Source organism: Niastella vici, assembly GCF_002077945.1.
In the GTDB taxonomy this organism is placed as follows: Bacteria; Bacteroidota; Bacteroidia; order Chitinophagales; family Chitinophagaceae; genus Niastella; species Niastella vici.
The window spans coordinates 230,687-346,029 of record NZ_LVYD01000043.1 but is presented as its reverse complement, the minus strand read 5'-3'; the positions used below and the strand labels follow the sequence as shown (position 1 = coordinate 346,029).

The following is a 115,343-nucleotide window of genomic DNA, read 5'->3' as shown; positions in this document are numbered from 1 at the left end:
ACACTTTCTACATTGGCTTTGGCAGCGGCTACCTGTTTTTTAGCAGCTTCCAGGGCAGCTTCGGCATAATCAACCTGTTGCTTAGCAATAGCATCGTGTTTTTCCAGCTCATGGTAGCGGTCGGCATCCTTTTGCGCTTTCATCAAATTGGATTCCTGAACCTGCAAACCGGCCTGCGCCTGCTGGTAATTCGCCATGTATTGCTGCCGGTCTATTTCATAGAGTTTCTGTCCCTTTTTAACCCGGCCGCCCTCTTTAAAAAAGATACCGGTCAAATAACCGTTTACCTGTGGCCGCAGTTCAACCTGGTTCAGCGGGGTTACCGTAGCCGGATATTGATCGTAATAAGAAGCCCTGCCTTTGGTTACCGTATATACATTTACCGGAACGGGGGGAGGGGCCGGTTGTGCATTGGCTTTATCGTCTTTACACGATGTAAAAAGCCAACCGGCGCCGGTTATAATAATTGCCCATGAAAGCTGCTTGTTCATATGCATTCGCTTTTATCTCAGTACGACAGAGTACCGAGCGCTTTTTCAACATCTATTTTACTTGATAATAACTGGTATAATGAATTATAATAGTTCAGTTGCGTGGTGTGCAGGTCGGTTTCGGCAATAATAACTTCCAGGTAGGTTTTAACACCTGCCTTATATTGTAATTGCAGCGTGTTGTAAACATCACTGGCCAGCTCAAGGTTTTCCTTCTGCGTATAAAAATCGCTGAGGTTGCTTTTATAGGTTGCCATTGCCTGGCTGTATTGGGTGTTGATCGTATTTTTAAGATCGGTTATTTCATACTCATTGCGCTTTAACTGCAGGTTCGCCTGCCTGATGTTCCACAGGCGTTTGCTGCCCTGAAAAAGCGGCCATGCCAGTTGTAAACCGATGTATGAATTGGGAAACGAATGACTATACAACTTTGAAAATTCATCATTCTGATAAACAAGGTTATAATAACCGAAAGCAGATAACGTGGGAATATAACTCCATTGATTGTATTTTACATTGGCCTGTAACAACTGTTGCCGGGTTTGCATTTGCTGATATTCAATGCGGCTTTCATACCGCACCTTTTGTAAAGTGTCGAATGCGATTGCCCCTTCCATATGAGCGGTATCGAAAGATAACTGCAACGGTTGTTCGGCAGGGTACCCCATTTGCTGCTTCAGGTACGCATACCGGGCAGCCAGTTGCTCCTGCGCCGCTTTGCGCCCGGCTTTGGCATTGTTGAGGGAGATGGTCGCTCTTTTATAATCGGTTTTATCGGCCACGCCGCTCTGGTATTGGTAAAAGGCATCTTTCAAACTTCTGTCGAGCCGGGTAATGGTTTCCTCCAACACCTGTATTTGCTGCCGGGTTAGCAGCACATCATAAAATGCTTTTGAAATGGCGGCAGTTACATCAATCTTACCGGCCGTTGTAGTTTGGCGGGCCTGCAGGCGAACGTCGCGGGCTGTACGGCTTGCCAGCAATACATCCCGGTTAAAAATAGTTTGTGTTAATGCCAACTGGGGCGTTGAATAATTACGTACCCCGGTTTGAATTTCCCGTTTGGGGCCGGTGGGGTTGGTGAAGTCTGGAAAAATAGACACAGGCATCTTGAGGTAATACTGATAATTGGCCGTGAGGTTTAGTTGTGGGTACCAGTCGGCCAGTTTGTTCCTGATAGTTGTTTCGGTTATTTCTTCATCAACCATCGAAGCCCTGATGGCGGGCTGATGTTCCAACCCATACCGGATACAATTTGGCAGGGTCGCTTCTGCAAGCGTAGTATCAGTTATTGCCTGAGCGTACATCAATGAAGGGTACAGTATCAAGAACAGTAGTATAATAGATACACCTTTCATAGAACATGTAATAACAGGTGATTAAATAACGGCTAAAAGTCAGGGCAGTATTAGGGCAGGAAGGCAGGGCAGGAATAAAAGCCGGTTAAAATTATGGGTTATTAACAACCCGGTTGGCCAAAAGTTGTTAAATGGTCATTAATAACGAATTTAAATTAATATCTGTTCACTACCAATAAAAAAGCCGGCAACGCATTGGATATCAGCCCAACATGTTGCCAGCCGCTTTGCCTGTCTTTAGCATTGGGAACCGCTCCCTCTTTTACACCCTACCAGTGCTTTTGTCATTTAGCATAATACTTCTTCTTAATATACTCGTAAGCCTTTCGCTCATTAATTGATTGCAGTTTTGCCAACTGCAGGTATTTTCTATAATATTTTTTGGCAGCGCTGTAGTTTTTCAAACTGCCATCCAGCACACGCCCACAGTTATACAGCATCAAAGGGTCTTTGAACAAATAGTAGGCGGTATCATATTGGGCAATTGCCTTTTTAAATTGTTTCATCTCTTCATAGTTATCGCCCAATGCATTAAAATAATATTCAGCCGTATTTGAAATGGCCAGTGCCAGACAGGTTTTAAGCAGCTCATTGCTTTTATCAAATTCCCGTAATTTGGCATGTGATTTTGCAGCATAATAGAAGATGTTCTCGCCTGCCATCCCCTTGTCGATCAGGAAATCACAAACCCTGATGCACTCATTGTAAAGTTTGAGATTGTAATAGGACAAAACCACCTGCGTAAGCGCGGTTAACGATCCTTCGCCCAGGCGTATTAATCTTTCACCTGGTATAACAACCTGTTGAAATGCCCCAACTTCGTAAAATGATCTTATCCGCAATTTTAAATAAAGCACATTTAAAGAATCCTTCACCAGGCCTTCATCGATTATACTATCTGCCCGTACATAATTTTTCTGGTCAATTAACAATTCTGCCAGTCCTGCGCCATTTCTACTATCGTTAGGCGATAACCCAAACGCATGCGCATAATAAATAAAGGCAGAATCTTTCTGGTTCATTCGCCGGAACAACTCACCCATCTTTCTGTAATAAACTGCTTTATTGGGGCTGCCACTGATCAGCCGGGACACATGTACGCGGGCAATTTGCGGGTCGGAATTGCTATAGAAGCTGGAAAAATATTGATTCGCCGGGCTATTATTGGAATCGATATCGAGCATTTTTTGATAATACCTGCCGGCATTGTTATCATCATCATTCATTTGATAGGCATAGCCTAAATACCCCAATGTTTGCAGGTTTAAACTATCGGTTCTTTCAGCAGCGAGTAAATAGCTGATGGCCTCTTCATACTGCATATTTTGAAACAGGTCCATCACTATATTTTTATCAACACGTGGCGGCTGGGCGCTTATCTTATGTAGCTGGAATAAAAGAACAATAAAAAGAAATAAGCATTTTTTCATATAAAGGAGGCTTTGGTTGGTTATGGTATTAACAGGCAATCTAAAAAGATGCATCCGTTCTAAGTTTCCATAAACAAATAAAAAAATTGCCCCGGCACCCCATTGGCCGGCCCAAAAAGCCCCCGCTTTTATTCTTGTGAGGAAAAATTCAACACAATACTACCTCCCTGCTGACTGATATGCAGCACTGCTCCATTACCTGGTTGTGAGCATGTTCCTTTTTCGGCCCGGATGCGGTAATTCATATTTTCAAACTGGCAGTTAATAGCACCGGCGTCAACTTTTTTGAAGGGTAAGGGAACATCCTTTGCAGTATTCAGTTCCAGATACCAGTCAATACCGGGTTCACCCTGCCATTTTACCACTAATTGTTGTTCATTTAAATCAATCTCAAATTTGCCCTTCACCGTTTTCATGGGCCAGCTGATATGCATGCGTGAAATTTCCTTACCGCGTGCAACCGGTACAAATTCCGGATCGCCCCCTTCTAACTGTATTGCCTCACCGTTTATAAGCGCTTTCAACCGCAGGCCGGCAAGCTGCCCGGGTTTGCTCCACAAGTATCCATCCACGAAGGGTAATGTAAAGAATGAACATTCATTTGAAGTTGCTATGGAGGTTTCATAGCGTGAGGGGAAGTGTTCATTGAACAAATGAATATCCCGTATTCTTAATGTGCCTTTTTCCCAGATAATATTTGTTCTGTAAAACCGGCTGTTGAACCATATTGTTTTACAATCGCTGCTATCAAGATCCCTGGTAACGGTAAAAGTGGTAGTGGGCGTTACTTTAAATTGTTTTTTGAACCAGTTGCCTGATGCAGCCATCGTTTCCACCGTTAATTTATGTTCATCGCGTAAACGGGCAATCATCGGCATTTGTATTTCGAACCCCTTCGCCATGTTTTTCCAGGTAAAGGAGTTCTCCTGCCCCACCTGCGTATAATTAAAACCCAATTCGGGGCCGTTGGTGAAAGCAGTCAAAAACCATTTTACCCATGTTGAATCGCCGCCACCGAATTTATAGACAGGTTCAATTGTAATAACCCCCTGCCTTGCAAGGCCCAGGCCGTTGTCGTATTGCCTGATGGGGTCGCTGCCCAACATCCTGAATACAGGAACAGGTACCTGGTTTTGTGCAGTTTGCGCCGGCATGTAGGAGTTAATTTTACTTGGATAATAGGCCTGGTTCCAATAACCGCCCCATAACGTGTACCCATCGGTGCCGTATTGGTCCTTACAATTGCTGGAAGCCACAATATGATATTTTTCATACATATAGCTGAGACTATGTGCATCAATGAACCATGAGCCGACAGACTTCGGATAATACCCGAATATTTTTTTGAAATCCTGCATGTATACATCAATCAGCTTTTCGCGTTCGCTGGGTGTATAACCTGTTACAAAGCCAACATTGGCATGCCAGTCCCAGGGATATCGCCCCCGCCACTGCATGCCTGCTTTTTCTATCAGCGGTTGCGGAAGTTCCCACCAGGCGCCAATTTCAAAGCTGTCTCCTGGAAGTGATCTTAATAATGTTTGGTACCGGGGATCGATGAGCGCATCGTATTGTAATAAAAAAGTTCCGCCCAGGTGATATTTTCTCATTATCGCTATCTGCTCCACTACCGTTTGGTAGAGCACATCTTCTGTAATGGCGGGATCTCTTGGTTCCAGCAATCGTATAAAATTCACGATGTTTACAATTTTAGGAACTGTTGGCTCACCCGAAGCAACTGGCTGCGCCCATACAGCCCCTGAAAAATTGAATACACCTAAAAAAACAAAACATCCAATAATACTTCTTCGAACTTTACCGCTTATTTCATCCTTCATTGCAATAATTTTATATTCCAAAAGATAATCATCTCTGCACCCCACCCTTCCATTCGTTAAGCTACTAAAGTTTTTGAAACAAAAGCGACGACGCCAAAAGTTGTATTCATAATAAAAAACACCCCGACTGCAGCCGGGGTGTTTTTATTGGTTCTGAAACTTATTTTAACTGGGCAAGAATTTCCTCCACTTCCTTTTTGCCCCAATGCGGCCCTATGCCGGCAACTGGTTCGCCTGCTAATTTTTGTTTTGCAGCTGTTAGTAACTGTTTTGCCAGCGCTTTATCGCCACCCCACATTTTGGTGTGGCAAATTTTTGCCAGCCCAACAGGTAAAGCACGCGCGGATTATTGGGATCTGCCTGTTTGGCCATTTGTAAATAATTAAAGGCCGCAGGCCCGTACTGGCGCCCATAGGTTTGTGGATTGATAAATACCCGCGCCTGGTTCTGCATCATATAGATGCAGTAGATCTCAGCCAGTTGCTTTTTTTGCCTGGCTGTATCAATAAGCGCTACTGCCCTTTTTATTTCCTCCGCTGCTTTGTTGGCAAACGGCTCTATATTATCAGGATCGTCATTTTGCTTCAGCCAGCCGATCTTCGCATTACAAAAAGCGGCGTAGTAGTAAGGAAGCCATTCATTTTTTTGTACACCGGCAATCCGCAAAAAATCATCTGCCAGTAACTGATAATCCTTAACGGCTTTTGCATTATCCAATTTTGCAAGGGTCGACTGCATTTGCTGTGTATAATCGCCCTGTGCATGAACGGTTGCACCTGTCATTATTGTTACTGTGATCAAAAGAAGTATCCTTTTCATTTTTATATATTTTGGTTTATAAATAGCTCATAATTTTTCATTAATAAAATCATCGCGCCTGTCGATTCCGAACGACATAAACAAACCGATGTAATAACTGCGGGGCGCCGGTTGCGTGATGGGCATTTTGTTTAGCCCACTGTAACTATAGTTGTAGCCAAAGACCTGCTTTGTACCAAACACATTGTTGATGCCAAAGCCAATACCCGAAAAATCTTTATGCTTCCATTTTTTGAACAGGTTGAACAGGTAAGCGAAACTCAAATTCATTTGGTTGTACAGGTTAGTAGTTCCTTCGTTCAACACAACCGGCTTGCCGGCCACATCGTTCTGGATATTGTAGTAAGGCCGGCCCGTTGCCAGCGTATAAGAAAGGTTTGCGCTAAGATTTATGTCCTGAAAAAATCTTTTTACCGCAAGGGAGGCGGTATGCGGCGTGGCAAAATTGGGTTGCAGGGCATAGGGATAATTGAGAAATTTCCGCTTTGTATCGAGGTAAGTATAGGTAACCCAGTAATCAAAATCTTTGAACGTTCTTTTATCCCGGAAAAACAATTCAATACCTTTTGCATAACCGCTGCCATCATTTGCAGTGACCGGCTGGGTGGTTACCAGGTCTTTATATTTTTTGTAGTAAGCCTCCACCCGCAACAGGCGGTTGTTTGCTTTTTTCTGATAGTTGATGATATAATGGCTGGCCTGGGCATAAGTGAGTGTCCTGTTTTGAACGAGATAGGGCAACTCCGGCTTTTGATAAAAAATGCCATAAGCAACATTCACCTGTCCGCCATCAGTAAACCGGTAGGCAAAGCTGATGCGCGGCGCCCAGTTCATTTTATTCAACAGCCCTGAATTTTCGGCCCGCACGCCAATTTTCGCCGCAATATTGCTGGCTATGTACACATCTGTTTCCGCAAATACTGCTGTAAGATTATCCTTCAACGTTGTTAAAGAATCATTGGAACTATATTCATCCCTGCCGTAAAAATGTTCGGCGCCCACACGCAAAGCCTGGTTATGCGGCAGCGTTTTCGTGAACACCATTCTTGCCTGTGCAAAATTTGATAATGTCCTGAGTGTGTTATTCTGATTGCTGTAGGGAAAACCAGGAATGAACAACTGGTGATGATCGCCGTCTTCCAGTTTATTGGTTATATCCTGTTTGTTATAATTGTAAGCAAGCCCGGCATCGATCTTCCAGCCGTTTGATAATAACTCCCGGTAAGAAAGATTCGCATACAGGTTCCGCCCCCTGGTTTCAAATGCCGATAAAAGATCGCTGCTGTCTACATTCGCATTGCGCAGGCCTGTGCGGTTATAACCATAATTAGTATAAAATTTCAGTATGCCCGTTTTGCTGGTCTTAATGCGAAAGTTGGCATCGGTCTCTATGTATTCAGGCGAATGAAAAAAATCAGGTTGCTGCTTCACCACTTCATTGTACAGGGCATAGCTTCCGTAATTGGCATTGATGCCATAACTGCTTTTTTTATTCCGCCCCAGTTCCTGAAAACCTGCGCCAACCGACATAGGAAAAATGTGCAGTGTTGCAGAAGATTTGTCGGGCAGGTCAATGGTCTCAAGGATCAACGCACTGCTCAGGGCCTGGCCATATAAAGCGGAGTAACCACCCGTGTTAAATAAAATACCTTTGAACAAAAACGGATTCAGCCGGGCCGGTTGCATAATACCGGGAACACTGCCATAGTTCGGGCTTTTCAGCAACGTACCATCTACAAATTGTTTTGCTTCTTCGCTTGTTCCGCCACGCACAAATAGGCCTTCTTTATCGCCAATTTGTTGTGTGCCCGGTAAAGAACGCAATGAATTAGCAATATCGCCGCCATTGCCGGCAACGGTCATGGCATCCATGGGTGTTAAGGAAGCGCCTTTTGCTTTATCACTGGCTTCAAAACTTCCGGCCGAAACAACAACAGGGTCCAGCGCTCTTTCCTCGGGCTGCAACACAAAGTTTATTTCTACCAGGGTGTCGTTGATGTCAATTCGTTTTTCTGTTTCTTTAAACCCTATATAAGAGGCAATAATTAGCTGTACGCCTTTCTCTTTCACCGTAAATACAAATTGTCCGGCCGAATCGGTTGTTGCGACGTTGGCCGTCCCCTTAACATAAACACTTGCATCGGCCAGGGGATGTTTGCGGTTATCTGTTACTATTCCTTTTATAGTGGCCTGCGCCAAACAATAATTCGCCAGGCCAATACAAACAACAAGCGCGTAGTATTTTAAAGCTGCCATAACTTTTGTTTTGCAGCACAAAGCTCAGCAGTTGATGCCCGGGAAATTGTGAAGAGTAGATGACCGGAGTAAATGTGGAGACAAAAAAGGGGTGTTTACACGGTTTTTATTTCACCCGGAAAAATGCATCTTTAGAGAATGCCAAATGTCTTTATCAGCCACCGCCTTGTCGACAGTATTCCTGCTGAAAAGTTGGCTGTCGAAATAAAAAATGCCGGTCACCAGGTTTGGTTCCAAACGCTAACCAATTATCACTTTAACAAATCAACCGAACAATTCTATCGATACCAGCAAAAGCTTCGCTTTTGGATTGTTCGTGTCTTTTATCCTTAAATTCCTGGTATTCGATGCCAAGATGATAGAGATCTTTTTGGGCATTAACCCCCAGGTAATGTGCACAGCTTTTAATATGAGGAACCAGATGAGCATACTCTTCTCGTACCCCACCCGTTTCGAAACCGAATTCGCCGCTTGAAGTAAAAAGGACCATTTTCTTATTGGATAAGATGGGTTCAATTGGAAAGTCGCCACGTGAAAGATCAAAAGAAAATGTTTTGTTTATTCTTGCCACCTGATCGAACCAGGCTTTTAAGGCTGCAGGCATACCATAATTGTACATGGGTGTTCCAATAACAATGAGATCGGCGGCTTCAATTTGTTTGATGTATTCATCAGATCTGGCTAATGCCAATTGTAGTTCTTCACTGATCGCGGTTTGGGAAAATGCACCGGCAATCCATTCGGGTGTCATTAAAGGAGGCGGGTCTTTAACAAGATCTAATTCTTTGATTACAACATGGCTGATGCACTTTTTAATACACTCAAGAAAATGCGTGGAAAGTTTCCGGGTAAGCGACCGGTCCATACCGGCGCTGGCCTGTACATTTAAGATTTTCATTATTGACGTCTCATTTGCCGGCAAATTTCCCGGAGTCAGTAATGAAATAAATTGAACTGGTTCAAGAAATAATTATCAATCTTTCTGCGCCCTGATCTTACTTAGCATTTCAGCAGAAATGCCCAGGTAAGAGGCAATAAGATATTGAGGGATCGCAGCATTCAGGGCCGGGTATTTTTGTAAAAATGTTTTGTAGCGGCTTTTTGCATCCTGCGCATTTCTTAAATAAATACGTGTTTGCAATGCAGCCGCATGATTCTGCAATATTATTCTGAAATACTTTTCCAATTTAGGGATCCTTTCAAGCAATTCATTGAAGGCAGAATGGCTGATCAGGGCTACTGTGGCAGGCGTTATAGCGGTGATATTCATACTGCTTGCCGTTTGAGAATGAAAACTTTCCAGATCACATGCCCACCAGTCGGCAATGGCAAGGAACAAGATCTCTTCCCTGCCGCTTACAGGATCTATAATATAACCTTTCAAACTTCCTTCCAACACAAAAGCATCGTACCGGCAAACAGCACCTTCCTGTAGTAAATGGTCGCCGCGATGCAGGTGTTTAATGCTACATATTGAATTGAGATAGTTTTTCTCCTCTTCTGAAAGCGAGATATACCGCTGTATGTTGTTGATCAATAGCTCCACAAATTACCAGTAAGTAATTGTTTGGGGTACAAAAATGTGTGGGGAAGCGGGCGTTCGATCACAAAGCCTGAAAAAGTTGCATTGCATATTACCCACTAAAATAATAAAATATTACCGGAGCAGGACGTCAATTTACGTACCCGTACAGTATACTGTCCGATTTCGTACACCTGGGTTCCAGATCTTTTTGTAAACCCGCGCCCGTAAAGCCTTTCAGAACTGGCACATCAGTTGAGCAGGTTTTTAGTCAAACACGGGCTGATAAATTTGAATGAGGTAGCATAAAACCTGAATATAGCATCTAAATCTTTTTTCATGTTTAAAAACTATTTTAAGACCGCCTGGCGCAATCTCCTCAAAACCAAAGGCTACAGCGCTATCAATATTGGCGGTCTTGCTGTGGGTATGGCTGTGGCAATGCTTATTGGACTGTGGGTTTATGATGAATTGTCGTTCAATAAATACCATCAGCATTATGACCGTATAGCGCAGGTAATGCAACGTGCCTCTTTCAACGGAAAGCTGGTAACACAAACAGCGAACCCGGCGTTGATGGGACCTGCCATCAAAGAAGGATACGGCAGTGATTTTAAACATGTTTTGCAGGCATCATGGGTGGGCGGTCACCTGGTTACTTACAATAATAAACCGTTCAATAAAACCGGTTTATATATTGAGCCGGGAGGCCCCGACATGCTTTCTTTACAAATGATAAAAGGCACAAAAGACGCTTTGAATGACCCTTATTCCATCATACTTTCTGCATCAACAGCCAAAGCCATTTTTGGCAATACCGACCCAATGGGAAAGGTTTTGAAGTTCGATAGAAATTATAGCGTAAAAGTTACCGGCGTTTATGAAGATCTTCCCAACAATGCAAGTTTCAATGAGTTAAAAATAATGATGCCATGGCAATTATGGCTAACGCAAAACCCATGGGTAAAACAAATGGATGATCCCTGGGGCAGCAACTTCTCGCAAACATTTGTTCAGATCGCCGACAACGCTGATATGCAAAAAGTATCAGCCAAAATAAAAAATGTAAAGCTGAAATATGTAAACGAAGGTGAAAAAAGATACAATTGGGAAGTATTCCTTCACCCAATGAGCAAATGGCATTTATATAACGACTTTAAAAATGGGGTAAACATAGGAGGCAACATAAAATATGTATGGTTGTTTGGCATCATAGGCATTTTTGTTCTGCTACTTGCCTGCATCAACTTCATGAACCTGAGTACAGCCAGGAGTGAGAAACGGGCTAAAGAAGTGGGCATTCGCAAAGCCATTGGCTCTATGCGCTGGCAGATAACGAAACAGTTTTTCATGGAATCGTATATTGTGGTAATGGCCGCATTCATTTTATCGATTGTATTACTTGCTGTATTATTACCCCTGTTTAATAATGTTGCGGGAAAACAGATCGTAATACCGTGGAGCAATTCCGGCTTCTGGTTATTGAACCTGGCGTTTATTTTTATCACAGGTTTGCTGGCGGGCAGCTATCCGGCCTTATATCTTTCTTCGTTCAACCCACTTAAAGTGCTGAAAGGCACCTTCAAAGCAGGCAAAGGGGCTGTTGTGCCAAGAAGAGTACTGGTAGTGCTGCAATTCACCGTATCTGTTATGCTGATCATCGGGACCATCATCGTATATCAACAAATTCAATATGCCAAAAACAGACCTATAGGTTATTCAAAAAACGGACTTATAAATTTTGGTTTTGAAAGTGAGGTGAAACAACATTTTGAAACAATAAGAAACGAACTGAAAAATGCCGGGGCTATAGAGGAAATGACTGCCTCAAACAGTCCGTTGACGGGGGTATGGAATACCAATGGCGGTTTTGATTGGGAAGGAAAAGACCCTGCCCTTGCAGTTGACTTTCCCAACAATGGCGTTACCTATGATTTTGGAAAAACCATTCATTGGGATATAAAAGAGGGGCGTGATTTTTCAAGGGACTATGCAACAGATTCAGCCGCCTTCATCATTAATGAATCGGCCGCTAAATTTCTTGGGCTCAAAGACCCTGTTGGCAAAATATTAAAATGGGATAATAAGCCATTTACTATTATTGCAATAATTAAAGACATCATGCAGGAATCGCCTTTTTATCCTGTGCGGCCAACCTTGTACCATATTGACAAATACGATAACCTGTTTAATACTATCGTACGATTGAACCCCAACAAAGACATTTCTTCTTCTGTCAGGATCATTGAACAGGAATTAAAAAAGTATACGCCAGATGTTCCTTTCGATTACCAATTTGTTGATGAAAGTTTTGGCGACAAGTTTAAAACGGAACAACGCATTGGTAAGCTGGCTTCCTACTTCTCCATACTTGCCATTTTTATTTCCTGCCTCGGATTATTTGGCATGGCAAGCTTTGTTGCAGAACAAAGGACCAAAGAAATAGGGATAAGAAAAGTATTGGGTGCAAGCGTTCCCAATCTCTGGCGATTGTTGTCAACAGAATTTGTGGCACTGGTGCTTCTTTCATGCGTAATAGCGGCCCCTATAGCTTATTTCTATCTAAAAGGCTGGCTTATAAATTATGATTATCGAATAGCAATAAGCTGGAACGTTTTTCTTTTTGCTTCCATCATTGCGCTGTTCATTACGCTTATTACAGTAAGCTACCAGGCAATAAAAGCTGCCCTGGCAAATCCTGTAAAGAGTTTGAGAACGGAATGATGCGGAAAAAAACACTAGCTCACCCGCTTTCCTTCCATCAATAAATGAATGGCATGATCAAATGAGCCGGCCTGAATAATTTGCCCGGCATTCACAAAGAATATTTCATCGGCTTTTTCGATGGTATTCAACCGGTGGGCAATTACTATCTGGGTGGTTTCAGCTGGCAGCTTATTCAGGATCTCTCCCAGCAATTGTTCGGTTACGGTGTCTATATTGGCAGTGGCTTCATCGAGGATCAGCAATTCCGGTTCGCGCAGCAATGCCCGTACAAAAGCGATCAATTGCCGCTGTCCCAGGCTCATGGATTCTCCCTTGCTCGATACAGGTGTTTCCAATCTTTTATCGAACCGTTCCAGGATGTGTAACAGTCCCTTTTGCTGCAAGATCTCATTCAACTGTTCGGGACTGTATTTCTGGTACATTTCATTTCCATACAGAATATTATCGTACAGCGTGCCGGTAAACAAAAACGGTTCCTGCAAAATAAAACCGATCTTTTGGCTTCTTTCTTCTGTTTTATAAGTGCGGATGTCTTTTCCATCCAGCAGCACCTCACCGCTCACCGGGTCGTACAAACGCGCCATCAACGAAGCGGTGGTAGTTTTTCCGCCACCGGTAGGTCCAACAAAAGCATAGGTTTTTCCCCGCTCCAGGGTAAAATTCACTTTTTGAAGCACTTCCTTATCACCATAACTGAACGAAACCTCCCGGAACTCCAGTAATCCCTTTCCATTGGCCGATTCCAGGGTAAGTACCGGCATATCCGATTCCATGGCCAGCACGGCAGAAATGCGATCCCAACCGGCCATGGCTACCTGAAAGATGGGCCATATACCGGCGATCTGCCGCATGGGATCATAAAAACGGGACAGATACACGAAATAACTGATCATAAATCCGATGGTAAACTGCCCATGCGCCAATAAAAAGATGCCGAAAAAAAGCACAATGATCTGGGCTATATTGCCCGCCAGTCCATACAATGGTATAAAGATGTTATTCGCAACACCTGCCGCCACCGCCCGGCGATAATTCTGCGTATTGATGGCCGCAAACCGTTTATTAAAATAATCGCGCCGGTTGAAGGCTACCACTACTTTAAAATTATCGAGGCTTTCCTGTATTTCGGCACTCATGCCGCCTACAGACTGCAAACTGGCCGCATTTCTTTTTTTGATCCAGGGCGAAATGAATTTTGTAAAAAGCAACACGACCACTGCCGGCGCCAATGCCGCCAATCCCAGTTTTATATGCACTGCGAGAATAAAAACAGCTGCCCCGATCATCATAAAAAGGTTACCCACGAATTGCAGCAAGCCCTGTGAAAAAAACTGGTTCAGTTTATCCGTATCATTATTGATGCGCGAGATAAGATCGCCCGCCTTGTTCTGACTGAAGAAAGCAACCGGCAGCGACTGCAATTTTGAGAACAACTGGTTGCGCAGCGAAAACAAAATATGCTGGCCTACAGCCCCCATCCACCTGGTTTGAAAATAGCTGGCAATAAAACCCAGCAGGTACAAAGCAAAGACCCACAGCGATGCACTTACAACACCAGGATAATCCTTTTGCAAAATGGCGGTATTAATAGTATGGGCAATGATCAACGGCGCAATCAGGGAAGTAAGGGTATTGCCGATCAATGCCAGAAAAGCAACAGAAAGCAGCTTACGCTCTCCCTGTAAAACAGGCATTAACTTTCTCAGGGCCGTAAACGGCTTCGTTGTCGGCGTATTAAGCTGGTATTTCATACTGACTGGTACTCTTTTGTGATTCGAACAGTTGATTATATTCAGGCGAGCTTTTCAATAATTGTGCATGCGTGCCGGTAGCAATAATTTCTCCTTCCATCAGCAATACGCACTGGTCGTAATCGGTAACGGAAGCGATCTTCTGCGTCACCGAGATCAGTGTAATGCCCGGATACATGGTGCTCACATTTTGCAGGATCCTTTTTTCGGTCTGGGTATCCACCCGCGCCGTAAAATCATCGAGCAATAATACTTTTGGGTTCAGCGCCAGAGCGCGGGCCAGCATAATGCGTTGTTTTTGTCCGCCCGATAAATTCAATCCGCGTTCAGCAATAACCGTTTCCAGTTTATCGGGAAGAGATCCAATAAAATCGGTGAGTTCTGCTGCCTGAATGGCTTTATGCATGTCTTCCGGACTAATATTTTCAGCAAAAGCGATATTTTCCCGAACGGTCATATTGAAGATCACACTGTCCTGAAACACAAAACCCATTTGCCGGTGAAACAATTTTTTATCGATGTCGCCCAGTGCTATATCATTATACAACACCTTACCCTCCTGCGGTTGTGCCAAACCACTTAACACATACAACAATTGGGTTTTCCCCGCAGCCGTAGGACCAATGACGGCAGTTCTGGTGCCAGGTTGTATCAGTAGCGAAATATCGTTCAGCACTTTCTTTTCGCCAAACCGCAGCGTAATATTCGACAATTGCACGGCCCCATTTAATTCAACGGCAAGGGTCCCGGCATTTTTGGGTCCCTCGGCCAACAAGAGTGCAGCAAAGCGTTCATACGAAGCCGATGACTGTGCAATGATATTGCTCATAAGCCCAATTACGATAATGGGAAATATCATCATGGACAAATAACTGTAGAACGCAGAAAAATCGCCCAGCGACATGCTGCCGGTGATCACAAAATGCCCGCCCAATAAAAGAATGAGCATGGAACTAAGACTGGCGACAAAAGTTATTACAGGTATCAGGATCGATAAATATCCTACTATCGTTAACCTAATGCTACGGGCTTTTGTATTGGCATCAATAAATTTATTGTACTCCTGTTGCTGCGTATTCAGCACGCGGATAAGCGCCGCACCCAGAATGCTTTCATTGATCACTTTGTTTAACCAATCGATAATGCCCTGTACTTCCTTAAAAAATTTCCTGATCTTTTTCAGGATCACCGTACGGGCCACCCAAATAACCGATACCAGCGACAGTACCAGCAAGGCCAGCTTCCAGTTGGTGATCAGCAACAATATACTGGCGCCAATGAGCAAACAGTAAGAAGAAATGATGGCACCAACAGCCATTCCAACAAACAACTTCACAGCATCCACATCCGAAGTAAGGTTGGTGAGCAAACGGGCCGGCGACGCTTCCATCACAAACGAATAATTCTGCTGCGCTATCTTTTCTGCAAACTGTTGCCGCAGGTCCCTGGCCACTATTTCCGAAGCATAGGATTGCACTACCGACTGCAGGTAAGTGAAAACAAATACGAGGACGGTAATGATGGCAAATTCCCACAATAGCTGGTCTTTGATCGTATGTCCCTGCCCATAAGAGTCAATCGCCCTTGCAACGATCTTTGGGATCAGCAGCCCCAACAGGCTGGCGCTGACAGTAAAAAAACATAAAAGCCCAATCAATTTTTTATACCCGAAAACCATCGCATAGATCTTTGGCTTTTTGGAGGGTGCGTTGCCTTTTGTTTTCATGCTTATTACCGGAGATTTTATTCCGTTTCTGTAAATGAATGTTCCTGGTAGTATGACGAACCAGGGTGGCCTGAAATTTTAGGGATTGCCAAAATTAATTCAATATTTCCGTTTTATTTCCACCAGTGTGCCCAAAACCCATTGCTGTTCTTTTTAATATGGCTGCATGGTATTTCAGTTGGCGCAAACGGGAATGTTTGTTATCTTGAATGATCTTCAACTGTATGCCCTCAATAATTATGAAAAAACTATTCGCTTCGGTATTACTACTGATTGGAACAGCCGGTTTATTACCTGCACAAATTGATGAAAAACTAAAAGAAGACATTCGTAATACAGGCTATGTGCATAGCCCACTGCCTCTTGATTACAGCAAGTCTTTCGAATTGTTCGGTTTAACCAAAAAAGTGTTGGCATCAGCTATGCTTTGCGATATGGAAGACCTCAACAAATGGTCGCATACCGGCATAGGTGGCATGTCACTGACGACAGACAGAAGCAAATCAGGCACACACAGCATGCGGCTGGTAGCCCCTACTACCTATCCGCAATTCCTCGGCTGGGGTTTAGGGTTCGGCACCTCCCTGGCAAGCTATGATGTGGGCGGCGCCAATTGGGAAAAATACAATCGCATTCACTTTTATATTTATCCGAACTGCGAAGGCGCACACAGTATTTATCTTAATTTATATGTAGAAAATGATGGTAAAACAAAAGTGCCCGACAAATATGGCCGTGAAGGTTATCATGAGATCAATTTGATAAACGGGCAGTGGAATGAATGTTTTGTTGAAATGAGCGAACTGGCCCGTGACAAAGTAACAAAGTTATCTTTTGCCATAGAGGTTTTTGGAAAAGAACGCACCATGGGCGATTCCCTGAAATTTGATATTGACGCGGTGTCGTTGCAAACCATTGAACATCCGGAAGTGGTCAGTGGCTGGATGCCTGCAGAGAACCGAATTATATATTCCACCACAGGCTACGGTGTTGAAAGTGAAAAAACGGCCATAGTGCGGGTGAACAATCATACCGGAAAGTTTCAACTGGTAAATAGCACCACCCTTGCTGTTGCATATGAAGGTAACATCAGTTCAAAGAAAACAGCTATCGGAACATTTGAAACTATCAATTTCAGCGATCTTAAAAAAGAAGGGCAATACTTTATTCGCGTTGGATCGGTTATCAGCAAACCTTTTTACATCAACCGGAACATTTGGGATAATTCGGCCTGGCGGGTGTTGAACTTTATTTTTTGCGAACGCTGTGGCTATGCTGTGCCCGGTAAACACGGGGTTTGCCATAGTGATCTGCACGCAATCGTTGACGGAAAAATTTTCCCTTTCAATGGTGGCTGGCACGATGCGGCAGATATGTCGCAACAGGTGCTTCAATCGGGAGAAATAGTGTATTCACTGCTGGAGATGGCAAAAAGAGCTAAAGAAAAAAACAACACGCCCCTGTTCCTGCGATTGCAGGAAGAAGCGGAATGGGGTATTGATTGTATTCTTAAAGCAAGGTTTGGAGATGGATACCGCGCCCAAACCTGGGGCACCAATTTATGGACAGATGGTTTTATTGGTACCAACGACGATAGTACCCAACGGCGCAGGATACATGTTCACAACCGGGCTTTCGAAAATTTTGTTTTTGCCGGCATTGAAGCCTACGCTTCCATGATGATAGAAAATGACAACATGCTGAAAGCGCATCTCCGTAAAGTAGCCATGGAAGATTTTGCCTTTGCAAAAAAACGTTTCGACAGCTTGCAATTTAATGACCTCAGCAGTATCGGTGGCGGGGGCGATCATGCAGCCATGGCATCTAACAGCCAGTATTCGGCCAATATTTCTTTTGCCGCCAGTTTGCTGTATAAATTAACGGGCGACAAATATTATGCAAATGAAGCAGCCAAAGCCATTCAATATACCCTGCAATGCCAGCGAACAGAACCATTACGCGATAAAAATAACACCAGCGGTTTCTTTTACCGTGATCTGAATAAGAAGTCCATCGTGCATTATACGCATCAATCGCGCGATCAGGTGTACATGCAGGCGCTGACGGCGCTTTGCGAAACACAACCCGGTCATGCTGATTACGGGAAATGGTCGGCGGCCATCAAATTGTATGGAGAATACCTCAAAAACATCATGCACTACGTAGAACCATATGGTTTAGTCCCCAGCGGCATCTATAATATTGATGAAATAAAGGATTCCGTTAATTTCTACAAGGTACAGGTAGGCATTTTCAGCGGGGCCGCCAATGATTATGCAGCGCAGCTGGCAAATGGCACCAAACTGGATGACGAACATTACCTGCGCATCTTTCCGGTATGGTTCTCCTTCAGAGGAAATGCGGCCGTTCAACTGTCAACCGGCAAAGCGGCTGCGTTGTGTGGCAAATTTTTGAAAGACGCAACGCTTCTGCATATTGCGGAGCAGCAATTGTTCTGGATCGTGGGAAAAAATCCTTTTGGCCAGTCATTAATCTGGGGCGAAGGAAGTAATTACCCGCAACTGTATACAGCACTGCCAGGTGAAACTGTGGGCGGCATTCCTGTTGGCATGCAATCGCGGTTTAATGAGGATACGCCTTACTGGCCACAGTTCAATACAGCCACCTATAAGGAAGTGTGGGGCGCCCCGGCTGCAAGATGGCTATCGCTGATCGCTGAGTTTTAACCAGCTGCGAGGCCAGTCACATTTTTGTTAAAATATTCATCCCCACTTTCTATCCTGAATTCTCCGTATTATTTTTAAACCCATGAAACATTTAATACTCCTGCTAACACCCTTACTGTTAGCCGTTCTCGCCCATGCCCAAACGATCAGGAACGGCAGCTATTCAACAACCGGCTCTATTGACAGCGATGGCACCATTCGAAACAGTAGCTATTCAACTGTTGGTTACATTAAAAAAGATGGCAGCATACAGGATAAGACTTACAAAACCATCGGGTATGTTAAAGACGACGGCACGGTACGGAACGCCAGCTATTCTACAGTGGGTTATATAAAAAAGGACGGAACCGTGCAGAACAGCAGCTATTCAACAATTGGCTATGTAAAGGACGATGGCACTGTACGAAACAGTTCCGGAAACACCATTGGCCATGCCAGTATGGTTAAAAAAGAATGGGTGGCTGTTGTATTCTTTTTCTTTGAATTCTAAATTTGATTCGGCTAATCCACACGCAAACTTTTTACCGGGTTCATTAAAGATACCCTGATGATCTCCCGGGAGATAACTGCCAATGCAATGAACACTGTTGCGGCAACCGGTATCAGAAAAATTTTCCAGTCAAGATTGATGCGGTACGGGTAAGTAGTAAGCCAGTTCCGCATCGCCACCGTCATTACCGGAAGGGAAATGGTCAAGGCAAGAATGATCAGCACCAAAAAATCCTTTGAAAGCAAATTAAATAACTGGGTTACAGAAGCCCCGAACACTTTTCTTATTCCAATCTCTTTGATGCGGTAACCAGTTACCAGCGAAACAAGTCCATACAAACCCAAACAGGAAATAAAGATAGCAAGTATGGTAAACTGGTTGAACAGCCGCATAGTGATTTGGTCCTGCCGGTAGTATTTATTTATTATATCATCAAAAAATGTATAATCAAAAAACAGTGCAGGAAAATGTTTTTTATACAATGCTTCAATCACCGGCAGATCTTTTGGCCTTATGCGGATGGTCGTAGTGTTCACCCAGGGGTCGGTATTATATACCAGTACCAACGGCTCTATAATATTATGAAGCGACTTATAAAAATAGTCATGTACTACGCCAATCACCCTGCCTTTCTTACCAAACCCTTCCAGCTCTTTGCCCAGCGCTGATTGCCAGCCCATATAGCGTACAAAGGCTTCGTTAACTATAAGGGCAGTTGATCTGTCTGTTGAAAAGCTGTCGGAGAAATTTCTACCTTCCACCAATTTCATCTGCAACACCGGAATATAATCAGGATCTACCGCAAAGAAATTGCACATAAACTCTTTTTTTCTTCCCTGCACCTCGGCGGTGGTAGTGGAAGATCCTAACCCTTCGATACCCAATTTTGCGCCGGATGTAAGCCCCATAACCTCGGGCCGTTCTCTCAGCTCGTTCTGAAACGCCCGCAGTGATCTGGCAAGCGTTGTATCCATGGGAAGTGAAATGGCCATTAACTGATCGCGGTTATAACCAAGGTTCTTATTGCGCAAATGCTGCATCTGGTAATAGATAACAGTAGTGCCCATGATCAATGCTGCGGCTATGGCAAACTGTGTTACAGTTACTACCCGCCGCAACCAGATACCTTTGAAAGACCGCTGCCACCTGCCCTTAAGCACTGTAACCGGTTTATAGGCGCTCATTACAAGGGCCGGATAAATGCCTGCCAGCAAAAAAGAGATAAGCAGAACGGATGTTGTAAAAAGAAGGATATGCCCCCATTGAACTGCCAGCCTGGTTTCGAGCAGGTCATTAACGAATGGAAGCCCCAGCGCAACAAATACATTGCCGAAGAGCCAGGCAATAGTTATCAATAAAAAAGATTCAAAAAGGAATTGTTTTATCACCTGTACCGGTTTGGCGCCTATGACTTTTCGTACACCTACTTCCCGCGCTCTTTCAAATGAGCGGGCAGTGGTGAGATTAATATAGTTAAGCAGGGCAATCAATAAGATGAAAGCGGCCAGAAAGGAAAAGATCAGGCTGTATTGTTTGTTGCCCTTGGCCGTATCGCCTACGCGGTCTTTGCTGAAATGTACATCTTTGAGCAGCTCCGGTATAAACTCCATAGTATACGCAGTTGCACCCTCAGCATTGAGCTCAGGCTTAACATAAGTAGAGCTGATAGACGCAAGCTTTTTTGAAAACTGTTTCAGATCGGGTGTGGTCCTGAATAAAACAAAACTGAAGCAACCCATTTCATCGAGCCATTTCGTATTCTTATCAAAATCTGCGCTTAATAAAGCAGGTATGTTGAGGTCTGAGTTGGCGGGCCGGTCCTCAAAAACGCCGGTAACCAGCAGTGGCTCGTTATCACAAATAAGGGTTTTACCCAACGCAGCTGAATGGCCGAAATATTTTCGGGCTAACGACCGGCTCAGTACAATTGAATGCGGCGCTTTGAGCGCATTGACCGGCGAACCTTCTATAAAAGCAAAATCAAAAATGGAGAATATGCCGGGGTCGCTTTGGCAAAAATCATTTTCCCGGTATAATTGGTTATGCCATTTAACGGTCACGGTTGAACCCTGAATACGCACGGCTTCGGCTATTTCGGGCAGGTTGCGTTTTAAAGCCGGGGCCAACAAGGCCGGTGCGGTGGCCAGCCGCAGATCATTTTCAGGCGAAAGCAAATTAGCGCTTACCCGCACTATACGACTGGCATTTTTATTATACTGATCGTAGGTGAGTTCATTTTGAACATACAGGAATATGATGGTGCAGGTGGCAATACCGATCGATAATCCCAGGATATTGATAAGAGAAAAAGCTTTATGCCTGAGCAGGTTCCGCCAGGCGATGGTGAGGTAGCTTTTCATCATAAGCTGGTAATTTAATGACCTTATTGAAGGGAATACCGAATTTGCTGAAATACTTTGACAATTTTATTCCGGAAAGAAGATTTAAGAAAGGTATAACAAAAAACAGCCCCGACTGTACTCCTATGGATTTTTCGCCTGCATGGTTATTATTCCTCTTTTATAAAAATAAATAACCGGCTCCTGCTTACCATGTACCTCCGAACAGGTGAAATAACCTTGCCGATCAGCCGTAAAGCAAATGGCTTCCCCCTGCGGCTCATTGATTCCCGGAACTATTTCCTGCGGCGGCCTGCTCAACGCTGCTGCAACCGTTTCACCGGGTGAGCGTTTCCAGTACCAGTAAAGCTGTTCATTGCGCAATAAGATCTCCTGACCATTGCTGGCAATGTTGCCGCTTGTCACCAAATGGAAGGGCAATTTAATTACCGGTTCAAGGGTTATGGTGTTGCGGGTCGACTGCGGATAACGGGCAACAAAGATGCGGCAACTGTCATCTTCCTTGGTGGCAATATACAGGTCACGCGTAAACGGATCGAGCAGAATGGTTTCTGCATTGTGTGACCTGTCGGGATATTTCAGTGTAATGACGTCTACCCCTTTTACTATTTTATGAACAGGAACCACCCGGCCTTCCAGTTCCGGTTCGGGTAACCGGTAAATTTGAATTCTACAACGCCAGGCATGATTGTCGCCTATATCGGCAATGTATATATACTGTTGCTGTGGTAACGGACCAGGCCCAACCGCTATATCTTCCCAGTCGCGGTTTAAACTTTTGCTGATAAGCAACCGGCCAACATCATCGCCCCTGCTATTGGTAACATACAAATAATTGGGGTGGCCATTATCTTCCTGCACATACAACCTGTTCTTATACTGCAGGCTGGCAGCAATGCCGGAAATTTCATGCAATCTTTTTCGCTGTAATGGGATAGCCTGTGGCCTGGGGTTAAACTCCGAAAATTCAGCAGGCGTAGCGGCACTATAATGCGCGTTTTGCCCGGTTGAATTACAGGAGGCACCGGCGTTTAAAAATGGCAAGCACGACTGCATGGCGATGACCGGCCATGCAAATAAAAAAGCGAAAAGTAGATATTGCAATCTTGCTTTCATGAGCTGGCAGAATAATTTCTTAAAAAACTATACCAGCCACAAAAGTCTACCAATCCCCGAACGATAATGTTATTATAATCTTACCTTTGGGTCATTAAAATATTAAGCCATGTTAGGTGATCTGTTCAGCAAATTGCAGGAAGCACAGCAGAAAATGCAGGAAGGCAAACAAAAGCTCGCCAATATAACTATTGATGGGGAAGCCGGCGATGGAGCCGTTAAAGTATCGGTGACCGGAAACAGGGAAGTAAAAACCATCTCGGTGAATGATTCCTTACTTTCGCCTGAACGAAAAGAAGAACTGGAAGACCTGCTGATCACTGCACTCAACCGGGCATTGCAGAATGCCGAAAAACAATATGAAGAGGAAATGAAAGGTGTTGCCGGTGGCATGCTGGGCGGGCTGGGAATGTGATTCAGACAACCCTGCCTAAAACCTTAACATGAATAAAAAACGCACCCTGCGCAGGATCCTGATTTTCCTGCTGCTTATTGTATTGGTTGTAATTGCCCGCCCGGTAAGCTTTCTGTTGTATACATATTATAAAGATCAGCAAGCTACCCGGGTGCAAAAAGCAGGTTACTCCAATGATGCCAGCCATCTAAATGAAACCGCCATTGGAACCCTGGTAAAAGTTCCCGAAAATGTTGATGAAGCTATTACCCAGATCGCTCAACTCATAAAGCAGGCCAGCCTGCAGGGAAAAAAGATCTCCATTGCCGGGGCGCAACATTCTATGGGTGGTCATACCATTTACCCCAATGGTATCGTGCTGGACATGAAGTCTTTCCATTACATGAAGTATGACAGTATTTCAAATACTTTGCTGGTTGGTTCCGGCGCCTTGTGGTCAGAAATCATTCCTTACCTCGATAAATACAACAGATCGGTTGCCGTTATGCAATCGAACAATTCTTTTTCGGTAGGCGGTTCTATCAGCGTGAATTGTCATGGCTGGCAGCCTAACTCCCCTCCTATTGCCTCCACGGTAGCATCCTTTCGATTGATCAGGGCCAATGGGGAAATTGTTACCTGCAGCAGAAATGAAAACCGGGAATTGTTTTCCCTGGTGCTGGGCGGGTATGGATTATTCGGGGTTATACTGGATGTAAAACTGCATGTGGTTGAAAACAAAATGTATAAAACCCAACAGTATGTTATAAAAAGCTGTGACTATATCAGAGAGTATAATCGGCTTGCAACAGGGAAAACCGATTTGGGCATGGTGTATGGCCGCATCAATATAAACCCCAGCCATTTTATGGAAGAAGCGATCATTGGAACCTTTCTCATCGACAGTAAAGCAGCCTTCAAGCCGTTGGGCGAAAGTGGCTTTACCGCAATACGGCGTACTGTTTTCAGAGGGTCGGCCAATAGCGCTTATGGAAAAAACCTGCGCTGGAAAGCGGAGAAACTGATCGCAGCTCAAATAAATGGAAAAACTGTTTCCCGCAATCAATTGCAAAATGAAGGCGTGGAAGTATATCAAAATACAGACACGGCCTATACAGATATTCTGCATGAATATTTTATTCCAACAAATTCCGTGGTACAATTTATCGACAGGCTGAAAGCTATCATTCCCACTCATAAGGTCGATCTGTTGAATATTACGGTGCGCAATGTACAAAAAGACGAGGACACTTATTTGCGATATGCAAATGAAGAAGTATTCGGTTTTGTGATGTTATTCAACCAGGCAAAAACACCGGAAGCAGAAAATGAAATGAAGGCATTAACACAGCAATTGGTAAATGAAGCGATCGCGCTTGGTGGAACTTATTATTTGCCCTACCGGTTACACGCCACAAAAGAACAATTATACAAGGCATATCCCCAGGCCAGGGAATTCTTCCTGTTAAAAAAGAAGTACGACTCTGCGGAGGTGTTCAGCAATAAATTTTACGAAACCTATAAATGATCATCGTTTAATACTGGTACTATCCAGCATCTTCCTGGTAATTTCTGAAAAGAAGGCAGTGCCTTTTTTGTTCACATGATACGGATCACCAAACATAGTATTAGGCAAACAAACCGGCCCTGGTACAAGATGCAGGTTGGCGTATTGGGTTTGCAGCGTTTTCATATACTTATCTACAGTAGTCTGAAAGGGACTCTTGTTATAAGACATGAACGAAGCCTGATTTATTGGCGCCACCATTAAATAAACAGCTATTTTATTTTTGGCAGCCACATCCATTAACTGGTCAAAATAATGTTTACTTATGGAGGGCAGATAAAACTCAAAATCACCATTTATTCCATCCGTGTTATTTGAGTCGGCTTCCCCAAAGTTCATATAGCCCCGGTAATCCGTCAGTTGTTTAATGACCTTTTGCTTTGCAACGTTTACGTCGGCCCATGTATTACATAAACTGTTCAGTCCATCAATAAAAGTTTCGCGGTAATGGAAGGGGAAATGCCAGTATTTTAATCTTCGGTCATATTGTGCCAGGCTAAGTGCACGCTGGCTTGTTACTGACTCATCATGAAACTTATATTTATATTTCTTCTCTACCTGTTCAAGGTCTTTCAATTCATTATAACTCACAAACTGAAAAGGAACGGTACGCCGGTTAAAATAAGGTGATATTTCGGCTAAATAATATAATCCGTACACCATAACCAGCGTATCCACTTTATTATTCAACAGGTACTTCTTTAAAGTAAGACAGCCTTCAAACAGATCGCTTCCCGGAATCGATAAATTGATCCATTTGTTACCCAGCACTTTTGGGTTCACACTTGCATTTCCCCGGGAATCGCCGATGATTATATTGCTGAAACCCGTTTTCTTATTGATCTGCTCATACTGGTAGGTGCAATAATAATAATCAACCGGTGCGCCCAGGAAAAAGGCCGGCTTTATTTCTATGAAAACATAAATGATCAAAGCCGACAACAGTAAAGTTGCCACCAGGTATTTGATCGTTTTGGTGATGAACCTGTTCATACGTTAAAACTGAAAATAGATAAAGTTTGTTTTCTTCCCGAAATAGAATATTACCAATAACGCCAGCACCATATAAACGATGCGTTTCCCCCGCTTTGGCACGCTTAAATTGCGCTCATCACGCCTTAACCACCAATCTATCAGGAGCAATGGGATGATATAATAAAACACGTTACAATATGCCAATGCTTCTTTCGGATGTTTGTAATTGGTAATAGCTCCTTTCAAATAACCTGCTGCTGTAAACATATCCTTTGCGCGGAAGAAAACCCAGGCAAATGTTACGAATGTAAAGGTTGATGCCATTTGCCACAATTCTTTCCCGGTTGGATATTTTCTGTATTGGGCCACAACATCTGAAGCATGCCGTCTGTTACGTTGCAACAATAACAGGGGTAAAAACCCACAGGCATGCAAAAATCCCCATGCAATGTAATTCCAGCTGGCCCCATGCCAGAAACCACTCACCAGGAAAATAATAAATGTATTTCGAACCGCTTTTAGCTTTCCTTCTTTAGAACCGCCCAGCGGTATGTATAAATAATCCCTGAACCAGGAAGAAAGGGAGATATGCCAGCGTCGCCAGAATTCTGCCACATCGCGCGAAAAATAAGGGAACCGGAAATTGCTTAATAATTCAAACCCAAACAACTTAGCGGTGCCCATAGCAATATCAGAATAACCGCTGAAGTCGCCATAGATCTGGAATGAAAAGGCTATTGCCCCTATTATCAATGTAAGCCCACTTTGGTGCTGATAATTATTAAATATACTATCTACAATTGTAGCCAGGCTATCTGCAATCACTATCTTCTTAAACATTCCCCACAACATCAAACGGCAACCTGCAACAGCCTGGGCATAATTAAAAAACCGCTTCTTTTGTATTTGCGGAAGCAGGTGATTGGCCCTTTCAATAGGCCCGGCCACCAACAAGGGAAAAAACGATACAAATACGGCATAGTCAACAAAATTCCTGACGGGCTTTTGTTTGCCGCGGTAAATGTCGAATACATACGACATGCCATGAAAGGTATAAAAGGAAATGCCGATGGGGATGGCCACCTTTAGCAAAACAGGGTTGGTATGAAATCCGATCAATGCAAAGGCCTCTTTAAATTCAAGCGCAAAGAAGTTGTAATATTTGAATACGCCCAGGATGCCCAGGTTATTAATGACGCTCAGCCATAAAAAGAATTGGGCTTTTTTCCTGTTGGGGGATGCTACCCAAAAGCCGTATAAATAATCCGCAAAAGTGCTGACCGCCAGCAGGATCATGAACTTCCAGCTCCACCAGCCATAAAAGAAATAACTGGCCACTAAAATAAGCACGTTCTGCCAGCGTAACGGCTTGAAAACAAACCAATACAAAACAAAAACGAGGGGTAGGAACAGTAAGAACGTGAACGAATTAAACAGCACTAAAAAACATTATTTTTTTTTACAAATCAGACCGCGGCAAGATATTGCGTTTTTGTTGATATCAGGAAGAAAAAGCCAACTATTAACTTCTATACGAACGGCACCTTTCATTAGCGTCAGATTCCCTATTTTCAATACAAAGCTGCCTGTAACATGAGAAAAATATTAATATTGCTGCTGGCCATTCCCGCAATGGCCTTCACTCAATCTTCTACTACTATGAATGCATACCAATGGCCGGCCGGCGTACAACCGCCCATGGCGGAAAAAGCACCTAAAGAATTTATAGCCCATGGCGATAAGCGTATTGATGACTATTACTGGCTGAACCAGCGCGAGGACCCGAAAGTGCTGGATTACCTGAAAGCAGAAAATACTTACCTCGACGCCATGATGGGCGGCACAAAGGAACTGCGGGAGAAATTATTCAATGAAATGAAGGGCCGCATTAAAGAAAAAGATGAATCGCTGCCTTATAAAGACAATGGCTACTGGTATTATGCCCGCTTTGAGGAAGGCAAACAGTACCCCATGTATTGCCGCAAAAAAGAAACCCTGGAAGCGCCGGAAGAAATTATGCTCGACCAGAATAAACTGGCTGAAGGCTTCCCTTATTATTCCATTGGCGGCCGTGCCGTCAGCGATAACAATGAGCTGCTTGCCTATACGGTAGATTCGGTGGGCAGAAGGATCTATGGCCTGCGCATTAAGAACCTGGTGACCGGCATCACCTACCCCGAGAATATCACCAATGTTGATGGCGGCTATATTGTGTGGGCGGCTGATAACAAAACCATTTTCTATGTAAAAAAAGATGTGACCACCTTACTGGGCTACCAGGTTTGGCGGCATGAACTGGGCACCGATCCTTCCAAAGACGTTATGGTATTCGAGGAGAAAGACAATCGTTTCTATATTGGCGCTTACCGCACCAAATCGAAGAAGTACATGGTGATCTGGTCAAGCATGAACCAGGTATCAACCGAATACCGCCTGCTGGAAGCTAACAACCCAACCGGTTCTTTCAAAGTGTTTGAACCCCGAAAAGAAAACTTCCAGTACAGTATAGAACATTTCAATGATAAATTCTATATCCGAACAGATTTAATGGCGCCGAACTTCCGTCTCATGGAAACGCCTGAAACAAAAACCGGTGTGGCCAACTGGAAAGAAGTGATCCCGCATCGAAAAGATGTTTACATCAGCAACCTGCTGGTATTTAACAACCACCTGGTGCTGGGCGAAGTGAAGGATGCGTTGAACCAGCTGCGCGTTATTAACCTCACCAGTCACCAGGATTACTATATTACCTTTCCGGAAGCGGTTTATGCAGCTTTTCCCAATATAAACCCCGATTACAACACCAATATGCTGAGGCTCTCCTATACGTCCATGACCACGCCCGTTTCCATCTATGATTTTAATATGGATACCCAGCAACGGGAACTGAAAAAACAGACGGAAGTACTGGGCGGTTTCAATAAAGAGGAATATACTGCTGAGCGTTTATGGGCAACCGTACGGGATGGGGTGAAAGTGCCGATTTCGCTGGTGTATAAAAAAGGCATAAAAAAAGACGGTTCCAACCCATTGCTATTATACGCATACGGCTCCTATGGTTCCAGCATGTCGCCCTCGTTCAACAGCAATATCATCAGCCTGCTCAACCGTGGCTTTATATATGCAATTGCACATGTACGGGGCGGACAGGAAATGGGCCGCCCCTGGTACGACCAGGGCCATCTGTTCAATAAAAAGAATACGTTTTTTGATTTTATCGATTGCGGTGAATTCCTGATCAAAGAAAAGTATACCGTTAAAGAACACCTGTATGCCAATGGCGGCAGCGCCGGTGGTTTACTGATGGGCGCCATCGTTAATTACCGGCCCGATCTGTGGCATGGCGTAGTGGCCGATGTCCCGTTTGTAGATGTGATCACCACCATGAGCGATCCCAGCATTCCGCTCACCACAGGTGAATACAAGGAATGGGGAAACCCTGCAGTTGAAAAAGAGTATTTCTATATGAAATCGTATTCGCCGTATGACAATGTAGAGAAAAAGGCATACCCCAATATGCTGGTGACTACCGGACTGCATGATTCGCAGGTACAATATTTTGAACCGGCCAAATGGGTAGCCAAATTGCGGGAATTAAAAACAGATAACAACAAACTCTTTTTCAAGACCAATATGGAAGCAGGCCATGGTGGTTCTTCGGGCCGTTTTGATTACCTGAAGGAGGTTGCCTGGCGCTATGCGTTCTTTTTGGCGTTGGAGGATAAGACTGAATAATTCGATTATAGCCCGCTCATCAGCGGGCTTTCTTTTTGTTACAGCCGGTTAAACCCAGTTACAACCAACACAGCAAACCACTACATATCAACCCCTTACAAAAACCTCGCCGTGCCCATATCGAGCGGACCATTGTAAGGCCAGGGACCATCGGCGATAACAAGTTCGGTATGTGGCCAGGCGATCCAGTTGTTGCGTGGCATAGCAGCTGCTGTAATAAGGTTCTGCAATACAACGTTGAGGTCATCCATACGCCATACATCTTCATTGGGATCATCTTCTTTACCTGCTGAGGCATCCATTGCTTCCTGCCCCGTTCGCGACAGTACAAGCGTTGAACAGGGCGGGCTCCAGCAACCCAATCCGCCAAAAACGGCCTGCAGTCTTGCCGCTACTTCTATGCCGCCAACAGAATCCATGGTCACAGCACAGGCAACCGGCTTACCGAAAAAAGCCGGGGTATTTTCAAAAGCGGTTGTTACTTCAATAAAACGCTGCAATGGCGAGCTCCAGTTATTCCAGTATACGCCACTCACTACCAGAAAGCCATCGCAGGCAACAAGTAATTCATAAACTTCCCTTATTGTTGGCTGTGGATCGGTCAGTGTTAACAGGGTCGCCTGTTGTTGCAATTCATGTACTATCACTGTTGCCCGTTTTGCCACTGCGCCGCAATTACCGGTTGTTCCGCGAAGCGAGCCATTGATGATGCCAATATTTTTTGGTGTCATATTGCAAATACTAAGAAGTCTCAAAGTAAGGCAAAAAAAAGCTGCAGCGGTAAATGACCACTGCAGCGTTCACAAGTATCGCAATTTTTTTATTTTGGTCTGAACAGGCTATCGATCAGTTGTTGATCGAAGTGTTCTGAAACATCACCTTTAATGTTGTGATATACGGCGCTTACAAAAATGGTTTTGGCAGCGTCCATAATAGCCATGATCACAAAGAAGGCTGCCACAGCTGCTGCAATGCCTACAATTGGATGTATAAGCATACCCAGGAAGAATAAAGGCAGGCAAATGACCAGCAGGCCTAAAAAATGGATCAAACCGAAACTGAAACCGGCTGAAAGGCTTTCGCCCCATTTTTCTTTCATCATTTGGGTAGAACGTTTTACCGCGTCGATGGGACCTACGTTTTCATACGCAATTACAGGAACAACAAAGAAGGTTGCCACGCTCCATACCAGACCAATAATACCGGTAACGATCTTTCCAACGATGCCTGAGTTTTCCTGGATGGCTTTTAAAATAAGTCCGACCGTTGCAGCCACCATTGCCCAGGAAAAAATAGCGCCAATGCGGCTAACACTGAATTGGAGGCCTTTCTTTAAAGTCACTTCTTCACCATTCAGGTACAAACGGGTACAATGAATAAGCGCCATATTAAAGAAAACCACTATGAAGTAGTTAACTACATAAAAAATGAATAACACCGCATAATACTCGGTGCGCGAAAACTCACCCAGGTTATCCAGGTCCCAGCCCGAACCGGCTGCCAGGAAGGTGAAAAACGAGCCGATCACCAATATCAGCGAAATGGCCGACAGTATGGGGAAAAGGATCAATTGCTGGTTTGCTTTGAGTATTTTGAAACTGCTCATGGCCAGTTTCCAGCCATTGGAGATACGATCAGAAAATGCCATAGGGGTAATTTTTTGTTATATTGACATTAAATATAAAGAATTTGGCGGAGCCGGTCAAGGGGCACACCCGGCTTAACAAAAACTATTCGCGGCGGCCGTCTTTGAACTTATTCAGTTTGCCCTGGTTAGCAGTTATTCTTTGCTTTGTATTTTCGATATCCTTTTGCAGATCATCCACTCTACCAGATGCTTTCCTTGCATTTTTGGCATCACGCTTTGCAATACTTGCTTTTTTATCAGCTCTCCGGGCCAGTTTTTTATTCCCGGGTTTATCGCTTAATTTATTGGCTGCTTTTAAATTTTCATTCGCAGATTCCTGTGCCCGCATCGTGGCATCCTCTTTCTTTTTTATTTGTTGCTCAAGCTGGCTTTGTAATTTTTCAAGTTTAGTTTGATCTGCATTGATCTTTGATACCAGGGAAAGAGAATCTGTATTGACCTCCTGGGCAGATACAGACATACAAAAAAACAGCAAAGCAATCGGGGTTAATAACAATACTTTTCGCATACTATACTTTTAAATGTTCGCTTACAACTATTGACAGTTATTATTCGGTACAACAGTGGTTTATAGGTATGTCGTTACAGGCAACCATATATTACACCTGATATCGCTCTTTAACATTTCAAAAATAAGTAAACAAATAGTTCAAGGCCATGTAATGTTAACCTGCTTCCAATATTGAAAAATAGGAATAAGCTATTTCCTGCCCTCATAAAATATGCTGCACTATTTAAAAAGTACATTGAATATGGACAAAGGATGGTATGACTTTATGGATAAATTACGCAAAGGTTGTTATATTGGGGGTAGGCCTCCTGGTGGAATGTAAATAGATGATATTTAATACAAACGACCAAAGAGCCGCCTCACCATTCCCAGGCCTAAATCTGTAACCGATTACAATTTTATAGAAAAATATACCGGTAAGGGGGTACTACTACCTGAAAACATGGTAGTTCAGCCGAACTAAAACCATGCGGTAACAGAAAAAATAAAAAATAAATATTAAAATAAAATATCCTAACTTAGGCTAAGCATGTACTTACGAACAACAATAGCTAAAATCGTTTGTGCTATTGCTTCAGCAACTCTCCCAACCAAACCATTCGCACCATTCCGATCCCTTCTGGTTAAGCCTCGAATATAGTAGCATCTCAGGTCATATAGGACTGGCCATGTAGTGAATTGCTTTCAAACCAATAAACAGGTAAGCATTTTATTTCAAGACGCGGGGGATATAGCAGCAACTTCCATTTCAACCTTCTGGCAATTATACTTACCTGTTGGTTCATAAAGACCTGACTCAATAAATAAAAGACCGGCTTATACAGGCCCGGGCAAATCCGCAAACCCGGATCTGCCGGGAGCTTATTTATTAAACGCATGTTCCTGCCATGAACCCCAAAAACAACAACTTATGAAAGGTCCTGCAGAAAACAACCCGATCAATAAAATACTGCTGATCGATGATGACCCGGCAGCCAATTATTTATCAAAGGAATTGCTTGAACGGCTGCATGTAGCTAAAGAAATTGAAATTGCTGAAAATTGCCTCCGGGCGCTTGAACTCATTAAACAAACCAATTGCGCCGATATCATTCTGCTTGATATAAGAATGCCCGGGCTCGATGGGTTCGATTTTCTGGATAAACTGAGAAAACTGGCGCTTACGAAAAAAATAAAAGTCGTGATGCTCACCAGTTCCCTGCGGCCAGAGGATAAATTAAAAGCGTTCAGCTACAAGGCCGTCGTTGATTATCTCGAAAAACCCTTAACACCCGAAAAGGTGGAATTGATTGCAACTACTTACCTCAACTAATGCCGCAATGAAAAGAATAATTGCTTTTGCATTATGCATGCTTGTCTTTATTATTTCCGTGAGTGCTCAAAAAAAAGATTCTGTATCACAACTGCTGCGCCTGTCGATCGAAAACCTGATGAATATCCCCATTTATTCGGCCTCTAAAATTGCCGAATCAAGTTTTGAAGCGCCCCTGTCCTCAACCGTTATCACCAAAGAGCAAATAAAACGGTCGGGCTGCACCTCCATTATGGAAGCCTTGCGCCTGATGCCCGGGGTAATAGTGCGCGAACAAACCAACGGCAATTATGATATCCACCTCAGGGGGCTCGATAATATACCGCCCAATTCGAGCCTGATATTTTTTACCAGTTCCACCACCCTGGTAATGATCGACAACTACCCCGTGTATAATTATTTACATGGTGGAACCTTTTGGGAAACCCTGCCGGTTGATATTAATGATGTAGAGAAAATTGAAGTGGTAAGGGGCCCTTCCGCCGCCCTGTACGGCCCCAATGCTGTTTCGGGCGTCATCAACATCCTTACCCGTAAACCTGAAAAAGCAGGACTATATACGGTTGCCAACGCCCGCTACGGCAGCTACCAGTCATTCATTGCAAATGCCTCCGCCGGCTATAATTTCAATGATAAATTCAGCTTCATTGTGTCGGGCAATTATCAAAACAGGAACCGCACGCAGGCCGACTATTACGATGAGCTCACCGCCAAATATGTACCGCTTGATTCGGTTGCTGCAGTAAAATATAATCCGGGAGGAACCGCCAATACCCATGAAAAATATCCGCACCCGCAGCTGGCCATGCAAAAATATGCCGCCAATGGCTTTATTAATTACGATCCTTCGGAAAAGATAAAGATGGCAGCCGCTTTTGGCGCCCAGCATTCCGAAGTGCAAAAGGCATTTGGGGCCGATACCTATTCAGCTTATTTAACCACTGCCCGCTCCGATACGCGATACGCCAATCTCAAGGGTAACCTCAATGATTGTATCATTCAGTTATCATATCTCAATGGAACACAATCCCCGGTTATAGGTGGCACTATCTGGAAATGGGATTTTAACACCTTCGATGCATTGGTGGAATACAATTTCTCAAAAATTAAAAATTTAACGCTTACCCCGGGCATCATCTACCGGCAGGCCGTGTACGACGACAGTAAATATGTAAATACCGCCATAAAACAGGGGTTCTGGAGTGGCCGGGCCGAATCGACCACTAAAGCGGCTTCCCTGCGGGCTGATTACAGATTATTCAACCAACGGCTTCGCCTGGTTAGCGGCGGGCGGGCCGACAAATTCAATTACCCCGGCAAAACATATTATTCTTATCAACTGGCCGCCACCTACAAGATCAATGAGCGCAATTTGATCAGGGTGGTACATTCAAAAGCGAACAGAGCGCCTTTAATTATTGATCTGTTCTCAAACCTCGATCTTACAGGCCCATTGAATGCGACTCAAACTTACCTGCTTGAAGTACGGGGAAATAAAAACATAAAGCTGCTGTCCTCTACCCTATTTGAAGCAGGTTACAGGATTCAGCCAACAGCCAAATTGAAATTTGATCTGGAGCTATTCACCACAAAGACCCGCAATTTTTCCTATACTATTTTTGAAAGCGGCACCTTCAATAACAGCGGCCCCATCGGGTTTCAGGGTTTGCTCGACCTGAACAATATAACCGTTTATGCAAAACAATGGGGCGGCACTTTGACGGCCAATATTGTTGCCGGCAACTGGCAACTCAAACCTTTCATTACCCTGCAAAAAACCATGTTATACGATTACTCCATCTATGCCAATTCGCCGCAGGCCCCATCCCTTCCTTCCAATAACAATAATCCGGCACTGTACAATATATATTCAGGCATGGGAACAAAAATAAAACACCAGGCTACACCTTCATGCTATGGCGGCGCCTATATTAACTGGAAACCCGGCAAATTGAACGTCAATTTAAATCCCTGGTTTTACAGCAGCCAAACCCAGTTACACAGCAGCAACCTTACTTATAAAGATGGTAAAAGAGGAGTTGAAAATATAAAAGGCAAATGCATGTTAAACGCTACCGTATCGTACCAGATCCTGAAAAACTTCACGGTTACCCTGAGTGGCAGGAACTGTTTTAATAATGAATCGCGGGAATTCTATAAGGCAGATGCGCCTGCCTTTATGCTATTTGGCGGCGCCAGCTTTGAACTATAACCCATTTTGATCACTACCATTGCAAGCAATAACCAATGAAAAATTACCGATCGCATACATATAAAGAAACACCAGCAAAGCGTAAGCTTTATAAAACTTTGTTATGGTTGTTTGTAACAACTTTCTCATTTACCAGCTTCAGGCAAAAAGACCAGGCAAAGGAATACAACCTCAAGGCGGCATTCATTTATAATTTCACCAGGTATATTGAATGGAAAGAGTCTTCAGACCAAAATGAATTTATTATTGGCGTCATCGGCACCTCGCCCATCAATGATCCGCTTGCCGAAATAGTAAAAACGGAAATGGTTGATAACAAGAAGATCATTGTAAAGCAATTCAGCAAGCCCGCAGATATCACGTTCTGCCATATTCTGTTCATCTCCGATAAATCAAGCGTTCCGCTTGATGATATTCTGGCCAAAACAACCGGTAAGGGAACGCTTATCATCAGCGAACAGGATGGTTATGCAGGACTGGGTACAGCCATCAATTTCGTGATCGTAAACCGCAAGCTGAAATTTGAAGCCAATGTAAAAGCGATCAATGCGGCCGGATTAACTGCAAGCTCACAATTATTAAAACTGGCGATCATTGTAAAATAACATGCCCAGGTTCAAAAATATATCCATAAAGAACAAGCTGATCTTCATTCAGACGACAACGGCCTTTATAGCAGTGCTGGTATGCTGTATTTTTTTTGTAGTGAATGATATAAGGACCTTCAAGGACGCCGGCAACCGGAAAATATATTCGCTGGCAAGGATCGTGGGAGAAAATGCCATCCCTACCCTGCAGTTCCTTGACCAGGATGCAGCCACCCAACTCCTGTACAAACTGAACAAAGAACCCGATATAACCCAGGCCGAAGTGCTTGACAAAAACGGAAAATTATTTGCCCGGTATTTACGGGAACAACCGTCAGGCGATTCCACGAATCATAAACAGGAGCTGCCCTCCAACGCCACACCCGGGCAATTAACGGCCAGGTATAAACTGTACCAGGAAAAAGAATTTCTGGGCACCGTTGTATTATATGCCCGGTTAAATGACCTGAACAAAATTATTGTTGGTTATGTAAAAGTGGCGTCACTGGTGTTGCTGACCGCTATTTTATCTGCTCTTATCATTTCCATTTTTCTGCAACGTTCTATTGTATTCCGCCTGTTACGACTGGTCACAAAAACAAAAGAAGTGGCTAAAACCGGAAATTATTCATTGCGCGTGGCCGGTACCGGCAATGACGAAATAGGAACACTGGCCGGCGGTTTTAATGCCATGCTGGAACAAATTGAAAAAATGGACCGGTATCTTAAAGAAACCAATGCCGAGCTGAAAACCTATTCTATCAACCTGGAAAGCAAGAACCGCGAGCTGGAAGAATTTGCCTATATCAGCTCGCACGATATGAAATCGCCCATCACCAGTTTATATGGTATGCTCTCCTTAATGCAGCAGAAAGAAGTGGTGAAGCCCGAACACCGGCATTTGTTTGACCTGGCCATTAATTCGGTACGGCAAATGCAAAAGACCATTAATGCACTCAATGAAATAATTGCTTTCAGAAAAACACTTAAAATAGAACGACAGCAAATAGACCTGGCCGAAGCGCTGGAAGAAGTGAAATTAAGGATAGTGGACCAGATCAGCACTTCCCGGGCGGTTATACAGGCCGATTTCTCGAAATGCCCCTATGTGAACTTCCCCGAGGTTCACCTCAAAAGTATTTTTCAAAACCTGCTTACGAATGCCATTAAATATAAACAGAAAGGAAAGCCGCCGGTCATTGAGATTTCAACAAAAAGCGAAGGCAACTTTGTGGTGCTGGAAGTAAAGGACAATGGCCTGGGCATTGACATGAACCGCTTTAAAGATAAATTATTCGGATTGTTCCAGCGTTTTCATACACATACAGAAGGAACGGGTATTGGCCTGCATATGATACACTCCATAGTGGAATCGTATGGCGGCAGAATTTATTTGGAAAGTGAAGAGAACCGGGGAACAATCTTTAAAATTTACCTCGACAATGCACCACTTTAATAAAGTACTATTGGTCGACGATGATGAAGCCACTAATTTTTTGGCAGAACTGGCATTCAAGAACCTGGCTATTGCCAATGAAATTGAAGTAGCCAGCGATGGATTGATCGCCTATGAATGGCTCAAGCAACAAAACAATTGCCCCGATATTATTTTCCTCGACATCCGCATGCCGCGCATGGATGGGTTTGATTTCCTCGACAATTTTGCTGAAATGAACGTTTGCAAACAGGTTAAGATCGTCATGCTCACTTCCTCAACGCGGCAGGAAGATAAAAAAAGAGCATTCACCTATAATGCCGTTATCGATTACCTCGAAAAACCTTTGACCGAGGACATGATCAGGAAGATTGCGGATAGTTATTTTGAGGATTGATTTGATCTAAGATGCATAACTATAGCATTAACGCTGACGAGCGGTAAACGGTTATCGGTATACCGTTAAGTATGAAAAAAGATCCCGCCATACGACGGGACCCTTTTTTAAAAAACCCACCCCCCGCCTGCTTATTGCAACTGCAAAGCTTTTAAAAATTCATTGTACGCCTCTTTCTTATTATAACCTTCTCCCCACAATAAGGGATAATCTTTTGTATGATAAGGCAGGCGGCTACGCAGCCAGGAATCGCTGTCGCTAACGCCCCACACCGTTATTCCATACCGCTGAGCTTCGGGCACATTGCGGATATACGATTCCACCACATATTTATACTTCGCCGCCTGTTGTGGGAACATAGTAGGCGTAATAACAAAGTTGGCTGTTTGCGGATCGGTTTGGCTGCCCAGGTTTACGCTGATATCCAGTTCGGTAATTCGAACCAGCAAGCCGAGCTGCGCCATTTTCAGCAGCGCATTGTCAATGCCGGTAGTGGTATTCAGGTAACTCATGTGCATTTGTAACCCTACCCCATCAATGGGCACCCCCTTTGCTTTTAACCGCGTTACCAGGGCAATCAGCGAATCCATTTTACGTGGGTTCGATTCATGGCCATAGTCGTTCAGGAACAACTTTGCAGTGGGATCAACCGCATGGGCATAGTTAAACACTTTTGTAAGCAAACTATCGCCATTGGTGATGGCGGTTGCGCCTGCCGCGGTTCTGTCGCCCATATAATCGCTCCAGTAAAAGGCATCGCTGCTGCTGGTGCCGGTGCGTAAAATACCATTGTCATCGAGCACTTCATTGGCCACATCCCAGGCATGCACTTTGTCTTTGTAGTGCGTCATCATGGCTGTTATAAAATTCTTAAGCGTGCTGTCGATGCGCATTTTTTGTTCGGCAAATGAAGCGGCCGAAGCTGGCGGATTGACCAGCGTAACGCTTACGCTGTCGATATAATACGTATTGGCCAGGTAACCCATATCAAACATGATCTTCTTGCTTACATCATTTGCCGTGAACGTCCATTCGTAGGGCGCCCAGCTTGTAGTAGGATAATAATCGGCTGAATATTGTGCCGAAGGGCTATTCGATAACCTGAATTTTCCACCGGCATTGGCAGCTTTGGCGTAAAAGCGCACTTTATACGCCGTGCCCGTTGTAGTTGTAATGGCATCGCTGGCAATTTGTACACTCCAGGGATTGCCGGCAGCAGCTGGTGCTGCTTTGAGTGAACGGGCCCCTTCATACATTTCTCCGGCAGCTGTACCGGCACTGATATACGATGAACCATTCAATACACTAAAGTTGGCAAACGGCGTGGTGCTGCCCGGCGTTTCAAATGTACCGTTGGCGATAAGACTGGGATTGCTGGGTGTGCTGCCCGGTACGGCAAGCAAATTGCGCAAATAATTCCCGTTGTTGTTCTGATGCCAGCACAACGTATGTCCGTATACGCCCAAACCGGCGCCTGTTACTTTCGCTACCATGGCATCGGCTTTTGAAAAATTATAACTGCCGTTGCTTTGCACAATGGCGCCATGTTTCATATTGTAACCAAAGGTCACATTACTGAATTGCGAAAATACCGTACTGGTATACATGCCATCGGTCATAATAGAATCGTAATTGACGGCCACGCCTAAAGGGAAAGGTGCCACCCCGTGCAACGTGGCGTCGGTGCCGGGATCCGTTTTCTTATCCGATTCAATATTCTTCTGGCAACCGGCGCCCCACATGGCCGATAACAGCAACAGGGGCATTGATATCTTTATAATTTTCATTGGATTGTACTTTTGGGTTTTAAATCTTAATAAGCAAAACGCACATTATCGATATTCGCTTCCATAGCTGCACTGGCATACCCACTAAAATGGAATTTTACCTTGGTGATATTGGCCGGGTTTGGCGTAACCGTTCCACCACCGTAATTATTGAATAGCTGCGTCAATGGTAAGCTTATGGTATTCCAACCAGTACCATTTATCGCAACTGTTTTGGCAAAATTGGTGGAGTTGTTATCGGTAGTGCTTTCCTGCACAATCACCTGCAGCATGGTTCCCGTTTTGCCATTATTGTTCACATCGAACTTCAGCGTGGTAGCTGCCGTGGTGGAGGTTAACCCAAACGTTTCGGAGCCCGACCCTATAGCATAGGTTGAAATGCCTGCATACCCATTGGTGCTGGTTGCATTGGGAACGGCTTTTAAAAAGAACCCGTTCTTTGGGTCAGGATTGGTGTTGGTCACCGTCTTCGAATTCATATCGCCATACGAATACCACGAACCGCCATTAGGCCGTATACCGGCGCCATCGAAATCAGCCACCAGCAAAGCCCGTTCGCCCACCGTAAGAATGGAGGCGCTTGTAGCGGTTCCACCGGCTGTAACAACAGTGATGAGGCCCGATGAAGCACCGGTTGGTATTTTAACCTTAAGCTGCGTTTTCGAAGAGGAATCGGTAATAATGGCCGGGGTAGATCCGATGGAGACAGATTGTATGCGGGTAAACAACTTTCCCGTAATGGTGATGGTATCGCCTTCCGGTGCATTGGCCGGGTTAAAACTGCTTATCACCGGCGCCGGCTGCATTACCGTAAAGTTTACCGTGGCTGTTTTCCCCAGCCTGTTGGTAAGCGTTATAAGCTGATCGCCATAGTGCGCATTGGTTGGCACGTTTGTTAAAACAGCGGTGGAAGTATTGAATACCGAACTGAAGCTGGCCGCAGTGCTATCAAACTTTATAGATACAATATCCTGCATATCGTGCCCTGAAATGGTAAGGAATGTTTCAGGAAATGCCGATGCCGGGCTCACACTCAGATCGGCCGGCGTACCCGATGTATCTTTCCTGCATCCGGTGAATAACAATGTAGTTATTAACCATAGCCAGGTGCAATATATAATGCGTTTTTTCATGAATGTTGGTTTTGGAATTAATAATAAGCGGCCGGAGCTTCAGCCAGCTTTGGATCGCTGTCTATTTCCGATTGTGGTATCGGGAACAACAGCATGGTGGGTGTTACGGTTATTTTGTTCGAACTCACAGATCCTGAACCGCACCAGCCATCGAACAAACCTCTTTCGGTATTGCTTAGTTTGGTGATCGCTTTAGCCTGGGGTAACCGCAGTACATCGTACCAGTACTGGCCTTCAAAAGCAAATTCAAGCCTTCTTTCGCGCAACAGGTCATCGATGCTAATGCTGCTTACGGGTATGCTGCCGAGGCCGGCCCTTGTTCTTACCCGCATAAACTGCGCAATGGCCTGTGCATCGGTGGTTGAGGTATTGTTCCCGATCACCGCTTCTACATAGGTCAGTAGTACATCGGCATAGCGGATCATATAGGTATTGATGCCTGTTGACATCATATACACGCCGCCGGTAGCGGCATTGTCTTCATAATTACCTACTACATATTTTTTTACGTTGGCGCCGGTGCGCGATTTGCAGGAAGGATAGGTATAGCCGCCTTTCGCCTGCAGCAGTTCGGCATAATAATCACCGGCCCGCATATAGGTAGGCTTTCTTCTAAGATCGCCGGCAATAGAATCGCGTTGGAAATCGATGCTGGGTTTAAAACTTCCCCAGCCGTCCTGTGCACCGGTGAGTTCCTGTCCGTACGGCGCACAATACGCCTGCGTAACATTACCGGTTCCATAGCCGCCATCGGCATTGCTGGCTTTCCATTGTAATGCAAAAATGGATTCCTTGTTATTATTGTTGCGTGTATAAAACAGATCGGCATAACTGCTCATTAACCCATAGCCATACAGGCTTTCATTACTGATCAGTTCCCAGGCTTTGTTCTTTGCATTGTCAAAATCATCCATGGTAAGATATACTTTCGCCAGCAGCGCCTTGGCAGCACCTGCCGATACACGGCCCGGCGTAGAAGCTTTAACCGGCAAACTGGTTTCGGCCTGTTGGAGATCTTTTACAATGAATTTGTACACATCGGTCACTATATGGCGGGGATACTGGTACCCTTTATTAAAGTCAGCAGTATCTTCTAATATTGGAACGGCGCCGTAATTCCTTACCAGGTAAAAATAGGCAGCGGCGCGCATAAACAAACACTCGCCCATGGCAGTGTTCACCGTTGCCGCATCGAGGGCACCGGTATTGCGGTTCAGGTTGTTCATGATGGCATTGGCCTGCCCCACTACGGTGTACAGCGAAGCCCAGCCTTTGTACAGGTATTCATTACTTTGGGTAACGTTCATGTTCTGAAACTGAAGCATGGGCACATTGGCATCGCCGGTTGAATTGCCGGCGTATACATCGCCAATGCTCATACTATAGGTGCAATTGAAATTATACCAGGGCGCGCCATATAATACAGCCGTGGCAGTTTGCACTTCGGCAGCAGTGGTAAAATAATTATCTACGGTATATTGACCGGTTGGGGTGCCATCAAAAAATGATTTCTTACACCCAAACAAAATGGTAACGGCCATCAACATTCCCGCCAGGCAACTCCTGTTTTTATAGTTATTGTTCATTTGTTCGTGTTTAATAATGGTAAAGGGTTTTAAAATTCAACGTTTATACCCCCGATAATAGTTCTGGGAACGGGATAACGTCCCATATCAATACCATTGAGGAAAACGTTGCCATTAAGCGCACCCACTTCAGGATCGTACCCTGAATAATGCGTAAACGTATGCAGGTTCTGGACGGTACAATACAGGCGCATTTTACCAATGCCCCTGATGCGGTTCTTCAGCAAATTGGAAACATTATAGCCCAGCGTAATATTTTGAATACGCAGGTAAGAACCGTTTTCGATAAAGCGGTTGCTGATGGCCGTATTTTCGTTGGGGTCGCCATTTACATAACGGGGCATGTTTGTATTGGTGTTATCAAAGGTCCACCTGTTTTTCACACTGGCCATTTGATTACCGGCGGTTGCCGTCATGGCTTCGCCCCAAACGCGGGTGTAATTAAAGATGTCGTTGCCATATGAACCGTACACGAAGATGGAGAGATCAAAATCCTTATACCCGATATTATTGGTAAAGCCATAGGTAAACTTTGGATTGGGGTTGCCAATGATAACACGGTCATCGCCATTGATCTGGTTGTTCTTATCCTGGTCGCGGTATTGCACATCGCCGAGATAGGTACCGGTTTTGGCATCAATCACGTTATTGGCGCGGATGGCCGAACCATACAGTTGCTCCGGCGTCTGGAACAAACCGATCTTTTCATACCCATAAAATAAACCTACAGGTTGCCCCACCACCGTTTTCGTGATGGGCGGGTTGCCATTCACGGCCAGTGTTTGGGTAATGTTCGAAGTCTGGCTGTTCAGTTCTTTTACGGTATTCTTATAATGCGAAACGATCAGTGTGCTTTTCCAGGAAACCGCTGTCATTTTGGGCGTTTGATAAATTAAACTGATATCATAGCCTACGTTCTGCATTTTTCCATAATTCACATAAGGAGCGGCCATACCCACTGTACCGCTGTTGGGAATACCCGTACCGGTAAATGCCGGGTAGGTGGCAGAGAAAAGGAATTTGTCTGAGATCTTGTTATACCAGTCAACCGTAATATTGAACTGGTTGCTGATACCGAGATCGAGGCCCAGGTTCGTTTGCGCCTGGTGTTCCCAGGTAACATCGGGATTGCTGTAATTGCTGATGTATTGCCCCAGCCCGCTTTCAAATGCGGTGGAATTAATAAATACCGGGCTCAACGCAGCACCATACACGTAATTGGGTACGTTCTGATTACCGATCTCGCCATACCCCGCGCGGAATTTTATCAGGTTGAATGCCGATTTATAGTTCTCGAAAAACGGCTCGTTCGAGAGGGTCCAGGAAGCAGACAATCCCGGGAAATAACCCACCTGTTTTCCAGGGGCAAATTTCGAGGTCCTGTCTCTTCTTATATTGGCCGTGAAAGAATAGCGCCTGTCGAAGGCATAAATGATACGGCTGAAATAAGACTCCTGGGTATTGCGGCCTATATTCTGCGAGGCGCTGGCTGTAGCCGGGTCGCCGAGACTTAACGAATACAGGTCGTTTGAGGCAAATTTAGAGCGGGCAGAAGTAATGATATTCCATTCATTCTTTTGCGCTTCCTGACCCACCATCACGGTTACATCATGTTTGCCCGTTCTTCGTTGGTAGGTCAATACATTGCGCCAGTTCCAATAAGTGGTCTTATTGTTCTGTACTTTATATGTATTCAAACTATTGATGCTTCGGCCCCAGGTAAACGTGGGCATAAAGGCATCGCTGCTATTCCAGTTGAGATCGCTTCCAAAATCGCTTCGGAAAGTAAAATCCCGGAAAATGGTCGCCTGACCGTATACATTGCTTTGCAGCTTGTTTTTATTAAGATGGGTCAAAAAAGTGTTCGCCTGGGCAACCGGGTTACCACCACTCATGGCGCCCAAACCGGCAATATCGCTGGGACCGCCATAGCTGCCATCGAGGTTATGCACCGGCACATCGGGCGATTGTTGAATGGCCATGGCTATTACGTTTCCATATCCGTTATTCGAATTATTGGTCAACGTTATATCCTGGGCAATGCTGCTGTAACTGGCATTTACGCCCACCCTGAACCATGATTTCACCTGGTTCTCTGCATTCAGCCTGAGTGTTTTCCTTTTCAGGCCAGAACCAATTACAATGCCGTCCTGGTTATAATAATCGCCCGACAGGTAATAGGTAGCGCCCTGCTTTCCGCCCGATAAACCCACCTGGTAATTTTGCATCATGGCGCTTCTGAAGATCTGCCGTTGCCAATCGGTACCCGATCCCAGCACATCGATGTTACTAAACTCGGGCTGGCGGTCAACACCCGTAAAATCGGCAATGCTGTTCTTATAGGCGGCATACCCTTTCAGATCGAGCAGGTCGAGGTATTTGTAAATTCCTGACCGGCCATTGTAGCCGTCGAAAGTGATCTTGCCATCACCGGCCTTTCCTTTTTTTGTAGTTATGATAATTACGCCATTGGCGCCGCGGTTACCATAGATCGCAGTTGCCGAGGCATCCTTTAAGATGTCTATAGATAAGATGTCGCCCGGACTAAGATAGCTCAATGCGCTCATGTTCGTTTCACCATCACCGGCAAATGAAACGGCATCTTTGTTACTGTTGCCTTCGAGCGGAACGCCATCAATTACATACAATGGCTCAGTACCGCCAAAGGTTGAAATGCCGCGGATCTTTACAGAAACGCCGCCACCGGGTGCGCCTGAATTCTGCGTCACCGTAATACCCGATGCTTTTCCCTGCAACATTTGGTCGATACCGGTTTGCGGAAGATTTTTAAAATCATCGGCACGCAACGAATAGATGGAACTATTCACATCTTTCCTTTTTTGCGAGCCATAACCGATTACCACCAATTGGTCCAATCCGTCCACCTCTGGTCTCAGGGTGATCGCCAGGGTGGTTTGATTGGCGACATTGACTTCCTTTTTTTCGAAACCCATAGCGGTTACAATGAGTACCTGGTCGCCGGCCGCGATACCAAATTCAAAATACCCGTCTTTATTGGTTGAATAGCCATTGAGGGTCCCTTTTATAACTATGTTGGCGCCGGCCACGGGTGTGCCATCTTCGGCCATCACCCTGCCGGTGATCTTGATGAGGTCCTTTGTTCTTTTGCCCGGGGAATTATAATGAAGATCATGATTACCATTCTTACCAGGATCATGATATCCTGAATATGCATGCAGTGAAAGTAATACCAGTATAGGTATTCCAGTTAGTTTAAGACATGGGGGTGCCAATGAAAAAGTGCGATTTTTCATAAAATTGTTCAGCGTTGGTTTTTTAATAGATGTTGAATATTACAGTACCTGGCTTTGCAGTTTCGCAGGTACATGTAATGCAGCCTTACCTGTAATGCAGCGCATTACAAGGTCCTTTTGATAAAGAGGATTTACATGTTGTGGTTTTTGGTTAACAATAAGGTTTAATTACCCCCGCAATGCGGGAATTCAATTAATAGGCGGCTGATGACTGAGAGAGAATAAAGATCATGTTGCTTACCAGGCAACATATACCAACTAAGAAGTGCTAATTAGAAGACCAGCCGGGAGTGCATGCGTTTTTATGCGGCCGGCAGGATAATTAAACGTTTACTCTTATGAATTATTATGAAGTTGTATATATCTAATGTTTAAACTACAAGTAACTCCTCATGACCACCGTTTACATTATTTTATAAACCAATATTTTATGTTTGGTATGCCGGTTATGGGGAGGGATGATTTTACCCAATCGCCCCAATAGTCCGCGGGGAACAGATTTTGCTTACTGATATGTACACCAAATTGAGTAAACCATGAAAAGGATTATTTTGTTGTTGCTATCAACGTTTCTCACGCTTAGCGTTCTGCAGGCACAGAAACCTGAGATCATTACAAATAATAAACCTGGCTGGCACAAGATCGGCGATGCAAAGGTTGATTTTAAAACAGATAAGGATAAATTCATTTTGCTTGGTAAGGACAAGTATAAAGAGTTACAGGTAAAAGCCAAAGACGCTGGTGTTCATATTGAAAGCATGACGGTAGAATATCATGGCGATATGAAAGAAGATATAGCCCTGAAGTCGATGCTGAAAGCCGGTGGCCAAAGCAGGAAAATTTCATTGAAATACCCCAACCTGGATATACAGAATATAACCTTTGTATACCACACGATCCCCGGTGCAGAAGGTAAAAAAGCAGAGATTGAATTGTGGGGGAAGAAGTAATTGGGGCTTTAGTTTCACGAAAGGGACCCCGCAATTGAATTGTAAGTAATAATTTAATAGATAACAGAAGTAGGATGTAAGAAGTAAGAAGAGTCTGGATTTCGGACTTCTTACCTCCTACTTCTTACCTCCTACTTCTTACCTCCTACTTCTTACCTCCTACTTCTTACCTCCTACTTCTTACCTCCTACTTCTTACCTCCTACTTCTTACCTCCTACTTCTTACCTCCTACTTCTTACCTCCTACTTCTTACCTCCTACTTCTTACCTCCTACTTCTTACCTCCTACTTCTTACCTCCTACTTCTTACCTCCTACTTCTTACCTCCTACTTCTTACCTCCTACTTCTTACCTCCTACTTCTTACCTCCTACTTCTTACCTCCTACTTCTTACCTCCTACTTCTTACCTCCTACTTCTTACCTCCTACTTCTTACCTCCTACTTCTTACCTCCTACTTCTTACCTCCTACTTCTTACCTCCTACTTCTTACCTCCTACTTCTTACCTCCTACTTCTTACCTCCTACTTCTTACCTCCTACTTCTTACCTCCTACTTCTTACCTCCTACTTCTTACCTCCTACTTCTTACCTCCTACTTCTTACCTCCTACTTCTTACCTCCTACTTCTTACCTCCTACTTCTTACCTCCTACTTCTTACCTCCTACTTCTTACCTCCTACTTCTTACCTCCTACTTCTTACCTCCTACTTCTTACCTCCTACTTCTTACCTCCTACTTCTTACCTCCTACTTCTTACCTCCTACTTCTTACCTCCTACTTCTTACCTCCTACTTCTTACCTCCTACTTCTTACCTCCAACTTCTTACCTCCTACTTCTTACCTCCTACTTCTTACCTCCTACTTCTGCTTTTTTACCCATTTATCCGCTTTTATTGCCCACTGTTACGTACTTAAAAAAAATGACAGAACTTTAACCGCAGAAGCTTCAATATGAAAAAGACCTGTTTAACCCTGTCACTTGTTCTTATTGTTTCCCTGGGCATATCACAACCGGTTAAAAAAAATGGCTCACTGAAAGTTTCGGGCACCCAACTGGTGAACGAAAAAAATGAACCCGTGGTGTTGCGGGGTATGAGCTTTGGCTGGCACAACTGGTGGCCGCGGTTTTATAATGAAGGAGCCGTAAGCTGGCTCGTTAAAGATTGGGGTTGTTCCGTTGTACGGGCAGCAATGGGTGTGGAACCGGATAGTGGTTATATAAAAGCGCCGGCCTGGTCGAAATCGAAAATTAAAGCCGTGATCGATGCTGCTATTAAAAATGGCATCTATGTAATTGTTGACTGGCATAGTCACAATATAAAGCTACCCGAAGCAAAACAATTTTTTACAGAGATCGCTACAGAATATGGCAAACAGCCTAATATTATTTACGAGATCTTTAATGAACCCGATCAGGAATCCTGGGCCGAAGTGAAAGCATATTCGCAGGAGATCATTAAAACGATCCGCGCCATAGATCCTGACAATATCATACTTGTTGGTTCACCCCATTGGGACCAGGATGTTCACCTCGCAGCTGACGACCCCATTAAAGGATATAACAACCTGATGTATACGCTTCATTTTTATGCAGCCACGCACAAACAACAACTGCGCGACAGAGGCGATTATGCGCTTAAAAAAGGGTTGCCGGTCTTCATTTCCGAATCGGCCGGTATGGAATCATCGGGCAATGGTGCGTTAAACGAGGAAGAATGGAATGCATGGATCAACTGGGCCGAAAAAAACAAGCTCAGCTGGATAACCTGGTCTGTGTCGGACAAAGACGAAACCTGTTCGGTTTTATTGCCTTCAGCCTCCAGTACCGGCAACTGGCCCGCAAAAGACCTGAAGCCCTCGGGCGTGAAATCAAGGGAACTCATTCGTAAATATAACCAACATAAACCCTGAAACGGGAGCGCGGCAAAAGCGCTTATTGTCCCCAGGCAGTAATGACCAGGCTTCTTGATCCGCCGTGATTGCGATGCTCACATAAATAGATACCCTGCCAGGTGCCAAGGGCCAGTTCTCCATGGCGGATGGGTATCAATACAGAACAGCCAAGCATAGAGGCTTTCAGGTGAGCAGGCATATCATCGGCCCCTTCATAATCGTGCCGGTAATCGGGGTCATTTTCCTTTACCGTTTTATTGAAAAAGGTCTCAAAATCCATTCGAACAGTGGGATCGGCATTTTCATTAATAGTAAGCGATGCGGAAGTATGCTGAATAAATACCTGGCAAAAACCTGTTCTTATGCTTGCCAGTTGCGGCAATGCCCGCTCTACATCTCTTGTTATCAAATGAAAACCTCTTGCTTTCTGTGGCAGTGATATTACCTGCTGATATATGTTCATAGCCTTTGTTGTTAGTTGATCTGCTGCAAAGTTGGGGAATATTTATTACAGGAGCGGCCTAAAAAACAAAACCCGCCGCGGCATAGCCTTGACGGGTTTGTAATATTGATCGGTTTACTATTTTACTATTATTCGGTAGTTGTTTCCATTTTCTTTTTATAGCCGGGATACATCAGGTACAGGGCCTCCAAAGTTTGGTCATCCACATCCTTTCCCTTTTTGTACGATTGAGTAAGCGCCACTGCCTTGTCTAATTGCTTTTCATCGAGGTAAGCGTTGATGAGCTGCAGGGTACCGGTGCCAAAATCGGGCATATATTGATGCAATTTTTCCAGGCAAACCAGCGCATTGGCCGGGTCATTATTTTGCTTATAGATCACTGCGCGGTAAAAATCAAGGAAAGGATCTTTATTGATCAGGGAGTCGAGGCTGTTCACACAACGCAGGGCGCCCGGAAAATCTTTTTTCAGGAAATAGGCATCGATCATCAGCAGGTACATATTGGGTGCGTCAGGGTATTCCTGCTGAAACTTGTTGAGGGCTGCCAGGTATTCATCGTTACCCAGGTCACTGGCAATCTGGATGTACATGATCTTGTACAACTTTTGGGCCCTGAGCAAGCCAGGCAATGATTTATACAGCTCGCTGGCTTTTTCACCATCCTTTCTTTGCATGTAACTTTTGATCAGTTGTATTTTCTGCAGCTCCTGGGGATCAACTTTACTTACTGCGCTCAACTGCTCATTCATTGACATCAGCGATTCGCCGATCGAGGCACTCAGGTTTTCACCGGTAGTATAAATGAAGATATCCGCTATTTTAATCTTATCGCCTTTTTTGATCAATTCAAAATCGTGGTAGTTCAACTGTTCATTGTACATCCGGAAAACAAGGTGCTGGTGATTGTTTTTTTCATATTGCTTAACCAGCTCATAGCTCCCTCTTTTACCCAGGGCTTTTATCACCTGCTCACCAAAATCGCCCGATTCTATGCTTTTCATAGCACCTTTCAACATGGTTTCATTCACCTTGTTGTGGGCAGCCTCCCTGATCCTGCTTTCAAAAGCTTTAATATCCAGCACTTCATTAAACCAGTTGCTTTTGCGATGGGCGATGTTAGTTTTCAGCGATTTAGCCATGGCAGCGGCTTCTTCCTTTGTTACCGGCTTTTCCGGTTCTGAACAGGCTGCGGCAAAAAGAATATATAACAGGAAACAATACTGTAAAAGGGTTTTGTGGCGCATGGTCGGGGAAATATATGTGGTAAAATTGTTATAAACAGGAAAGAACGCTCATTCGCACTTTTTGTTGTGGCTTCGGCGGCACAAACATAACTTTTCTATTGGGAACAGCTCTTATTCAATAACTATCTTCTCCACTTTCTTACCTGCATCTGTTATTACCGCTATAACATAAATGCCTTTGGCCAGGCTTCCTACCGGCAATTGCAGTTGCAGCCCGCTCACGCCTGCTCTTTTGATCAGTCTGCCAATTGCATCATACAGGTCAATGCGGTTACAATTTGCAGAACTGCTGATATACAACACGCCGTTCGTTACCGGGTTTGGTTTCACAATAACGCTTAAATAATTATCAAAGGTTACATCCCGTATGGGCGTATAGCGAAATTTTCCGTTCCCGGTGGTAAGCTTGACGCGATAATAATTGATGCCTGTTAAAGGTTGTTTATCGGTAAACTGGTATTGTTTTATGGTATTGCTGGCGCTGGTACCCGGCACAGTGGCAATACTATCGAAATTGATTCCATCAGCGCTTCTTTCAATCACAAACTGGTCGCCGGTTAATTCGTTGCAGGTTTCCCATTGTAACAATGCGGTATTGTCAACTTTGGTAATGGTAAACGTACCAGCGGGCAGGGGCAGGCTGCCAGTAACGGTATCGTTGAGCAACCAGGTATCTGTACCCAAATGCGTCCATGCGGTAATGGTATAGGGAATGAACGCAGAAAGATCGGCCGTTTGATTAAATGTATAGCTTATTGTTGCTGCTGAATCAATGGAAGGAATATTTTCGGTAACAACCGGCATGCTGTTAACCTGGTACGACACAGGCACATTGGCCAGGGCAATTAAACTGTTATTTTTTACCACTACGGTAACCGGCTCGCCGCTGCCATGCGCACAGCTGGCTGAAGATGGCGCCAGCAGTTGTACCATGCTTACATCATTTTTTGAAAGGGAAATGGTTACATCATCAAAAGTTTCACCGCCGCCAGGCGAAACAGGTGAAGTCATTTGATCGCTTCCCTCCTGCCCCACTATGACCTGAAAACTACTGCTCACGGTTTGCGCCGGCGAAGCATTGGCCAGCGCTTCTATAATGTTAAGGGGAGGCATGGCCTTGTAAACATTTCTGGGCTGTAAGGGTGTCATTTTAAAAAAAGGTATCCAGGCATCTTTATCGCTTCCCCTGATCAATACCTGGTTGCCTGGCAGTGATAAATTAAAAGAGTAATTCTTATAATAAAGAGACAACCACAATTCTTTTGCACCTGTATACTTGCTGAGGTTAAATGTCATTACAAGATTGTTCACGCTGGTATCGCCCGTATACGCATCCCGGTCAAGGGTTATACTGCGTTTGCCGGTGTGCGCTGCACCGGTGCTTACAAAAGTTTGTGCACGGCCATGGCTGCTGGCGCTGTAGAAGTCGCAGCGATCAAGTCCTTCAAAACCCATGGCGCCGTTATGATACGATTTGTCGGCAGCACTTTCGAACCCCTCGGTAAAGGAGGGCGCCAATATTATTGGATCGTTTTTCAACTGTTTTACGATAGTGCTCAGGGTGTCATTATTGTGCAGCACATCCGCCGCATAATCGATCCACACCTTCACCGCATACGTTCCGGTGCTGCTGAAATTATAAGGAGTTACAAACGTATAGGTATAATTGGCGTTTGCCGCAATACTTATTGAGGTGGTCTCTGTTACCGGCGCACCTCCATTCACCTGGTAACTGATGTTAACGGTACCGGCAGTTGCTATATTACCTCTGTTGGTGATGCGTACCTGTGGAGCCTGTATGCCTAATTGGGAAGAAGTATACAGGCGGCCGGTTACCGGCGCCACCAACACATCAGCACTCAGGTCATTATCAAAATCAGGGGAAGCACAAGGCCCGCCCGAAGGAGTTATTGTTGCTGCCAAAGAACGCCGGCCTGCCGTGGCGCCCATTACGCCGCGAACCGCCAACCAGCATGCGCTGTCTTTGTTTAACCCGCTCAGTAAATAACTGGTATTGGTGGTGGAACCCACTACCTGCATACTGGTTCCCTTCAGCATCATAATGTCGTAACCGGTAGCGGCAGGAATGCTGCTCCACGATAAATTAACATAACCCGCACAAATATTGGTAGCCGTAATATTGGTTGTATCTAAAATAGTAAAGGTGTGATCGCTGGCATCGGTGTACGATGTATTGTTGCGGCTAACGCGTATCAGGGCCGTAGCAGATGCAATGGAAGCAGGCACCGTCCATATATAATTTCTGCTGGTGGCAGGTACAGCGTTATTGATGGTGGTCCAGCTTTGGCCGTTATCCAACGAATATTCAATTGTAAAGGTGTTGGTGTTGGCATCTGAAGCGCTCCACCGCAGCACTTCCACTTCACCTGGCACCAGCGTTTCTTCTCCAAAAGGATATTCTACTATTATCCCCGTTTTAACTGACTGATAAACCACCACAAAATCCTGCGGCCCCCGGGCAATGCCGGTGCCTTTAACCGTAACCGTACAATTGCCGGCCGGCGGATTGTTGATGACCACCTGTTCAATATTATTTCTGCTGTCGATACCTTCCACAGCCACCTGGTTAACATTCGCCGCAGTAGAGTCGAGCACCAGTGGATAATGTACAGTGCCATCGCCTGCCGTAACCGTAAGGTCAAGATCATTCACCAGGGCTTTGACCGCATTTGCAGCGGCGGCGGGATCGTTCCAGTATAACAATATTTTTATTTGTGCTGTACCTGCGGGAACGGCCGGTATGGTAAACGTTGCCGAACCGCCCTGACTGGCAGAGCCGGTAAACCAGGTATTGTTTTCAATGGCCTCCACCGAATTACGGGCATTTATATTGCCAAAACCATACGTATAATCAGGACCCGGGTTACCCACATCATTGGCGCCATTGCAGGCTACTGCTTTAATGAGTGCTGACGAAGGATTGTTACCGCCGTGCAGTTGCCGGTACCGTTCGTACAAAAGCGCCAGTATACCGGTCACCGTTGGCGCCGAACAACTGGTGCCGCCGGTAACAAAATAGATATTATTAGGTCCGGTAGAAGTGATGAGCACTCCCCCGGCAGCCAGTTCCGGTTTTAAACGGCCATCCTTAACTGGTCCACGGCTCGAATGATTGTCAATTACATAAGTACCATTATCTATATCGCCGATGGTGAGCACATTTTTTCCTGTTTGATAACCCGCAATAATGGTGGCAAACGAGGCAGGGTACATTGAACAGGAACTGCTCGCAGAATTACCCGCTGCAAATACATGCAATAACGACGGAAAGCTAACCATTTGCTCATCCACGAGTTTGCTCAACTGGTTGTAGGTTCCCGCTAAACAACCTACAGGGCCTAATCCATACGAGTTATTGGTGAGCACCATATTATAATCAGAAACATAATAGGGAGCATTGGCTATTATTTCCCAGAAAAAATGATTAATGGCGGTGGCTTGCGGGGCCATGCCTTTATATTTTGGGTTCAGGATGCCTGCACCACTTACAGATCCCGTTATATGTGTAGCGTGGATGTCAGGATAAGATTCGGACCGGTCCATTATTCGTCCGGTAAAATCAATATGCGTTGAAGCGTTGCCTTCGTCGCCAATACCTATCATAACATTATTGCCCTGCAGGTTGCGGCCCAACGGCATACTCAATGCATTTACTGCGTGAGCGCCCCGGTTCTTATAATTCAGGGGCGTTGCCTTCATGTACAAGCTGTTTATGTACGATACAAATGGAAGGGCTGCTATTTTTTGAACAACGGCCATAGAAGCATCAATAAAAACAACCTGCGCCGGTTGAATAGCTGTTTCTATTATCTGTGCGCCTGCTTTTTGTAATTCGGCAATGGCTGTGGCTTTGTCAATACTTCCATAATAACTTACAGCAATCAGGTTGTCGGCATCATGTACCGGTTGCTGTAACTGCTGCACCAGACCGGTTTCGATCTTTGCATTTGCGTGTAAGGTATAATAACCGCGAATATTGCTCTTTGTAAGCCGGGTCAAAGCGATCTGGTCATTTATTTCGGCGAGGTAGCTGTTGTCTGCAATATAATCATATAGCTCAATGCCATCCTGCAACAAAGCTTTGCGCTCTGTTTCATTGGGTAATTTATCAAACTGAATAAGCGTATAATACCGGTTTCGGTAATGAAATTTCTTCAACGAATCGATCAAATGTAATTGAGGCCGCAAATTCATTGATGCAGACAGCGTGCCCGTTTTCAAACGAACCGGTTTATTGATCTCCTGTGCTGAAATGGATAGGGCAATTAGGTAAAGGGGTATAAATAAGGTCCATTGTTTCATTATGGCTAACTTTTGAAGACCTTTCTGGTACTGCAATTTACTACGAATGGCGGGAAAAAGAATGCCATTCGTACAAGAGAAGAAAAATTCTGAGATATAAACCACATGTGTTAATTATATATAATTAAAATATGCATACAGTCAACATGATCAAACAAATGATCTATCAGTGACAAATCGTTTTTCTGGGCAATAATCTTGAAAAGTTTACAAAATTGAAACCGGTGCTTTGTAGTAGACATAATTGAGGTTGAATTAACAAAAAGTCATTTTTTTAATTCACATGAAATTGAATTATGTTTTTTTGTATTAGTTAATGATTAAGTTTGCGGTGATACCTAGACGCTACAAGAAACAAACCATTTTAGAAACCTTATGCGTAAAACCTTATTTTATTTTTTGTTCGGCATTAGTATGATAGCCGGCGCCTTATCCTGTAAAAAGAACAACGACTTTCCTCAAAAAGAAGAAACGGCTCCCGGTACTTCTGGTCGTTCATTATCGCTTAGAGTCGCCACTACTACTGACGAGCAGGCCTCGGCGGCTTTTGGAGCAAGTTTGGGAGAATCTGTAGGCAATTCTGTTGATCAGATGTTTTCAACTGAATATCAAAGTTCAGAGGAATTTGCTGACCTGGCCGATGCAAGCGCCGTCATTCTTCAGAAGGCTGGACTTTTAGATGCCTACATGAATGAGTTGAATATTACTAATTATTACGATCCCAGACTCATCATGGCTGCAAAGATAATCAACGACCTGTATGTTGAGGGGCCACCACCAATTAATAATTTAAGTAGCGGCGACCTATGGAAATGTCTTCTCTCGACGTTGGGCATTCCTGCAGCGGCTGTAGTTGATGTTATGAAAGGAATGACATTGGCAGAAATTGGGACCATTGTTGAAGCCATGGGATCGGGATGGCTTATCAGAACACTCGCAAAAGTTGGACTTGAGGCTTTATCCGGTTGGGGGGCTGCTATAGCTGTAGCCGATTTTACATTGTGTATGGTAATGGGTGATCAGCAAATCAATGCAGATGAGCCAGTATTTCAATGGCCACCGAATGTAACTAAAACATATACTACCGCTAATTATTCTCAATTTGTTGTTTCAGCAGTGCAATGGTATAAAGCAGTAAATTCTGCCGATGGTTCTACGCCTGTGATTTCTTTGACACCGTCAGATATAATGTTTTATTGCAACGCTTTTAAATCGGCTACAGAATTAAACTCATTAACTACAGCCAGTTATCCAGGATACTACATGGGTGTTGAACCAGGATTTATGAATCAATTATCGACCTATGTCTTTGGTCCGGAGTTTGAAATACCAGAAATTGAGTAGAACAAATTAAATGCGGTTCAATTTTGTAATCGATCGATTATATTTAGCGAACTATTTATAACAGAAAACAGTGAGTATGTAGCGTCCTCACTGTTTTTTTTATGCTTCAAATATCTGCTATATAGTTACATGTTAATTTTACTCAATAGATATTCCGCCTTGCTATAAAATTCGCTCCATTATTAAAAGGATTTCGGTTGCACCCTGTTATCGTGACAAAATCGAGTAGGAAGAAGCTGTCTTCTATGTTTAAAAAACACGGGACGGCCATTTTCATTTGATGCGATAGAACCGTACAACCATTGTATCAAAACCGTACAGGTTGCCAATAATATTATTGCAAATGGCGATGGTTTTCAGCCCATTTTAAGAATGGCATATTATTTAAGGAATTCAGAGGCCTTCTATTCATCTGTAAAGTTAACTTTCCATGATCAGTAATTTCTTCCTCATTGCCCTGCGGAATATACGCCGGCATTTCAGCTATGCTTTATTGAACATCCTGGGGCTTACCATGGGTATTGCGGCCTGTATCATCATTTTCTTAGTGGTGCGCAATGAGTTGAGTTATGATCAGTACAACCGCAAGGCCGATCGCACCTACAGGGTTACCCTGAACGCCATTGATTTTAATCCCAGCGTATCGATGGCTATTACGCCCGCTTTACGGAACGATTATCCGGATCTGGAAGTGACCCAGGTGTGGTACCAGTCTGAAGGCGTGGTGAAGATCGGAAATCATCGGTATAACGAGAAAGAATACTGTTATGCAGATGAGTACTTCATGGATGTGTTCACTCATCAATGGCTGGCAGGCGACCCGCATTCGGCTTTGAGCGCCCCTAATTCGGTCGTTCTGACCCAAAGCATGGCCCGGAAATATTTTGGCAAAGGCAATGCCATGGGACAGATCATCCGGCTCGACAACCAATTTGATCTGAAAGTAACCGGCATTATAAAAGACCCGCCGCCCAATACCCATTTACCTTTCCGCTTCCTGGTATCATTTGAAACAGTAAAAAAAGAATTGGACCCGCTCCATTTGCCCTTTTATGCCATCATGGGCGGCTTTACCTACTTTACAACGCCGGAGAATTATGATATCAGAAAGTTGCAGAACCAGATGCATGATTTCATTGGCCGGCATTGGGGTAAAGATCTTGCTAAAGAAGCCCGGCTACCATTGCAACCGTTGCGCGAAATACATTATGATACCCGTTACCTGCACAGTGGAGACATGCCCACAGTATCTAAAGAAACATACTGGTCGGTAGGCGCTGTTGGTATGTTGATCATTCTTATTGCCGCTATCAACTTTATCAACCTTTCTACCGCCCAATCAATAAAACGGGCAAAGGAGGTGGGCGTGCGCAAAGTTTTGGGTGCTGCCCGGTTTCAACTGGTGCGCCAGTTCCTTGGCGAAACGGCCATCATGGTATTACTGGCCCTGTTACTGGGTGTTTGCCTTGCAACCGGCTTCCTGTTAAAAGCAGGTAGTTGGCTGGAGTTGAGAATAGGCCCTTCTGCCCTGCTCGATCCGCAGGTGATGTTGTTTATTGCCGTGGTAACAGTAGGCCTTATACTAATTGCAGGTTTATACCCGGCCTTTGTACAAGCGGCCTTCAGGCCCGTAACGGCATTTAAAAATATGAAGACGCCGGTGGCACATGGGTTTTCGTTAAGAAAAAGCCTGGTAGTGATACAATTTATCATTTCGCAGGTGTTGATCATGGGCACGTTGGTAGTGGCTTATCAAATGGATTTTTTCAGGAACCGCGATCTGGGTTTTAAGAAGGAGGCGATCGTTTCTTTTTTTGTACCGGAAGGTGTAAAACGGGAAGTATTACAGCAACAACTAAAGAATATTCCGGGTATTACAGCCATCAGTTTCTCTACCGGAGAACCCAGCTTCAATAGTGCTTTTGCGCCCTTTTCTGCACCCGACCGCGGTATTACGAAGGATGATGTCACCGAATTAAAAATGGTCGATGAAAGCTATATGGATATGTTTGGACTTACCATGCTGGCCGGTGAAAAAATAAGCCGGAAGGATATCAGGGACACCTTACACCAGGTTGTAGTGAATGAAACATTGATCCATAAACTGGGCATTCAACAACCACAGGAAGCCATAGGTGTACGTTTTAAAGGCGCCGGCACCATGGTCACCATAAAAGGCGTTGTGCAAGACTTTCAAAGCGAATCGAAGCACAAAGCAAGGCGGCCGATCATTATTGATTATGATAGCAGGCATTTTTTCCGGGCAAGCGCCAGCCTGCAACCCAAAGGCATACCACAGACAATGCGTCAGATTGAAAAGGTATGGACTTCCCTATGCCCTGATGACCTGTTCAACTATGAATTCCTCGACGAGCGTATTGCCGGCTTTTACCGGCAGGAGCAGAAATTATACACCGCGTTCCGGTTATTTGCCGGTATCGCCATTATCATTGGCTGTTTGGGTTTGTATGGACTGATCGCTTTTGCCACTTTGCAGCGCACAAAAGAAGTAGGCATACGGAAAGTATTAGGCGCTCCGCTGGGCAGCATTGTATATCTTTTCTCAAAGGAATTTATCTGGCTTATTCTGATCGCATTCCTGATAGCGGCGCCGGTGGCCTGGTATGCCATGCACAGCTGGTTGCAGAATTTTGCTTATCACATCAACATAAGCGCCGGCATTTTTGCCATAGCCATTATAGCTTCCTTTGTAATTGCAGCCTGTACCATTGCCTCACAAACGATCAGGGCTGCCCTGGCCAACCCGGTTAAGGCATTGAAGACCGAATGAGCCATTAAAAAAATTGAAAAATCACGTTGATTTCGCCGAAATTGCCAGCAGATAATAAATGCATACACTATGCTGCATGCGCTGGTTGGCACGCTTGGGAAATACGTTTCGTTAACACAGGAAGAGATCGATGTGATCGCCTCGCTGTTTTCATTCAGAACCTTTCGCAAAAGGCAATATATACTGCAGGAAGGGGAAATAAACCGGCATGAGACGTTTATTGTAAAGGGCGTAACCAGGACCTACGAAGTAGATGAAAAAGGACAGGAACATATAGTACAATTTGGCCTGGAAGATTGGTGGATTGGCGACCTGTACAGTTTTTTGACAGAAACACCCACCAAATACAATATTGACTGCATCGAGGATACCGAAGTATTTCAAATAACCAAAACAAACCTGGAAGCATTGTATGAAAAGGTGCCTAAGATGGAGCGCCACTTCCGCATCATCATTCAAAACGCGTTCATTGCTTCCACCAACAGAGTGGCCTCTTCACTTGTTAAAAGCGCAGCCGACCGTTACCTCGACTTCATTGCCCAATACCCGCAAATAGAGCAACGGGTGCCCAATCACCAAATAGCCTCCTATCTTGGCATTACGCCACAAAGCTTAAGCCGCATACGATCGCAGGTGAATAAAAAGTGAGAGAAAATTAACCTAGGTTAATGAAATTTCTTATCCCAGGTTATTGGCCGCCCACCCGTTTTCTTCAAATTTTGTATCTATAAAAGATACACATGAAGAAACTATTATTTTCAACAAACCAATCGCTGGCCCCCTTATTATTGCGCTTTTTCCTGGCTTTCGTTCTGTTTCCGCATGGAGCCCAGAAATTGTTGGGTTGGTTTGGCGGTTTTGGTTTCAGCGGAACCATGACCTATTTTACGGAAACGGTTAAACTACCCTGGCTAATAGGTTTGCTCGTTATTCTCATTGAATTCTTTGGTCCCATTGCATTATTATTAGGTTTTGCCGTGCGCCTGTGGAGCATTGCCATCGCCATTGTGATGACAGGGGTTATCCTCACCCACTTTACCGGCTATTTCTTTATGAACTGGTTTGGCAATCAGAAAACCGAGGGCATGGAATTTTTTCTGCTCGCTATAGGTATGGCAGCTGCGCTGATATACTCCGGGGCCGGCCGTTTATCGATTGATGCGGGAATAAAACAATAAAGTTTATCCTTACTTCACTATCTCTACTCTTGCATTGGTTGTGCCCTTTGAATTAACCGTTTGAATGTAATATATGCCTGTTTGCAAACTGGAGAGATTGAGCTCAATAATATTATCGGCCGATACTTTTGTATATACACGGAAGCCCTGGCCATTGTACACATTTATGGTAGTAAGCAGCTGTTCATTGTTGTCAAGCTTTACTATCCCGGATGATGGATTTGGATAGGGCTTTGGTGTTGATGATGCTGTAGAATCGGGCGATGCAGGATCGGGCACTATGCATTCGGTTATATAAAACATGCGGCTGGCTGAATCCTGACAACCACCTAAAGCCGGATATACATACTTCATTGTATGAGCGCCTTCCGTCAGCAAACCAGGCTTCAGCACACTGGCGGGTATTCCATCAACCTTATAAACACCTCCTGCGGGTAAACCGCCGGTGAATGCAATGGTGGTATCAATTTTACAAATTGTATCCCGGGCCAACGTCAACGATACCACCTGACGGTTCATGGTGGTCAGCGATACCGGCACGCTACTGGTACCACCGTAGGTATCGGTAGCCGAAATCGTAATAGCTGCGGTTCCCAGTCTTCTATCTGTCTTTACCTGCAAAGTGTATTGTACATTGCCATTAATGGTATCGGCCCGTACATTACAGCTGCGAATGAGGACAGAATCTGTATAAGTGCTGGTTACTTTCAATGCATCCTGGTCGGCATCGGTAACAGTAAATACCAGATCACGCGAAAGGGAATCACTCAAACAAATATTGATGGAATCAATACTTCCAAACAGTGGTAATGCATTGGTTTGGGTAAGGGTCAATTGCTTGCTCATGTCATAAGTACTTAAATATTTTACAAGCGGAGCAGGCGTTTTGAACCTCATTTTAAAAGTTTTGGCAACCGGATCAAAACATACAATTCCTTTTTCACCATATCCGTATATGCAACCATTAGCCAGGGTTAAACTGCCTAGTACCTTTCCATCGATATACTGGTTTTCGAGACAATACTCCGCTGCAGTATCAGCCACATTATCCCACTCTATCAAACTTCCATAACCATAACAACCGCTGGCAGTCAACATATAGGTTTTGTGATTGAGCTCAACAGGAGAACCCACTAAAGCGAATGGGGACTTCATGAGGTTATAGGGTAATACATTGTACGAAAAAGCATTACTGAGCAGGTTATATTTGTAAATAACTTCCCGGGGAACACTATTAACGACCATGGTTCCCAGACCAAACAGATTATTGTTAAGCTCTACCAGGCCTTTTTCATTAGAGAATGTAATATTCACCGGGAAATCAAAAACCTTATACCAGGTAGGCGTTTGCTGCGCCGGCGTTGGGTAGCACATATAGATACCAGCCGGCTGTGCTCCATAGCTGGGTTTGGTTATATACACCCGGTATGAATACCCCAGATAAGGTTGAGGAGCGCCGTGATAATAATATTCCGGAGTGTAAGTACCTGATTCTATAAGAAAAGTGAACACAGTATCAGGTATCAGATAATGATAATCCCATCCGCCGGAACCATGAATTGCCCCATCCCATGTAAGGCCAAATAATTCACGATCACTTGGCGAAGTAAGATGTCCAAAAGGCAAAGAAGGTTCACCGGTTTTGAAATCATGAATACGGGTGACATTTCCTGTAACCGGGTCTAAACTATATAGAAAACCAAGGTCGTACAGGCCGCCTTTTTCGGTAGTGCCATAAAAGCGGTTTTTAATTAACAGCAGATTGCTGCTGTAATTGAAATCAGAATATCCATCTATACCTGCGCCAAAAGGCGCTTTTACCGTTGAACTGCCGGCCACCGGATCAACTTCGAAAAGACAGCCCCGGCCGTTAACGCTTCCATATTCTGTGACCCCGTAAAATTTATTGTTTACCATAGCAACAGGGCTGTACAACGTTCTTCCTTCCCTGCCAAGCTCAATGGCAGCTACCCTGGTGGCGAAACCTGAACGAGGCGACCAACTGTAAATAAAGCTGCTATCGCTTCCCAACCAGTTGTCCTGGGCAACGCCAAACAATAAGCCATTATGCAGGTACAAGGGAGAAGAAGTTCCCAATGGAGAAAACCCGTTGATATAAGGCCGGTAAGAAGCAACAGTTTTTTGAGTGAGGTCAAATTCAAAAATACCATTGCCATTTTGCACAGACGTATAAAGTTTATCACTGATCACCGCGGTTTTACCCCATACGGCACTTGCCGGTAAATCGACTGTCTTTGTGAGCGTACCGGTACTAATGTCATACTCAAATAAAGTACCTTTGGATGCAGCGCCACCCAACACGCAAAGTCCATAGAATTTTCCATTGTACATTTGCAGAAAGCCATCGGGCATCTGGCCCGAAGCAGAAGATAAAAAATCGGCCTTCTTTACCAGCACATTGGTTAAGGGATCAAACTCAAACAATACGCCATTATCACTGGCGCCCCCATACATAGTAGTACCATACAATTTATTATTATACAGAATCAACTCCCCGCGCGGGCCCGAACCATTTGAGGTAGCATTGAAATAAAATTTATTCGTAACTGTATTGGCCAAAGGGTCCCATTCAAATATGATCCCTTTTACCGGATTGTAGGGCGCTGAATAGCCACCAGTGACCACACCATAATATTTCCCCTGAAATTCGGTGAGCGTGCTGCTTACTATACCATAATAAGCCGGGTCGAAAGTATACAGCTTTTCGAGAAGGTTTGTTTTCCGGTTAAAACGAACGATGGTCGCTTTATCAACTGAATCGTTCTGTGATTTTATGGAATAGAGATATGTACTATCGGCTTTGAATATCCCTCCAAAGTATGTTTGTACCGCATGGGCCTTATTTAACCATACAGCCTTTGTGAATGAATTGGCTGAAACATCATATTTGAAAATGTAACCAACATCCTGTGGCCCACCCGCTTCTGACACGCCCCAAAGGGTTGAACGGTGTTGGGAAAATGATATTAAACTGCTGAATAATAACACAATAGAAAAAGAAAATATTCTAAAAACCAGGGGCTTGTTCAGAGGTGCGAATAGGGGCGTTCTCATAATTACAGTAAAAATAATTGAGTTTTTTTACATCAGCAAGCAAGTAGACATACTGGTGATTATTTGCGCAGGTATAATTAATCACCGGCCCCTTCTTCAACAGGCCAGTCACCGGTACAAACCGGCCATTAACAAAAATGTAATGCCGGATCTGCATCCTCAAAATACACCATCCCGATACCCCATACACTTTTTTCAATCACTTCATTAAGCCGAAACAGCAATTCATTAACCCCTATATTCATTAGCCATTTCAAGGCTGCTAAACTATCGCTAACGCCCCTATATCAACGGAAACGTTTCCGTAACTAAACTATATAATACGCTCTATTTTTTCCAATTTCACCCGCTTTTGTTATATTAACCTTAATCAAACACAATGGTTGCTATTCGGAAATTCTGCATGATCCTGTTCATCCTATGGTCAATCATACCCTATGATGCAACAGCCCAACAAAAAAGGATTTTCGGCAAGGTTTTTAATTCATCCAATTTACCTATGCCGGGAGTCAATGTTCAGTTAAAAGGTACTAACATAGGTACCTTTACCGACCCTAAAGGTTTTTTCACCCTGATGGTCCCAGACACCAAACCAGTAGTACTCGTAGCATCCTCTGTAGGTTATACCAGTCAGGAAGTGGATGTTACCGACAACAACGGCGAAGTGACGATCACTTTGCGCGAAGTTGAAACTGTACTCAGCGATGTAGTAGTGGTTGGTTATGGTACATCCCGCAAAAAAGACCTCACCGGGTCAGTTGGTTCGGTAGGTTTATCGAGCATTGACAAAACGCCCGTATTCGGAACCAGTCAGCTGTTATCGGGCCGCGTAGCGGGTGTTCAGGTAACCCAAACCAACTCACAACCGGGCGCTTCATTGACCGTGCGCATTCGCGGTACCAACTCCATTACCTCGAGCAGCGACCCATTGTATGTAATTGACGGGTATGCGGGGGCCGACATTACCGCATTGAACCCTAACGACATTGCATCAATTGACGTATTGAAAGACGCTTCGGCCACGGCCATTTACGGAAGTCGCGGCGCCAACGGTGTTGTGATCATCACTACCCGCAGAGGAAGCACCGGCAAAAAAGGTGTTAATTTCGATGTGTATACAGGTGTACAGCGCGTTGCCAACAAACTCGATATGATGAACGCGCAGCAGTATGCACGCTTTGTGAACGAAGCTGCGCCCAAAACAAACCCTGCTTATGCGGTTCCCTATACCGATGCGCAAATTGATGCTATGGGTAAAGGCACCGACTGGCAGGATGAATTATTCCGCAGTGCCCAAATCAGCAACTTTAACCTGGGCTTTAACGGTGGCACAGCCGATGCCAAATATTATCTCAGCATGAACTATTTCACCCAGGATGGTATTATCATTGGGTCAAATTATAAACGGGGAACACTGCGCTTCAACCTCGACAATAAGATCAGCAATCAGCTCAAGATGGGGCTTAGCTCACAGATCTCCTACGAAAATCAATTGCAGGCCAACGTAAATACTACAGGTGGCAGCGGTGGCGGCACCCTGCTCGATGCCCTGTTATCGAGCCCCATTACCCCTGTGTATGACAGCACCGGCGCTTATACGTTCAAGAATGGCCCGCAACCTTATGCCATTGAAGTAGGCAACCCGGTGGCAGCAGCTAATCTTAACAGTGACAAAAACAAGAATACGCGCATTTTCGCCAATGTATTTGGCGAATGGGAACCAGTTAAAGGATTAAAGCTGCGCAGCAGCTTTGGTGGCGAATACCGCAACTATCGCAACGATGTGTTTCGCCCAAGCACCACTTACCTGGGCGCACAGAATAACGGATACGCACAGGTAGTTACCAACAATAACTACAACTGGCTGAACGAAAACACCATTACCCTCGATAAAAAACTTGGTAGCGGACATGTTATCAATGCCGTAGCCGGTTTCACTTATCAGGAATTCAAGAATGCTTCCGTTACTTCAACCGTAACGACCCTCAGTACCAATAACCTGCTCACCGATAACCTCGGGATAGGTACCGCGGCAGACGGATCGAGCACCACCCGAAATGCGCTGGCCTCTTTCCTTGGCCGCCTCAATTACCGGCTGTTTGAAAGATACCTGTTCACCTTCACGTTCAGGGCCGATGGTTCATCACGTTTTGGTGTAAATAATAAATGGGGATATTTTCCTTCCGGCGCCATTGCCTGGCGGGTGAAGGACGAAGCCTTCCTGAAAAATGTTGAAGCCATCAGCGACCTGAAAGTGCGGGCAAGCTATGGCGCCACCGGTAACCAGGAGATCGGTTCGTATCTTTCGCAAAAGCAATATACAGCCAACAGCTATGTGCTGAACCGGGCGCGTGTAAGCGGTTTTTCTCCCAATAACCTGCCCAACCCCGACCTTGTCTGGGAAGCTACCAAGGCGTTGGACGCCGGCTTTGATCTCGCTATACTGGGTGGCCGTGTTCAGATCACTGCCGATTATTACGATAAGAAAACCACCAAGCTGTTGTTCCAGGTAGCCCTGCCTTCCACTTCAGGGTTCAGCACCATGACACAGAATATTGGCAGCGTGCAGAACAAGGGTATTGAACTGGCAATCAATACCATTAATATAGATCAGAAAAATATTAAATGGAGTACTTCATTCAACATTTCGGCTAACCGTAACAAGATACTTGACCTGGGCGCCGTACCGTTCCAGTATACCGGTAATGTAAGCTCGAACCTGTTCCCTGGCGGCCGTAATTCATCTATTTTGCAGGTAGGCCGGCCCATCGGTGAATTTTATGGCTATGTGTTCGATGGCATTTGGCAAACGCAGGACCAGATCAACAAAAGCGGTACCAAACAAAGTGTAAAACCCGGTGATCCTATTTACAAAGACCTCAATGGGGACAGCGCCCTCGATGGAACCTTTGACAGAACGATCATTGGCCATGCCTTGCCAAAATTCACTTATGGATTTAATAGCAGTCTCACCGTAGGCCACTTCAACCTGTTTGTGCTGATACAGGGTGTACAGGGAGTTGACATCCTCAATGAGAACAAAATTGAAATGGAGAATGGCGTTCCCTATGCCAATAAGTTCGCTTATGTAGCCACTGATAGCTGGCGCGGCGAAGGCACCAGCAACAAGCTGCCAGCGGTATGGAGCACCTACCGGCGCAGCCTGGGCGTAACCAGCGACATGATCGAGAATGGCAGCTACCTGCGATTCAAGACCATTACGCTGAGCTATGACCTACCTTTGCCAAGGCTGACGCCCGTGTTCAAAACGGCCAGCATTTATGCTACTGCTCAAAACCTGATAACGATCACTGATTATTCAGGATACGATCCCGAAGTGAATTCCTATTCCAATACATCGGGCAATTACACTTCACTGAATATTGACTATAACCCTTATCCGAATATCAAAACCTATACGGTGGGTATGAAGCTCGGTTTTTAACCATTGGGACCGTATTGCTTACATTAAACGAACTAAAATGAAAAAAACTATTTTCCTTATAGCAGGCGCCGGTCTTATTCTTATGTTAGTGGCCGCCTGCAAAAAACAACTGGAAGAGAAAGCGTTCAGCTTTCTTACGCCAATGAATTATTACAAGAATGCTAACGATGCCCAAACAGCCATCAATGGGGTTTTCAGTGCCATGCAGCAGCAAACTTCCTATCAGCGCACCGTTTGGCTCATTGCAGAACTACCGGCCGATAACCTCATAGGCAACACCACTGCAGAACGCGCCGAACTGAATACATTCAAATGGACAGTTTCCAATGCAGAGATTGCTAACTGGTGGCGAACATCTTACCAGATCATTAGCCGGGCCAACGATGTTATTAAAAATGTACCCGGCATCAATATGGATGTTACCAACCGCAACCATATCGTGGGCAACGCGCGGTTCCTTCGCGCCCTGGCCTATTTTGATCTCGTACGTAATTTTGGCGATGTTCCGCTGATGTTACGCCCTTTAGAAAATACCTACGATACATTGTTGTTCCCTTCAAGAACGGGTGCCGGGGATATTTACAAAACCATTATTGAAGACCTGCAGTACGCAGAGGCCAATTGTTTGTTAGAAAGTAAGATTCCCGCCGGCAATAAAGGCATGGTATCTACCGGTGCAGCTTCTGCACTGCTGGCCAAAGTGTACCTCACAAGAGCCAGCTCACCCTATGCCGATGCGCAGGATAACCAGAATGCGCTGACAGCCCTTAACAAGGTGATCGCTTCCAAACAATATCAACTATTGTCTAAATACCAGGATATATTTGATAATGATAAGAAAAATGGCGCCGAGCACATTTTCTCTGTACAGTTCGGGCCTGTAACTACGGGCATTACATCGAATATCATTTTGCGCATGTTCTACCCTTCTCAATTGGGCGGCGCCGGTGCTTTCTTTGTAAATAACAATTTCTTCAACAACGGCTACTCTGGTGCCGACAGCATACGCAGGAATTATAACATGGCGAACAAGGTGGGTTCAACCAGCGTAACGCCCTTTGTTTATAAATACCGCGATCCTTCATATGTAAATAACAGTAATAACTCAAATGTAAACTGGATCGTACTGCGCTATGCCGATGTGCTGCTGATGCAATCAGAAGCGCTCAACAATATCAATCCCGCCGACCCGGCCAAATTCGCCGGGGTTGATTCGGTAAGATCGAGAGCAGGTTTGAAAGACCCAACCCTGCAACTGAATTTCACCAATACTGTTACACCGGATGCATTCATCGACAGCCTGGTGAAAGACAGGGCCCGCGAATTGTTCATTGAAGGCCATCGCCGTTACGACCTCATACGTTTGAAACGGTACAAACAGGTAATGGCGCCATTGGGCATAACCGTACAGGATTATCAGTTCCTGTTGCCCATACCGCAAACAGAGCGCGATGCAAACAGGAACCTTGGTCAGAATGATGGCTATCCCCAGTAAGACGGGAAGATAATGTGATGATGGATAAGGGAAAAACTGATAATTAAAATAGTTTCGTTGAGATCGAAACACGCACGAGGCCGTCCACCGCAGTTGGGACGGCCTTTTTTATTCTTACTGCCGGGCTTTGCCAAGGGGCTTTTTTTAGTCCCTTTTATTTATTAAATTTCTATAAAAAATGAAACTCCTTATCCCGCTGGCAGCGCTTACACTGGTAACCCTGACAGCCACTGCACAAAAATTTGAGTTGCAAATAAACGCAAATGGCAACTTTACCTGGTTGCCCGATTTTAAAAATCGCATTTACATTGTTGATGGTTTTATTGTGCCTAATTTGATCGATATTAATAATGCCCGCAATCCGCCAGTAATAACCGAAACCCGATCAGAAACCAGGCCCGGCGGAGGGTATACCATAGAAGCGGAAGTGGCCAAAAGGATCAACGAAAGGTGGAAACTTTCGTTTGCAGTGGGGGTTATGGAAATGAGTTTCAGTTACAGAACATATATAGCACAATCTTTTTATAGAAATGATTTTTACCTCGGTAATTCCAATACCAATTTAACCTACCTCATCATACGCCCTGTAAATGTTGCCTTTAACAGTAAGCGGTTTATTATACAGGGCGGCCCTGTTGTTAGCTATCTTTTGGGTAAAAAGTATACCAACAGAGTCGTTATTTACGATATTAACACACATCCCTGGGAAGCCCTTGGTGCTTTTTTTGAGGAGAAAGGAGATGCACAGAAAATGTTATATGGAGCCCACGCATATGCCGGCATCAACGTTGCCCGCAATATTGACCTCCTTGTGGGCAGTCAATATTTCTTTAATTCCATTTACAAAAAGGAAGGCACCTACAAACCACTGTATGATAAAGGCAAAGCGTTTCAGGCGCAGTTAGGGATCAGCTATCATCTTGCGCGTTTTTAATACAAGGCTTTTCTATTCCTCCGCCGCTTTGATGCCCGTTTGAGTAAAAATGATCTTTCTGTTCTTATACAGATTGCCCGTTGTCATTTTGAAGGTCTTTTTGCTCATTCCAAAGAAGGAATAAATTTCTTCAGGGCTCGATTTATCATTATAAGGCAGGTAACCATTGTTCTCGTGCAACAGCCGCATTACCTTACCGGCTTCATCCTCTACGCGTTGGTAACCTACCTTTCCTACAGCAACGTCTATTTTGTTATCTTCGCGAATGTTCTTGATATAACCTTTCAGCGAATCGCCCACCTGAATTTCCTGGAATATATCATTGAAATGCAATACGCCGGTGTGGCGGTTATTGATGATGACCACATACCCTATATCGGTTCGGCGGTAAACCAGCAGGTCAACCGGGTCCAGTTCTTTTACCGTTAACCGTTCATTGCTTAAAAACGGTTCTATTTTTTCAGAGGCAGCCACACGGCCGGTTTGTTCATCGAGGTAAATTTTTACGATATAATCCCCACCTACCCGCATTCCTTCCAGCTGTTTTGATTTGGGCACAAACAGGTCTTTCATCAGCCCCCAGTCCATAAAGGCCCCCAGCTTTGTAACCGATACCACTCTCAGCTTTACAATATCCCCTACAATACCAAAGGGCTGCTGGGTGGTGGCTATGAGCCGGTTTTCCGAATCGTGGTAAACAAATACTTTCAGGGTATCGCCTGGTTCAACACCGGGGGGAACAAACCGTTTTGGCAATAAGACCACATCCTTGCCCTCGCCCAGGTATAATCCGAAATCAAATGCCCGGGCCACCTGTAATGTATTGTATTCCCCAACTTTTATGCTGCTTATTGCCATGTACCTGTAGTATTTTTTTGCAAAGAACGTTAAAAAAAAATAAATGCGCTTGTAAACAAAAACGTTCCCCCGGTTAAACCAGGGGAACGCATAAGCAGCATTCTCAGATCATTGTTGAATGGCGATAGTTAGGGTTTTTCATCAAATGCAATAGAACGTTGGATCTACTTGCTAAAAATTGTTTCCAGCTTTTTATTCAATGTTTCGCCCCGTAAACCGGTAGCCACGATGGTGCCTGCAGGATCGATGAGAAAACTGGCGGGCACAGCCCTGATGCCATATAAAACAGCCACGGCATTGCTCCATCCTTTAAGGTCCGACACATGCGTCCAGGGAAGCGCATCCTTTTCAACGGCTTTCAGCCACAGCTCTTTATTACTATCGAGCGACACGCTGAGTATATCGAATCCCTTTTTATTATATAATTGGTATTGTTTCAGCAGATTGGGATTTTCGGCCCTGCAGGGACCGCACCAGCTGGCCCAGAATTCAACCAGTACATAGCGGCCCTTATAGGATGATAACTGAACGGGTTTACCTTCGGGTGTGTGCTGGGTAAAATCCTGCGCCGGCCTGCCTTCTTCTACCTTGCTTAGCAGGTCAATGCGCGCAGCAATTTCCTTTCCTACATTTGATCCTTTAATGGAGGCATCGAGCGTGTTGAACAAACTTATACTTTTGGCCAGTGTATTGGTGCTGGTGTAAGCGAGCAATTCCCTGGCGGCAATATAACTTGCGGGGTGATCTGTTACATATTGCAGGCGCGCTTTAAACTCCCAGTTATACTGACTATCGGCCTGCGCCTGTATTTGTTTTGCCGTTATGCTATCGCCTGACTGCTTTAGCTTGTATGCTTTTTCAAAAAGAGCAATGGTACTTTTCCGGTTGTCCATTAACCGTTGGTTGAATAATTCAAATTCCTGTACGGCGCCTTTTCCGGTCACTTTGGTATTGTAGAAGGAATCGGCGTCGCCCACCACCGTTACAGGCATATTTTCTATAAACAGATCGATGCGCACTTTAAATGTTTTTGAAAAGATCATGGCCGGAACTGGCTCGTCAACATGCCCTTTAAAAGTAAAGCTGCCGTTTTTTACCACAGCCGTATCCGTAGCGGATGCGCCAAGCGTTCCATAATTCAGGTATACCAGGCTATCGGTAAAATGAGCAATGTTGGCTTTGATCAGGAATTGGGACGCTTTTTTTTGCGATAAGGCGTAATTTGTTATTAACAGGAGAAGTGATGCACTCAGCAAGAAGTATCTCATGAATTTATATTTATTGAACGTTTTAATTTAGTTGCCTGCTTATTTTCTGACCACCACATCAACGGGTGATCCGGGAATGCTAACATACTTTTTCAGGATGTCGCCGAATTTACCGGTACTGATATCAAGCAGATACACAGCACCATCAACCCCGGCAATCAGGGTATTGCCATTATCGGTCACTTTTACCATAGTGACGGTTTTGCCGCCAAAATCGGTCACGAGTTGTTTTATTTCCTGGTTCAATGGGTTGTAGCGGTATACCTTGTCGCCTGAAGTAAAATAAAATATTTCGGCGGGTGTGCCGGCCCATTGGGTAGTGCCGGTGATCAGGGATGGCTGTGCAAATGCGCGTTTATACACGGGCGACAGTTCTACATACCCTTTAAAAGCGGCGCCGAATTTTAATTCATACAAAGTGCCATCGATAGCTTTACCAAAGGCAAAACAGTTGTTGTCGTTGATCTGCTGAAAATGCAGCAGATCGAGCTGAACGGCTTTAGGATCGAACTGGGTTATATCTGTTACCTGGTAGCCGGTGCCAATATAGGCGGCGCTGCCGAAATTGGTAAATGCCACAAACTGTTTGCGGTTGAGATCGTAACCCAGGAAATAAGGCATTACACTATTGAATGCTGCGCGCCTGTATAATTCATAATCACCGGCAGTAGCCAGGCCAAACATGCCATATACATCGCTGCCATAATAGGTTTGCGACGCCCCTACATACAATTTGCCATTAATAACACCTTGCAAAACACCGGTAGCCGAGCTTTCGAGGTAGCCGGGTTTGGCCACCGCGGGCGGATCAAAGAAATTATTGCGCAGGGTTTTTATTTGCAGCAGGGTATTTGTTGAAATTTGCACGCCGGCATCGTTTGTTTCGCTGCCGGTGATCCAGTAACCCAATGCAGGCGTTGGCGAAATATATTTATGGACCAGGTCGATTATCTGTTGCGGGCCACCGGGCAAATCGACGCCATGCAGGGCGCGGTAAATGCGGGGCATCACTGTGCTGTCGGGTTTTACAAAACTGAGCTGTGCCGTATTCCCCTCCCGGCTCAACACCAGGGTGCCGTTTGAAAATTGGGTTTTGCCTTCAATCTCAAATTCCCGGAAATACTTCATTCCGTTCGAGCTATCGGTGATCGTGAGGCGGGCAGCATACCTATCGGGCGGCAGACTGAATACCAGTTTCAATGCCGGGCCGGTAAATGTGGTATCGCGGAATTCCTTCGGGATCAATATCCGCCACGAATAGCCGAACCAGGCTTTGGCATCGGTGGTAGTCACCGTTGGTTTTACGATCAACGTATCGCCCAGGAACACATTGTACAATGAATCTACACCTGTTACCAGTGGTTCTTCAGGCAAATGATAGTCATAGTTGCCTTTATCTTTATAACAGGCCAGCTGTAGCAACCCACAGGCTGTAAGCACGGCCATTATTATTCGTTTCATTTGAATTACTTTAAGCTGTTAACCTAGATCACTTGTTTTCCATTTTCATCAATAAAATAATATTTACCGGTAGCGCCGTCTTTTTGCAAAAGGATCTTTTTATTGGGCGTACCTGAATAATAAAAATCGTAATTACCATCGGGCCTTGCCGTGAGTAGATAACCCTTATCGGGATTATTAGTAACCCAGGTAAAAGGAGCGTTCAGAAGGCTTTTCAGCTTATCAACAAAGTACAGGTTCTCCGGCGCGTCGAGCCCACTGGTTGAAAGGTCATCGGTAGTGGCTGCCAGTCTGAATAACTGGTGCTTCACCTGCGAATAGTAACCACCCAACCACATATCCCACCATTTGGGTTTTTCGAGTTTACCTGAAAATACCAGGCGGGCCGTGATCAATGAAGGGAACCCTGCGCCGAAATCATCTGTACTTACCATTTGAATGGTGAGCGAAAAGGAACGCCGCACCATTTGCGTATCGGTATTGTATAAGACCACTGGCATATTCTGCCAGCCATAACCGGCTGAGATTTTATATTGGTCTTTCAGCGGTTCGTAGTGAATGTTGGGCAGTGCAGTGGTAGCGGTGTCAACCACCTTTACCGCGTAATACCTGTCTTTATTGACCCGGTTGCCTGAAATACTAACAGGGACCCACACGGTATCTTTCAGCCTGTTTGGGTGATAGGCGAATGTGTACAGGATACTATCGCGCAGCCCCCAGGGATCAAGATCGAAATAAATATTGTCAGCTGAATGATAGGTGATCTGATCTGCTTTACGGCAGGCGGTCATTGCTACAACAACCGCCATTAAAATGATCATTCTTTTTTTCATAATCAATTGCGGTTGTTTAACGGTTCCCGAATTCGATTTCATTATCCGGCAGCGGCAATACAAATATCTTGTCAGATGGTGGTATGCTACTTCCCCGCTGGCCTGCAATGCTGGCATGTAGCCGTTTGTACATGTAAAAGATCTGTCCTTCGGCATAAAATTCCTTCCGGGCATCTTTTACCAGCTCTTTTATTAACTCATCTTTGTTGGCTACGGCAAGCGGTATACCCATGCCACGGTTATACCGTACCGTATTGAGCAATGCCAGCGCAGTTACCGGATCGGTATCGTAGAGGCATTCCGCCGCGATATAGAACATTTCACTGTAACGGATAGCAGGCGCCACCAGGTAATGCCGGTTCTTATCATTATCCCGCAGGTATTTCTGTAGTTCAAGCCGGTTGAAAGAAGAACTGCCGCTCACACCTTTAAACCATTGTTTGAATCGCACATCTTCGGCCCCTACCCCGCCGGTCTCATACAGGGTGTTGCCTGCGTTCTCTTCTATGAACAGGCTTTTCACTCCTGAGTTGAAGCGGGCGTCGAGGGTATCTTTCAGTGCCGGTATATACCAGGCAAACACCTGTTCTTTATAAAGTATCCGGTCTTTATTTTTTGGATCGGGATCAATGAAATCAGCAGTTGCAGTCCAGGGGAATTTTTTCGAAGCGATCACTTCCGCGGCGTTATTCAATGCATCGTTCTTTTTATCCATATACAAATTCACCCGGGCCAACTCGGCGCAAATGGCGTAATAGTTCATTCGATGCCGCCTGTTCTGCAGGAACAGGTTTTGCGATGATTCTTCTGTAGAAGGGACATCGGTATTGTAACCTGTTCTATAGCCTGCCGATACAATAGGATCAACCGGACGTATCAATTCTTTGGCTGCTGACAGATCGGTAATGATCTTTGAGAGTACTTCGGTCACTGTTAATAATTGGGCAACCTTGTTTGAAAAATCAGTAACATAGGGTACGGACTTAGCCGATGGATTGCTTTTGAACGAAGGCCCAAACAACCGCAGCAGGTCGAAATGTAAATAACCCCTGAGCGCCAATGCTTCGGCTTTGATCAATGCAAAGCGATCGGCCGGTAATATTTCTTTTTTGGCATCCAGATTATAGAGCAGCAGGTTGCAGTTGGCAATGGCATTGTACAATCCATTCCAGATAGCGTCTTTCCTGGCTATAAAAAAACCGTCTTTATAACTGTAATCTGCCGTTTGCTGATAACGCTGATAGTCTTCCCCGGTGAACGTATAATTCTGCGCAAGGGCTTCGGGCAAACCGCCGGTGAGCTCAAAGCCATACAATTCTTTTTGCGCGCAGCGGGTATAGATCCCGTTCAGGCTTTCTTCGAAACCTTCCGGGGTTTTAAACAGGTCTTCCTCCGACACCTGTGATACGGGCTTTACATCAAGCCATTTCCTGCACGACGAAAACGTCAGCAGCACGATCGCGAACAATATATATTTCTTCATATGCCCGATTTAAAAACTTGTTTGAATTGAAAAGGTAAAACTCCTGGCAAAGGGATATTCTATACCCCTTTCGATCTGCATCGATGACCAACGCCAGGGATTATTTACGGTTAGGGCCAGCACCAGGTTCCGCATACCCAGCTTGCTGTAAACAGGCTTATCGAAATTGTAGGAGAGATATACCGATTGCAGCTCCAGTACATTGTCTTTTTGCACGAACCGGTCCGAGGCAAAGGAAGTGCCCAGGTCTGCAATATTTTTATACAGGGCTTTATCACCTGGCTTTTTCCACCGGTCGTTCAATACCCGGCTATCGACGTTATATCGCGGATCGGCATTCTCTACCCGGTCGACAAGGGTTTGATTGTATTCCTTTCCACCAAAACGCGTGTAAAAAAGTGTATAGAGTAAAAAGCGTTTGTAAGAAACATTCGCTCCGAAATAGCCATAGGCGGCGGGTGTATTATCGCCAACCGGTACAATATCTTTTACATTCCAGGCATAGGTTCGGGAGCCATCATTTTTGATAAAGACCTCTTTTCCGTTCTCGGGATCAATGCCCAGCGAACGAACGGCATAAATGGTATTAAGCGATTCGCCTTCCCTGAAACGCAACAGCGGCTCTCCTTTGAAATCATCAGTGGTTTGCTGCTGGTCGGCTTTGTCGTTATATGCCTTCAGTGCGTTGGAGATCTTCAGGATCTTATTTTCATTGCGCACCATATTGGCGATCAGGGTCACCATCCAGTCACGGCTCTTGAACACGGTATACTTCAGGTTCAATTCCACGCCGGTATTTTTCATATCGCCCAGGTTTTCCTTGTATGCATTGAAACCGGTGGAAGGCGGTAGCATGATATCAGCCAGCAATCCGTGCGTGAGCTTCTGATAATATTTCATGCTGAGGAATAACCGGTCGTGAAAAAGGCCAAGGTCTATTCCTACATCATAGTTATCGGTCTTCTGCCATTGCAACGATTGATTGCCGTAGGTGTTAACAATGGCGCCTACGCCGGTTGAATACCAGTTCCCTGTATAATAATTATAAGTGGTTGTTGCCTGATAGGGCGGAAATGATACCGCGCCGGTCAATCCCGTGCTGGCCCGCAACTTCAGATTACTTACGATAGTGTTCTGTAAAAAATCTTCGTGGTGTACATTCCAGCCGATGCCAAACGCCCAGAATGGCGCCACCTTGTTTTCGGTACCGAATTTTGAGGAACCATCTTCCCGTATCGATAGATCGGCCATGTATTTATTCCGGTAAGAATAGTTTACCGATACAAAAGACCCGAACAATCTTTCCAACTGATAATCTGCGTGGGGGGCGCTGTTCAGGGCATAGCTGTTGGCAAAGGAGATGTTCGTAAACCGGTCGTTTGAAAAGCCAACCGCTTTCAGGTATTTATTATCACTGCTGGCAGTGCGCATATTTGCGCCTATTGCAAGGTTCACAAAATGATCGCCCAGCTGTTTATTATAATTCAACGTAAAATTGCCATCAACAACCGTTTCGTCGGTAGTGCTGTATTCATAGCTGCCTTTCTCTTTCAGCCGGCTGGGGTCGTAGTCATAGAATTCATTGCTCAGCGGTGACAGAAAAATGTCATCGTCGGTCTTGCGTTTTAAATAACTCACCAAACCGCGCAAGCGCCATTCACGGGTTATATTCCATTCGCCCGAAAACACCTCGTTCACTTCTATGTATTTGGTTTTATTGAAGTTGCTCAATGTGCCGTTGTACATAGGGTTCAGTACATTATTGGTCTTATATTGACTGGTATCGCTTCGTTTGGTATCGATGAGCCATTGGTCTACGGCCTGTAAAATATGACCATCCGCATCTGTTTTCGGATAGTATGGGTTCATGCGAACGTAATTAATGAAATTACCGTACGGCGATTCCGATCCATTCATCTGGGTAATGGTCAACACATTTCTAAACATGAACTTTTTGCTGGGTGCATAGGAAAGAAAAGAACCGAGGCTGTACCGGTTGCGACCCGATTTCTTCATGACACCGGGTTGCGTTTGATAACGCAGATCGAGGCCGTAACGGATAGAAGTGTTGCCACCTTCCACATACATCGAATGCTTTTGTCCGTAAGTTGATCTCAATGGCTGCGACAACCACCAGGTATTTACACCCGCCACCACATTGGCTTTCTTTTTATAATACAGTTCTTCCTGCTCGTCGGCCGAAAGACCGCCCACTGCTTTATACAAACCTGCCAGCCGCTCATACTCCAGTTTATCGGCCGCATTCAATACATGGTAATCGGTAAGATCAGGCGCCTGTACATTCAACTCGTAATTATAAGACAGCTGCAGCCTGCCTTCCTGCGGCGCTTTGGTGGTGATCACCAATACGCCGTTGGCAGCGCGTGAACCATATACGGCGGTAGCCGCCGCATCTTTCAGCAGGGTGATCGACTGAACCCGGTTAACATCCAGGTCAAAGACCTTTTCAACAGTTACCTCATAACCATCCAGAATAAAAGTGGGCAGGTTCACATTACCCGCCAGGTTGTTGCGTGTAAGCACATCGCCGGTACCTGTAGGCAATGAAGTAGAACCGCGTACATTCACTTTTGGGAGGGCATTGGGGTTTGAACCGAGTAAATTATTATCAGCCACTTTGAAAGAAGGATCAAATGCCTGTATGCTTGTAAGAAGATTTTGCGGATTGACGCGTTTGAGTTCTTCACCCGTTACTGTAACCGCATTGCCGGTAAAACTTTCCTTTTTGATCTGCTGGTAACCGGTTATCACCACATCGGTCATGGGGTCCTTGTTGGCTTTCAAAGCCAGCCGTACAGTTACAACAATACCCTCTTTGGCAATGACCTCTTTGCTTTCGTACCCCACATAACTTACGACCAGCACGGTTCCCGGTTTCGCCCTAATGGAGAAGATACCGGTTGCATAGGTGCTAACGCCGGTTTGGCCGCCTTTTATCACTACATTGGCGCCGTTCACCGGGCTGCCTGATCCATCATCGAGCACCTTGCCCCGGATCTCCACTTCTACAGGTGTGGTATCCTTTTGTATGGCAATACCTGGCAGCATCGCTACCCGCTCGTTTACCACAATGGTCTTGTTGACGATACTATAGGTAACGGGCTGTGAGGCAAAGCACTGATCGAGCACTTCTTTCAGTCCTTTGTTTTTGACGTCAATGTTTACCGGAAATGTTTTTTGCAACAGGCGGGTGTTATAAAAGAACACATAACCGGTTTGCTTCTTTATTTCCCGGAACAGTTTCGGCAACGAAATGTTCTCCCTGGTGATACTTACTGATTGCGGATATCCCGCTGCAGCTACCTGTAAGAAGCCCGCCAGCAAAAAAACAGCGGTTAACTTCATAACCAGAATAGTTTTGGCCTTTGCCCGTTGTGGTATGCGCACGACTTGGCAAAGAATGGTAAAAATCATACTTTTAAAATTGGGTAAACAAATAACAGTTTCGACGCTTTTACAGAGTTTGCCCATTTAGGCCGGTTGCGTTCCCGCGCTTCCGGCTTTCTTATGTACGGCAGTCAATAAACAGTTGATCAGGTTTTCATTGTGTTTTGGTTGCGTTTTAGTTAAAAATTAGTTTTGGTTGTTTAATTTTTCAAGGCAATACCGTTATTTTTTTCCCTTCTATTTTACAATGCACATTGCTTAGTTCCAGTATTTTAAATACTTCGTTAATACTACTGTTGCGGGGTATTTCCCCTTCGAATTTTTCCGCAGGCACTTTTCCTGCATAGGCTATTTCCACATCATACCATCTGGCAATCTCACGCATGACGCTTTGCACATCGGCATTATTGAATTGAAAACGGCCATTTTTCCAGGCTACTACCTGGTCAACATCTGGTGAATGGTCAATGGTCAATGGTAAATTTGCCGCTATTTCTGCCTGTTCCCCAGGTTTTAAAATTGCTGATTGTTCATTAGTTCCCGGCCGGGTAGGAACCGATTGTACTACCTTTACCGATCCTTCCAATAAAGTTGTTTTTATCGCTGCTTCATCATCGTACGCATTGATATTGAAATGTGTTCCCAATACCTCTATGCGCCCTCCCTTGATGATATCAACTATAAATGGGACCTTTTTCCCTGGTGTCAGACTCAAGGGCGCCACCTCCAAATAGGCTTCGCCCGTTAATTGAACCACTCTTTCCTTTCTACTGAAGCTGGATGGAAAACGCAGGGAAGAGACCGCGTTCAGCCATACTTTAGTACCATCTGGTAATACTACCTGATACTGGCCACCGCGCGGTGTACTGATGGTATTCCAGGCAATAACATCCTGATTGCCGTTGATTTTGGAGTGATACACCAGTTCTCCATCCTTCTTTTTAAAAACTATCGTTTTGCCCTGTTGCGCCAATGCGCCATTCGCAGCACTGTCGAGCACGATCGTTGACCCATCTGCCAGTGTAAGTACGGCCTTATTACCGCCAGGTTGCACTGGTTGTACAGCCGGTTCGTGGTTTGTTTTGACAGTAACATGTACAACCGTTTTATGATTGAACACAAAGTAACTGGTAGTTACCAGCAATACCAGGATACAGGCGGCGCTCCACCACATTATGCGACGGCGCCATATTGGTATTACGATAGCGGGTGGTTCTGCAGTGATCATTTCGTTTATCGCACGGTACATTCTTTCACCGGCAAGCTCTTCCTCAGCTTCAGGTAACGGGTTATATACATTACGACGCCGTTCATTATACCAACTCTCTACCCATTGTTTTTCATCATCGGTACAGGTGCCGAGGCAGTATCGTTGCAACAGGTCGCTGAATTGTTTAGCATCCATTGTCAATCATTCATTTTAGGTTAAGGTGGTTTTTAATACGGCAGGCATTCTGGTATAAGTCGGAAAAAAAAGAAAGTGGTGGTAGAGGCACCTTAACTTTTTTTTAAATTTTCTTTTTAAAAAAGCAGACCCCGCCGCAAGGCGAGGTCCTGAACGGGCAGATCATTATCCCGTTTACTATATTATGTTCCTGGTTTTGTTTTATAGAACCGGTTCCCGCAAAATGGTTTTCAATTTTTCAGGTGCTGTTCTCCTGAAATCAGACAGGTATATCTCATGATGCAGCCCATTCTTTTTCAGCTTGTTTACATCGGCAAATGCGGCGATCTGTTTCAGGGTTTCCGGTTCTGTTGAGAACGGCCCTACATGTAGCATTTGAATTGACTTACCTTCTGTCAGGGTAAACCAGGTTACCTCACCGGCCAGTTGAAGTCCCTTTTTAGCTCTAACTGTTGCTGCAGCTGTTTCTATATCATGCGCCATAACAAATTCAGGCATCCTGATCAGTAAACGGTATTCCCATTCATTCCGGGGCACCTCAGTCGCTGTTTCTATAGTTTTGCCAGGATACCTGTGTTCATTGTACCACCACAGCCCTTCCAGTTTTGAAACGGTAAAGTCACTATTCTGCGCTTTATACATGAACTTTATGGTATAGGCAATGGCATATAATGCTTCTATCCTGTTGGCAAACAATTGTTCCGAAGGATCACCTTTGCCCTGTATGGAAATAAAATGTGCTTTTTCAATGGTCACCAGCTCAGGTTTTGTTTTTGCGGTGAAATAGGACTTATACTTTTTGGTGAGATCGAGTTTATCCATTTGTTCCTGTTTTAATACTGCAAAGAAGTACCCATTGACTGACAACCCTATGTCAGTATGCCTGACAATAATTAATTCAGCGCACTAAGAGTTTCCCTTGTTTTAGCAAGGTTTAGCAACAAAGCCTTTGCCTCCTGACAACTATTATATGATTTTTATTGTAATTTCAACGCTTCTCATCACATGGAGATGCAGGTTTCTGACTTTGATCAACATACTGACAAATTTCTGCTACAACAGCTTACGCATAATGATAAAGCTGCATTTACCGCCATCTACCAACGTTACTGGAAATCATTGTTCCGCGAGGCCATGAATGTGCTGCGTTCCCAAAAAGAAGCAGAAGATTGTGTGCAGGAACTATTTGTTTCTTTATGGAACAGGCGGCAGCATCTCCCTGAGATCGCTGATCTGAAAGCGTATATGAAAACCGCCGTGCGTTATCGATGTATCGATCGCATCGAAAGGGAGATGATCCTCGGGGGGTATCTGGAAGATTTTACCAATTATATGGAGGTGCATCATAGTCTTCCCTCCGTGGAAGAAGAGCTCTATGCCCGCGAACTGGCAGCGAATATCGATCAACTGATGGATAAAATGCCTGGCAAAATGCGGGAAGTATTCCGCTTAAGCCGCCTGGAACAGCTTACCCACCGGGAAATTGCCGAGCGCTTACAAATTTCAGAAGAAACGGTAAAGAAACAGATCTATCTGGCATTGAAGATCCTTAAATCTCATTTGGGCGGGGCCTCCCTGGCCATCATCATTGCGGCCACTTTCATTTATAAATAGTATGGCTGAACGTTGATAAATAATTATCAGTTCTTAGGAAACAGGACCATTTGTTTAGATAAGCCCTCTTCCCTTTTGCAGTTTGCCCAAAAATGATCTTTTGACACATCATTTAACCATTAGCCGGCCGGTGGAAGGTCTTTTATTTTGTAGCGGGGTAATTTATACGAATAGAATGCCAATTGGCCTACCGCTTTCCCCTAACGGATTCCTTAATTTTTAAGTACTGGTTTCAATGGCTGCCGGGCAGCCAATACAACTGCGGCGCCCCGTTGTATTGTGCTTGCCATAGCCGCTGTTGATAGCATTGCTTATTCATTAATCATTAAAACCAACTTGCCAATGAACATTGTTACATCAAAACGCAGCCTGACTGCGTTACTCAGGATCGCCCTACTATGTGCGATTATTTTAACTGCAGGGTTAATGCCTGGTTGTAAAAAAACTTCTACTTCCACCGCCGAACGCAAGCCCAATGACCGGCCCATTCATACGGAGGCAAACCCAACCAGCGGCTGGACGCAAACATCTTACACCTATGGTATACAAACGCCCTGGAACCTTCCTCAATCTGACCGGTATAGTTATTCAAGTGGAGAACATCATTTCTGGATCTATTCCGATGATGAATGTCAATTTGAGGGCTGCACCACAGGGCCCCGGTCAGAATTGCGCATGAATAACGATTACACTTCAGGAAGGCATCAGTTCGAAGGCGATGTATATATAGTTTCAGGTTCGGCCGGAACCGACATTATGCAGGTTTTCGGGGGCGCTACCAATGCAACGGCCATTATGCTTAAAATTCATTCCGCCAGCGGTGGCACCATAAAACGCTACGATAATGAAACCCTGATGACCAGCGCCTATAATAAATGGATACATGTGAATGTGCAGCATGATGCCGATAACGGGAAGATCTATGTTTATTTGAACAGTACGTTGAAAGGAACTTTTGCTGATCGCGGTAACGCCACCCATTATTTCAAATGCGGCGTATATAATATCAGCGGTTCCCGGTCAGAAACCCGCTGGAAAAATATAAAGTACTGGAAAAACGGCCCGGTTGGCCAGTAACCGGCACCGTTGTAGTAATTAATGGCGCCTGAAAATAAGGCATTCTTTTCCAAACGACGTTCCGGAATCCCGGGCGTCGTTTTATAAGACTTCGCTCAGGGCGCATTTACAGCATTCCGAAAACCACTACCGCTTCCCCATTCGTGAGGGTCTTTGAGGCGCCGGCGCTGTTGTATAGCTTACAGTTAAATTGCACTTTTACTTTTACATTATAATCGCCCCCGATATCAGTAAAGTCCTGTGCGCTGATGATCTTGAAGGTGGCGCTGGTTTGGTCTGTCTTATCTCTGGAATCCCAAACTTCCCCTTTGGTATCGGTCCAGTAGATCCTTATCCCATTGTCAACCTGATCATTGCTTAAGGCAGAATAAGCATAATCGCCGGCTGCAAAAAAGGCTTTGAACTGGGCCTGTGTAGCGGTTGTATAATGATGCATAAAAGCCCTGTCAATCCCAAACTCGGTTTTACCGGCAGGCAATGGTGGGTTTGTATAGTTGATACCGGCGCCAAAGGCAACATCATCAACACCACCCAAACCCCGGCCAGGCTCATAATCATTAGTTGAAGTAACACCCTGCGAGTAATTTACGCCGTCGATGGTTGCTTTATAATAATATTCACTGGTGGTACCGCCACTACCGGCGGCAGCTACAGTTACGGAGAATAAACAGGCAGCACTTCCAAAATTGAGTTTGAAATTTGAATTGCCGGCAGTCACCGGGGTACCACCAGCCTGCAGGGTAATGACCTGGTTACCTGTTGCGGTGAAATTCCCTGCCCCGGCAAACACAAAACCATTCACCAGGGAAGTTGTATACGTCCAGTCACCCGTTTTGGTAACATTTACTGTAACAGTGAGTATAGCGTCGGATCCAAGGGCAGTGCCTGCCTCAAAGTTGCCCGAAACAACCGCATCGGAACAGTTGGAGCCCGATGGCACCAGGGAAAACTGGGCCGAACCGCTGGAAGTACCACCCCCACCGCCCGTGCCGCCTGAGCCCAGGGTATCTTTAGACAATTCTTTCTGGCATCCAATATTTGCCAACAACAGCAAAAAAACGAAGAAACGGGTCAGTGATAATGACTTATTGATTAATGGGGTGTTCATATATGGGTTATTGTTTGGGGAGGTTATTGACGGTCGGTACAAAGATAACGAATGCCATATCAATGGTAATGGATATACCCCAATTACCCGATTATAGGAAGCTTTTATTGCTCAGGATAAGTAGGCCTTTTTGCCGGTATTGGATGCAGCCCTGGTGGGCTGGCTGGCAAAAAATACCGCCGATGCTGCCGCAGCTTTCAAAATAAATGAACTTGCAGATTACCGTTACTATAGCTGGCAAATCGTTTTATCACTTTTCTGTTATTACTGTTATTCATGCAGCTGAATACTACCAGTAAATTACATACGCAATTTTTTAATATAATTTATACTGCCAAACAAACTAATTTTGCCATTCCCCTCCCGCAAAAAATCCTTCCTATTAAAATTCACCAGGGTAATGTGCCAGCGATAATGTACCTGTTCAGTATAATTGTATCTAATTAAACTTTACCTTAAATAACCTGCTATGAAACTATCAAACGATGACCTGCATAAAATTGCCCAGGTAAAAACTATTTTAGAGAACGAGTACAGGAATACAAACACCCATTCGAATTTGGCCCGGCGGGTACGAACCAATGAAAGCAAACTGCGTAAAGGCTTTAAGTATGTAAATAATAAAACAATTTATGAGTACCTTATTGGCGTTCGTATAGAAAAGGCAAAAGAAATGCTTGAAACAACCGATGAGCCGGTAAAGGCCATTGCTATAAAAGTGGGGTGTGATGTAAGTAACCTCGTAAAGCAGTTTAAAAAAACAACCGGTATGGCGCCATTACAATGGCGAAAAATGCATACACCCGACAGCACACATACCTTTATGCTGGAATGAAGAAAAACCGGATTCGCCATGAATTTTACCGGATTCGCCAATTTCAGATACGTAACTTGCACATGATCGTTATAAAACCAGGTACATTTTCTTACATTTTTGCATTGTTATAAACCACTGGCACCTGTAAAAGCCTTCTTTCCGGGAAAGTGCAATACATAAAAACCATTTATTAGTTTTTGATAAATACCGCCTGGCCTTATTGGGGCCTGGCATGTAAACCTTTTGTATGAAAAAAGAAACGTTAGGTAGCAGCTACTTGACCCAGGGAGCTTTTTTCCAAAAACCGATCGCAATCTCCTGGTTAAGAAAAAACACTGTCATTGAAATTATTTGTTCCCTGCTGATCTTGCTGTTTATATATGCGGCATTGAGCAAAGTATCTGACTATGACCGGTTCACCGTTCAATTAAGCAAATCGCCCTATGTCACGGCCTACGCTAATCTCATTGCCTGGGCCATTCCTGCAATAGAAATTCTGATCTCTTTTTTATTGGTTATAAAAAAGACGCGGCTCATCGCGCTGTATGCATCTTTTTTCCTGATGAGCTTATTCACGGTTTATTTGATAACCATGTTGAATTTCAGCTATTATATTCCCTGTTCCTGTGGCGGGGTGCTGGAAAATTTATCGTGGCATCAACATGTTGTATTCAATGTTTTCTTCGTAGCCATTTCAGCTGCAGGCGTCCTTATGCAGCATAAAAATATTTACGCGTAATTAGGGGATACCGAAAACCTAAAAAAGAGTAGGTATAAACAAAACTAAAATTTACTGTTTTACAAAAAACAGACTGAATTATGAAAAAAGTAAGAATCTCATTAGCCGCTTTAACGCTCGTTTTGGCAATTACAGGAACAACAATGGCCAACAAGGTGCAAAAAACCTTTGATCTATGCAGCAAGGTAGATCCCAAAGGCCTGGTATGCACAGGTGGCGATACTTATTGTTGTACAGATGATGCCGGTAATCCTGTATTTTTCACTCCTGTTACTAAATAAAATGCTTTCTAACCACCGGCAATCAGCCGGTGGTTAGATTTTTTATTCATTACCTTTTATTATGAACAATAAGAAGCCAGTCCTGACCTTAATTACATTATTTCTGGCAGCATTTGGTATTATAACCTTGCTGGCATTCCTTGCAAAAAACACGAATGAAAAAAAGAATGGTTTTAAAAGACGAATGCTCACCGGCACCTTAAAAATTCGGAAACTGGTTACCCTGCCTGTATCTGTCAGTAGAATAATTGGCTTACAACCCGACGCCATCTATTTTCAGGATAATACACCCTACGCAGTTCACCGCACAAACGCTGACCTCGACTCCCTTAAAACGCTCACTATACCCATCCCCCCTTATGTAAAAGCAAATTCAAGCATTCGAATGTTCGTTCGCGGCCGGCATCTTTATATTGCATGCCGTAACCTGCCTGGCATCCTCGACTATAATTTAGACTCGGGCAATGTTGACAGGTATGGTCTTGAAAAATTCTTTGGAAAAGAAACAAATTTCGCAAAAGATCAATTTATTTTAAAAACAATTGAACCGAAAACGAATGATGCGATCTTTGTGAAAATCGATTTAAAAAGCAAGTATCCAGCCATTGAAGATCACTTTACAGAAAGGAATAAACAGAATGCTTTCGCCACCGATGGCATGCTGTATTATGATTCAACCACCCATCTGGCATGTTATACCTATTTTTATCAAAACGGGTTTATTTGCATGGATACTAACCTCAATTTAAAACTTACGGCCCGCACAATCGATACGCTTACTAAAAGAGAAATAAAGGTAGCCCATGTAGGATCATCGTATACCATGAAGCAGCCCCCCCAATTCGTGAATAACCTGGGCGCTGTAGCTGCCGGCAAGCTATTTTTGGAATCAATGTTACAAGCCGACAATGAATATTCATTGGATTTCACAGAAAATGCCGTGATTGATGTATATAACTTAATTAACGGCTCGTATAAAGGCAGCTTCTATATTCCACCGTATCAGGGGAAAAAACCGCATCAGTTCCATGTAATTAATAAAACCCTGTATGCAATTTATAGCAACACTGTCATTCTGTATGACCTGGGCTTTATTCAGGATCTTTGATGACCAGCATTTGTACCTGCCGGTCTTCCCAATGAAGATGTAAGCCAAATTTTTTCAGCGCTTCCATTACCGAATCAACATCATTCATCTCTGCCTGTAAAGCAATATCAATATTGCCGGTTATGCCGGTTTCATCAAAGATAATTTTATCAGGTATGTAATGCTGGATCATTCCCGCAAACTGAGCAAAAGGATAGTTGGTCACGGTAATGCCACCTGTACTGAATATAACCTTAGGGATTACAGTTTTGCTTGCCCAAAAATGAAAGTCCTTGTCTGCAGTCAGTACCAAACATTTTTGAGTACGCAATTCCTGAAATGCATTATACCCAAACATTTTTTTTAACTCGCCCTGCATTATTTTCAGGATATCTTTTTGCTTTTCTTTTGGCACCATCAGTTCATAACAAAACGTATTATCAATCCTCCATGCTTCAAAACTTTCGCTTTTAGGGCAGCTGAGCTTTTCCGGATGAGCCGATTCAATTACTGTTCTGTTATACTCTATAGAATTGGCCGTATCCCCAAAAGCTATGCGGTACAGCAGCGGGATCGACAAATTGGTCACTGAAACTTTTGTTCGCCCCCTGGTAAGTGGCGTATAGGTGCTTGTAAAACCACTTAAATATTTCGTCAATGATGAATTATACAGCACGCTACTGCTATCCATTTCGCTTGCTGTGGCAACAAGGCTTTTTTTATAATCCCTACGGACTTCTTTCACCATTTGCCGTAACTGCACAGGCTTACCCCTGATAAAATCACCAATATTTTGTTCTGTTATTTGTGACTGGTCTGTAATGGCTTTTATAAAGCCTTTCTCATCTATCCAAACATAGGTTGGAACTCCATTTAACTGGAAATACTTAACAAATTTCCGGTTTATGGCGCAAGGCAGGTACATCGGTTTATTGGCCTTTTGCCTTGTTTCATAAAACTGTTTTGCCTTTTGAAACCCATCTGTTGCCACCATCAGCACCTGCAGGCTATCCCCGAATTTCTTTTGCAATTGTTCCATTTTCGGAATAGCGTTAATGCATGGAATGCAAAACGTTCCCCAAAAATCAATTATAACAACCTTTCCCTTTAAGTCTGATAAAGCCAATTTTTCTTTGTTATAATTCAGCAGGGTATCAAATGAGAACTCAGGGCATAATTGGTTTATAAGAGATACTTCACTGTTAAGGGCCTGAGCTGATTGTGACCATCCCTCGTTTACAAATAATACAAATCCTATTATCGAAAGTATTTTTTTCATATTAATGAATTTACGTTTACCGTCAAGCAAAAAGCTGGCATAAAATAGGGCACGGACCGTGAACGGTCCGTGCGTTGCTCTGTATCAATGTATCAATGCACGATAGCGAAAAACTATCTTTCGTTTTGGTTCATACCTGTAAGGGAAATAACATCTGGTGGAATAGGCAATACGTATTTTGGATCATTGGGCGGTAAAGTATACAGCTGACCTTTTACCGTTCGGGTCAACGTTATATTAGCCCCTTCACTGTTCAGCCTCCTCAAATCGAGCCACCTTAAACCGCGGAACGGCGTTTCCTTTCTTCTTTCCTGCAATACCAGTTTCAACGCATCACCTGAGTTGGCGGCGGTGAAAGGAACAAAGAACCCGGTCTTCATTCGTTTACTCATTACTGCATTCAGATCGTCCATGGCAGCGGTGATATTTCCCGTGCGGGCATAACATTCCGCTCTTGTGAGATATACTTCATCTGTAGCAATACCACCAAAAGTTCTACTGTTCTGAATTAAGGCACCGCCAGTGTAAGTGCCATTGAAATATAACTGGCCGGCCGTGTTAGCCCTATACAGGATCTTCTTTCTCAGATCATTGAGATCATAACCATTGTAAAGGTTTGAATCAACAATATGTGTACCAGGCAAGAAAGCCGCATTCTCCATTGTTGTCATAAAAATAACTTCCCTGTTTAATGCCGGAATGGGAAAAGTGGCATTGGCATTAAGCGTATTATAATCCAATAACGAATCATACAATTTCAAACAGAGATCGGCATATTTCAACCCGTTTACATAATCCTGTTTTACCAGATAAAATCTTGACAACAGCGCATAAGCAGCCGGTTTTGATGGCCGTGTCTTGTACAATGGGATCACCGGCAAATAATCCACACTACCCTGCAAATCGCTCAGGATCTGGTCATAGGTTTGCTGCAGGCCCGACCGCACAGACGCGTCATTAGGGTTTGCATTCAGACGAAGGGGAATACCGGCGCCATCAGTACCTGTTAAACTATACGGTTTTGAAAATAATTGCGACAAATTAAAAAATGCTTCTCCTCTGAAAAAGAGCGCGCTGCCTTTTACATTATTCCAGGCAGCCGCGTTATATCCCTGCTGCTCAACTTTATCAATTCCCTCCAGGGCAATATTTGCATAAAAAACCTGGCGGTACGACGTATTCCAATTGAATTGATCGGTAGTTATTTCGCTGTATATATCGCCGGCCCAAATATGTGCATTCCTGTTTATCGATACCCAGCTATCCCATAATGCATCGGTCAAATAATAGTTATCAGCACTGATCTCTCCCAATGAGGGGCGATTGTCATTCATAATAACCGCATTGTCTAACATAGCCTGGAAATCTTCAATAGAGGTTGGCACATCCAGCGATTTGTCCGATTTCACCTCGATCCAGTCCTTTTTACAGGAAAGCATAACCATGCTTGCTAAAACAAACCAAATAATTTTATAATTAAGCATGCGCGTATTTTTTATTGATTGTATAGGGAACAGGTTACAGCAAACAATTTTCATTATTTAAAAATCAACTTTTGCACCCAATGTCACACTGCGGGGTTGTGGCAGCACTTGAGCATCCCCATTGGGAATGGCATCAGGATCGATGCCGTATTTATTAGCCCGCCACAGAATGCCGATATTATTGATATTGCAATAAACATGAACGTTCTGACACCGCAGCCTTCCCCATTTCGCTTTATCAAAGTCATAGCCTATTACAATATCCTGCAAACGGATATGATCAGCTTTTTCAACCAGTATTGATGAATATTGATAAAACAGGTCCCTCGAATTCAGATTAGTGGGAAGTTGACCGGGGATGGCCGGCACATTGGTATTGGCTTCATCGCCTGGCTTTTGCCACCGGTTCACGAAATCCTTGTTGCCGGCCCAAAAGTTAACCAACTGGCCATAATTGATGGAAGGTCTTCTAAAGTAATGTCCGGCCTTATACGTAATATTCACTGATACAGAGAAATCATTCCAGTAAAAATCATTCCTGAATGCTCCGATTACCGGCGGGTTAGCCGGACCGTTATAGATCAACTCATCTCGTGTGGTCTTACTGAAGATATCACTGTATACATTTGTGGTTGTACCATTCAGGATCCCCAACGGGTCGCCGGTGGTGGGATCGAGCCCTCCCCAGGCCAAACTGTAAATGCTTAAAACTGGATAACCGTTAACGGGCGTCATTAAACCCGATACATCACCACTTCCCTGCTGAACTAAAGCCGACGCACTGAACGCCTTGGTGTAATTGGTTACCTTATCCGTTGCGCGGCTGAATAAAACAGTTGCATTCCAGCTGAAGGTATTACTTACTATCTTTCCGGTTAATTGCACATCAATCCCCTGTCCTTTAATATTCGCCATATTGCCCCTGAAACTGGTGAGCCCAGTGGTGGGATCCATGACGGCATCGCCAATAATATCCTTTCCTTTTTTTGAAAAGTATTCAATAGTCCCTGATAGAACATTCTTCTTTAAAGCAAACACAACCCCGGCATTGAACATATTCAACCTTTCCCATCGTAGTTCGGGATTAGGCGGACTAACAACCGTTGCACCGAGAGCTCCTGTGTATGCTACAGTCGCATACCTTACCGTTGTATAGGCTGTTTGACCTTTATTTATATTTCCATTATAGCCATAGGTTGCCCGCAAGGCTAACTGATCGAACAGATCGGTTTTGAAAAATTCTTCCCGCGAAACATTCCATTTAACACCCATTGACCATAAGGGCACGATCCGTTGATTACTTTTTACACCAAAATAATTCGTATTATCAAACCGCCCGCTGGCTGAAAAAACATAACGGTCATTATAGGTATAGGAGGCATTGGCATAATAAGACAGGTATCTATCCAGCGTACTGGTTGCAGTGCGTGGGTACGGAACTGCAGTAAGCGTTGATGCCGGATTGGTTGGGAACTTGGTCACATAATCCATCACCTGGCTGGTTACAATATCGTCATTGTATCCATATAACCGGCTTAGATTGCTGCGTTGTTGCAACTGCTTCACTTCAAACCCGCCGATCACATTTACCCGGTGTTGTTGCCATTTGTGGTTAAAATTGAGCTGGGCCCGGCCTGTATGGCCCTCCAGTTCAGCTACCGTTTGATCAAGGATCCCGCCTAAAGGAACGGGGTATTTGATTGTACCGGTTGGATTATAATACCTGTTTATAAGGTCCCGCGTAAAATACGTTTCCTGGCTTCTTAAATTATTATCCTTCCGCAATTGCTTTTCATACTGGTATTTCAATTCTATATTAAAGCTGCTGCTAAAGGTCTTGCGTACTTCAATGTTTACTTTATTATAATTTTGCTGCGTGGTGTTATCGGCGAAATTGAGCTCATCGACCGGCCGGTACTGCCAATCGAGAAATCCCTGACTTTCCTTTAATGATTTGTAAGTAGCCCGGTATCCATAGTTTACCGGAACCGCCCATCCGTTCTCATCCATTAATTGGGCATAAGGATAATATTTTCTTCCGGTTAATGAAACCAGGTCGTTTATGCCAGGATTGTTATTGGCTACCTTCATGTTAGTATAGAGCAGCGCCGTATTAATATCAACATTCTTAAATGGCGTAAAACTGTATGAAGTATTAATTGAATACCGATCGAACCCGTTCCTGACAAAACTGTTTTTATCCTTATCATAACTTAATGACATAAAGTACCTGGAGTTATTTCCGCCACCCGAGATAGACAAAGAATTCTGCAGCAAAACCCTGTCCCTTAAAAAGTACTTATCAAACTCATCATATAAATTATGTTGCTTAAGGTTTTCAATTTGCTGATCTGCCTCGGCGGCGGGCATCAAGCCATCCCTTTTTTTAATTAACAATTCTACTACGGGGGTTAAAGGGAATTTGTTCGCACTATTTTCGGCAGTAGTATACCAGCCCTTTGAAAAAAATATTTTCTCGGCTTCAATAAAATCTGTTGACGACATTAATGGAAAATAATTCAGGTTGGGCCTGGCCCCCACCATAACATTTGTATTAAAATGCACCTGCGGCGGCGTATTGGTATTCCCTTTTTTTGTGGTGATCACAATAACGCCATTGGCCGACCTTACCCCATAAATAGAAGCAGCCGCTGCATCGCGCAAAATGGTGATCGATTCTATGGTGTTTGGGTTAATGTTGTTGATATCACCGTCGAAAGGAAAATTGTCCAATACGATCAGGGGTTGCACTTCAGCAAAGATGGTACTGCGGCCACGAATATTCAATGTAGCCTGTTCGGTTTTGCTGCTCCGGTAAAAAGCCAGGCCACTGGTTACGCCTTCTAACCGCCCTAGAACATCCGAAGAAGCGCTTCTGTTTAATAACTTATTATCGATCGTAACAAAAGAACCGGTTGCCCTTTCTTTCGGTATTTGCTGATAACCGGTATATACCGATACAGAAACGGATGCCAGTTCGCTTTCTACTAATTTCAGCTGCACAGAGATGGTGGTGCGGCCTTCCAGATTTATTGTCTGGCTTTCGAACCCCAAATAGGAAATTTCCAGGATGGCGTTCTCCCCCACTCCTCTTAATTCAAATTCGCCATTGGCATTGGTAATGCCGCCAATAGTAGTGCCTTTTACTTTTATATTGGCGCCGCCCAGGGGTTCGCCTTTATGGTTTAATACTTTCCCTTTTATTTCTCCGGGCGGTGTAGCTATACCGGCAGGTTTACTTTCTTCCGCCTCCTTATTTCTGGAGATGATAATTGTTTTATTCGCTATATGATAACCAAGCTGCTGATCTTTCAGGGCAAGGTTCAACACTTCATCCAGGGTGGCGTCTTTTACATGTACACTTACTTTTTTTGTTCCTTTCAGTACATCTGCCGTATACAGGAACGTATAGCCGGTTTGATCGTTTATGACAGTAAACAGCTTTTCAAGCTGAATATTATTGCCAGAATAAGTAACGGTTTGGGAAAGCCCCGCCGCTTGTACCTGGAGTAAGGTTATGGTTAGTAATATTGCAGTTAGCTTCATAATTCGTAAGGCTCGTATACTTACGATGGATTTTAATGTGTTAATGGTTTTGCCGGCTGCATAGCAAATAACAGCCCGCAGGTAATTGCGAAAATGCATACCTTAGTGGTTGAAAGGTTGAGTAATAGGATTCCTAATCAGTTATTATTATCGGCCTTTTTTACAGCCGGAGTGTTTAGTGGACACGCCGGCTTTTTTATTGCCAGTTTAGTTTAGGGGTTCTGGCTTTAACTGATTGCTAAAAGAAGGTGTCGTTGTTGTAAAGGTGTTTAATTGGTTCATATGGTTTTACATTAAATGGCATTAACCAGGGCTATTGGAACCCTGCCGTTAAAGAATAAAGGATGAATGAAAATATATAAACAGTTTATTTTGGCTGTTTTGCATTGTTTTTCCGGGCCTCATATGTTTCGGGCGTCATTACAATCAATTTCGTTCCTTCAATTTTAAAATGTACGCCACCAGTTAACTCCAGTATTTTTACTGCATCGGACAACAACTGGTCACGCCCGGTTCCGCCCATAAATAATTTCGTTGGCTTTGGCCCTTCATATACCGCCTCTACATTATACCATTTTGTCAATTGATCCATTACAGCCGTGATATCGGCATTGTCAAAATTGAACAGGCCGTTTTTCCAGGCTACCGCAGCCTTCACATCCACCTCTTTCAATACTTTAGTTGTACCATTGCCTACCTGTGCCTGCTGGCGGGGTTTAAGCAGGGTTTCCATATTACCCTGTTTAATTTTTACCGAACCTTCCAGCAGCGTTGTTTTTATTACTGCCGCCTCATTGTATGCATTGATATTGAAATGCGTTCCCAAAACCTGCACATCCATACCATTCCCATTATTACCAGGTACATGCACAATGAATGGCCTGGTTTTATCGTGCGCCACTTCAAAATAAGCTTCACCGGTTATCTCCACTTTTCTTTCATTACCGGTAAATGCGACCGGATACCGGATCGATGCGCCTGTATTCAACCATACTTTACTGCCATCGGCCAACTCCATTGCATAAGTTTGTGCATTGGCGGTGCTTAAAGTGTTAAACAATTCGCCGTTTTGTGGCCCGTTCTGTCCCTGATATTTTAAAGTGCCATTTTCGTTCAGGAGAACCATGGCGCCCTGTTGCGCCAGTTTTCGGGAAGCCGAGCTACTTAATTTCAGCTTGTTGCCATCGGCCAGCGTTAACAGGGCCGCTGATTTGCCGGGTTGAATGTCTTTAACAGTGACAGTTTCTGTATTCTCCTTTACCGGTTTGTTGACCGGCTTGCGGTTGATGAACCATAAAATGGAAGCAGCAGCCAGTATTAAAACTGCTGCTGCCGGGGTTGCTACATACCTAAAATTCCATTGCCTTCTTATATGTATACGCTTTCCTATGCCCAGTTTTTGTTGCAGTAACACCTTATCCCCTTCCATATCAACATCATGTGCTTCTTTCAGTTTCTGCAGCAGGTAATCCTTATTTTTCAGGTTCTCGAACAGCTTGCTGTTCTCTGCATCTGCAAGCCATTGATCAAGGAGCGCACTTTCAGCGGAAGTAAGTGCAGAATCAGTGATCGTCTTGATTATTATTTCATTAATGGGGCTATTGTCAATCATTACACTTTCTTTGGCAGAGATGCTTGCGTATCTCCGGATAATAAATAGTTAACCATTACGGTTACCTGCTATATGATATACGTACGGGATAAAATTTTGTACCAGTGAGCGGGAAAAAATCTTCAAAAGGTGCGTATAAACAACACGCTTACACTAATATATTAAGTTCATTTAATCAATTTGCCAGCTGTAAAGTGCCTGCCAGGGAGATCAGGATAAGTAATTGTTCGGCTCCCAGCGTAAGCCTGAGCGCTTTCATGGCAGCGGCGTTGGTATTGCGCACTGTATTTTCAGACAGGTTCAGCATTTGTGCAATCTCTGACCTGGTATAACCATCTAAATAGGTGAGTTTGAAAACCTGTTGCATTCTTTCAGGTAACTGGTTAATGCGTTCGTACAGGAGTTGCACCAGTTCGGCTTCCTGAAATTTCAGCTCTATCACGTTCTCCTGCACATTACCGGCCTTAATGAGCTGATTTTCGATCTTCGTTCTTAATTTGTCTTTTCGTAAGTAGTCGATACAGGCATTTTTTATAACGGTATAGAAGTAAACCTGTAGATGAGCCATATTGGAGAACTGTTTCTGCTGTGTCCATAGTTTAAAAAAGGATTCAGCTACAATGTCCCGGGCTTCTTCTGTGTCATAGATCAAGCTTTTGGCAAATAAAAATAATTTTCGATAAAGCTTATCATACACCTCATTGAACGCCGCAGGATCTTTGTCTGTAATACTTTGCATTAATTGCTCATCTGTCATTACAAATCAGAAATAAGGTTAATAAGGTAATTGGCCCAAGTTATAAATAGCCCTTCTTAAAATCAAAAAAAAATGGCTGATTTTCCAATCCATTTTGGAAATCGGTTAAGGATTTCGTTATTGTTAGTATGTAAAAGACTGTGAAATAGCGGCATGGCGCGGGTTGACCGGAAATATGTCAAAATGTGCGCTCCCCGTTCAACGCCTAAATATTGACGAAAATCAATTTTAGCGAACGCGTAAACAATGTTAAACCATGTAATGTGGAAGCGACGGAAAGTAAAAAACTGTTTGTTCAGGTTACCGGAGCAACACGAAGTTCCCCCGTTTTGTAATTGTTCGGCCGGTGTAATCAACCGCCTGTACCATGTAAACAAAATTCTGGGTACTCTGTCTGGTTCCGCCAATCATGCCATCCCAGCCTTTGTTGACTTCGCTGGTGGCGAAAACCAATTGTCCCCAGCGATTGTATACCCTGAAGAATTCCAGCTTTTGAATGCCTACCAGCACTGGCCTTATAACATCGTTGCGGCCATCACTATTCGGCGTAAACGCAGAGGGCACAAAAATATCGGCTGGGGTTTTAAAGATCTTAACAGTTACGGTGTCGGAACCGCTGCAGCCGTCCTCGGTTTTGGCCGTTATAATATAAGTAACAGAAGCGGGGTCGTTCACATTGTAGGTAGCCACCGGGCCGGGGATAGTGGTAAAATCCAGGCCCGTGGCCGGCGTCCATGACCAAATGTCGGCATAGGGTTCACTTACCGTAGCATTGAATTGCAGTGGCTGATTGATCACCACTGAAGTATCATTTCCTGCATGTACAATAATAGGGTCGTTCACCTTTATAAGAAAGGTATCTTTTAACGCATTGGGGCAACCTGCGTTATTCACAGTCAATACAACACTCGAAGTTTTTGTTGGCGTGGCGGTTTCGGTCATAGCGTAGGGCACCGAGGTCACCGTTCCACTGCCTCCGGGGTTTAAAGGGTAACTGCTGCTCCAGGCATAACTGGTACCGGTTGTTATTGTTGCTTTCAGCACGGCAGATTTGCCATAGCAAATGGTTAAAGAATCGGGTGCAATGGCAGCGGCCGGCATGGGCGTATTATAAAATTGAAGTGTTGCTATGCCGCTGGTATCCGCCGGGCAAACGCCGTTCTTTACCAATGCGCGGTAATAGGTGGTTCTACTTATAGTACCTGCCTGGTACGTAGCATTGCTGTTAACCGGCGCCACATTGGCCCAGCTGTTCTTATCGTAAGAAGATTGCCAGTTCACTATCGCTCCTGTATAGTTGCTTACCGTAAGTTGGGGATCTATATTTTGTCCCAGGCAAATATTGGTATTATCAGGACTTACCTTGCCACCTACAGATGGGGGATCAACTGCTATGATTGCAGTCACGCTGGTATCAATTGTACAGGCTGTGCCGTTTTGCACCAGGGCGGCATACCGGGTTGAAGTGGTGAGGTTCTTTACCGTATAATTATCCGCAGCCACTGCAATTTCCTGCCACGTGACGCCATCGGTCGATGAAAGCCATTTTAATACATTCCCCGTTTTGCCCGAAACAGTTAGCGGACTATTGTTTATGCCCGAACAAACCGTTGTATCGCTCATCACCCTTCCTGCCACTGTGGGGGGCGTTGTGGTAACATCAATGGTATCGCGCAGATCGGCACAGCCGTTTATTTCCCGGTTTATGATCTTTCCGCCCGTGTTACCAATTGTTACCTGAATAATATTGGTGTTTTGTCCTGACACGATCGTCCAGCCGACAGGCACCGTCCAGGCATAGCTGGCCTCGGCCAGCGCCGGCACTGAATATTCAATCGTTGTATTGGAACAGGCAGTTTTTAAGCCGCTGATCTCGAGCCCGGCGCACACATTGCGTAAGGCTATATAAGCATAGGCAAAATGAGCGCCCGGCCGGCAATTATCCGATTCAAAAGTAAGGGTAACTGTTTGGCCGCGGTAAGGCGACAGATCAAAAGTAACTTCACGCCAGCCTTTTGTCCATACATCATATAGTTGTATCCCATTACTTCCCTGTCCAAAAGGAACGTTACTGTTGGTAAAGCCATTGGCCTTTGCTTTGGCGGTGTCAAGCGTAGCGCCGGTTCCGCCAATACCGCCATTCCCGCTGTTCGCTCTATCGTCGGTGGGTAAATAATACTGCGGCGAAGCACAGGTAATAACATTGCCACCCGCGGTGAGGGTTGCTTTAAACAGCGGCTGCTCATTTGAATTATGCGTTCCATTTTCCAGCACCATGGCATAAGCATAGGTCATGGTATAGGGCACTGTAGTAGAGCCCGGCGGCACATCGATTGAATAAGTGACAGCCCGGGTAAATCCGCCAACGGTTCGCCCCCCGGTATTCAGGTTACGGGATGTTGCCGTTGACCCCAACATGATGGAATAATTATAAGCATAGCCGTTAATAACAGGAATTGTGGGAAAATAGCCAAACGGATCGCTGAATGAAGTGGTGATCACCTGAATGCCGGTATTGCCAAGAGAATATTCGGGAATGGTAGTTACTCCGGTATTAGGGGCAGGATAACTTTGGGTGGAACCGCCCAACAGCCCCGTTGCCGCTGACCAGAACGACAGGTCACCCGACCCAAAATTTATATTTGATGGACAGGTTTGCAGTTGGGAAAAACCCGAAACTGCTGCCAGGAGCCCAATAATGCAGAGTAAATATTTCATCATAGGGGGCCACTAAAATTCTTGTAATCTAGTGTACGAAAACTATCCTGTACCGGTTGGTTTTCAAATAATAAATAAAGGATTGCAAAGGGGCAACCAACAGGCAGGAGTTACTATTGCCAAAGAGAACAGGTTGTCAGGGTTTTTAATGTAGTTAAATATACACTTAAAAAACTGGAAGAAAGAATAAACAACGGCCCGTTTTGGAAAGAAATGGTTAATGCCGGTGGGGAAAGTGCGCCAAAATGAGAATGCCCTGTAAAACAGGCCAATGGAAGGAAATGAGCACAAAAACAAACCGCACATTCGCTTCCGCCGGCTGGCGGGCAAATGCGCGGTTGGCATTGTATTTACCGGGTGCGCCCTGCGATCACCGCAATGCGCCATCCGGGTTATTGATACTGAATATAGATCGGTTTTGGCTTTTCGGCCAGCACTTCTTCCGGCGTTAACATATGGCTATTCTGTTTGCGGATATCGTTCTTATAGAACAATTTAAATCCGGAGAATTGCACGGGTTCCTTCCAAACATAGGCTTTGTAGCTGTCATGTTTAAGCGAAGGTTCGCCCCAGCCATCCATATCGATCACCACCTGTACTTCAGGATGCAGTTTGATATTCTTGTAGTTGGTCACCATGTTCTGCGTAAAGCGGTGTACCACCAGTATTTTAGGCGGAAGATTGTTGGCTTTTGCGAGGTTGGCCAGGTAATCAGAAACAAAGTTCACATCAGCAGCGTCCATAGTACCGATCACAGAACCGGGTCTTTTTCCTGTTTTCATGGAAAACTCAGGATCTATACCCAGGTGCACGTGCGGCATTTTAAGGTATTTTTCAAGCAGGGGAATTTCGGCCTGCACATTGCTGAAGCCTACCTGTACATCCAGGAAAACCAGGGCATTGATGCGGGCGGCTATGCCCAATATGGAATCGATTTGTTTGAATGGCATACGCAAACGGTATTTGCCATCTTTACCAGGAGCGCCCTGGGCCGTTACGGCAATATAATGCAGGGCGGGCTGTACGGGGGTAGAAGGATCGGCAGCTTCCCATTTTTTTATTTCCGCACCCAGTTTTTGCAGCATTTCATCGGGTGGAAATTCACCCAGTATACCCATATTCTTGGAATACAGGTTTCCATAATAAGCCACTATCCGTTTAAAGGGCAGAATGGCGCCGGCGTTGGGGTAACCGGTTTTTACCGGCCAGCGGCCTGTTGAGTCGCCATTGGCCAGCTCAGCCAGTTTACGATTATAAAGAGCGGTATCCAGCGTAGTGGGCGCTTTTGTTTCAACAGTTTCTTTTGCTTCCTTTGTTTCCTTTGTAGCTGTTGAATCAGTTACTTTGGAGGTGGAGGAATTAGCCTCTCCATTGGAACAGGCATTCAGAACAAGAGCTGTGCAGGCAGCAGCTAACAGGTGAGCGGAGCGCATCATGCGGTTATTAGATTTTTGTTTTAGTGTTTTTCTTAATATTAAAAGGGAATTAGCGGGCGAAATTAAGTTAAAAGCCGGGATCAAACTAAAGCTGTTCATATTTTTAAGGAATCCTACAGCATTTCTTACCTAATAAACCTGTAGAACCTCTTATTTAGTATGTATGGCAAAAAATAAAGGGTTTTCAAATGCTGAAAACCCCTGATTATTACAATTCTTTAACCATTTCATGCCCCGCTGCCATCTTCCTGCAACTTTTGCTGAAGCACTTCCAGCTCCCGTCTTTTGTTCCTGTACAGCGTAAGCTCCCACCTGCAGGCAATAAAGACCAGTATGAAAAAGAAGGCCACGATCAATGATAGCCAAACAGACTTTCCGCTTTCCCACTTATACAGTTAGTACCGTTATAAAGCGTATTTATTACAGATAGGAGTAATAAAATACTGCCATTTCACTTTGTTCATGAATGTGAACTAAACATTATATATATCTTTTTTTGCCGCATGCTGGCACGTGTTGAACTATTTTTATATTTTCACGACCATCTTTTAATTCTTTAACCAAAGATTTTTATCATTCCTTAAATCAAATTGACATGAAAAAGTTGTTGCTAACCCTATTGATCCCCGCGCTGTTTTCGTTTAAGCCTGTACCGCTGGCCGAAGTCACCCCGCCGGCAAAAGGCAAGGCAGTTGTTTATTTTGCAAAAACTTCTGCCGGTTATTCTCTCACCAGCCTGGCGACTAATTTCAATTTTTTTGACAAAGAACATTTCATCGGAAAGTTCAGCGGCACTGGTTATATACGGTATGAATGCGAACCCGGCGAGCATGTGTTTTGGTGCCGGGCCGAAAACTCTGATTTTATGACCGCTGATCTGGAGGCTGACAAAATTTACTTCGTTTTGGCTGAAGTGCATTTAGCGATGGCAACAGCACGGGTAGAATTAAGACCCATTGATCCGCATAATAAGAAAGACGATAACCGGGTGAAAAGTATAGTAAAGCTGATCGAGAAAAAAGAACCAGATGTTACCAAACCCGAGGAAATTGCCCAGGAAGAAAAAAAGAAGGATGAACATGCCAGAGCGATCAAGAACTATGAAGATGGCAAGAAAGGGAAAATAGAGCACCTTACGAAGGAGATGTTTTACGAGAAGCAATAAGATATAGTAACTTGTTCAAATAACCAAACCATCCGTCAGTAAGCGGGTGGTTTTTTATTTAATTCTGAATTTTATATAATATATAGGAGCCCTTTAATCCACAAGTTATCCATATTTGTCATGTATTTTTACTATGGCTTTTTACGTGCTTAACATTTTAGCCTATCCGCAACCCCTTGACCCCCATCGCTATAGCCGAAAATTCACTCGCAGCATGGCCACCACGACGTAAAGCCTTTTTTCACACACCCTATTGCAAGTGTAAAAAACACTATGTATTTTTAATTAAAACCCGCTCGTTATGAAAACCCAATTGCTTACAATTTTGTTCGCTGGCTTAGCAATTCCTGCTTTGGCACAGCCAACAAACTCGACCGCAAAAAACGTTTCAAAAACTGTTACTGCGACGCCACCGCCGCCGCAGATCAATTTTGAAAACAAGAAGTTTCAGATCGACTCTTTAGTGCAGTCAGCTGATGGGAATAACTATCTGGATCATGCTTCGTTCAGAGGCAAAGCCCGCGAAGGCAAATACTGGGTAGAACTTTTCTATAGCAAAGGCACCAAAGAGATACTGAAAGCCAATTATCTGTTCACAACAGATTCATTGAACTTCAGCATCTGTTATTATTTCAAAAACAATAACGTGGTAAAGGTATTTGACAATAATACCACCAACTTTTACCAGGTTGGTAACGTTTTGTTGACTGAACAAGGCACCGTTGCCACATCCACATTATCGAAAAGGTTTAATGATCTGATTGTTGATACCTTTCAGGCATTATACGCCGGTTGTTTCCAATAATAATCGACTTTTCCTTGATAGCAGCTACGCTGCAGGATATTTCAGAGCGAGAAATTTTTTCAGACATGTACAGGCTACCTGTCTGTTTACGAAGCAAGTCCGCGAGTTCCTAAGCTAAATACAACACTTAGAATAATTGAAAAGGAGCCCGCTTACTTGCTTCGTCATTTTATTTCTTTTGTTATCACTTCACATTTATGTCAATGCTTGCAGGTGCAAGACCTGTTGATTGCGCCTGGAGCTTTATGGCACCCGGCTTTCCGTTCGACTGAATAACCGCCAAACACATTCCATTGAATGCTTTTCTTTCGCTGGCTTTGAATGATTCCATACTGGTTTCACAGCCATTATCTACTCCTGCTATAAAGCCGGCTCCTGATATTTTAAACTGAATATTATTGGCTGCATCGGGAACCAGGTTACCTGCAGCATCAACCACTTTCACTGTTACAAACGACAGGTCTTTTCCATTGCCCTGTATCAAATTCCGGTCGGCCTGTAAAACGATCTTCGCAGGTGCGCCGGCCGTGTTTATTACTTTAGTGGCTATTACCTTTCCGTTTTTCCGCGATACCGCTTCTACTTTGCCAGGCTCATATTGCACGCGCCACATTACATACAGATCATCCCCTTCCTTTCTTTTTACACCCTGCGATTTACCATTGATGAACAGCTCCACTTCATCGGCATTGTTATAATAAGCCCACATATCTATTGTTTGACCAGGCTTCCAGTTCCAGTGCGGAAACAGGTGCAACATATTTTGCGTGGTGAATAAACTTTGATACAGATAATAAACATCTTTCGGAAAGCCGGCCAGGTCAACAATCCCGAAATACGAACTGCGGGCCGGCCATTCGTACGGTGTTGGTTCACCAATATAATCAAAGCCCGTCCATACAAACATACCGCTGATGCTTTCATGTTTCAGGAACATCCGCAGCGAGGCCAGGTGTGAAGACCCCCAGGGCGTAAAGCAATTTTCATAGGCAGAACAGGTGAGGTCGGCATTGGCACCGGCTATGGGTAAGTCCCACCGTTTGGGCCATACACGCATACTGTCTGAAGGCATATCATAGTGCCCTCTTGTTTGTAATGCAGAAACCGATTCGGTTACAATAAAGGGTTTATTGCCCCATCTCTTTTGCACCGAATCAGGATGCCAGTCGGCATGATGATAATTATAACCGATCAAATCGGTGATGTCAGACTTAAGCAGTTGGTTCCCGCTCCCTACATGATTATTGGCAGTTACGGTGGGGCGGCTATCGAGGCTGCGAACGATCTGCTGCATTTCGCGTAAATACATAGTACCTGAAGTATCGCCTTGTTTGGCGCCCTGTTCCGGAATTTCATTGCCCAGGCTCCAGATAAATACCGATGGATGGTTGCGATCGCGCAGGATCTGATCTTTCAGGTCTTTTTTATACCATTCGTCCCAGTCATTGCTGTAATCATATTTTGTTTTGCTGCGCTTCCACATATCAAAGGCTTCATCCATTACAATAAAACCCATTTTATCGCACAGGTCGAGCAACTCCGGCGCCGGCGGGTTATGTGAGGTGCGAATACCGTTCACCCCCATTCCTTTCATGATCTGCAGCTGCCGTTCCAATGCACGCGTATTGATGGCCGTTCCCAAACAACCCAGGTCGTGGTGATTGCAAACGCCCACTATTTTTAAAGGCTTTCCATTCAGGAAAAAGCCTTTATTAACATCAAATTGAAAGCTTCTTATGCCGAACGGGGTCGTATACTCATCAATAACCTTTCCTGCTGTCATCACTTTAGTGACCGCTTTGTACAGATACGGGTTTTCGAGGCTCCATAATACCGGCGCCTGAATGGTAAATGCCTGCTGGCTGGTTTGCAATGCCCCAACATGTAAATTCTTTTGTGTTTGGGAGGCTACTGTTTTTCCCGCAGCATTCATGATGGTAGTGGTAACATCACAATACTCACCGGTGCCGCTCAGGGTTGTTGTAAGGTTCACCCGGGCTGAGGCTGCAGACACAGATGGTGTGGTGATATAAGTTCCCCAGTTGTCGACATACGTACTGTTTGTTTTAACCAGCCATACATTTCGATAAATACCGCTGCCACTATACCAGCGGCTGTTGGGCTGGCGGCTGTTGTCGACTTTTACGGCAATGATGTTTTTTTCGTTACCGAATTTCAGGTACGAGGTAAGGTCATAGCGAAAAGAAATATAGCCGTTTGGCCGTACACCCAGCGAATGCCCATTAATGAATACTTCACTATTGCAGTACACGCCATCAAAATCAATAAAAATGATCTTGCCTTTATCGGTCACAGGCAGGGTAAATGTTTTGCGATACCAGCCCAGGCCACCGCGTAAGGCGCCGCCACCCGTACCGGTTGGGCTGGTTGAATCAAACGGCAACTCGATGCTCCAGTCGTGCGGCAGGTTCAGCTTACGCCAGGAGGCATCATTAAAACCTGCGTCTTCGGCATGGGTGGCATTACCCAGGTAGAAGGTCCAGTTCTTATCAAAATCTTCCCGCACCCGGGCAGTTTGTGCCTGAAGGGAAGTATGTAAACAAATAAGCAAACAGGTAATGGAGAAGGAAAGTCTAAATATCTGCATAGCAATCTTTTTCGGGCGTGAAATTACGTATCCGCCCGTAAAAACCGGTATTCAAATGTTTACGGCAGGGGTATGAATTGTATATTTTATTTATTTATCCTTTACCGGGCACCGCCACCCTATTGGTTCAGGACCTGCAGGAAATTACAAAAACAAAACCCCGGGAATTTTGTTAGAAATCTGCAATTCCAAACCAGCCTGTATGTACCAGCTTATAAACAACATTAAACAATTTGCATACCTGTCGAAAGAGAGCCTGGACCTTGTAATTCCCCTTTTTTCAAAAATGGAATACCGGAAAGGGGATGAGTTCATTCGTTTTGGAAAACCCTGCCAGTCCCTGTTCCTGATAGAACGGGGCTATTGCCGGGCCTATAACATCCAGGATGGAGAGGAAGTAAACCTCGAATTCTTTTTTGAATTTGAGACCGTGACCAATAAAAACAGTTATCTGTTCAACAAGCCCGCCGATTTTTCAGTGGTCGCCTGCGAACCTATGATCGTTCACAAGGTCGATAAAAAAGACCTGGTGCCGCTGCTTTTGCAGCATCCCGAATTGGAGATTGCCGGTAAAAAGAACCTGGAGCTAATTGCTGCCAAACAGGAAAAACAATTACAGCTTTTCAGAATACTCACGGCCAAAGAACGCTATAGTTTTTTAGAAAAGAATTACCCCGAACTCGTTCAGCGGGTGTCCATCTCTCAACTGGCTTCTTACCTTGGTGTAAAAAGGGAGACCCTGAGCCGGATCAGGAACAAAAGAATGCGGCCGGTGATTTTGTGATCTTTATCACAGGTGCAGGCGAATTTTCATGGCTTTATTTGCACTTACAATAAGTGCATTATGATACCACATTCATTCTATCTGTTTTTCCTGATCATTCACCTTACTGCGTTTGCTTTATTTACCGGAACCTTTTTTGCCAGCATCATTACCGGTAATCAGTTGTGGCATTACAGTCAAAAAGATACTGCTATTATGAGAGCGATATTGATCACCTTCGATAAGTATGCAAGGGTCATGGGTATTTGCCTGGGATTGATCGTAACTATGGGCATATTAATGATGGTGAACATGCATAAAGTGTATGGCCCGCAATTATGGTTCCGGATAAAGATGGGCATGGTAATCGCTATCATTATATTCAGGATCCTCCATGCAAGAACCTTTAACCAATTCAAGCGCCGGTTAAACAATGAAGCAATGGCTTCTTTCGATGATATCAAAAAACGGCTTTCGCTTTTTCAGACGGTACAGCTTGTGCTGATCGGCGGTATTATTATTTTATCTGTTTGCAGGTTTAATTAAGTAAGCGCTGAAAAACCAAATGCCAGGCAATGAAGTCATCGCCTGGCATTTTGATATGTTATAGTTTACGCCACATGAAACCGGCAAAAAAAGTAGCTGCCCTTGCCGGGGGTCGACTCCACGCCTATTGTTCCATTCATGGCTTCTGCAAAATCCTTGCTGATGGCCAGGCCCAGACCGGTTCCCTTTTTTTCATGAACGCCCGGCACGCGGTAAAACCGGTCGAAGATCTTTTGCTGCAGGGAAACGTCGATACCCATGCCAAAATCCTGCACCCCTATTTCAATATGCTGGCCATCGGGTTGATGAGCTTTTATAACGATGTGATCGTTCTGAGCCGAATAGCGGATGGCATTGGTAAGAAAGTTATTGATGATCCAGCCGGCTTTTTCCGCATCACCGAGGATGGCCGGCAAATTTTCTGCAAGCTGTTGTTTTATCTGGATATTTTTTTCCTTCGCGGCATTCTGCACGGCAGCCAACGCTTTGTTGATCATTTCATTCACTGCTACCGGTTGCAAATTCAACTGGATCTTGCCGCTTTCTACCTGCGACAGATCGAGCAATTCGCTGAGGATGCGCAGTAACCGCTGGTTATCGTCTTTCAGGTGTTGCACCAGTTCTTTTTGTTCAATGGTCAGCTTGCCTATCCGTTCATCTTCCAGCAGGCGCAGACTGAAATCGGAAGAAGCCAATGGGGTTTTTAATTCATGTGAAATGGTAGCAATAAAATTGGTCTTGGCTACATCCAGTTCTTTATAGGGCGTAATGTTCTTCAGAATGATCACATGGCCTATTGTTTCCTGCTCCTGTTTGATATCTATCTGTTCTTTGGTAAAATAATTTTCCTTTTCGTTCACTACGATCTTGAAGGGCATACCATTCTCTTCATTGGTAAGGAACCGGAACAGATCGTTGCGCCGTTGCACATCTTCCTGCTTTTTTCCTACAATGTCTGCATCTTTCAAATTCAACAACTGCAGGGCCTGTTGATTGGCAAACAGTACAGTACCGTTTTTATCAATGCCGATACTGGCATCTTTCATAGAGTTGATAACGGTTTCGGCCCGCTGTTTTTCAAACATGATCTTTGCCAGGTTGCTGTGCTCGTATTCATTCAATTGTTCGGCCATATCGTTAAAAGCTTTAGCCAGGTCGCCAAATTCATCTTTGCGGTCGAGATGGATACGCTGGCTGTAATCCTTGTTGGCAATGGCCTGAATACCCTCGGTGAGCTTTGAAATGGGGTTGGCGATGAGGCCGGGAAAATTGACCATAAAGGTAAACCCGATCAGCAGGCACACCGTAATGATCACGGTGATGATCACTTTGGCATTTTCCACCGCCTGGTCACTCAGTGCATTTTTTTTGTTAATGGCATTGAGGTTGATCTGGATGATACGGCTGATATTCTTTTGCAGTGCCAGTTGCAGGGGCATGGAGTCATCGTGCCGCAGAAATTCCGCAAAATCACGACGCAGGTCATTGGTAACTTCCTGCTCTCCTTTTTCGGTGACATTGCTTTCCTGCGCAGCCAGGTTCTCTTCAAATATTTTATGGGCCGTATCGTGTTCCTTTTCCCAGGTATTCAGCGCATCGAGCATTTTGCGGCCATATTCAACACTCTTATTATTATCCTTCAGCACATCGCGCGAATCGGTACTGATCTTATTAAAATAATAAAACCCCACCCCGCCTACCAGCAGCAGGAGCACAAATAGAAAACCAACGCCGAGGGCTACTCTTGTTTTTAGCTTTATTGCCATTACGATAATATAATAATATCAATATCCTTTTCCGACAGGGTTTTTAACAGCTGGTTGAACAGGTTTGTCCGCAAAATTACCTGAAATAAATTCAAATGCGGTTTTCCTATGCAAATGGTGGTGATCTTCTTTTCTATGGCGGTTTGAATGATCTCGTTTGAAATGCTTTTGCTTTTTACCTGTATCACTTCGGCGCCCAGTTCAGTGGCCAGTTTCAGGTTATTGATCAAATGCCGTTGTGCCGCCAGGGGTATTTTATCGAGTTCTTCCTTAGGGGTTTGTACATATAATACATACCATTCTCCATTATAGTAGGAAGCGAGGCGGCCAGTTTTTCTTATAATTTTTTGCGCCGCTTCATGGGATGAAGAAATGCAGGCCAGGAACCGCTCGTGTTGCCATGCTTTGTTCTTAGTGACTGTGTAATCTACCTTTCGTTCCACCTGGCCTGCCACCTCTTTGAGGGCCAGCTCGCGCAGCTGGAGTATCTTCTCCGGTTGAAAAAAGTTCGTGAGCGCCTGCTGCACTTTATTGTGGTCGTAGATCTTTCCTTCCTGCAAACGGGTGATCAGCTCCTGCGCCGTAAGGTCGATGTTCACCACTTCATCGGCCATTTGCAACAGCTTGTCGGGCACCCGTTCCTTTACTTCTACCCCCGTTATTTGTTTTACATCTTCATTAATGCTTTCAATATGCTGAATATTAACGGCAGTGATCACATCAATACCTGCATCCAGAATGTCTACCACATCCTGCCAGCGTTTTTCATTTTTACTGCCGGGAATATTGCTATGCGCCAGTTCATCTACGATCACTACTTCGGGATGCAATAACAGAATGGCCTGTACATCCAGCTCATCAAGCTGTTTGCCTTTGTAGAAGGTTTGCCGCCGCGGTATCAGCGGCAGGCCTTCTATCAGGGCATGTGTTTCTTTTCGATTATGGGTTTCTATGTAACCGATCTTTAAATTCACACCTTTTCTCAACAGGTCATGCGCTTCCTGCAACATGCGATACGTCTTTCCCACACCGGCACTCATACCAATGTAGATCTTGAGTTTGCCCCGTACCGACTCATTGGCCATGTCGAGGAAACGCTGAACCTGTTCGTCTTTATCGTTGGGTATGCTCATAGTATTTTATAATACTGATAAGATGCATTATTGGTTAAACCGAATTTCCTGGTCGTTGGTTTGTGAAGTAGGAAGTAGGAAATAGGAAAATACAAAAAAATCATAAGTCCTGTCTTTCTTACTTCTTACCTCCTACCTCTTATTTCAAAAACTTACCGCTGCTGAAAAAGTAACCGCAGCATTGGTGCCGGTAAGGCTTTCATTAGTTTTCAGAAAAATATCGTCTTTGCTGTTCAACATTCTTCCTTCCAAACGCAGGGCTATGTTTTGTGCCGGCAAATAATCAACGTTGGCTGATAGCCCTGAGGTTTTAAATCCATTCGGTGTGCCGGTGCTGATGATGACGCCATGTTCATCATTATAATATTCACCGCGTAAAGCAATAGCCCATTTGTCGGCCGGGGTATACCGTACAATAGCGACGGGCGCGTACCAGGTATTCATTTTGCTTTCCCCCTTTTTTGCCTGTTCCTGGCCAACATCAAAGCCAAGCGTTAATCCGAGTTTATTAGTGAGTTGAAATATTCCATATAAGTTATGAAAATATCTCCAAAGCCTTGTACTGTCGGGCTTATCGGTCCCTACAAAGGTGCTGTAATTCAGGGATACGTTATCTGTTGGTTTAAACTGCACCTGCGTTCCCCAGCTCATCAATGAATTACCCGCCACCCGTTGAATGCGCTGCCAGCCGTTCAACGCCATGGCGCTGAATAGCCATTTATTATTATCCGTTGTGTACGTGAGTTTGGCGCCGCTTTCATAATAGGGCGAATTTTCGGCCAGCACGCTTCGGGTCACCGTCCAGCAATCTTTACTGATGGCGCTTTCAAAACCGATATGCGATGGCATGATGCCCATATCGAGCCAAAGATTTTTGGTACGGCTTAACTTATAGCCCACATTGGCCTCATAAATGTTCTTTAACACCCCCGGTTCGGCAGCATAATTTGCGTTCATGTATGTTCCTACACCTAATGCAATATTTGCCCTGATACGGCCGGCAGTATAGCTGCCCTTTACAAAAGCAAGATTCACGTTGAACTCATTGCTGCGGTTATGGCTGTAAATAAATCCTGGCCGGTTATTGTCTTTTGGTTTACCGAAATCGTAACTGTAATACGCTTCTGCATATCCGCTGAATGTAAACTGCCCTTTGTTTTCGCTTTTCGTAGTATCCTGCGCCATACCGGCAGCTGTCATTAATACAGCTACACCGGTTAAGATCTTTTTCATCCGTTGTTTTTTAGTTATTCTTATTGCTTTTAGCCGTACCAAAGTTTAAAAACGGTGGCAGGGCTTTAATGCTACTTCAATTCATCTAACGCTACATTCAATTTCAAAACATTCACCTTCGAAGGCCCGAACATGCCCAGCAATGGCTTTTCAATATGCGCGTCAACGAGCGATCTCAATCTTTCTTCAGACAACCGGCGAACAGTGGCAACCCGTTTTACCTGCACGTATGCCGATGCCGGTGAAATATCAGGATCGAGACCACTACCGGAAGCTGTTACCATCTCAGATGGGATATCTTCTTTCCTGGCGCCGGGATTGTGTACCAAAAACGTATCAATCCTGTCCTGTACGGTTTTCAAATAGTCGGGATTGGAAGGGCCTTTGTTGGAACCGGCAGAGCCGGCAGCATTATAATCCACTGCTGAAGGACGGCCCCAAAAGTATTTATCTTCAGTGAATTTTTGTCCAACATTTGCATAACCTACTACCCTTCCGTTTACAGTAACTGTTTCACCCTTACCACCACCCCGCGCCATTTTGCCAACCCCGGCAACCAGTAAGGGGTACAGGCCTGCGCAAATGACAATAAGGATAAGCGTGAGTTTTATTGAGATCAAAAAATTTTTCATTGTTTCAATTTTTAGTCATTACATAAATACCGCCAGCAACATATCGATCAGCTTTATGCCGATGAACGGAACGATAACACCGCCTACGCCATAGATCAACAGGTTACGCCGCAACAGCGCGCTGGCTCCTATGGGTTTATATTCCACACCTTTTAATGCCAGGGGAATCAGCATGGGAATAATGATGGCGTTGAAAATGATGGCCGACAAAATAGCCGACTCAGGGCTTTTCAAACCCATAATATTCAAATGCTGCAGGGCCGGAATAGAGGCAATAAACAGGGCCGGAACAATGGCGAAATATTTAGCCACGTCATTGGCAATGGAGAAGGTAGTTAAGGTGCCTCTTGTGATCAGCAGCTGTTTACCGATCTCTACCACTTCAATTAGTTTGGTGGGGTCATTGTCGAGGTCAACCATGTTGCCCGCTTCCTTGGCTGCCTGTGTACCGCTGTTCATGGCCACGCCCACATCGGCCTGCGCCAGTGCCGGGGCATCGTTGGTACCATCGCCCATCATGGCAACCAGCTTACCGGTAGCCTGCTCCTTGCGGATGTAGTTCATTTTATCTTCCGGTTTTGCTTCGGCAATAAAATCATCCACACCGGCTTTATTGGCAATGTATTTTGCCGTTAATGGGTTATCACCGGTAACCATAACCGTTTTCACGCCCATTTTACGTAATCGTTCAAACCGCTCCTGAATACCGGGTTTAATGATATCCTGCAATTCGATCACCCCTTTTATTTCATTGTTCACAGATACAACGAGTGGCGTACCGCCATCGCTGGATATTTTCTTTACCTGCTCCTCCACTTCTTTGGGTACGGTGTTTCCTGCTTTTGTAGCTATGTTGCGGATGGCGTCAAAAGCACCTTTCCGGATCCTGGTTCCATTAGGCAGGTCAACGCCACTGCTTCTGGTTTCGGCGGTAAACTTGATAAAACTCAGCGGCTCTTTATATACAGCCAGTTTCTGGTGCCTGAACTGATCAAGGCTCCCTGTGGGGTTTGCCTGTTTGGAAGCCAGCTCAATGATCGATTTTCCTTCGGGCGTATCATCGGCCAGTGAACCATACACTACCATATCAATAAATTCGTTTGCGCTCACTCCGTTAGCCGGATAAAAATTAGTGGCTTTCCGGTTCCCGATGGTAATGGTACCTGTTTTATCGAGCAACAGTACATCCACATCACCTGCTGTTTCAACAGCCTTTCCGCTTTTAGAGATCACATTTGCGCGCAGGGCCCTGTCCATCCCGGCAATACCAATGGCCGATAACAGACCGCCGATGGTAGTGGGGATCAAACATACGAACAGCGAAATAAAGGCTGCAATAGTGATGGGTGTATTCGCATAATCTGCAAATGGTTTAAGGGTCACGCACACGATTATGAAGATGAGCGTGAATGCGGCCAGCAAAATGGTCAATGCAATTTCATTAGGCGTTTTCTGCCGGCTGGCACCTTCAACCAGGGCGATCATTTTATCTAAAAAAGTTTCCCCGGGTTGCGTGGTCACCTGCACCACAATGCGATCGCTGAGCACTTTGGTACCACCGGTCACCGATGATTTATCGCCACCGGCTTCGCGGATCACTGGAGCCGACTCCCCGGTTATAGCCGATTCGTCGATCGTTGCAATACCTTCTATGATTTCTCCATCCATTGGTATCACATCGTTTGTTTCACAAACAAACCGGTCGCCTAACCGCAATTGGGAAGAAGGCACTACTTTTATTTCTTTTACAAAGATGTCGCCGGGTGATATTACTTTTTTAGCGGGTGTTTCTTCTCTTGTTTTACGTAAGCTTTCTGCCTGCGCCTTACCCCTCGCTTCGGCCAGTGCCTCGGCAAAATTGGCGAACAATACAGTAATGAGCAGAATAGCAAATACCACCGTATTATACCATACCGCGCCTTGCGTAGTATCGTGTGTTGTCATTTGCCAGATCACCACGGCCAGCATTACAAAAGTGCCGATCTCCACGGTGAACATCACCGGGTTCTTTATCATTAACCGGGGGCTCAGTTTTACAAAGGATTGTTTGATGGCGGTATTCACCAGCGCCGGTTCAAACAATTTTATTTCGCGTTTTCTTTTTGACATGATCAGTTCAGCTTATTTTATTGAGAAATATTCTGCCAGCGGACCCAGCGCCAACGCAGGGAAAAACGATAAGGCGTTTACGATCACAATAACTGCCAGGGTCATGGCTCCGAACGTAATGGAGTCTGTGCGTAAAGTACCCGACGATTCGGGAATGAATTTTTTATTGGCCAGTAAACCTACAATAGCTAATGGTCCAATGATGGGTATAAACCGGGCTAATATTAAAACAATGCCCGTAGTAACGTTCCAGAAAATATTATTGTCGCCCAATCCTTCAAAACCGCTTCCGTTGTTGGCATTGGCCGAAGTAAATTCGTACAGCATTTCTGAAAATCCGTGGTAACTTGGGTTATTCAACCAGGCTGATGGTTTCACGGCCCACGCTACATCGGGATGATGCGCTACCATATAGGCAGCCAGCGCTGTTCCTGCTTTTACCAAAAAGGCGGTCAATAACCAAACCAACGTGGCAATTTTCACCTCGCGGGCTTCCACCTTATGGCCCATGAATTCGGGCGTTCGGCCCACCATCAACCCCGAAATAAACACCGCGATGATGATGAAAATATAGTAGTTTAACAGGCCAACACCCACGCCGCCATAAAGGGCATTGATCATCATATCGAGCAATACCACACCACCCGAAAGCGGCATCAGACTGTCGTGCATCCCATTTACCGAACCATTGGAAGTAGAAGTGGTGACCACACTCCATAAGGCAGTTGCAGCAGAACCGAAGCGCACCTCTTTACCTTCCATATTGCCGATGTGCTGGGCTATACCCATTTTATCGATCTCAGGATTGCCCTTTGTTTCAAAATATACATTGAGGCCAATAAACAGTACACACAAAAAGGTCATTACGCCAAAGATCACATAGGCCAGTTTTTTACGATTGATATAAAAGCCAAGCGCAAATACCAGTGCAATAGGGATAAGGATAATGGCAATGGTTTCAATGATGTTTGTAAAATAGTTGGGGTTCTCCAGGGGATGTGCCGAGTTAGCGCCAAACCAGCCACCGCCATTCGTTCCTAATTGCTTAATAGCGATCATGCCGGCTGCGGGTCCCCGTGATACCTGCACGGTATCGCCCTGTAGTGTGGTAATGGTATCCTTGCCATCATAACTGGCCGGTGTACCATTAAATGCCAGCACAATGCCCACCACCAGTGATAAGGGCAACAGTATGCGCGTGGTTGATTTTACCAGCAGGTTCCAGAAGTTGCCCAGGTTGTTGGTAGTCTTTTCTCTCAGTCCATTATATAAGGCCACCACGGCGGCAATACCGGTTGCGGCGCTTACAAATTGCAGAAAGGTAACAACAAACAACTGGGTGAAATACGTTAATCCCGATTCACCTGAATAGTGTTGCAGGTTACAGTTCACCAGGAAACTAATGGCGGTGTTAAACGCCAGGTCTGGTGTTTGCCCGGCATTACCGTCGGGGTTCATAGGTAATTTGTCCTGGAAGATCAGGGCAAAAAAGGCATATACAAACCACAGCAGGTTAATGCTGAGCATGGCTTTTAAAAACTGTTTCCAGTTCATAGGGTCTGCCGGGTTGATACCGCCGAGGCGAAAGATCAGCCGTTCAAGCGGGCTCATAAAATCGGTGATGGTGCGTTCACCTTTAAAGACCCTGGCAATATATTTTCCCAACGGAAAAGCCAGCAATACCGAGAAAAGGAAAATTATAACTACACCAAATAGTTCTGTATTCATGTGCGTAATAGATTGGTCAAAATTTTTCGGGTTTTATTAATACATACAACAGGTAACCAAAAACCACAATAGATAAAATGAATAATGCGTTGATCATATGTTTATATTTTTTCAAAAAAGTCAATAGATCTGTTGAAAAGCCAGAAACAAATAAGTCCGGATACGAGAAGAATGACTGTTAGCATTGTTTTAAGTTTTGTCAATTGGAAAATGCCAACGGGATGCCGGTATTAATAAAAAGGGAAAGAAATACAACAAAGAGTTAATTAACAATCAAATGTGGGGAAATGGCTAACATCCGTTCATACCATTATGCAATAGCAACCTTTTCATTTTGGCAGGGTTAAATGTCAAAATGGAAAGGTTTGTAATAATTGCGGCCCGGTTCCGACCAATTTTAAACCCGAAAAAGATAAATTCGCGCCTTAATAAAGGCAACCTCTTTTCGGGGATCAGTTTTAAATAAATAATAAAATGAGCTCATCTACTTCACCGGCTATATTTCACAAGAAGATCACTGCAGCCGGTATTTTAATTGCAACCGGTATCGTGTTTGGCGATATTGGTACCTCGCCTTTGTATACGTTGAACGCGGTATTTCATGATCGCGTTATTACTGAAGATGTGGCTTTGGGTGCTTTATCTGCCATTTTCTGGACACTGTTTTTTCAAACCACATTGAAATATGTGATCATTACCCTGCAGGCCGATAATAAAGGGGAGGGTGGAATTTTTTCGCTCTATGCGCTGATCCGCCGTTTTTGGGGTAAGTGGTTGCTGATACCCGCCATGGCCGGCGGCGCTTTCTTAATGGCCGATGGTATTATTACACCGCCCATTTCAGTGGCTTCGGCTATTGAAGGGTTGCAAAAAATAAATCCGCACATCGATACGGTGCCCATCGTGATCGTGATCCTTATTTTATTATTCGCGTTCCAGCAATTTGGAACCGATAAGATCGGTAAGGTGTTTGGTCCGGTGATGGTGGTATGGTTCACCTTTATTGGTGTATTGGGAATAATGGGCGTGAGCCATGAACCCGGTGTGTTCAAAGCATTGAACCCCTGGTACGCCTATAAAATGTTGAGAGAAGTGCCCGGTGGTTTCTGGTTACTGGGTAGCATTTTCCTGTGTACTACCGGTGCCGAAGCACTGTACAGCGACATGGGGCACTGCGGTAGAAACAACATTCGCGTTAGCTGGATCTATATCAAGATCATGCTGGTACTGAGCTATGCCGGACAAACAGCCTGGTTGTTACAACATACCGGTCAGCAACTGGATACCATCAGCCCGTTCTATCACACGGTCCCTGATGCCATCTACCTGCCTACGTTGATCATTGCCACCCTGGCCACCATTATTGCCAGCCAGGCGCTGATCAGTGGTTGCTTTACGCTGGTAAATGAAGCGATACGGCTTGATATTTGGCCGCGTCACCGGGTATTGTTCCCCGGACATATAAAAGGACAGATCTATATTCCTTTTGTGAACTGGTTATTGATGGCTGGTTGCCTTGGCATGGTGTTGTACTTTAAGGAAAGTACCAAAATGGAGGCCGCCTTCGGTTTAAGTGTTACGCTCACGATGCTGATGAGCACCATTTTGATCAATTATTATTTACATGCCAAAAGAGTACCCATGGTATGGGTAGTGCTGGTGACCGCTTTATTTTTGATGATCGAGCTGTCGTTTTTAACAGCCAACCTGCAAAAGATAAAAGAAGGCGGTTGGATCACCCTGTTGATAGGTTCGGGTTTATTTATGGTCATGTACGTATGGCGCAAGGGCCGCAGCATTACCAACGGATTGAAGAAGATGGTGGCCATTGAAACCTATATCCCATTACTGAAGCAGTTAAGCATTGACGAAAAGATCCCGAAGTATGCTACCAACCTGGTATACCTTACCAGTTCGGGCAGCCCGCGTAAAGTGGAGAAAACAGCCATAGATTCTATTCTGTCACGATCACCCAAGCGGGCCGACATCTACTGGTTTGTGCACGTGAACGTACTGGATGAACCGTATGCCATGCGCTATCACGTTGACACCATTGTAAAAGATGACATATACTTTGTGGAATTCAACCTGGGTTTCCGCATTGAGCCGCGTATTGATTATTTTTTCAGGGAAGTGGTGAAGGAACTGGTGAAAACCGGTGAGGTGGATGTATCGAGCCGGTGCGAACAACATTACCAGGAAAGCAGGATCGGTGATCTGCGCTTTCTCGTGATGGAAAGCTTCCTGTCGTTTGAGAATGCGATGGCTTTCGGGAAGAACTTTTTAATGAAAAGTTATTTCAACCTCAAATACCTGAGCGTAA

The 115,343-nt window shown here is 44.5% G+C and carries 81 protein-coding genes (2 of these 81 running past the window's edge); 31 read left to right on the top strand and 50 right to left on the bottom strand.

Going from position 1 to position 115,343, the window contains the following annotated elements:
* The 8 genes from A3860_RS14145 to A3860_RS14110 form a co-directional block, all read right to left on the bottom strand.
* Window positions 1-491, bottom strand: partial view of an efflux RND transporter periplasmic adaptor subunit gene (locus tag A3860_RS14145; RefSeq protein ID WP_081147350.1) — the 5' portion only. The gene continues 649 nt to the left of window position 1, outside the view; only the first 491 of its 1,140 coding nucleotides appear in the window; its start codon is at window positions 489-491; its stop codon lies beyond the left edge, outside the window.
* A 17-nt stretch (window positions 492-508) separates the two neighbouring features.
* Window positions 509-1,849 (bottom strand): TolC family protein, encoded by a 1,341-nt coding sequence (locus A3860_RS14140; RefSeq protein WP_081147349.1) that lies wholly within the window; start codon window positions 1,847-1,849, stop codon window positions 509-511.
* Between the two features lie 284 nt (window positions 1,850-2,133).
* The gene (locus tag A3860_RS14135; RefSeq protein WP_158085245.1) at window positions 2,134-3,279 is read right to left on the bottom strand and encodes a tetratricopeptide repeat protein; all 1,146 of its coding nucleotides are present in this window, start codon (window positions 3,277-3,279) and stop codon (window positions 2,134-2,136) included.
* A gap of 128 nt (window positions 3,280-3,407) precedes the next feature.
* Window positions 3,408-5,117, bottom strand: coding sequence for a hypothetical protein (locus A3860_RS14130; protein ID WP_216823437.1), 1,710 nt, complete (start codon window positions 5,115-5,117; stop codon window positions 3,408-3,410).
* Between the two features lie 258 nt (window positions 5,118-5,375).
* Window positions 5,376-5,936, bottom strand: coding sequence for a hypothetical protein (locus tag A3860_RS14125; protein WP_143774092.1), 561 nt, complete (start codon window positions 5,934-5,936; stop codon window positions 5,376-5,378).
* A 27-nt stretch (window positions 5,937-5,963) separates the two neighbouring features.
* On the bottom strand, window positions 5,964-8,192 hold the full coding sequence (locus tag A3860_RS14120) for a TonB-dependent receptor (protein ID WP_081147346.1): 2,229 nt from the start codon (window positions 8,190-8,192) through the stop codon (window positions 5,964-5,966).
* A gap of 256 nt (window positions 8,193-8,448) precedes the next feature.
* A complete protein-coding gene (locus tag A3860_RS14115) occupies window positions 8,449-9,090 on the bottom strand; it encodes an FMN-dependent NADH-azoreductase (protein ID WP_081147345.1) in 642 nt (213 codons plus the stop codon).
* 75 nt (window positions 9,091-9,165) lie between these two features.
* The gene (locus A3860_RS14110) at window positions 9,166-9,729 is read right to left on the bottom strand and encodes a Crp/Fnr family transcriptional regulator (protein WP_081147344.1); all 564 of its coding nucleotides are present in this window, start codon (window positions 9,727-9,729) and stop codon (window positions 9,166-9,168) included.
* Between the two features lie 324 nt (window positions 9,730-10,053).
* Between A3860_RS14110 and A3860_RS14105 the strand changes: the two genes are divergently transcribed.
* Entirely contained in the window at window positions 10,054-12,438 is a 2,385-nt protein-coding gene (locus A3860_RS14105) for an ABC transporter permease (RefSeq protein WP_081147343.1), read from the top strand.
* A gap of 14 nt (window positions 12,439-12,452) precedes the next feature.
* Here A3860_RS14105 and A3860_RS14100 read toward each other — a convergent pair whose 3' ends face one another.
* Both A3860_RS14100 and A3860_RS14095 read right to left on the bottom strand, forming a co-directional pair.
* Window positions 12,453-14,192, bottom strand: a complete 1,740-nt coding sequence (locus A3860_RS14100) for an ABC transporter ATP-binding protein (RefSeq protein WP_081147342.1) — start codon at window positions 14,190-14,192, stop codon at window positions 12,453-12,455.
* The gene (locus A3860_RS14095; protein WP_081147341.1) at window positions 14,176-15,918 is read right to left on the bottom strand and encodes an ABC transporter ATP-binding protein; all 1,743 of its coding nucleotides are present in this window, start codon (window positions 15,916-15,918) and stop codon (window positions 14,176-14,178) included. The genes A3860_RS14100 and A3860_RS14095 overlap by 17 nt, the downstream gene beginning before the upstream one ends.
* A 239-nt stretch (window positions 15,919-16,157) precedes the next feature.
* On the opposite strand from A3860_RS14095, the gene A3860_RS14090 reads away from it, so the two are divergent.
* Together A3860_RS14090 and A3860_RS14085 are read left to right on the top strand one after the other, a co-directional pair.
* Complete coding sequence (locus A3860_RS14090; RefSeq protein ID WP_173820217.1) at window positions 16,158-18,605, top strand: glycoside hydrolase family 9 protein; 2,448 nt, start codon at window positions 16,158-16,160, stop codon at window positions 18,603-18,605.
* Window positions 18,606-18,687: 82 nt separating this feature from the next.
* The gene (locus A3860_RS14085; protein ID WP_081147340.1) at window positions 18,688-19,095 is read left to right on the top strand and encodes a 5-fold beta-flower protein; all 408 of its coding nucleotides are present in this window, start codon (window positions 18,688-18,690) and stop codon (window positions 19,093-19,095) included.
* An 11-nt stretch (window positions 19,096-19,106) separates the two neighbouring features.
* Here the strand turns inward: A3860_RS14085 and A3860_RS14080 are convergent, their stop codons facing one another.
* Window positions 19,107-21,458 (bottom strand): ABC transporter permease, encoded by a 2,352-nt coding sequence (locus A3860_RS14080; RefSeq protein ID WP_081147339.1) that lies wholly within the window; start codon window positions 21,456-21,458, stop codon window positions 19,107-19,109.
* Window positions 21,459-21,578: 120 nt separating this feature from the next.
* On the bottom strand, window positions 21,579-22,571 hold the full coding sequence (locus tag A3860_RS14075) for a YncE family protein (RefSeq protein ID WP_081147338.1): 993 nt from the start codon (window positions 22,569-22,571) through the stop codon (window positions 21,579-21,581).
* 109 nt (window positions 22,572-22,680) lie between these two features.
* Here A3860_RS14075 and A3860_RS14070 point away from each other — a divergent pair, with 109 nt between their 5' ends.
* Both A3860_RS14070 and A3860_RS14065 read left to right on the top strand, forming a co-directional pair.
* Window positions 22,681-22,986, top strand: coding sequence for a YbaB/EbfC family nucleoid-associated protein (locus tag A3860_RS14070; protein WP_081147337.1), 306 nt, complete (start codon window positions 22,681-22,683; stop codon window positions 22,984-22,986).
* A 28-nt stretch (window positions 22,987-23,014) separates the two neighbouring features.
* Window positions 23,015-24,493 (top strand): FAD-binding oxidoreductase, encoded by a 1,479-nt coding sequence (locus A3860_RS14065; protein WP_081147336.1) that lies wholly within the window; start codon window positions 23,015-23,017, stop codon window positions 24,491-24,493.
* Here A3860_RS14065 and A3860_RS14060 read toward each other — a convergent pair whose 3' ends face one another.
* Entirely contained in the window at window positions 24,494-25,525 is a 1,032-nt protein-coding gene (locus A3860_RS14060; protein ID WP_081147335.1) for a hypothetical protein, read from the bottom strand.
* A 3-nt stretch (window positions 25,526-25,528) separates the two neighbouring features.
* Entirely contained in the window at window positions 25,529-26,896 is a 1,368-nt protein-coding gene (locus tag A3860_RS14055) for an MBOAT family O-acyltransferase (RefSeq protein ID WP_245843542.1), read from the bottom strand.
* Window positions 26,897-27,100: 204 nt separating this feature from the next.
* On the opposite strand from A3860_RS14055, the gene A3860_RS14050 reads away from it, so the two are divergent.
* Complete coding sequence (locus A3860_RS14050) at window positions 27,101-29,242, top strand: S9 family peptidase (RefSeq protein ID WP_245843541.1); 2,142 nt, start codon at window positions 27,101-27,103, stop codon at window positions 29,240-29,242.
* A gap of 95 nt (window positions 29,243-29,337) precedes the next feature.
* On the opposite strand, the gene A3860_RS14045 is transcribed toward A3860_RS14050, so the two are convergent.
* From A3860_RS14045 to A3860_RS14035, 3 genes are all read right to left on the bottom strand, one after another.
* On the bottom strand, window positions 29,338-29,973 hold the full coding sequence (locus A3860_RS14045; protein ID WP_081147333.1) for an NAD(P)H-dependent oxidoreductase: 636 nt from the start codon (window positions 29,971-29,973) through the stop codon (window positions 29,338-29,340).
* An 89-nt stretch (window positions 29,974-30,062) separates the two neighbouring features.
* A complete protein-coding gene (locus A3860_RS14040) occupies window positions 30,063-30,890 on the bottom strand; it encodes a DUF6159 family protein (protein ID WP_081147332.1) in 828 nt (275 codons plus the stop codon).
* Window positions 30,891-30,972: 82 nt separating this feature from the next.
* Complete coding sequence (locus tag A3860_RS14035; RefSeq protein WP_081147331.1) at window positions 30,973-31,398, bottom strand: hypothetical protein; 426 nt, start codon at window positions 31,396-31,398, stop codon at window positions 30,973-30,975.
* Between the two features lie 913 nt (window positions 31,399-32,311).
* Between A3860_RS14035 and A3860_RS14030 the strand changes: the two genes are divergently transcribed.
* From A3860_RS14030 to A3860_RS14010, 5 genes are read left to right on the top strand one after another with little or no spacing between them, the layout of a single operon-like run.
* The gene (locus A3860_RS14030; RefSeq protein WP_081147330.1) at window positions 32,312-32,713 is read left to right on the top strand and encodes a response regulator; all 402 of its coding nucleotides are present in this window, start codon (window positions 32,312-32,314) and stop codon (window positions 32,711-32,713) included.
* Window positions 32,714-32,720: 7 nt separating this feature from the next.
* Window positions 32,721-34,925: a TonB-dependent receptor plug domain-containing protein gene (locus A3860_RS14025; RefSeq protein WP_081147329.1), complete on the top strand. Its 2,205-nt coding sequence runs from the start codon at window positions 32,721-32,723 to the stop codon at window positions 34,923-34,925.
* Between the two features lie 35 nt (window positions 34,926-34,960).
* On the top strand, window positions 34,961-35,530 hold the full coding sequence (locus tag A3860_RS14020) for a YfiR family protein (RefSeq protein ID WP_081147328.1): 570 nt from the start codon (window positions 34,961-34,963) through the stop codon (window positions 35,528-35,530).
* Window position 35,531: 1 nt separating this feature from the next.
* Window positions 35,532-36,968, top strand: a complete 1,437-nt coding sequence (locus A3860_RS14015; protein WP_081147327.1) for an ATP-binding protein — start codon at window positions 35,532-35,534, stop codon at window positions 36,966-36,968.
* Window positions 36,955-37,344: a response regulator gene (locus A3860_RS14010; protein WP_081147326.1), complete on the top strand. Its 390-nt coding sequence runs from the start codon at window positions 36,955-36,957 to the stop codon at window positions 37,342-37,344. Before A3860_RS14015 ends, A3860_RS14010 begins: the two co-directional genes overlap by 14 nt.
* Window positions 37,345-37,475: 131 nt before the next feature.
* Here the strand turns inward: A3860_RS14010 and A3860_RS14005 are convergent, their stop codons facing one another.
* From A3860_RS14005 to A3860_RS13990, 4 genes are read right to left on the bottom strand one after another with little or no spacing between them, the layout of a single operon-like run.
* On the bottom strand, window positions 37,476-39,131 hold the full coding sequence (locus tag A3860_RS14005; protein ID WP_081147325.1) for an endo-1,4-beta-xylanase: 1,656 nt from the start codon (window positions 39,129-39,131) through the stop codon (window positions 37,476-37,478).
* A 26-nt stretch (window positions 39,132-39,157) separates the two neighbouring features.
* Entirely contained in the window at window positions 39,158-40,264 is a 1,107-nt protein-coding gene (locus A3860_RS14000; RefSeq protein WP_081147324.1) for an IPT/TIG domain-containing protein, read from the bottom strand.
* Between the two features lie 17 nt (window positions 40,265-40,281).
* Complete coding sequence (locus A3860_RS13995; protein ID WP_081147323.1) at window positions 40,282-41,850, bottom strand: RagB/SusD family nutrient uptake outer membrane protein; 1,569 nt, start codon at window positions 41,848-41,850, stop codon at window positions 40,282-40,284.
* Between the two features lie 29 nt (window positions 41,851-41,879).
* Window positions 41,880-45,125, bottom strand: a complete 3,246-nt coding sequence (locus A3860_RS13990) for a SusC/RagA family TonB-linked outer membrane protein (protein WP_081147322.1) — start codon at window positions 45,123-45,125, stop codon at window positions 41,880-41,882.
* Window positions 45,126-45,661: 536 nt separating this feature from the next.
* Between A3860_RS13990 and A3860_RS13985 the strand changes: the two genes are divergently transcribed.
* Together A3860_RS13985 and A3860_RS13970 are read left to right on the top strand one after the other, a co-directional pair.
* Window positions 45,662-46,075 carry a hypothetical protein gene (locus A3860_RS13985; RefSeq protein ID WP_081147321.1) on the top strand — a complete coding sequence of 138 codons (414 nt, stop codon included), beginning with the start codon at window positions 45,662-45,664 and terminating at the stop codon, window positions 46,073-46,075.
* 952 nt (window positions 46,076-47,027) lie between these two features.
* Window positions 47,028-47,987, top strand: coding sequence for a glycoside hydrolase family 5 protein (locus A3860_RS13970; RefSeq protein WP_081147320.1), 960 nt, complete (start codon window positions 47,028-47,030; stop codon window positions 47,985-47,987).
* A gap of 22 nt (window positions 47,988-48,009) precedes the next feature.
* On the opposite strand, the gene A3860_RS13965 is transcribed toward A3860_RS13970, so the two are convergent.
* The 3 genes from A3860_RS13965 to A3860_RS13955 all read right to left on the bottom strand — a co-directional run bounded on the left by A3860_RS13965 (window position 48,010) and on the right by A3860_RS13955 (window position 53,999).
* Window positions 48,010-48,432 carry a secondary thiamine-phosphate synthase enzyme YjbQ gene (locus A3860_RS13965; RefSeq protein WP_081147319.1) on the bottom strand — a complete coding sequence of 141 codons (423 nt, stop codon included), beginning with the start codon at window positions 48,430-48,432 and terminating at the stop codon, window positions 48,010-48,012.
* Between the two features lie 128 nt (window positions 48,433-48,560).
* Window positions 48,561-49,676 (bottom strand): tetratricopeptide repeat protein, encoded by a 1,116-nt coding sequence (locus A3860_RS13960; RefSeq protein ID WP_081147318.1) that lies wholly within the window; start codon window positions 49,674-49,676, stop codon window positions 48,561-48,563.
* A gap of 111 nt (window positions 49,677-49,787) precedes the next feature.
* Entirely contained in the window at window positions 49,788-53,999 is a 4,212-nt protein-coding gene (locus A3860_RS13955) for a S8 family serine peptidase (protein ID WP_081147317.1), read from the bottom strand.
* 375 nt (window positions 54,000-54,374) lie between these two features.
* Between A3860_RS13955 and A3860_RS13950 the strand changes: the two genes are divergently transcribed.
* From A3860_RS13950 to A3860_RS13935, 4 genes are all read left to right on the top strand, one after another.
* Window positions 54,375-55,343, top strand: coding sequence for a hypothetical protein (locus A3860_RS13950; protein ID WP_081147316.1), 969 nt, complete (start codon window positions 54,375-54,377; stop codon window positions 55,341-55,343).
* A gap of 430 nt (window positions 55,344-55,773) precedes the next feature.
* Window positions 55,774-58,134 (top strand): ABC transporter permease, encoded by a 2,361-nt coding sequence (locus tag A3860_RS13945; RefSeq protein ID WP_081147315.1) that lies wholly within the window; start codon window positions 55,774-55,776, stop codon window positions 58,132-58,134.
* Window positions 58,135-58,203: 69 nt separating this feature from the next.
* The gene (locus tag A3860_RS13940) at window positions 58,204-58,782 is read left to right on the top strand and encodes a Crp/Fnr family transcriptional regulator (protein WP_081147314.1); all 579 of its coding nucleotides are present in this window, start codon (window positions 58,204-58,206) and stop codon (window positions 58,780-58,782) included.
* A 92-nt stretch (window positions 58,783-58,874) separates the two neighbouring features.
* Window positions 58,875-59,312 (top strand): DoxX family protein, encoded by a 438-nt coding sequence (locus A3860_RS13935; RefSeq protein ID WP_081147313.1) that lies wholly within the window; start codon window positions 58,875-58,877, stop codon window positions 59,310-59,312.
* 9 nt (window positions 59,313-59,321) lie between these two features.
* Here the strand turns inward: A3860_RS13935 and A3860_RS13930 are convergent, their stop codons facing one another.
* Window positions 59,322-62,264, bottom strand: a complete 2,943-nt coding sequence (locus tag A3860_RS13930; RefSeq protein WP_158085244.1) for a choice-of-anchor tandem repeat GloVer-containing protein — start codon at window positions 62,262-62,264, stop codon at window positions 59,322-59,324.
* Between the two features lie 502 nt (window positions 62,265-62,766).
* On the opposite strand from A3860_RS13930, the gene A3860_RS13925 reads away from it, so the two are divergent.
* The 3 genes from A3860_RS13925 (at window position 62,767) to A3860_RS13915 (ending at window position 68,261) form a co-directional block, all read left to right on the top strand.
* Window positions 62,767-65,832, top strand: coding sequence for a SusC/RagA family TonB-linked outer membrane protein (locus A3860_RS13925; protein WP_081147311.1), 3,066 nt, complete (start codon window positions 62,767-62,769; stop codon window positions 65,830-65,832).
* Between the two features lie 37 nt (window positions 65,833-65,869).
* A complete protein-coding gene (locus A3860_RS13920; protein WP_081147310.1) occupies window positions 65,870-67,327 on the top strand; it encodes a RagB/SusD family nutrient uptake outer membrane protein in 1,458 nt (485 codons plus the stop codon).
* Window positions 67,328-67,505: 178 nt separating this feature from the next.
* On the top strand, window positions 67,506-68,261 hold the full coding sequence (locus A3860_RS13915; protein ID WP_081147309.1) for a porin family protein: 756 nt from the start codon (window positions 67,506-67,508) through the stop codon (window positions 68,259-68,261).
* Between the two features lie 12 nt (window positions 68,262-68,273).
* Here the strand turns inward: A3860_RS13915 and A3860_RS13910 are convergent, their stop codons facing one another.
* The 8 genes from A3860_RS13910 to A3860_RS13875 form a co-directional block, all read right to left on the bottom strand.
* Complete coding sequence (locus A3860_RS13910) at window positions 68,274-69,119, bottom strand: CvfB family protein (RefSeq protein WP_081147308.1); 846 nt, start codon at window positions 69,117-69,119, stop codon at window positions 68,274-68,276.
* A gap of 164 nt (window positions 69,120-69,283) precedes the next feature.
* Entirely contained in the window at window positions 69,284-70,387 is a 1,104-nt protein-coding gene (locus A3860_RS13905; protein ID WP_081147307.1) for a TlpA disulfide reductase family protein, read from the bottom strand.
* A gap of 39 nt (window positions 70,388-70,426) precedes the next feature.
* Window positions 70,427-71,848: a PKD-like family lipoprotein gene (locus A3860_RS13900; protein ID WP_081147306.1), complete on the bottom strand. Its 1,422-nt coding sequence runs from the start codon at window positions 71,846-71,848 to the stop codon at window positions 70,427-70,429.
* Window positions 71,849-71,871: 23 nt separating this feature from the next.
* On the bottom strand, window positions 71,872-72,681 hold the full coding sequence (locus A3860_RS13895; RefSeq protein WP_158085242.1) for a DUF4843 domain-containing protein: 810 nt from the start codon (window positions 72,679-72,681) through the stop codon (window positions 71,872-71,874).
* A 16-nt stretch (window positions 72,682-72,697) separates the two neighbouring features.
* Window positions 72,698-74,164: a RagB/SusD family nutrient uptake outer membrane protein gene (locus tag A3860_RS13890; RefSeq protein WP_081147304.1), complete on the bottom strand. Its 1,467-nt coding sequence runs from the start codon at window positions 74,162-74,164 to the stop codon at window positions 72,698-72,700.
* Window positions 74,165-74,173: 9 nt separating this feature from the next.
* A complete protein-coding gene (locus A3860_RS13885; RefSeq protein ID WP_173820215.1) occupies window positions 74,174-77,530 on the bottom strand; it encodes a SusC/RagA family TonB-linked outer membrane protein in 3,357 nt (1,118 codons plus the stop codon).
* A gap of 250 nt (window positions 77,531-77,780) precedes the next feature.
* The gene (locus tag A3860_RS13880) at window positions 77,781-78,977 is read right to left on the bottom strand and encodes a FecR family protein (protein WP_081147303.1); all 1,197 of its coding nucleotides are present in this window, start codon (window positions 78,975-78,977) and stop codon (window positions 77,781-77,783) included.
* Between the two features lie 201 nt (window positions 78,978-79,178).
* A complete protein-coding gene (locus A3860_RS13875) occupies window positions 79,179-79,799 on the bottom strand; it encodes a GyrI-like domain-containing protein (RefSeq protein ID WP_081147302.1) in 621 nt (206 codons plus the stop codon).
* A 183-nt stretch (window positions 79,800-79,982) separates the two neighbouring features.
* Here A3860_RS13875 and A3860_RS13870 point away from each other — a divergent pair, with 183 nt between their 5' ends.
* Together A3860_RS13870 and A3860_RS13865 are read left to right on the top strand one after the other, a co-directional pair.
* Window positions 79,983-80,591, top strand: a complete 609-nt coding sequence (locus tag A3860_RS13870) for an RNA polymerase sigma-70 factor (RefSeq protein WP_081147301.1) — start codon at window positions 79,983-79,985, stop codon at window positions 80,589-80,591.
* 342 nt (window positions 80,592-80,933) lie between these two features.
* Window positions 80,934-81,668 carry a polysaccharide lyase family 7 protein gene (locus tag A3860_RS13865; protein ID WP_081147300.1) on the top strand — a complete coding sequence of 245 codons (735 nt, stop codon included), beginning with the start codon at window positions 80,934-80,936 and terminating at the stop codon, window positions 81,666-81,668.
* Between the two features lie 106 nt (window positions 81,669-81,774).
* On the opposite strand, the gene A3860_RS13860 is transcribed toward A3860_RS13865, so the two are convergent.
* The gene (locus A3860_RS13860; RefSeq protein WP_081147299.1) at window positions 81,775-82,776 is read right to left on the bottom strand and encodes a hypothetical protein; all 1,002 of its coding nucleotides are present in this window, start codon (window positions 82,774-82,776) and stop codon (window positions 81,775-81,777) included.
* Window positions 82,777-83,245: 469 nt separating this feature from the next.
* On the opposite strand from A3860_RS13860, the gene A3860_RS13855 reads away from it, so the two are divergent.
* The 4 genes from A3860_RS13855 (at window position 83,246) to A3860_RS13840 (ending at window position 85,721) form a co-directional block, all read left to right on the top strand.
* Window positions 83,246-83,611 carry a helix-turn-helix domain-containing protein gene (locus A3860_RS13855; RefSeq protein WP_081147298.1) on the top strand — a complete coding sequence of 122 codons (366 nt, stop codon included), beginning with the start codon at window positions 83,246-83,248 and terminating at the stop codon, window positions 83,609-83,611.
* A gap of 229 nt (window positions 83,612-83,840) precedes the next feature.
* Complete coding sequence (locus tag A3860_RS13850) at window positions 83,841-84,332, top strand: MauE/DoxX family redox-associated membrane protein (protein ID WP_081147297.1); 492 nt, start codon at window positions 83,841-83,843, stop codon at window positions 84,330-84,332.
* An 80-nt stretch (window positions 84,333-84,412) separates the two neighbouring features.
* Window positions 84,413-84,613: a hypothetical protein gene (locus A3860_RS13845; RefSeq protein ID WP_081147296.1), complete on the top strand. Its 201-nt coding sequence runs from the start codon at window positions 84,413-84,415 to the stop codon at window positions 84,611-84,613.
* Window positions 84,614-84,674: 61 nt separating this feature from the next.
* Window positions 84,675-85,721, top strand: coding sequence for a hypothetical protein (locus A3860_RS13840; protein ID WP_081147295.1), 1,047 nt, complete (start codon window positions 84,675-84,677; stop codon window positions 85,719-85,721).
* Here A3860_RS13840 and A3860_RS13835 read toward each other — a convergent pair.
* The 8 genes from A3860_RS13835 to A3860_RS42095 all read right to left on the bottom strand — a co-directional run bounded on the left by A3860_RS13835 (window position 85,705) and on the right by A3860_RS42095 (window position 98,882).
* Entirely contained in the window at window positions 85,705-86,979 is a 1,275-nt protein-coding gene (locus A3860_RS13835) for a redoxin domain-containing protein (protein WP_081147294.1), read from the bottom strand. The genes A3860_RS13840 and A3860_RS13835 overlap by 17 nt on opposite strands.
* 113 nt (window positions 86,980-87,092) lie before the next feature.
* Window positions 87,093-88,463 (bottom strand): RagB/SusD family nutrient uptake outer membrane protein, encoded by a 1,371-nt coding sequence (locus A3860_RS13830; protein WP_158085241.1) that lies wholly within the window; start codon window positions 88,461-88,463, stop codon window positions 87,093-87,095.
* 57 nt (window positions 88,464-88,520) lie between these two features.
* On the bottom strand, window positions 88,521-92,108 hold the full coding sequence (locus A3860_RS13825; protein ID WP_081147292.1) for a SusC/RagA family TonB-linked outer membrane protein: 3,588 nt from the start codon (window positions 92,106-92,108) through the stop codon (window positions 88,521-88,523).
* Window positions 92,109-92,376: 268 nt separating this feature from the next.
* Window positions 92,377-93,621, bottom strand: coding sequence for a FecR family protein (locus A3860_RS13820; protein WP_081147291.1), 1,245 nt, complete (start codon window positions 93,619-93,621; stop codon window positions 92,377-92,379).
* A 175-nt stretch (window positions 93,622-93,796) separates the two neighbouring features.
* Window positions 93,797-94,360 carry an RNA polymerase sigma factor gene (locus A3860_RS13815; protein ID WP_216823436.1) on the bottom strand — a complete coding sequence of 188 codons (564 nt, stop codon included), beginning with the start codon at window positions 94,358-94,360 and terminating at the stop codon, window positions 93,797-93,799.
* A gap of 318 nt (window positions 94,361-94,678) precedes the next feature.
* A complete protein-coding gene (locus tag A3860_RS13810; RefSeq protein ID WP_081147289.1) occupies window positions 94,679-97,099 on the bottom strand; it encodes a T9SS type B sorting domain-containing protein in 2,421 nt (806 codons plus the stop codon).
* A gap of 389 nt (window positions 97,100-97,488) precedes the next feature.
* Window positions 97,489-98,532, bottom strand: coding sequence for a hypothetical protein (locus A3860_RS13800; RefSeq protein WP_143774088.1), 1,044 nt, complete (start codon window positions 98,530-98,532; stop codon window positions 97,489-97,491).
* A gap of 227 nt (window positions 98,533-98,759) precedes the next feature.
* Window positions 98,760-98,882, bottom strand: coding sequence for a hypothetical protein (locus A3860_RS42095; protein ID WP_262497301.1), 123 nt, complete (start codon window positions 98,880-98,882; stop codon window positions 98,760-98,762).
* Between the two features lie 245 nt (window positions 98,883-99,127).
* Between A3860_RS42095 and A3860_RS13795 the strand changes: the two genes are divergently transcribed.
* Window positions 99,128-99,697: a hypothetical protein gene (locus tag A3860_RS13795; RefSeq protein ID WP_081147287.1), complete on the top strand. Its 570-nt coding sequence runs from the start codon at window positions 99,128-99,130 to the stop codon at window positions 99,695-99,697.
* 301 nt (window positions 99,698-99,998) lie between these two features.
* Window positions 99,999-100,502, top strand: coding sequence for a hypothetical protein (locus tag A3860_RS13790; protein WP_081147286.1), 504 nt, complete (start codon window positions 99,999-100,001; stop codon window positions 100,500-100,502).
* 184 nt (window positions 100,503-100,686) lie between these two features.
* Here the strand turns inward: A3860_RS13790 and A3860_RS13785 are convergent, their stop codons facing one another.
* Window positions 100,687-103,110, bottom strand: a complete 2,424-nt coding sequence (locus A3860_RS13785; protein WP_081147285.1) for a glycoside hydrolase family 2 TIM barrel-domain containing protein — start codon at window positions 103,108-103,110, stop codon at window positions 100,687-100,689.
* A 202-nt stretch (window positions 103,111-103,312) separates the two neighbouring features.
* Here A3860_RS13785 and A3860_RS13780 point away from each other — a divergent pair, with 202 nt between their 5' ends.
* Both A3860_RS13780 and A3860_RS13775 read left to right on the top strand, forming a co-directional pair.
* Window positions 103,313-103,894: a Crp/Fnr family transcriptional regulator gene (locus tag A3860_RS13780; protein WP_081147284.1), complete on the top strand. Its 582-nt coding sequence runs from the start codon at window positions 103,313-103,315 to the stop codon at window positions 103,892-103,894.
* Window positions 103,895-103,954: 60 nt separating this feature from the next.
* Complete coding sequence (locus A3860_RS13775; RefSeq protein WP_081147283.1) at window positions 103,955-104,419, top strand: DUF2214 family protein; 465 nt, start codon at window positions 103,955-103,957, stop codon at window positions 104,417-104,419.
* Between the two features lie 65 nt (window positions 104,420-104,484).
* On the opposite strand, the gene A3860_RS13770 is transcribed toward A3860_RS13775, so the two are convergent.
* The 7 genes from A3860_RS13770 to kdpF all read right to left on the bottom strand — a co-directional run bounded on the left by A3860_RS13770 (window position 104,485) and on the right by kdpF (window position 113,117).
* A complete protein-coding gene (locus A3860_RS13770) occupies window positions 104,485-106,185 on the bottom strand; it encodes a sensor histidine kinase (RefSeq protein ID WP_081147282.1) in 1,701 nt (566 codons plus the stop codon).
* Window positions 106,185-107,318, bottom strand: coding sequence for a histidine kinase (locus A3860_RS13765; RefSeq protein WP_081147281.1), 1,134 nt, complete (start codon window positions 107,316-107,318; stop codon window positions 106,185-106,187). Before A3860_RS13765 ends, A3860_RS13770 begins: the two co-directional genes overlap by 1 nt.
* A gap of 144 nt (window positions 107,319-107,462) precedes the next feature.
* A complete protein-coding gene (locus A3860_RS13760; protein WP_081147280.1) occupies window positions 107,463-108,551 on the bottom strand; it encodes a porin in 1,089 nt (362 codons plus the stop codon).
* Between the two features lie 71 nt (window positions 108,552-108,622).
* Entirely contained in the window at window positions 108,623-109,183 is a 561-nt protein-coding gene (locus A3860_RS13755) for a K(+)-transporting ATPase subunit C (protein WP_081147279.1), read from the bottom strand.
* 18 nt (window positions 109,184-109,201) lie between these two features.
* Window positions 109,202-111,292 (bottom strand): potassium-transporting ATPase subunit KdpB, encoded by a 2,091-nt coding sequence (kdpB, locus tag A3860_RS13750; RefSeq protein WP_081147278.1) that lies wholly within the window; start codon window positions 111,290-111,292, stop codon window positions 109,202-109,204.
* A 12-nt stretch (window positions 111,293-111,304) separates the two neighbouring features.
* Window positions 111,305-113,020, bottom strand: a complete 1,716-nt coding sequence (gene kdpA, locus A3860_RS13745; RefSeq protein WP_081147277.1) for a potassium-transporting ATPase subunit KdpA — start codon at window positions 113,018-113,020, stop codon at window positions 111,305-111,307.
* Window positions 113,021-113,036: 16 nt separating this feature from the next.
* Window positions 113,037-113,117 (bottom strand): K(+)-transporting ATPase subunit F, encoded by an 81-nt coding sequence (gene kdpF, locus A3860_RS13740; RefSeq protein WP_081147276.1) that lies wholly within the window; start codon window positions 113,115-113,117, stop codon window positions 113,037-113,039.
* A gap of 377 nt (window positions 113,118-113,494) precedes the next feature.
* Between kdpF and A3860_RS13735 the strand changes: the two genes are divergently transcribed.
* Window positions 113,495-115,343, top strand: the 5' portion of a protein-coding gene (locus A3860_RS13735; RefSeq protein WP_081147275.1) for a KUP/HAK/KT family potassium transporter. The gene runs 101 nt beyond the window's last position; the window shows 1,849 of its 1,950 coding nt (coding positions 1-1,849); it begins with the start codon at window positions 113,495-113,497; the stop codon falls past the right edge of the window.

What these genes read in the sequence shown, in the direction of transcription:
- A3860_RS14140 (WP_081147349.1), bottom strand. Translation starts at nt 1,849, where the DNA reads ATGAAAGGTGTATCTATTATACTACTGTTCTTGATACTGTACCCTTCA.
- A3860_RS14135 (WP_158085245.1), bottom strand. Translation starts at nt 3,279, where the DNA reads ATGAAAAAATGCTTATTTCTTTTTATTGTTCTTTTATTCCAGCTACAT.
- A3860_RS14130 (WP_216823437.1), bottom strand. Translation starts at nt 5,117, where the DNA reads ATGAAGGATGAAATAAGCGGTAAAGTTCGAAGAAGTATTATTGGATGT.
- A3860_RS14125 (WP_143774092.1), bottom strand. Translation starts at nt 5,936, where the DNA reads ATGAAAAGGATACTTCTTTTGATCACAGTAACAATAATGACAGGTGCA.
- A3860_RS14120 (WP_081147346.1), bottom strand. Translation starts at nt 8,192, where the DNA reads ATGGCAGCTTTAAAATACTACGCGCTTGTTGTTTGTATTGGCCTGGCG.
- A3860_RS14115 (WP_081147345.1), bottom strand. Translation starts at nt 9,090, where the DNA reads ATGAAAATCTTAAATGTACAGGCCAGCGCCGGTATGGACCGGTCGCTT.
- A3860_RS14105 (WP_081147343.1), top strand. Translation starts at nt 10,054, where the DNA reads ATGTTTAAAAACTATTTTAAGACCGCCTGGCGCAATCTCCTCAAAACC.
- A3860_RS14100 (WP_081147342.1), bottom strand. Translation starts at nt 14,192, where the DNA reads ATGAAATACCAGCTTAATACGCCGACAACGAAGCCGTTTACGGCCCTG.
- A3860_RS14095 (WP_081147341.1), bottom strand. Translation starts at nt 15,918, where the DNA reads ATGAAAACAAAAGGCAACGCACCCTCCAAAAAGCCAAAGATCTATGCG.
- A3860_RS14090 (WP_173820217.1), top strand. Translation starts at nt 16,158, where the DNA reads ATGAAAAAACTATTCGCTTCGGTATTACTACTGATTGGAACAGCCGGT.
- A3860_RS14085 (WP_081147340.1), top strand. Translation starts at nt 18,688, where the DNA reads ATGAAACATTTAATACTCCTGCTAACACCCTTACTGTTAGCCGTTCTC.
- A3860_RS14080 (WP_081147339.1), bottom strand. Translation starts at nt 21,458, where the DNA reads ATGATGAAAAGCTACCTCACCATCGCCTGGCGGAACCTGCTCAGGCAT.
- A3860_RS14075 (WP_081147338.1), bottom strand. Translation starts at nt 22,571, where the DNA reads ATGAAAGCAAGATTGCAATATCTACTTTTCGCTTTTTTATTTGCATGG.
- A3860_RS14070 (WP_081147337.1), top strand. Translation starts at nt 22,681, where the DNA reads ATGTTAGGTGATCTGTTCAGCAAATTGCAGGAAGCACAGCAGAAAATG.
- A3860_RS14065 (WP_081147336.1), top strand. Translation starts at nt 23,015, where the DNA reads ATGAATAAAAAACGCACCCTGCGCAGGATCCTGATTTTCCTGCTGCTT.
- A3860_RS14060 (WP_081147335.1), bottom strand. Translation starts at nt 25,525, where the DNA reads ATGAACAGGTTCATCACCAAAACGATCAAATACCTGGTGGCAACTTTA.
- A3860_RS14050 (WP_245843541.1), top strand. Translation starts at nt 27,101, where the DNA reads ATGAGAAAAATATTAATATTGCTGCTGGCCATTCCCGCAATGGCCTTC.
- A3860_RS14045 (WP_081147333.1), bottom strand. Translation starts at nt 29,973, where the DNA reads ATGACACCAAAAAATATTGGCATCATCAATGGCTCGCTTCGCGGAACA.
- A3860_RS14040 (WP_081147332.1), bottom strand. Translation starts at nt 30,890, where the DNA reads ATGGCATTTTCTGATCGTATCTCCAATGGCTGGAAACTGGCCATGAGC.
- A3860_RS14035 (WP_081147331.1), bottom strand. Translation starts at nt 31,398, where the DNA reads ATGCGAAAAGTATTGTTATTAACCCCGATTGCTTTGCTGTTTTTTTGT.
- A3860_RS14030 (WP_081147330.1), top strand. Translation starts at nt 32,312, where the DNA reads ATGAAAGGTCCTGCAGAAAACAACCCGATCAATAAAATACTGCTGATC.
- A3860_RS14025 (WP_081147329.1), top strand. Translation starts at nt 32,721, where the DNA reads ATGAAAAGAATAATTGCTTTTGCATTATGCATGCTTGTCTTTATTATT.
- A3860_RS14020 (WP_081147328.1), top strand. Translation starts at nt 34,961, where the DNA reads ATGAAAAATTACCGATCGCATACATATAAAGAAACACCAGCAAAGCGT.
- A3860_RS14015 (WP_081147327.1), top strand. Translation starts at nt 35,532, where the DNA reads ATGCCCAGGTTCAAAAATATATCCATAAAGAACAAGCTGATCTTCATT.
- A3860_RS14010 (WP_081147326.1), top strand. Translation starts at nt 36,955, where the DNA reads ATGCACCACTTTAATAAAGTACTATTGGTCGACGATGATGAAGCCACT.
- A3860_RS14005 (WP_081147325.1), bottom strand. Translation starts at nt 39,131, where the DNA reads ATGAAAATTATAAAGATATCAATGCCCCTGTTGCTGTTATCGGCCATG.
- A3860_RS14000 (WP_081147324.1), bottom strand. Translation starts at nt 40,264, where the DNA reads ATGAAAAAACGCATTATATATTGCACCTGGCTATGGTTAATAACTACA.
- A3860_RS13995 (WP_081147323.1), bottom strand. Translation starts at nt 41,850, where the DNA reads ATGAACAATAACTATAAAAACAGGAGTTGCCTGGCGGGAATGTTGATG.
- A3860_RS13990 (WP_081147322.1), bottom strand. Translation starts at nt 45,125, where the DNA reads ATGAAAAATCGCACTTTTTCATTGGCACCCCCATGTCTTAAACTAACT.
- A3860_RS13985 (WP_081147321.1), top strand. Translation starts at nt 45,662, where the DNA reads ATGAAAAGGATTATTTTGTTGTTGCTATCAACGTTTCTCACGCTTAGC.
- A3860_RS13970 (WP_081147320.1), top strand. Translation starts at nt 47,028, where the DNA reads ATGAAAAAGACCTGTTTAACCCTGTCACTTGTTCTTATTGTTTCCCTG.
- A3860_RS13965 (WP_081147319.1), bottom strand. Translation starts at nt 48,432, where the DNA reads ATGAACATATATCAGCAGGTAATATCACTGCCACAGAAAGCAAGAGGT.
- A3860_RS13960 (WP_081147318.1), bottom strand. Translation starts at nt 49,676, where the DNA reads ATGCGCCACAAAACCCTTTTACAGTATTGTTTCCTGTTATATATTCTT.
- A3860_RS13955 (WP_081147317.1), bottom strand. Translation starts at nt 53,999, where the DNA reads ATGAAACAATGGACCTTATTTATACCCCTTTACCTAATTGCCCTATCC.
- A3860_RS13950 (WP_081147316.1), top strand. Translation starts at nt 54,375, where the DNA reads ATGCGTAAAACCTTATTTTATTTTTTGTTCGGCATTAGTATGATAGCC.
- A3860_RS13945 (WP_081147315.1), top strand. Translation starts at nt 55,774, where the DNA reads ATGATCAGTAATTTCTTCCTCATTGCCCTGCGGAATATACGCCGGCAT.
- A3860_RS13940 (WP_081147314.1), top strand. Translation starts at nt 58,204, where the DNA reads ATGCTGCATGCGCTGGTTGGCACGCTTGGGAAATACGTTTCGTTAACA.
- A3860_RS13935 (WP_081147313.1), top strand. Translation starts at nt 58,875, where the DNA reads ATGAAGAAACTATTATTTTCAACAAACCAATCGCTGGCCCCCTTATTA.
- A3860_RS13925 (WP_081147311.1), top strand. Translation starts at nt 62,767, where the DNA reads ATGGTTGCTATTCGGAAATTCTGCATGATCCTGTTCATCCTATGGTCA.
- A3860_RS13920 (WP_081147310.1), top strand. Translation starts at nt 65,870, where the DNA reads ATGAAAAAAACTATTTTCCTTATAGCAGGCGCCGGTCTTATTCTTATG.
- A3860_RS13915 (WP_081147309.1), top strand. Translation starts at nt 67,506, where the DNA reads ATGAAACTCCTTATCCCGCTGGCAGCGCTTACACTGGTAACCCTGACA.
- A3860_RS13910 (WP_081147308.1), bottom strand. Translation starts at nt 69,119, where the DNA reads ATGGCAATAAGCAGCATAAAAGTTGGGGAATACAATACATTACAGGTG.
- A3860_RS13905 (WP_081147307.1), bottom strand. Translation starts at nt 70,387, where the DNA reads ATGAGATACTTCTTGCTGAGTGCATCACTTCTCCTGTTAATAACAAAT.
- A3860_RS13900 (WP_081147306.1), bottom strand. Translation starts at nt 71,848, where the DNA reads ATGAAACGAATAATAATGGCCGTGCTTACAGCCTGTGGGTTGCTACAG.
- A3860_RS13895 (WP_158085242.1), bottom strand. Translation starts at nt 72,681, where the DNA reads ATGAAAAAAAGAATGATCATTTTAATGGCGGTTGTTGTAGCAATGACC.
- A3860_RS13890 (WP_081147304.1), bottom strand. Translation starts at nt 74,164, where the DNA reads ATGAAGAAATATATATTGTTCGCGATCGTGCTGCTGACGTTTTCGTCG.
- A3860_RS13885 (WP_173820215.1), bottom strand. Translation starts at nt 77,530, where the DNA reads ATGAAGTTAACCGCTGTTTTTTTGCTGGCGGGCTTCTTACAGGTAGCT.
- A3860_RS13880 (WP_081147303.1), bottom strand. Translation starts at nt 78,977, where the DNA reads ATGGATGCTAAACAATTCAGCGACCTGTTGCAACGATACTGCCTCGGC.
- A3860_RS13875 (WP_081147302.1), bottom strand. Translation starts at nt 79,799, where the DNA reads ATGGATAAACTCGATCTCACCAAAAAGTATAAGTCCTATTTCACCGCA.
- A3860_RS13870 (WP_081147301.1), top strand. Translation starts at nt 79,983, where the DNA reads ATGGAGATGCAGGTTTCTGACTTTGATCAACATACTGACAAATTTCTG.
- A3860_RS13865 (WP_081147300.1), top strand. Translation starts at nt 80,934, where the DNA reads ATGAACATTGTTACATCAAAACGCAGCCTGACTGCGTTACTCAGGATC.
- A3860_RS13860 (WP_081147299.1), bottom strand. Translation starts at nt 82,776, where the DNA reads ATGAACACCCCATTAATCAATAAGTCATTATCACTGACCCGTTTCTTC.
- A3860_RS13855 (WP_081147298.1), top strand. Translation starts at nt 83,246, where the DNA reads ATGAAACTATCAAACGATGACCTGCATAAAATTGCCCAGGTAAAAACT.
- A3860_RS13850 (WP_081147297.1), top strand. Translation starts at nt 83,841, where the DNA reads ATGAAAAAAGAAACGTTAGGTAGCAGCTACTTGACCCAGGGAGCTTTT.
- A3860_RS13845 (WP_081147296.1), top strand. Translation starts at nt 84,413, where the DNA reads ATGAAAAAAGTAAGAATCTCATTAGCCGCTTTAACGCTCGTTTTGGCA.
- A3860_RS13840 (WP_081147295.1), top strand. Translation starts at nt 84,675, where the DNA reads ATGAACAATAAGAAGCCAGTCCTGACCTTAATTACATTATTTCTGGCA.
- A3860_RS13835 (WP_081147294.1), bottom strand. Translation starts at nt 86,979, where the DNA reads ATGAAAAAAATACTTTCGATAATAGGATTTGTATTATTTGTAAACGAG.
- A3860_RS13830 (WP_158085241.1), bottom strand. Translation starts at nt 88,463, where the DNA reads ATGCTTAATTATAAAATTATTTGGTTTGTTTTAGCAAGCATGGTTATG.
- A3860_RS13825 (WP_081147292.1), bottom strand. Translation starts at nt 92,108, where the DNA reads ATGCATTTTCGCAATTACCTGCGGGCTGTTATTTGCTATGCAGCCGGC.
- A3860_RS13820 (WP_081147291.1), bottom strand. Translation starts at nt 93,621, where the DNA reads ATGATTGACAATAGCCCCATTAATGAAATAATAATCAAGACGATCACT.
- A3860_RS13815 (WP_216823436.1), bottom strand. Translation starts at nt 94,360, where the DNA reads ATGCAAAGTATTACAGACAAAGATCCTGCGGCGTTCAATGAGGTGTAT.
- A3860_RS13810 (WP_081147289.1), bottom strand. Translation starts at nt 97,099, where the DNA reads ATGATGAAATATTTACTCTGCATTATTGGGCTCCTGGCAGCAGTTTCG.
- A3860_RS13800 (WP_143774088.1), bottom strand. Translation starts at nt 98,532, where the DNA reads ATGATGCGCTCCGCTCACCTGTTAGCTGCTGCCTGCACAGCTCTTGTT.
- A3860_RS13795 (WP_081147287.1), top strand. Translation starts at nt 99,128, where the DNA reads ATGAAAAAGTTGTTGCTAACCCTATTGATCCCCGCGCTGTTTTCGTTT.
- A3860_RS13790 (WP_081147286.1), top strand. Translation starts at nt 99,999, where the DNA reads ATGAAAACCCAATTGCTTACAATTTTGTTCGCTGGCTTAGCAATTCCT.
- A3860_RS13785 (WP_081147285.1), bottom strand. Translation starts at nt 103,110, where the DNA reads ATGCAGATATTTAGACTTTCCTTCTCCATTACCTGTTTGCTTATTTGT.
- A3860_RS13780 (WP_081147284.1), top strand. Translation starts at nt 103,313, where the DNA reads ATGTACCAGCTTATAAACAACATTAAACAATTTGCATACCTGTCGAAA.
- A3860_RS13775 (WP_081147283.1), top strand. Translation starts at nt 103,955, where the DNA reads ATGATACCACATTCATTCTATCTGTTTTTCCTGATCATTCACCTTACT.
- A3860_RS13770 (WP_081147282.1), bottom strand. Translation starts at nt 106,185, where the DNA reads ATGGCAATAAAGCTAAAAACAAGAGTAGCCCTCGGCGTTGGTTTTCTA.
- A3860_RS13765 (WP_081147281.1), bottom strand. Translation starts at nt 107,318, where the DNA reads ATGAGCATACCCAACGATAAAGACGAACAGGTTCAGCGTTTCCTCGAC.
- A3860_RS13760 (WP_081147280.1), bottom strand. Translation starts at nt 108,551, where the DNA reads ATGAAAAAGATCTTAACCGGTGTAGCTGTATTAATGACAGCTGCCGGT.
- A3860_RS13755 (WP_081147279.1), bottom strand. Translation starts at nt 109,183, where the DNA reads ATGAAAAATTTTTTGATCTCAATAAAACTCACGCTTATCCTTATTGTC.
- kdpB (WP_081147278.1), bottom strand. Translation starts at nt 111,292, where the DNA reads ATGTCAAAAAGAAAACGCGAAATAAAATTGTTTGAACCGGCGCTGGTG.
- kdpA (WP_081147277.1), bottom strand. Translation starts at nt 113,020, where the DNA reads ATGAATACAGAACTATTTGGTGTAGTTATAATTTTCCTTTTCTCGGTA.
- kdpF (WP_081147276.1), bottom strand. Translation starts at nt 113,117, where the DNA reads ATGATCAACGCATTATTCATTTTATCTATTGTGGTTTTTGGTTACCTG.